The sequence below is a fragment of the Janthinobacterium sp. DSP2-3-3 genome, from assembly GCF_049897325.1.
Taxonomy (GTDB): Bacteria; Pseudomonadota; Gammaproteobacteria; order Burkholderiales; family Burkholderiaceae_D; genus Janthinobacterium.
In genome coordinates, this window is the sequence record NZ_JAFCWA010000004.1 from 1 (window position 1) to 113,618 (window position 113,618).

A 113,618-nucleotide genomic window follows, 5' to 3' on the forward strand; every position below is an offset into this window, starting at 1 on the left:
CGCGAGGCACTGGCCGACGCGATGGCAACGGGCCGCAATCAGATCTTCCTGTCCGCTTCCAAGAGCCAGGCGCACGTCTTCAAGCAATACATCGTGCAATTCGCGCGCGAGGCGGCCGGCATCGAGCTGACGGGCGACCCTATCGTGCTGCCGAACGGCGCGCACCTGTACTTCCTGGGCACCAATGCGCGCACGGCGCAGGGTTACCACGGCAATTTCTACTTTGATGAATTCTTCTGGACGCAGAATTTCCAGGAGTTGAACAAGGTGGCCTCGGGCATGGCCATCCACAAGAAGTGGCGCAAAACCTACTTTTCAACGCCATCCTCGACCACGCATCAGGCCTATCCGTTCTGGACGGGCGAGCTGTTCAACAAGCGCCGCGCCAAGGCCGACCAGGTGAATATCGACGTGAGCCACGGCCGCCTGTCGTCGGGCTTTACTGGCGAAGACAAAATCTGGCGCCAGATCGTCACCATCCTGGACGCCGAGCGCGGCGGCTGCAACCTGTTCGACATCGACGAGCTGCGCAACTTCGAATACAGCCCCGACCAGTTCGACAACCTGCTGATGTGCAATTTTATTGACGACTCGGCCTCGGTCTTTCCCCTGGCCGAGCTGCAGCGTTGCATGGTCGATTCCTGGGTGGAGTGGGACGACTACAAGCCCTTGCTGGGCCTGCGCCCGTTCGGCAACCGGCCCGTGTGGATCGGCTACGACCCGGCCTTGAACGGCGACAGCGCCGGCTGCGTGGTGCTGGCGCCGCCCATGACGGCCGGCGGCAAGTTCCGCATCCTGGAGCGCCACCAGTGGCGCGGGCAGAGTTTCGAAGATCACGCCGACGCCATCCGCCAGATGACCCAGCGCTACAACGTCGAATACATCGGCATCGATACCACGGGCATGGGCATCGGAGTGCTGCCGATCGTGCGCGGCTTCTTCCCGGCCGTCACGCCCCTCAACTACTCGCCCGAAGTCAAAACCCGCATGGTTTTGAAGGCCAAAAACATCATCAGCAAGGGCCGGCTGGAATTCGACGCCGGCTGGACGGACATCGCGCAATCGTTCATGGCGATCCACAAGACCCTTACCCCCAGCGGGCGGCACGTGACCTATGTCGCCGGCCGCAGCGATGAAACCGGCCACGCCGACCTGGCGTGGGCCTGCATGCACGCCCTCGATCACGAGCCCTTCGAAGGCACCACCGACAACCACCACTCTTTCATGGAGATTTATTCTTGAGCAAAGCACGACACTTGCGCGCGCGCGGCCAGCAGGCCCAAGGCGCGCCATCAACAGCGGCCACGGCGCCGGCCGCCGCCGGCATCGAGGCGTTTTCCTTCGGCGACCCCACGCCCGTGCTCGAGCACGCCGATATTCTCGACTGCTTCGAATGCTGGAAGAACGGCCACTGGTATGAGCCGCCCGTCAACCTGGCCGGCCTGGCCAAGTCGTTTAACGCGGGCGTGCACCACAGCAGCGCCATCCACTTCAAGGCCAACGTGCTGGCGTCCACCCTGATTCCCAGCAAGTACCTGTCGCGCGATGCCTTCAAGCGCATGGCCCTGGACTTCCTGACGTTTGGCAATGCCTACCTGGAAGACCGGCCCAGCCGCAGCGGCAAGGCGCTGGCGTACCAGCATTCGCTGGCCAAGTACATGCGGCGCGGCGTCGATCTGGATACCTACTTTTTCGTCAACGGCTACCAGGCCGTGCACCAGTTCGACAAGGGCCGCGTGTTCCACCTGATGGAACCGGACGTGAATCAGGAGCTGTACGGCGTGCCGCAGTACCTGAGCGCGCTGCAATCGGCCTGGCTCAACGAGGCGGCCACGCTGTTCCGTCGCAAGTACTACAAGAACGGCTCGCACGCCGGTTTCGTGTTCTACATGACGGACGCCGCCGCCAACACGCAGGACGTGGACAACCTGCGCCAGGCCATGCGCGACAGCAAGGGGCCGGGCAATTTCCGCAACCTGTTCATGTACGCGCCGAACGGCAAGAAGGACGGCATCCAGATCCTGCCCGTGTCGGACGTGGCCGCCAAGGACGAGTTTTTCAACATCAAGAGCGTGACGCGCGACGACCAGCTGGCCGCGCACCGCGTGCCGCCGCAGCTCATGGGCATCCTGCCAAACAATGCTGGCGGCTTCGGCGCGGTGGAACCGGCCGCGCGCGTTTTCGCCCGCAACGAGCTGGTTCCCCTGCAGGCGCAGTTCATGGCCATCAACGAGTGGGCGGGCGTGGAAGTGGTGAAGTTCGCGCCGTATGACCTGGGCCTGGGCAAGGAGACAGCGCAATGAGCGACCATATCGACAACACCGACAAGATCATCTTCGCCGAGGTGGCGTGCGGACTGGCTGCCGTGCGCGGCCGGTCCGCCTTGGTGGCGCACGGCTGCTGCCACTACTGCGACGATGCGCTGGCGCCGGCGCTGCTGTTCTGCAATGTGGATTGCCGCGATGACTACGACAAGGAACAGGCGGCGAAGGCCCGCGCCGGCCGCCCAGGATGAGCGCCACGCCGCGATAGCCGGCAGGGTAGGGCCGCGACAGTCCCGCCACGCCGGAGCGCCCCAGCCACCGTACAAGCCGCCCATGAGGCGGCTTTTTCACGTCCCGACGATTGATGTTGCACCAGAAGCAAGAAAAAAGACCATTTCGGCCCGGCGCGCGCAGTTGTCCCCCCTCCACACCTGCCCGCTATATAGGGCTCTTTTGACTCAAATTTGCGCCGTGGCCGAAGGCGCATGAGGACTGGGGCGGCGGGGCGAAGAGGGGGCATGCGATTTGGCGCATTTTGACGCACTTTGAGCCATCTTTCTTTCTCAGAGAGAGTGGTGAAGATGTCTTGCTAGACACGATAGGTCGGCTTGTATCCAGCACCTACGTGCGCGTTGGGTTGGTAGACGCGTAGTACTAAATCTCAGGAATGTGGTCAAAACGGTTGTGCCAAGATATAAAAACATGAATTTTATTGGCTTGCCACCGCAAACTATATCCGTAGTGCTAGAGTGAAGTTACAATCCGCAACTGGTTGAAAAAAATGCCATACAAGCAGTTACCTTGATCAAATAATAGGGAAAACGGATTTGGCTACTCAAAATAATTTGCACTTTGATGTAAGTACTGGACTGAAACGCGTGCTAGGTCGAGAGCTCATCACCGACGATGAGGTAGCGATCTTCGAGTTAGTCAAGAACTCCTTCGATGCCGGTGCAGACTGCGTACAGCTGTATTTCGGAAATGATTCGATTGTGATTGCGGATAACGGAACGGGCATGTCTTATGCAGACCTTACAGATAAGTGGTTGTTCGTTGCCTACTCTTCCAAACGCGGAAATCGCTCTCCAGATGACTTCCGCAATCTTGCGGCAGATCGTCGGAATTATGCTGGTAGCAAAGGTATCGGTCGATTTTCTTCTGATCGCCTGGGCGAAGAGGTAATACTACAAAGCCGCCCCAAGGGCACTGCTAAGAAGGTTCATCGGCTAGATGTTGATTGGGAACTCTTCGAGAAGGATGAGAAGGAGCGTTTCGAAAATGTCCCCGTTCATTACTTCGAACAGGATGGGTTCCAACTTCCTAGCGAACTTCATAAATTTGAGTCAACGCTTACACATGGAACCGCTGTTACTATCCAGCGGCTTCGACGGCCGTGGCCGCGCCAGCGTATTTTGGATCTGAAAGCTTCGCTAGCTAAGCTCATAAACCCGTTCGGTGAACAGACAGACGGCTTTAGCATTGACATCACAGCGCCATTCGAAGTGGCAGAGGATCAGCGACTTGGTGCTTCGTTCGCTAAATCTGGAGAAGTGCCGCTCTCTAGAGACATCGTCAACGGTCAAATCGGCAATTTTATTTTCACAACTCTACAGGATAAAACTACATTTATTCGAGTGACAATCGAAGGTGATGAGCTGTACACGACGCTGACTGATCGGGGTGAAGTAATTTACAAAATTGCCGAACCAAACCCTTATCAGCATCTCGCCGAAGCAGACTTCAAGTGCGAAATTTATTATCTAAATTTGTCGGCTAAGACGACTTTTGCACGACGTGTCGGTTTGCCTTCTGTACAGTTTGGTTCAGTTTTTCTTTTTAGAAACAACTTCAGAGTTTTCCCTATCGGCGAGGATGGAGATGACTGGTTTGGCTTTAATCGACGAAAACAACAGGGCTACGCCCGTTTTCTGGGGTCTCGTGAAGTCATCGGTCGCGTAGACGTTTCCGGATCAGATGAAGATTTCCAGGAAGCATCGAGCCGCAATCAAGGTCTAATTGAGACGCCCGCAGTTGAGCAGCTGCACAGGGCAGTAATGGAACATTGCCTGAAGCGTTTAGAGAAGTATGTGGTTCCTGTGTCCTGGGTCGATAAGCCTGATGCAAACACAGACGATCTTTCCCGACTGATGACGGACCCTGGACGCGCCCGCGTGACTGCCGCCGTCGCGAACCTTGTTGATAACGAGAAAGTGCGACTGATTGATTACAGCAAAAATCTTGTCGATTTAATCAACGAGCGCTCGGGTGATTTCGAAACCTCGCTTGTTAGTCTACGCGCAATCGCCGAAAAAACGGCCGACGTAAAGATGCTTGAACGACTTGATATCGCCGAACGTCGTTTCGATGATTTAAAAAAATCTGAGGCCGATGCCCGACGTGTCGCGGACAAGGCCCTAGCTGTCGCAGAAGCTGCAAATCTTCGGGCAACCGTGGCAGAAGCAGAGATTGAAACTGAAAGGCGGCGTACGCATTTCTTAGAAACCTTTGTTAACGTTGATTCAGCAACTATCCTAAATTTGCATCATCAAGTGACGATTTATGCTGTGGATATTGCACAGCAAATTGAAAACTTTCTGCTTGAAACCGCAGGTCAAAAAACGATTTCTCGTGACACTGTTCTTAAAACTTTAGAACAGATGGCTTTCCTCAATAGAAAGGTGATGTCAGTTACTAAATTTGCAGCAAAAGCAACTTTTAAACTTGACTCAGAGAAGATTGAAACAGATTTGGCGGCCTTTATCTACGACTATATAGAACAGATTGCCCGCACTACTGGTAGTGCTCGTTTGCAGATATCTGTGGAGAACAATCATCCTGGCCTAAAATTACGCTTTAATCCAATCGATGCTTCTATTATTGTAGATAATCTAGTTAGTAATGCACGAAAGGCTAAGGCGTCTAAAATTAATTTTGTTTTAACTCGTGAAGATAAAAGTGGATTAACGATTCATGTTAGCGATAATGGACGAGGCCTTGCGTTAGGTACAAATAGATCGCAAATTTTTGAGATGGGCTATACAACCACACAGGGATCAGGTCTGGGTTTATATCATGTTCGACAAGCTTTGGGCGAAATGGGGGGCAGTATCGAACTAGAAGAAGATACAAAAAAAGGCCTAGCTTTTGTTATTAAGATTGCCGCTAAGGGGAAAAAATAATGAGGCTTGATTTTAATGTCTTGTGGGTGGACGATCAGCCAGACCGGATATTGGCGCAAAGCAAAAGCATTGGTTTAAAAATGGGGGCAGAGGGTTTCGAATTTAAACCTCGTTTTTGTAGAACAATTGAGGAGGTTGAGTCAGTTATATCTGAAGATGTCTTTACTGATGAAGTGGATTTGATTCTGGTAGATTGGGATCTCGGAAATAATACGCACGGCGAAGATGCGATCGAACGTATTCGACAAATTGTACAATACAAAGACGTCGTCTTTTATTCTGGGCAGGCTACGGTTATTGAACTACGAGAAAAAGCGTATGAAAGGAAACTTGAGGGAGTCTACTGTGCCGGTCGAGACGGTTTAATTGACGAAGTGATCGGCGTTTTCGAGTCCTTGATTAAGAAGGTTCTTGATTTAGACCACACACGCGGTATAGTCATGGGGGCAACGAGTGACATTGATTACATGGTGCAACTTTGTTTAACCTTGGCTTATGGACAGTTGGATGATCCTGGTAAGTCTAAATTTTGGGGGGAGGCCATGAAGCGCGTGATGGCCAAAGTAAAGGATCTGACTAAACGCAGCGAAAAATTGCAGGCCGCGCCAAGTATGGAAAGTTTATTTAAGGCTCACATGCTTTTCACTTCAGACGATCGTCTGCGAATGCTAGCGAACATTCTTGGCATGGATTCCTTTGCGGCCCACGCTTCTAGCGCCGATACCGTTAAAGCCTATCGCGACGGCGTTGTAGATGGTAGGAATACTCTTGGACATCAAGTTTTAGTTCCTCACGGCAAACCCGATAGTGTGGTGGACAACACAGGTAAATCCGTTGACATTAATGAGATGCGAGAACTTCGGAAGTTGATATTAACTCTACGAGCAGACTTTCGGAGTCTGGTAAGCGCCATGCAACAATGATGGCTCGCTGATTGTAGTGGCGGCAGTGCCTGCCTGCCCACTTTTAAGGAGTTCCGTCAGGGTCTTACCGATGGCACGCGCTACAAGTGGCGGCACAGCATTTGCCACTTGTGTAAAACGAGGAACCTCCAGCTTGCGGCGATGGCCGCCCGTGGTGTATTTTCCCTGGAATGAATACCAATCTGGAAAAGATTGGAGTCTAGCGTTCTCTCTAACCGTGAGCGTGCGTGCTTCTGAGTAGTGGAGTAAGTCATCAGGCATGCTAGTAATTGTGGGGGATGGACGATCTGGGTCCAGCACACGCAAAGCCATTTTCTTTAGACCGAAGCGCGCGCGCATTTCTGCGCCAATACTGGTGTTCAGACGACCTTCTGCATGACTGAGGTCAATAATCGCCCTAAAACGTCCAGATATTTCTTCCGCATGACGTGCCAGACGCAAGTCGGTGGGAACATCACAGCCTGCATTCATTAGTTTTTGGTAACGGGTGAGCGGGCCAGAATAACATGTCTCTTGGAAACCTTTGCTTTCATTCGACAGCCGTGTTCCATTACGACTGACTTCTAGATCAGAGATGGCGGCTCCCGAGGAGACTGGTGCAGTCAGTCGGAGTGAGCGCAAAAAGTTAGGTAGTCGGCTTTGAAGGTGCACGAAGGGATCTGGTGCATTCAAATCTAAACGTAGTGCGAGGATGAAGTAGCGCGTCCGAGCCTGCGGCACGCCGAAGATCGAGAGATTGAGTAATTTTTCATGGACTCTATAAGCACCAGAAAGCCGCTCCTTCAAAGCTTGAGAAAAATTCTTGACTTCATCTCCATCAACGAAGTTCTGGGTGAATCCGCGAACATTTTCTATTAGGACCGCTTTAGGTTTAATAATATCGACTAAGTTCAAATACGACGCAAATAACTGATTACGCGGATCGTCATGCTGCCGGCGCCCCGCAGCGGAAAACCCCTGGCATGGCGGCCCACCTACTAGCACGTCAACAGTCCCTGAAAGCTCCTCGAGCTTTTCTCGGTAGTCATGCAGAAGTTCGACAATTCCAACTGGTTCTTTAGGAAGCCAGCGCGGCCAAGCGTATTTGTACCGAGAATCTTTCCCCATGAGGTTTGCCTTAAGAGTCGAGAAAGCAAATTTGTCACGCTCGATTGCAAAGCGGCCGGTCAAGCCAGCTTGCATCAATCCGAGGGAAAGACCGCCGCAGCCTGCAAAGGCATCAATGAACGTTAGGGGTTTGACGGATGATCTCGGCATTAGTTGCATTTCTTTTAGTTTTTGGAACCCTCTAATTATGCCCGCAACAGCGCCGGTTAGCCAGGCCGGAAGTAGCGTTATTTCCATCTGAAAGCTTCTATTTTAAGGCGTCCGTGCTCCCAAGAGGCACGCATGCGACATTCGCATATCTCTGATCTAGCCGCTAGGTCATTCGCGCGGCGAGGGCACGCGTCCGACACTATCAGTTAAATCAGAGGTGCAGTCTGTAGATTGGTACTATCGGCACTGTTCGCTTGAATAGATTGCTCCACAAGCACAAAATACACCGCATGTATGGCCGCTTGTGCGACTGCTATAATGTCACCTTTGCGGAGCAGAAACGGGCCGTAAGCCCGCATGGTTGTTGAGTTCCTTGTCGAGCTTCCCAAGCTTACGACGAGGGTTCGATTCCCTTCACCCGCTCCATTTTTCGCTGGCGCCTGGTTTGATGTGGCGCGGCCACTTATTTCTCCATTCCCATGTCTTCTGATACTCCAACAAACGGCCCGGCGCGGCCGATGATGTACGATCCGACCGAACACCGCATCCGCAGCTTCGTGACCCGCGCGGGACGGCTGTCTGTCGCGCAGGCGCGCGCGCTTGAGGCCTTGGGGCCGCAGTTCCTGTTGCCTTTCGCCAAGCAACCGATGGACTTCGAGCAGGTGTTCGGCCGCAAGGCGCCGGTCATCCTGGAAATCGGTTTTGGCATGGGGGCGACGACTGCGCATATCGCCAAGGCCATGCCGGAGAAGGATTTCATCGGCGTCGAAGTGCATACGCCCGGTGTCGGCAGCCTGTTGAAACTGATCGGCGAAGAGTCGCTGGAGAATCTGCGCTTGCTGCAGCACGATGCCGTGGAAGTGCTGACGCACATGATTCCTGCCAATTCGCTGGCCGGTATCCACGTGTATTTCCCCGATCCATGGCACAAGGCGCGCCACAACAAGCGCCGCCTGATCCAGTCGCCGTTCGTCAAGCAATTGACTGATCGCCTGGCGCCGGGTGGCTATCTGCATTGCGCCACCGATTGGGAAGATTACGCGGTGCAAATGCTGGACGTGCTGGGCGCCGAGCCGCAGTTGCACAACAGCGCCGATGGTTATGCGCCGCAGCCGGCGTACCGTCCACTGACGAAATTTGAAAACCGTGGCTTGAAGCTGGGTCATGGCGTGTGGGATCTGGTGTTCATCAAGAAATAAACCTGGCGGTTTGTCCACCTGTGCCGTTTGCACGAGAACAAGCCTGCCGCGGCGACGCCGCAGGTTTTTTTAATGCGCGCGTTAGCGTGCACTGGCTAGGCAAGGCGGGTGAATTACGGTAGGCTTATCTTTTTTGCATTGATCGATATTATGTCCAAGAAAATACTCGTGACCGGCGCATCCGGTTTCATCGGCTCGCATACGTGCGTCGAATTGCTAGCTGCCGGCTTTGATGTGGTCGCGGTGGATAATCTATGCAACAGCGCGCGCGAAGCGATGGCGCGCGTGGAGCGTATCTCCGGCAAAAGCGTGCCTTTCTATGAGGCTGACGTGCGCGACCGTGTGGCCATGGCCACCGTCTTGCGCGAGCACGCCATCGATGCCGTGATCCATTTCGCGGGCTTGAAAGCCGTGGGCGAATCTGTGGCGCAGCCGCTGATGTACATGGACAACAATGTGACGGGCACCGTGGCGCTGCTGGAAGTGCTGGCGGCGGCGAATGTGAAGCGTTTTGTCTTCAGCTCGTCGGCCACCGTGTATGGCTACCCGGAAGCCTTGCCGATCCTGGAATCGTCGCGTCTGTCCGTGACCAACCCATACGGCCGCTCCAAGCTGATGGTCGAGCAGATCCTGGCCGATCTTGTGCATGCTGATGCCCAATGGCTAGTCGGCGTGCTGCGCTACTTTAATCCGGTGGGCGCGCATGCCAGCGGCTTGATCGGTGAAGATCCGGCCGGCATCCCGAACAACCTGATGCCCTTCATCGCCCAGGTGGCCGTGGGCCGCCGCGAGCGCCTGGCCGTCTTCGGCAACGACTACGATACGCCGGACGGCACGGGCGTGCGCGACTACATCCACGTGGTCGACCTGGCGCTGGGCCATGTTGCCGCGTTGAACCGCCTGTTTTCCACCGAGGGCGGCTTTACCGTCAACCTGGGTACGGGCCACGGCTACAGCGTGCTCGATACCGTGCGCGCCTTCGAAGCCGCCAGCGGCCGCAAGGTACCCTACGACATCGTGCCACGCCGCCCCGGCGACATCGCCAGCTGCTACGCCTCGGCCGCCAAGGCGAAGGAATTGCTGGGTTGGCAAGCGCAGAAAACCATCGACGACATGTGCACTGACCACTGGCGCTGGCAGCACCAGAACCCGCAAGGCTACGCGGCGTAAAAAAGTCCGCAGATACAAAAAATCCCGCTCACACGCAAGTGTGGCGGGATTTTTTTTAGAGCGCCATCAACCCAATGGCGTCAAAAGCAGCTATTAAGGATACAAGCCGCGTACTTCGCGAGCCTGGAGAACACGGGTGCACGCCAGGATGAAGGTGGCGGTACGCATCGACACTTTCTTCTCTTGCGACACTTGCCATACTGAATCGAACGCTTCGCGCATGATGCGGGTCAGGCGGCTGTTGATTTCTTCTTCGGTCCAGAAGAAGCTCGAGAAGTTCTGTGCCCACTCGAAATAGCTGACGGTCACGCCACCGGCGTTGGCCAGCACGTCCGGCACGATCAGCACGCCGCGGTCGGTCAGGATGTCGTCCGCTGCCGGCAGGGTCGGGCCATTGGCGCCTTCCAGGATGATCTTCGCGCGAATAACTTGTGCGCGTTCGGCCGTGATTTGCTGTTCCAAAGCGGCCGGGATCAGGATGTCGCAATCGATGCCCCAGAAATCTTCGCGTGGCACGAATGCCTCGGCGCCCGGGAAGCCTTCGACGCTGCCCACTTCGGCCACGTGTGCCAGCAATTGCGGGATGTTCAAGCCGCCGGCATGCACCACGGTGGTCTTGTGGTCTTGTACCGCGACGATTTTCGAACCGGCTTCAGCGAACATGCGTGCAGCGACGCCGCCCACGTTGCCGAAACCTTGCACGATGACTTTCGCGCCTTCGAGCGACATGCCGACCTTGGCGGCCGCATCGCAACCGACGACGAACACGCCGCGGCCCGTCGCATCGCGGCGACCCAGGCTGCCGCCCAGCGAGATCGGTTTACCCGTTACCACGCCGGTCGACATATTGCCGCCGATCATGGCGTAGCTGTCCATCATCCACGCCATGACTTGTTCATTCGTGTTGACGTCCGGTGCAGGGATATCCTTGTTCGGTCCGATGATCATGCTGATCTCGCTCGTGTAGCGGCGCGTCAGGCGCTGCAGTTCGTTGCGCGACAGGGTCTTCGGATCGACACGGATACCGCCCTTGGCGCCGCCGTATGGCACGTTGACCGCTGCATTCTTGACCGTCATCCAGGCCGACAGGGCCATCACTTCCGACAAGGTCACGTCCTGGTGGAAGCGCACGCCGCCCTTGCCCGGGCCGCGCGACAGATTGTGCTGCACGCGGTAGCCTTCGTAGTGGGCAATGGTGCCGTCATCGCGCTCGATAGGCACGTCGACCGTCAGGATGCGCTTTGGACGCTTCAGCGTTTCCACCCAGCGTGACAGGTTACCCAGGTAAGGCGTAACGCGGTCGATCTGCTCGAGGTAGACGCCCCATGGGCCCAGGTCTTCAGGATTGAGGTAGGAAGGAAGTGCGTGCTTGCTGGTCATGCTTGATAAGCTCCTGACAAAACGGTGGTGTAATGCCGAAAAATCTACTGCGCGTCGTGCTTTGCGGCCGGCGATGCTCGCTGTACCTTCGTACAGCTGCGCTTCTCGGCCACAAATCACTGCCGCTCGCTACGATTTCTCCTGGCATTCAAAAATGCTGTGGTAGGCGCACCCAATTGAGTTGCGCGCAGCGGAACCGCATCGTAGGCGATAGCCTCATGCCCCGGCCAATGCTTTGTGCGCATCCGGTTATGCATTTATTGCATAGTTATGTTGCCAGGATTGCCAGTCAGGATGGGGCGGTCTCGATGGCGCGTTTGCGGCGCTTGCCGGCGCGCGCCTTGGCATCCTGCGCCTGCACCAGGTATTGCCACAGGCTTTCGACGATCTGCTTGCCGGGACGCAGGCTTGACGGGCGTTCGCGGTACAAACGGATTTCCAGCTCGATTTCCCAGCCCGGCGCGCCGCCATCGGCGCGCGCCAGATGCTTGTATTTGACGTCGCGCATGACGGCCGATTCCGGCAGGAAGGCGATGCCGCGGCCTTCCAGCGCCATCATTTTGAGGCCTTCGGCCATGTCCGTTTCGTAGCAGGTTTCCAGGAACAGGGGCGCCTTGGCATCGGCCACCAGCAATTCCACCATGCGTCCCAGGTAGGCATTGCTGGTGTAGGAGAGGAACGGCAGCGGTTCCTTGGCGCTGCCGGGCAGGACGAAATCCGGCACCTTGTCCTGGCCGCAGCGCGCATACGCGCGCAGGGTTTCGCGGCCCATCACCAGCATGTCGTAGCGGCCCGGGTCCAGCTGCACCGGCTGGCGCGGGTGGTGATAGCACAGCAGCAGGTCGCAGCCGCCGTCGACCAGTTGCAGCACGGCGTCGTGCACGTTCAGGGCCATCAGGCGGCTGTTGATCGGCGCAAAACCGTCTTCCAGGGCCGTCAGCCACTTCGGCATGAAAGTCAGCGACAGGGTGTGCGGCACGGCGAAGTCGACGCTCGTTTGCGTGGCCGCGCGCTTGCCACGCAACAGGGCGCGCACACCGTTGATTTGCCCCAGCATTTCCAGCGCCTGCTCGTAGAACACGGCGCCGGCCGGCGTCAAGCGCGTGGGGTAGGAGGTACGGTCGACGAGGTCGATGCCGAGCCAGTTTTCCAACGACTGGATGCGCCGCGAGAATGCCGGCTGGGTGACGTGGCGCAGGGCCGCGGAACGGCTGAAGTTATGCGTTTCAGCGAGCGAGATGAAGTCTTCCAGCCATTTGGTTTCCATCGCAGGATCGTTCTCTTATCAAGGGCAGAGGCAATGTGGTCAGGGCGTGTCAATCGATGCCACGGGCCGGTACAGCGCGGCGGGCAGGCCGAAGAAGGACGGTGGGCCCAAAGTCGTGCCATCGAGCGAGCCGCCCGCGTTCAGGGCATTGCTGATGGCCGACAACAAAGAGCTGCGGTCTGCCAGGTTTTTCATCAGCGCGCGCGGGCCGTTGTGAAAGGTGTGTTGGGCGATGTCCAGGGCGACGACAAAGATCGGTTCGCGGCGCATGGGGAACGCCACCCATTCGCCGTCCTCGTCCTGGGCGCGGAAGGTGTCGGGCAAGGTCATGTTTTCGGCGCCGGGAAGGTGCGAAGCTAGCACCAGGCCGAAGGCTTCCGGCACCACGTCGGCCAGGCGGCGCATGGTGAGGTCGTCGCCTACCAGGGCACGGACTTGCGCTTCCACCGCGTCGTTGGCGTCGGGCTGGGCGCCGAGGATTTTCACGGCCTGATAGATCAGGTCGGACGAGAGGGCTTCCATCACATCATCTCCAGGATCATGGCGACGATATCATCGCCGTACGAGGCGAGTTTTTTCTCGCCCACGCCGCTCACGCCGCGCATCTGTTCCAGCGAGGTAGGCTTGGCCTTGGCGATTTCGCGCAGGGTGGCGTCGACGAAAATCACGTAGGCCGGCACATTGTGCGTGCGCGCCGTCTCCACGCGCCACCAGCGCAGCTTGTCGAAGATCGCCTGTTCGCTGCTCGACAAATCCGTCTCGACATAGCCCTTCGCCACGCTGGTGCTGCGCTTGCTGGTTTTCACCGGTTTTTGGTACTGGCGCAGCTGCACTTTCTGGCCGCCCTTGAGCACGGGGCGCGAGGCGTCCGTCAATTTCAGCGAGCTGTATTGTTCATGATCGACCGAGACGAGGCCCAGCGCGATGGCCTGGCGCAGGATCGACTTCCACTCCGCTTCACCCAGGTCCGAACCGATGCCGAAGACGGAGAGTGAATCGTGGTGCCAGGTCTTGATGCGTTCCGATTCCACGCCGCGCAGCACGTCGATCACGTGACCGCCAGCGAAGCGCTGGTCGACGCGGTAGATGGCCGACAGCAGTTTTTGCACGGGCACCGTGCCGTCGAACGACACGGGCGGCACCAAGCAGGTGTCGCAATTGCCGCACGGCGAAGCCGGTTCGCCGAAGTATTCGAGCAAGCGCATGCGGCGGCAGCTGAGCGTTTCGCACAGGCCCAGCATGGCGTCGAGTTTCACGCCCAGCACGCGCTTGAAGGTGTCGTCCGCCTCCGATTCGTCGATCATGCGCCGCTGCAGCACCACGTCTTGCAAGCCGTACGCCATCCAGGCATTGGCGGCCATGCCGTCGCGGCCCGCGCGGCCCGTTTCCTGGTAATAGCCCTCGATGCTTTTCGGCAGATCCAGATGCGCCACGAAGCGCACGTCGGGCTTGTCGATGCCCATGCCGAAGGCGATGGTGGCGACCATGACGATGTTTTCTTCGCGCAGGAAGCGCGACTGGTTGGCGCTGCGCTTGGCGTATTCCATGCCGGCGTGATACGGCAGGGCGCGGATGCCGCTCTGGTTCAAAAATTCCGCCGTCTCTTCAACCTTTTTGCGCGACAGGCAGTAGACGATGCCGCAGTCGCCTGTGTGCTCGGTGTTGATGAAATCGAGCAGCTGCTTGCGGCCGTTCGCCTTTTCCACGATCTGGTAGCGGATGTTCGGGCGGTCGAAGGACGAGACGAACTGGCGCGCGTCTTCCAGCTGCAAACGCAGGGCGATTTCGGCGCGCGTCTGCGGGTCGGCCGTGGCCGTGAGCGCGATGCGCGGCACGTCCGGGAACTGCTCGTGCAGCACTGACAGCTTGATGTATTCGGGGCGGAAGTCGTGGCCCCACTGGGCCACGCAATGCGCCTCGTCGATGGCGAACAGGGATATCTTCGAGGCTTGGAACAGATCCAGGCAACGTTGCGTCATCAGGCGCTCGGGCGCCACGTAGACGACGTCGATGCCGCCCGTGCGTACCAGGCGCTCGATGCGGCTTGCTTCTTCGTAGGTTTGCGTGGAATTGAGGAAGGCGGCGCGCACGCCGACTTCCTCCAGCGCGTCCACCTGGTCCTGCATCAGCGCGATCAATGGCGAAACGACGACGCCGACGCCGTCGCGCAGCAGGGCCGGAATCTGATAGCACAGCGACTTGCCGCCGCCCGTGGGCATCAGTACCAGCGCATCGCCGCCATGGCTGACGTGGTCGACGATGTCGGCTTGCTGGCCGCGGAAGGCGGGATAGCCGAAAACGGTTTGCAGCAGGTGCAGCGCGCGCTGGTTAAGATCTTGATTCATAGTGCCTTATTCTGCCCAAACAACCCAGCCGTAGTGGGCGCTGGCCAGGACCAGCAAGCCAAACACAATGCGGTACCAGGCAAAAAACGTGAAGTCGTGCGAGCTGATATAGCGCAGCAGCCAGCGCACGCACAGGAAGGCGGAGATGAAGGCGGCCACGGTGCCCAGGCCGAACAAGGGCACGTCGGTGGCCGAGAGGATGTCGCGCGCTTTGTACAGCGAGTAGAAGGTGGCCGCCAGCAGGGTGGGGATGGCCAGGAAGAACGAGAATTCGGTGGCCGTCTTACGCGACAGGCCCAGCAGCATGCAACCGATGATGGTCGAGCCGGAACGGCTGGTGCCGGGAATCAGCGCGAACGCCTGCGCGCAGCCCACTTTCAATGCGTCGAGCGCAGTCATTTCATCGACCGAGTTGACGCGCACGGTGACGGGATTGGCGCGCGCGCGGCGTTCCACCAGCAAGATGATGATGCCGCCGATGATGAAGGCCATGGCCACGGGCACGGGCTTGAACAGCGCATGCTTGATCATCTTGCCAATCGCCAGTCCGATAACGGCCAGCGGGAGGAAGGCGATGGCCACGTTCAGCACGAACTTGCGCGACTTGACCTCGGTGCTGAAAGTGGACAGCACGCTGCCGATGCGCTGGCGGTACTCCCAGCAGACGGCCAGGATGGCGCCGGCCTGGATGGCGATCTCGAAGACATCCATGACTTCCTTTGATACATCCTTGGTAAAGTCGAGCAGGCTGCCGGCCAGGATCAAATGCCCCGTGGAAGAAATCGGCAAAAATTCGGTAAAACCTTCGACCAGCCCCATGATGATGGCTTTTAACGCAAGAATGAGATCCATAGATGTATAAAAGGGTATAAGTACGAATATAAGTGACAGGATGGGGTGAGTGCGTGGCGCCAGCAATGTGCGCGGGGTCGAAGCTTACCATGCCGGAGGCTTACCGACCTTATTTGGGCGCTGGCGGGCGGCGCTTTTTTAGCACCGTCCGCCAGGCAGGAGGAGGGATCAGGATACCTGTTTTGCCGGCGCTACCAGGCGCGCGCTGGCCGCCACCAGCAGCAGGGCGGCACCCAGCATGGCGAAGGCGATATTCAGGCTGGTGGCGTGCGCCACGAAACCGATGACCGCCGGACCGGCCAGGATGCCGGCATAGCCGATGGTGGTGATGGCCGCCACCGCCAAACTGGCCGGCATGGCACGCTGGTTGCCTGCGGCCGTGAACAGGATGGGCACGATGTTCGCCGCGCCCAGGCCGATCAGCACGAAGCCTGCCATGGCCAGGCTGGCGTGCGGCGCCAGCACGGCCAGGAAGAAGCCTGCTGCTGCAAACAAGCCGCCGAAAGTGAGCACGCGCTTGCCGCCAAAGCGGCTGACTACCTTGTCGCCCGTGAAGCGGCCCACTGTCATGGCGATGGCGAAGGCGGCGTAGCCGAGGCCGCCCTTGGCTTCTTCCACGCCGCGCGTGGTGGTGAGGAACAGGGCGCTCCAGTCGAGAATCGCGCCTTCGGCCAGGAAGACGATAAAGCACAGCAAGCCGATAAAAATGACGGCGCCATGCGGCATGACGAACAGCGGGGTCTTTTCGCCCGAGTTGGATGCCGTCGGCAGCAGATGGCCTTGCGCCGCACCCAGCACGCCGCACAGCAGCAGCATCACCACCACGCAGGACCAGGCCGGCGTCAGGCCCAGCCACAGCAGCAGGGCCATGCAAGCCGCACCGGCAAAGCCGCCCACGCTGAACAGCGCATGAAAACCCGACATCATGGCGCCGCCATTGGCTTTTTCGATGATCACGGCCTGGATGTTGATGGCCACGTCGAACGTGCCCATGGCCGCGCCGAACACCAGCAGCACCAGGCCCAGTTGCAGCGGTGTGGCGGCCAGCGCCAGGCCGGGCAGGATGGCGGTCAGCAGCAGGCCGGCGCCGACGATGACCTTGCGGCAGCCGAAGCGGGCCGCGAGCATGCCCGTAAACGGCATGGCGCACAGCGAGCCGGCGCCCAGGCACAGCAGCAAGATGCCGAGGGTGGCTTCATCGAGGCCCAGGCGCGACTTTGCGTAGGGAACCAGGGGCGCCCAGGCGGCCATGCCGAGGCCAGCGGCGAAGAACACCAGCCGTGTAGCGCGTTGTTGCAGGGTGCCGGTGAGATGCATGGGAGAGCTTTTCGAGAGTCGGGGTGGATAAAGTCAGGCGCGGGCGCGCAATACCTGCACGCCCAGTCGTTCGAAGGCGGCAATGTGGGCCGCTTCGGCATCGGCTTCGAGCACCAGGTGCTGCAGCAAGCCCGTGGCCAGCACGCCGAAGGGGGCGGCCGTGCCCAGCTTGTCGCTGGTGACGGCGACGACGACGGCCTTGCTGGCGCCGGCGATGCTGCGCTTGAATTCGGCCTCGTCGTAGTTGAACGCCGTTACGCCCGCTTCCGCATCGGCGCCGCAGGCGCCCAGGAAGCACAGGTCGGGACGCATGCGCTCGACGGTGCGCAGCGCCTGCGGGCCCAGGCTGGCACCGGCACGGCGGTCGACCCTGCCACCCGCCATGATGAGTTCGATTTCCGGGCGTTCCATGAGCGCCATGGCAATGGTTGGCGCGTTGGTGACGACAGTGAGCACTAACTCTGGCAAGGCGCTGGCGATGGCCAGGTTGGTTGAACCTGCATCGAGAAACAGCACCTGGCCCGCGCGCACGAGGGAAACGGCGGCCTGCGCCAGGCGCGCCTTGCGTTCCGGCGCTTCCTGTTTGCGCTGCGTCAAACTGCCGCCATCAGGCGCCAGCGGCAGGGCGCCGCCATACACGCGCTGGCACAGGCCGGCCGCCGCCATCTCGCGCAGGTCGCGCCGTATCGTATCTTCGGACACGTCGAGCTGGCGCGCCAGGTCCAGCGCCAGCACGCGGCCGTCGGCGTGCAATTGTTGCTGGATCAGCGCGTGGCGCTGTTTGAGGAGCAAGGTGGCGGACATGGGTATATTTTTTAAACGTGCATGAATGCGCATAAATATACGTAAACGTGCAAAGTTCGTCAACGTTTACCTGATGCGGGTATCGTGCTCAGGATCGGAGCGGGCAGGGACTGCCCACCGTATCCCTGTTGCAAATCAATTTGCAAAAAAGATAAATTTACGTTTATGCTCATCGCCGATATCTTGATGCACCTTGGTGTTTGCTTGCCAAGGAATAAGGGAAACAGACGGATGAGCGACATTAAACTTTTCAAGTTGGCCCATGGCCAAGCCCAGGAACTGCAAGGTAGCGCATCGGACCTGGAAAAACCATTGCAGACCCTGATCGAGGCAAACCTCGATACTTTGCTGAGCATCCGTTTTCTGGCGAGCGAGTATTCGACCGGCAAGACGCATGCCGGCCGCATCGATTCCCTTGGATTGGATGAGAACAATTGCCCGGTCATTCTTGAGTACAAACGGTCGGTTGGTGAAAATGTCATCAATCAAGGCTTGTACTACCTGGACTGGTTGATGGACCATCAGGCCGACTTTCAACTGCTGGTCCTCGACAAGCTGGGCAAGCTGGCATCGGAGGCCATCGATTGGAGCGCGCCGCGGGTGATTTGCATTGCAGCTGACTTTACCAAGTTCGATAGCCATGCCGTCCAGCAGATAGGCCGGACGATCGAACTTATCCGCTATCGCCGATTTGCAGAGGACCTGCTTCTGCTTGAGTCCGCCAGCGCCGGCATGGATCCAGCAACAAAGAAAGGCCCTGCCAAGCGGCAGACATCGGCGCCAGCCAGCTTGGACACCATGGCTGCTGGACCCGCCGAGGTGGGCATGAACAAGCCGACGGGACCAGACAGAGCATTTGTGGAAGTGTTGGCAGGTTTGTCGGAACCCATGCGTCAGTTGTTGGCCTCGCTGGAGGATTACACGATGTCGCTGGGCGATGATGTTGAACGTAAAGAGCTGCGCTTGTACCTGGCTTTCAAACGGTTGAAGAACTTTGCGACGGTGGTGATACACAAGAAGAACTGCCTCGCGCTGTATTTGCACATCGACCCGGCTCCCGTAGTGCACGTCCTGCCAAAAGCGCGTGACGTGACGGCCATCGGGCATTGGGGCACGGGTAACCTAGAGATCAGCATCAGCACGCTCGCGGAACTTGATGCGGCAAAGCCATTCATTTTTGCCGCGTATGCAGGTCAGCGTGGTGTGAAAACGTAGCCGATGGTGGCCTGTGCGCGTATCAGTTGTGCGGTGTCGTTGCCTGTTCCAGTTCGTCCAGCCAGCGGATGGCATGTTCGCGGCTGGTACCGCACATGTCTGCCGATGGCTGCAAGCCGCCGCAAAAGGCGGGCCGCTCCGGCCGCCCGAAGATCTTGCAACGGTTGTCGTCGGCCAGCTGCACGCAGCGCACGCCTGCAGGCTTTCCATTCGGCATGCCGGGAATCGGGCTGGTGATGGACGGTGCGGTGCAGCAGGCGCCGCAGGATGGGCGGCATGCCAGGGAAACGGCGGGGGACGGCATGGCGGTGAGTGAAAAGGGACAGGGGCCGACAGTATAACAAGCCGGCCCCCGTGCTGTGCCAGGAGCGCGATTAGCGCACGATGCTGACGCGCTTGCCTGACAGGGTGCGGCGGGCAGGATCGCCATGCACGGTGATGCGGCCGGAGCCGCTGGCGCGGGCGTTGACTTCATTCTGGACGGTGACATCGATGTCGCCGGAACCATTGCTCGCCAGATAGGCAACGTCGCTGCGCAGGGCGGCCAGGTTGATATCGCCCGAGCCATTCACGTTGGCATCGAGGCGCTGCACGGTGCCGCTGGCGTTGATGCTGCCCGAGCCGTTGACGGCCACGTTGATGCGTTCGCCGCGCACGCTGCCCAGCTGGATGTTGCCCGAACCGTTCTGCACCGCGTCCGTGTTGCCGCTGATGAGGGCCGCCGCGTTGATGCTGCCCGAGCCATTGTTGGCCACATCGAAGCGTCCCACCGTGCCCGACAATTCGCTCTTCATCGAACCGCGCTGCTCCAGGCTGAAATCTTCGCCATTGAAACCACTGGCCACCAGGCGGCCAGAGCCGGAAATATTGATCTTCTTCAATTGCGGCGTCGTATAAATGACGTGGATGCCATTGCTGCTGCGAATGTTCGTATCGCTCCAGATGCGCAGGGTATTGCCGCTCACTTCGCTATGGATACGCGGCTGCAGATTGCTGTCCGCTTCGATCACCAGTGAGGTTGCCGGCCCGAAGCGCACATCGATTTTCATATCGATGCGCTTCATGCTGTCGATGTCGAGCGTGTTGATGGTGCTGACCTGGCGCACGTCGCGGCTCACTTGCTCGTTGCCCTGGATGGCATTGCCACCCGCGTCGGCATAGCGCACTTCGCCATCGTTGGGGTTGATGACGATGGCGCAACCGCCAAGGGCAACGGCACAGCACAGGGCCAGCAAGGTACGCATGGTGTTTCCTTTATGATTGTTGTAGTTCCGGACAAGAAAAAAGCCGGCTGCCGCGCCGCGGCTGCCGTGCTGTCGATGACAAGATAGCAAAGCGGCATGCTGGCTAGAAGGGAAATGCGATGAACTGCGTAAAACGCGGGTTGAACTGCAGGCGCATGTACTGGACGCGGCGGCGTCCACCTTAAAAACTGAGCAGGAAACAGGCGCCGGCACCGACTGGACGCGCATGGCGCAAGGTGCCGCCGTTGGCATGGGCCAGGTGGCGCACCAGTGCCAGGCCGATGCCGCGCCCCTGCTTTCTGGTCGAGAAAAACGGCATGAAAATGTGCGCGGCCAGCGTATCGGGCACGCCATGGCCATTGTCGCGCACCTCGATGCGCAGGCGCGCGCCCCGGCTCAGGCGGGCGCTGACCGTGACGCGCGGCGCGGCAATATCGTGCGTGGCTTCGGCGGCATTTTTGAGCAGATTGATCAGCGCCTGTTCCAGCTGGCCTGCATCGATGCGTACTTCCAGCGATGCCGGTTCGACGGAAAATGCCGCCGTGCCACCGCGCGCCTGCCAGGCCGGTGCCAGCAGGGCTTCCAGGCGCTGGAACAGGTGTTCGAGGCGCACCGTTTCGGGCTGCGGTGCGGGCACGTTGGACAGGCTGCGGTAGCTGGCCACGAAATCGGCCAGGCTGGCGGCGCGGCGCGCGATGGCGTCGAGCGCCGTGGCCAGGTCGGCATGGATGTCTTGCGGCAGCAGGGGGCGCACGTCCGCCAGCAGGTCGCAGGCCGTGCGCGATAGCGAGGCGACGGGCGTCAGCGAATTCATGATTTCATGCGTCAGCACTTGTACCAGTTCGCGCCAGGCATTGAGCGCTTCGGCTTCCAGTTCGCTTTCCACCGGCATCAGCGCGGCCAGGTGCTGCGGTGCCCCTTGCAGCGTCAGCGCCGCCACTGCCACCAGTACCCGTTCCACACCCCGCTCCGTGTCAAAACTGAGCAGGCGGCGCTGGCCGGGCGGTTGCGCCGCCAGCAGTTGCTGCCATCGCTGCGGTACGCTCGCATGCCCTGGCGCCAACTGGCGCCGAGCGCATGCATTGAGTGGCGTCACGCTGCGTTCCACGGTGCCGTTCTGGATACGGAACAGGGCAATGGGCGCATGTTCGAGACAGGCTTCGAGTGCCCTCAGCGATTCTTCATCGGGCGTTGGCGGCGCTGCCGCCGCCATGGCCCCTGCCATCGCCGGTTCTTGGCGCGACAAGCGCGGCGCGAGGCGTTGCAGGCAGCGGCACAGCAGCCACGTTGGCGGTAGGGCCAGCAGCAGGCACAGCACGCTCAGACGCGGCGACGCCAGTGCGAAAAAATAGCCGGCGCCGCCGGCCAGCGCCAGCATGGCGGCGATGCTGGCGCTGGCCGTCGTCTTGAGGCTGCGCTCAGATGCCATGTTTGTTCAGCTTGCGGTACAGCGCGGCGCGACTGATGCCCAGGGCCTTGGCCGCATGGCTGATATTGCCGTCGACCTGTTCCAGTGTGCGGTGGATGGCGTCGCGTTCCAGCGCGCCGAGCGTCTGGCGTGCATAGGCAGGTGTCGCGGGCGCCGCTGCCGCCTGGGTGTGGCCGTCGAACAGGCCGAAATCGCTGCACGTGTAGTGCACTTCGCGCCCCAGGATGACGGCACGTTCGCAGGCATGGCGCAGCGCGCGCACATTGCCCGGCCAGTCATGCTGTTGCAGGTAGTCGAGCGCCTCCGCGGCAGGCGCGCGCGCGGGGCGCTGGTACTGGCTTTCGTAGTGCGCCAGGTAATGCCGCAGCAGCATGGCGATATCGTCGCGGCGCGCGCGCAGCGGCGGCACGCGCAGCACGATGGTATTGAGACGGAACAGCAAGTCGGGCCGGAACACGGCCGGATCGAACAGCCGTGCTTCATCGACATTGGTGGCGCTGAGGATGCGCACGTCGATTGCTTCCGGAAGGTCGGCGCCCAGCGGCGTCACTTCGCGCCGTTCCAGTGCCGTCAACAGCTTGGCTTGCGCCGCCAGCGGCAGATTGCCGATTTCATCGAGAAAGAGCGAGCCGCCGCGCGCCGCCTGGAAGCGCCCTGCGCGTTCATGTTTGGCATCGGTGAACGCGCCTTTGCGGTGGCCGAACAATTCGCTTTCGAAGGTTGCCTCGGGTACGGCGCCCATGTCGACCGACAGCAGGGGACCGGCGGCGCGGCGTGAGGCCTGGTGCAGGGCGCGCACCACCAGTTCCTTGCCGACGCCATTTTCACCCAGCACCATCACGTTTGCCTCGGTGGGGCCGACGCTGGCGACCATCGCGCGCAGCTCGCGCATGGCCGGGGAATCGCCCATCAGGTCCGGCGCAGCAGTGCCTGGCATGGCCATGCCGGCGCGGCGCGCCAGCGCCTGTTCGACGGCGGCGGCCAGGCGCGCATTGTCCCAGGGCTTGGTGATGAAATCGCCGGCGCCGCGCTGCAGCGCCGCCACGGCCAGCGGCACATCGGCATACGCCGTCATGGCGATCACGCCAGGCGGTTGCGGCAGCGCGCGCAGCAAGTCGAGCAAGGCCAGGCCTTGTGCGCCATCGGTCTGGCCGGGCTGGAAATTGAGGTCGAGCAGCACCACGTCCGGCACCGCCCGGGCCAACAGCGCGGGCAAGCCTGCAGGGTCGCACAGCGTATCGATTTTGCCGTCGCGGTAGCGCCGCCGCAGCAAAAGCTGTGCGGCGCAGGCGACATCGATATCGTCGTCGAGGATCAGGACGTGGGCTGCGGTGTGGGCCATGGAGAGCATAGTGAGCGTCGGTCGGTGGCGCATTCTAGCAGCCGTGCTGGCGTCGTGGCGGTCGCCGCGGGCATGCCAGTTTGCCGGTGCTGTGCGCTTGCGAACAGCCGCTGTCCGGAAATGGACACTGCGTGGACACTGCGGGACACCGCGTCGCGTCGCCAGGCTTGGCGAACGGCTGCGTGCCGCATGTCCGCGTGGCGTCTGTTGCTGGCACGCTGCTTGCTGATAGATGGCGAATACTTGTGCGAAAGACGTGAAAATAACTATGCCTGCTCCTCAATCTGCCATGCCCCATTTGCCGTCCAGCGGCGCGGCCATGGATACGCGCGTGCCGCGTGGCCGGCGCAAACTTGTCGTTGCCGGTCTGGCGGGCATGCTGCTGGTCGCGCTTGCCGCGGCGGGGTGGTGGGCCATGCCACGCGGCTTGCAGGTGCCTGCCGCCGAATTGCGCATCGGCGTCGTGGCGCGCGGTATTTTCCTCGATGAAGTGGTGGTGCGCGCCAGCGCCGAGCCGCTCCATTCCGTACTCCTCGATTCGGTCGAGTCGGGCCGCATCGAAGAGGTGCTTGTCAGCGATGGCGCGCTGGTCAAGAAGGGCCAGCTGCTGTTCCGCATCTCCAATCCGCAGCGCAACCTGGAACTGCTGGCCCGCAAGGCCGAACATGCGCAGCAGATTTTCAACTTGTCCAACTTGCGTGTGGCGCAGCAGGCCAGCGCCAGCGAACATCAACGCCGCCTCGATGACCTGGCGTTCGCGCTGCAGCAGGGCGGCAAGCAGCATGCGCGCAATGTCAGGCTGGCGGCGCAGGGCTTCATTTCCAGCGTGGCGCTGGAGGAATCGGCCGACAGACTGCTGCAGCAGCAGCGCGCACTGGTGCAGGAGCAGCAGGCGGCGCAGGCGGAATCGCTCGTACGCCGCGATGCGGCCGGCCAGCTTGGCGCATCCATCGCGGGCCTCAGTTCGGGCCTGCTGCTGGTCGGCGCCACGGTCGACGCCCTGGCCGTGCGCGCGCCGTCCGCCGGCCGGCTGACGGACTTCCGCCTGCAGGTGGGCGAGTCGATTGCGACGGGCAAGAATGTGGGCCGCATCGACGACCCTGTGCGCTACAAGCTGTCGGCCAAGGTGGACGAGTTTTACCTGAACCGCATGGCGGCGGGACGGCACGCCAGCATCGTCCAGGCTGGGCAAAGCTACGCGCTGAGCGTGCAGACGATTTATCCGCAGATCAAGGAGGGCCGCTTCACGGTGGAACTGGTGTTCCTGCACGGCCAGCCGCCCGTGCTCAACCCGGGACAAAGCCTCGATGCGCAGATCACCCTGGGCGAGCCGGCCGCCGCGCTGCTGCTGCCGAACGGCGCCTTCATCAACGACAGCGGCGGCGCCTGGGTCTTCGTGCTCGATGTGTCAGGCGGGCAGGCGCAGCGGCGCGCCGTGCGTATCGGCCGGCGCAACAACAGCCAGCTCGAAGTGCTGCAAGGGTTGCAGGCAGGCGAGCGCGTGATCCTGTCGGCCTACGCGGCCTATGGAAATTCCCCCAGATTGCACATTAGCCGGTAAATTCCCCTCATCCTCAATAAAGGTACCACCCATGCTCAAACTAGTCGGCGTCAGCAAGATGCATCAGTCAGGCGATATCCAGACCAAGGCCCTGGATCGCATCGACCTCGAGATCGAGGCGGGCGAATATGTCGCCATCACCGGCCCGTCGGGCTGCGGCAAATCGACCCTGCTGGGTCTGCTGGGTTTGCTCGATATTCCCAGCCATGGCGAATACTGGTTCGAAGGCCAGAATGTGGCGGGGTGGCGCGAAGCGAAGCTCAATGCGCTGCGCCGCGGGCGCATCGGCTTCATCTTCCAGAGCTTCAACCTGATCGAGGAGCTGAGCGTGTTCGAGAACGTGGAGCTGGCACTCGAGTACAACGGCACGCCGGCGCGCGAACGGCGCCAGCGCGTGGCCGCCATGCTCGACAAGCTGGGCGTGGCCCACCGCGCCGGACACCGGCCGTCGCAACTGTCCGGCGGTCAGCAGCAGCGCGTGGCGATCGCGCGCGCACTGGTGGCCGGGCCGGCCGTCTTGCTGGCCGATGAACCGACGGGCAACCTCGATACGGCGCACGGCAATGAAGTCATGCGCCTGCTGCGCAGCATCAATGCCGAGGGCACGACGGTGGTGATGGTGACCCATTCGCCCGACCACGCGGCGCAGGCGTCGCGCACCCTGCATTTGCTGGACGGCCGCGTCATGGTCGACGCCTTGCAGGCCGCATGAAGGCGGCTGATTTTCGCATCGGCTGGCGCCTGCTGGCGCAGCAGCGGGGCGCCTCGGTCGCCGTCATCCTGGGTCTGGCGGTGGGTTTCGCAGCCTGCTTCCTGCTATTGGGCTTTGTCGGCTACAGCCTGGGCTACGATAGCCAGGTGCCGCAGCGCGAGCGCGTGCTGCTGGTCAAGCAGCGCATCAATCTGTTCATCCGCCCCGAGTGGCAGAACTTTGCCTACCTGTCGCTGCGCGACGTGGCGCAGCGCAGCGGCGCCGTTACCATGGCGAGCATCGTCAAGGAACTTGATGTGCCCGTGCAGCGCGGTGAGCGTCCGTATGCGCTGAACGTGCAAGCGGTCGATGTGGATTTCGCCAGCCTGTTTGGCGTGACGGCGCTGCAGGGCGATCTGCGTTCGGCGCTGGCGCAGCCCGATGCGGTGGCGCTGACGCAGACGGCGGCGCGCAAGCTGTTTGCCGACGCGCCCGCGATGGGCCAGTTGCTGCAGATCGGCGGCGTCACGCTGAAGGTGCGCGCCATTCTGCCTGACCATCAACGCAACACCAGCGTGCCGTATGAAGTGTTGGTGGGCACGCTCAGCACTGCCTGGCCGGCGGCGCAGCGCGAGGCCGCCTTTGCCGGCAGGGGGCGCGGCGCCATCTACCTGCAGATGCGCCCCGGCGTGGCACCCGACGCGCTGGCGGCGCTGCTGCAGCAGGCTGTCAACGACTCGCCGCAAGACCGGCAGGTGCGCGGGGCATCCATGGGACGCGCGCTTAACGGGCGCAACGTCACCGACATCGCGCTGCTGCCGCTGGCGCAGGCTTACTTCGATGCGGACCTGTACAACAGCCGCGCGGCGGCGCGCCATGGGCAGCGCGCCAGCATGGTGGGACTGGCCGTGCTGGCGCTGCTGATACTTGCCCTGGCCGTCATCAATTATGTGAATCTGGCCACCGTGCGCACCTTGCGCCGCCAGCGCGAAATTGGCGTGCGCAAGCTGCTTGGTGCGGGTGCGGCGCGCCTGATGCAGCAGTTCCTGGCCGAGTCGGTGCTGACGGCGTTGCTGGCCGCCGCCGCCGGCTTGCTGCTGGCCTGGCTGGCGCTGCCGCTCTTTGCCGAGCTGGTACAGCGGCCGCTGGACGATATGTTCACCGCCTGGCGCTGCGTCGGCGCCTTGCTGTTTGGCGTGTTCACGGGCTTGTGTGCGGGCGCCTATCCCGCCTGGTGTGCGCTGCGTGTGCGGCCCGGTCCCGCGCTGGCGGGCCGCGGCAACAGTGAAACAGCGGCTGGCCTGTGGTTGCGCCGCGTGCTGACGGTATTGCAGTTCGGCGCCGCCATGGCGCTGTGCGCCGCGACCCTGGCGGTCGGCTGGCAATCCTGGTATGGCAGCCACGCCTCGCCCGGCTTCGCGCCGGACGGCTTGCTGGTGCTGGACTTGCCGCCCGGGAGCGAAGAGAGCCCGCAGGCGCGCGCCTTCGAAGAGGCGCTGGCGCGCCTGCCCGGCATCGCCGGCGTGGCGGGCATCCTGGAAGCGGTAGGGCGTGATAGCAGTAAGGTCGTCGGCAGTGTCAGGACGCGCGACGGGCGCGACGTGCGCCTGGAATACAAACCCATGACGCCGGGCTGGTTTGCGCTGTACCGCATCGTGCCCTTGCACGGGCGATTGTTCGATGCGGCGCAGGACCGGATCGGCAGCCAGGTGGTGGTGCTGAATGCGGCGGCGGCGCTGGCGCTGGGCTATCCCACGCCGCAGGCCGCCGTGGGGCAGGCGATGCCGGACGGGCAGGTGATTATCGGCATTGCGCCGCCGATCCGTTTCCAGGACATGCGCCAGGCGGCCCAGCCGATGCTGTTCGATCTGCGCCATGGCGGCGCGCTGTCCTTGCGCAGCAATGATGATGTGGCAGCGGCGCATGCGCGCATCGAGCCGCTGTGGCGGCGCTATTTTCCGGAGCGCATGCTGGCACTGCGCACGGCGCAAAGCCTGTTGACGGCGATGTATGCCGAAGACCTGCGCCTGGCGCGCATGCTCGGCCTGGCCAGCCTGATCGCCATGCTGCTTGCCGCCTTCGGCATTTACGTGCTGTCGGCCTATAGCGTGCAGCGGCGCAGCCGCGAAATTGTGCTGCGCAAGTTGCATGGCGCAGGCCGCGCCGCCATTGCCCGTCTGGTGGGGCGCGAGTTCATGCTGCTGCTCGCCGCCGGCGCCGTATTGGGACTGCCGCTGGCGGCCCTGGGTATCGCGCGCTACCTGGCCGGCTTTGTCGAACGCGCGCCGGTGGGCGCCTGGCCTCTGGCTGCGGCATTGTTGCTGGCCATGCTGGTGGCCTTGCTGGCCACCGTGCGGCACACCTGGTCGGCCATGCGCATGGCGCCGGCGCAAGCCTTGCGCGATTGAGGCGGGCTTGCGGCAGGCGTCGGCCTCGGGCACTCCCGGCCGATGGGCGCCCTGCAATTGCGACGCGTTACAATGGCGAGCGTGCACGTCAGCCAGCACGCGAGATGCTGATACTTATATGTATACGTGCCAGTGTACTTCTGCGCTCTTCGCCTGGGAACAGGATGGGCTTGTCGGCCTGCGCTTGACCTTGGCGGTAGACAGGTCTACTATTAATGACTCAAAAGTAAGTTACTTGGAAAGACACATGCAAGCCCCGATTGATACCAAGCCCCGCTGGGAGCGGCGCAAGGATGCCCGCCCGCAGGAGTTGCTCGCCGCCGCCCTCGACCTGTTTGTCGAACGGGGGTTCGCATCGACGCGCCTGGAGGATGTGGCCAAGCGGGCCGGCGTGTCGAAAGGCACCTTGTACCTGTACTTTGAGAATAAACAAGAGCTGTTCAAGGCCGTGGTGCGCGACAATATCGTGCAGTCGATCGGCGAGGCGGAAGACAGCATGGCCGCCTCGGACAGCAGCAGCGCCGAGTTGTTGCGCAAGGTGATGATGCAGTGGTGGGAAGAGTTCGGCGCCACCAAACTGGCCGGCTTGACCAAGCTGATGCTGGCCGAAGCGAACAATTTCCCGGAACTGGCGCAGTTTTACAACGAAGAAGTCGTCACGCGCGGCAATGGGCTGATCGTCAGCCTGCTGGAACGGGGCATGCAACGCGGCGAATTTCGCCAGGTCGATCCGGTGCTGGTCAGCACCATCCTCAGCGCGCCCGTCACCATGCTGATGATGTGGACGCATTCCTTCCTGCCTTGCGAGGTCAAGAATATCGATCCGCTCGCCTACATGGATGCGTTTATCGACATGAGCTTGCGCAGCCTGCAGGTGGAGGCGCCCGGTAAAAGCTGATGCGCCCGGCCTGGCTAATACCGTTCAGTTGCCCCTTTTCCAAGGTTCGCCCCCCCAAATCTGCAGATCGTCGCAAATTTCCTCCATTTCCCGCCTTTATGGTTAACATGTGCTTTCAGCCAGTTCAACGATAAAATGGCGGATTATTACTTCACTTACCGAGTCCAAAGATGAATATCGAACAAGCCCGCTTCAATATGATCGAACAGCAGATCCGTCCATGGGACGTACTGGATATCGACGTACTGGAGCTGTTGAACGTGGTCAAGCGTGAAGATTTCGTGCCGGCTGCCTATAAAAACCTGGCCTTCGTCGATACCGAAATTCCATTGGGCGGCGGTGAATGCATGCTCACGCCGAAGCTGGAAGCGCGCATTTTGCAAGACGTAGCCGTTAAAAAGCATGAAAATGTGCTGGAGATCGGCACCGGCAGCGGTTACATGGCCGCTTTGCTGGCGCACAAGGCGCGTCATGTGACGAGCGTGGAAATCGTTCCCCAATTGAAAACCCTGGCCGAGCAGAACCTGGTCGCCAATGGCGTGACGAACGTGACCGTGGAACTGGGCGACGGCGCCCAGGGTTGGAGCAAGGGCGCACCGTACGACGTGATCGTCGTCTCCGGCGCCCTGGCTGTGCTGCCGGAAACATTGTTGCAACAAATTAAAGTCGGCGGCCGCATCCTGGCCATCATCGGCGAAGCGCCGATCATGTCGGCGCACCTGATCACGCGCAGCTCGGACAAAGCTTACGACACGCGCAAGCTGTTTGAAACCAATGTTACGCCGCTGCAAGCCGTGGCACCGTCGCATTTCCAGTTCTGAGGCGACCGATTCGATGGAGCATTTGAGCGCACCGCAGCTGGCCGCCTGGCTGGCTGATCCATCCCGCGCGCGTCCCTTGTTGCTGGACGTGCGGGAACAGTGGGAGTTCGACCTGTGCCACCTCGACGGTGCCACCCTGATGCAGATGAACTCGATTCCTGCGCGCATCGATGACCTCGATGAAGATGCCGAGATCGTCTGCATCTGCCATCACGGCATGCGCAGCATGCAAGTGGCGGCCTTCCTGGAGCGCAATGGCTTTGGCAAGATCAGTAATTTGACGGGCGGCGTGCATGCCTGGGCGCTGCAAGTCGACAGCGCGATGCCTAAATACTAAGAGTCTATCCCAGTAGATGAATACATCCCCTGCTGGCGCCCCTCAGAAGCGGGGACTGCGTTGATCGTCGTTGCGTGGCTCGCCACGCGTCCTCCTCACGCCTTGTCCGCGCACCTGATGAACTGCCAGCAGAAGACGCTCCCTACTGGGATAGGCTCTAAGTTATTTTTGCAGTAGATGCACCCAGGCATGTTTTCCTGCATGCCTGCGGAGGCCTGTACCCCGCTCACCCGGCGGGCGCAAGGCAAGCGGTAGCAGATTTTTGATTCCATCAACTTTTGACGACTCCAACGGAGAAATGCAATGCGGAAACCCCTTATCGCCGTGCTGATGACCAGCGCCTTTGTCTCGATGACATGCTCGCTGCAAGCGCAGGCGGCCGATCTCATCCAGGTGTACCAGCAGGCGCTGGCCAATGACGCGCAGTACGCCAGCGCGCGCGCGGCCCTGTCGGCCGGGATGGAGCGGGTTCCGCAGGGGCTGGCAGGCTTGCTGCCGCAGATCTCTGCGTCGGGCAGCAATACGCGCGGCAATACCGAGCAGATTGTCCAGAACAATGGGGGCAACAAGATCACCTCGCCGTCCGTGAACGTGCGTACGAATAGCTACAACCTGACCCTGGCGCAACCGCTGTTTCGTTGGGACCGTTGGGAAACCTATCAGCAAAGCAAGCTGGCGCAAGCGATCGCCGAAGCGCAATTTGCGCAAGTCCAGCAAGACTTGATCACGCGCGTGGCGCAGGCGTATTTCGACGTGCTGAGCGCGCAGGACAACCTGGGCGCCACGCAGGCGCAAAAAGTCGCCACGACGGAGCAACTGGCATCGGCCAAGCGCAATTTCGAAGTCGGCACGCAAACGATTACCGACACGCACGAAGCGCAAGCGGCCTACGACCTGGTGGTGGCGCAGGAATTTGCCGCCATCAATGACCTGGCCAACAAACGCAGTGCCTTGCAAACCATCATCGGTGAAGCGCCAACGAATCTGGCGCCGATGCGCACGGGCGTGGTCATCAGCGCGCCGGAACCGGCCGCCATCGAACCGTGGGTGAGCTCGGCGGAAGAGCAGAACTACGGCGTCGTCACGGCCCAGTTCAACGTGGAGTCAGCCAAGCGCGACATCGGCCGCAACCGCGCCGGCCACTACCCGACCCTGGACCTGATTGCCAACACGGGTCATAGCTACACCTCCGGTGGCGGCAATGGCAACGGCAATAACAACAATGCCATCGGCGTGCAGTGGAGCATCCCGATCTTCAGCGGCTTTGCCGTCACCAGCAAGGTGCGCGAATCGATTGCGCTGGAAAACAAGGCCCGCAACGATCTGGAAACGGCACGCCGCACCGCGTCGCAAGGCGCGCGCCAGGCTTTCCTCGGCGTCAACAGCGGCCTGGCGCAAGTCAAGGCGCTGGAAGCGGCGGAAGTGTCGAGCAAATCGGCGCTGGAGTCGAACCAGCTCGGCTACCAGGTGGGCGTGCGCATCAATATCGACGTCTTGAATGCGCAGAAACAATTGTTCTCGACGCAAAAAGACCTGTCGAAAGCGCGCTACGACACCATCATGAACGGCTTGCGCCTGAAGGCCGCGGCCGGCACCCTGAAGGAAACGGATTTGATGCCCGTCAACGCCTTGCTCGACAAGTAAGCGCGGGTTTGTCCTGAAATGAAAACCAGCACCGGCAACGGCGCTGGTTTTTTTTCGTCTTGAGGTGTTTTCACACGGTGCGGCTGTTGGCGATCTGTGTGAGCACGACACCGGCCACCACCAGGCCCGCGCCGGCCCAGTGCAACGGAGAAATATGCTTGACGGCAAAGCCCAGCAAGCCGTAGCGGTCGATGGCCAGCGCGGCCAGCATTTGGCCGCCGATGACGGCCGCCATGAAGGGGCCGGAACCCATGCGCGGCGCCAGCATCAGTGCGGCTGTAATATACAACACGCCGGCCGCGCCGCCCAGCCAGGACCAGCCCGGCCCGCGCACGGCGAGGTGGAAATCGGGTGCCGGCACGCGCCAGATCAGCATCACCAGCGAAGCGAGCACGGCGCTGACGGCCAGCGAGGCGATGGTGGCCCACAGAGGGTGGCCCAAGTTGCGGCCCAGCGCGGCATTCGCGCCCGCCTGGAAGGGGACGACGGCGCCGGCCAGCATGGCCAGCGGGGCAAATACGGTAATCCATCCTTGCATGTGTGACTCCATCACTGTGAATTGATGGAGTCATCGTATTATGCTGTCATGATTAAATCCAATTCGTAATTTGCCATTCAACTATGCACCAAATGAATAATCTGCGCGCCGTCGATTTGAACTTGCTGGTGATCCTGGAAGCGCTGCTCAGCGAACGCCATCTGTCGCGTGCAGCGCAGCGCTTGCACATGAGCCAGCCTGCCGTCAGCCATGCGCTGTCACGCTTGCGCCATCTGCTCGACGACCCGCTGCTGCTGCGCGGCAAGGGCGGCTTCCAGCCCACGGCGCGCGCTTTGGCGCTGGCGCGGCCGCTGGCCGAAGCCCTGCAAAGCGTGCGCTCCGTGCTGGGCGGCGCCGTCTTCGAGGCGGCCACGACACAACGCGTGTTTCGCCTGGCCATGTCCGACTATGGCGCAGCGTTGATCTTGCCCATCTTGCTGCGCCGTTTGCGCGTGGAAGCGCCCGGCATCGACCTGGCCATCAGCTATGCCAGTCGTCCGGCCGTGGTGGCCGGCGTGCTGGATGGCGAGATCGACCTGGCGCTGGGCGTGTTCCCGCAACTGCCCGAGCAGTTACATAGGGAAACCTTATTTGAGGAAACCTTCGTGTGCGCGCTCGACCCGGCCAGCCTGGCGCCGGATGAAACGCTGAGCCTGACGACCTATCTGGCGCGCCCCCACGTGTTGGTGGCGTCCAGCGAAAGCGGCATGGCGGCCGAAGTCGACGCGGCCCTGGCCCAGCTGGGCCAGGCGCGCCGCATCGCCGTGCGCGTACCGTACTGGACGGTCGCAGCGGATGTCGTGATGGGGACGGATTTGATCCTGATGGTGGCGCGGCGCGCCTTGCGCGGCAACGCGGCGCAGGGGCTGGCACAGCATTCTGCGCCGTTTGCCATCGCGCCGTTTGCGTTTGAAGTGATACGGCACCGTCGCACGGACGGCGATGCGGGGATAGCCTGGCTGCGCGCCGCGATTGCAACGGCCGCGGGGCCAGGCTGAGGTATTACAAGCCGCCGCCCTGGCCGTCGAACTTGCGTTCGATCAATTCGATCTTGTAACCATCCGGATCGGTAATGAAGGCGATGACCGTGTTGCCGCCCTTGACGGGGCCCGGTTCGCGCGTGACGTTGCCGCCATTTGCGCGCGCCGCATCGCAAGCGGCAACGATGTCATCGGCCGAGATGGCGATATGACCATAGGCCGTGCCCAGCTCGTAGCTGGTGGTGCCATAGTTATACGTCAGTTCCAGTTCCGCGTGGTCGGGATTCGCGCCGTAGCCGACGAAGGCCAGCGTGTACTGGTATTCGGGATTGTCGCTGGTGCGCAGCAACTTCATGCCCAGGACCTTGGTGTAAAAATCGATGGAACGCTGCAGGTCGCCGACCCGTAACATGGTGTGCAAAATACGCATCGTAAATCCTTGATGATGATAGGGGAATGGCAGGATTTTATGCGGTTTATGGCTTTCTTGCCGAGACCGCCCCAGCCGCCCTGGTGCAGGACAGCAGCGGACGGTGACGTCAGTGCCCTGGATTTACTCCAGATGGGCGTCCAAGGTGATTTCCGTGGCTAGCAACTTCGACACGGGGCAGCCCAGCTTGGCGCGCAGGGCCGCATCCTGGAACGCTTCGTCGGTGGCGCCGGGAATGGTCGCCACCAGAGTCAGGTGTACGGCCGTGATGGCATAGCTACCATCGATTTTTTCCAAGCTGACATCGGCCGTGGTTTTCAGGGCCGTGGCGCGCAAGCCCGCTTCGCCCAGCTGGCCGGACAGGGCCATGGTGAAGCAGGCGGCATGGGCGGCGCCGATCAGTTCTTCCGGGTTGCTGCCGGGACCGTCTTCAAAGCGCGTGTTGAAGCCATATGCCACATTGTCGAGCGCGCCGCTTTGGGTAGAAATATACCCTTTGCCATCTTTAAGGCCGCCACTCCAGACGGCTGATCCTGTTTTTTTCATGATGTACTCCTTGCGTGGTTCGAGCGTCCATCATGCGCGCCCCGCCCTTGCCCTTCCGTTCGTTGCGTCACACAGAGGGCGCATGCAGGGGCGCATGGGCGGCGCGCGGCATCGGCTCTCACTGCGCCGGCGTCACGCGCCAGATGACATTGCCCACGTCGTCCGCCACCAGCAGCGCGCCCGCCTTGTCGACAGCCACACCGACGGGGCGCCCTTGCGCCTTGCCGTTCTCGTCCAGGAAGCCGCTGACGACATCGTGTGGCGGGCCGCTGGGCACGCCATTGGCGAAGGGCACATGGATGACTTTATAGCCGCTGAAAGGTTTGCGGTTCCACGAGCCGTGCTGGCCGATGAAGGCGCCGCCCCGGTAGCGGGCGGGCAGCAAGGTGCTGTCATAAAACGCCAGTCCCAGCGAGGCCGTGTGCGCGCCAAGCGCGTAATCGGGCGCGATGGCGGTGGCCACCAGTTCGGGGCGCGGCGGCTTGACCCGCGCATCGACGTGCTGGCCGAAATAACTGTAGGGCCAGCCATAGAAGGCGCCGTCCTTGACGGAGGTCATGTAGTCCGGCACCAGGTCGTTGCCCAGCTCGTCGCGCTCATTGACGGTAGTCCACAGGGCGCCCGTTTTGGGTTGCCAGGCCATGCCGTTTGGATTGCGCAAGCCCGTGGCGTACACGCGTGCCTTGCCCGTCGCCCGCGTGACTTGCCAGATGGCGGCACGGCCGTCTTCGGCCGCCATGCCGTTTTCGCCCACATTGCTGTTCGAACCGACGGAAACATAGAGAAATTTGCAATCGGTGCTGGCGACGACGTTCTTGGTCCAGTGGTGGTTGATGGGCCCGCCCGGCAAATCCATCACCTTGACGCCCGGCGCCGTGATGGCCGTTTGCCCGGCGACGTAAGGAAAGCGCATCAGCGCATCGGCATTGGCGATGTACAGCTCGTTGCCGACCAGGGCCATGCCGAACGGCGAGTTCAATCCTTGCAGGAATACGCTGCGCGTGTGCGCCACGCCATGTGCATCGATGCCGCGCAGCAGGGTAATCCGGTTGGCGCTGGGCGTGGCGGCGCCTGCCTTCTTCATCTGCATTTGCATGATGGCGCCCTTGATGCCCTTGCTGTCGTCCGGTTTCGGCGGCGCATTCGTTTCCGCGACGAGCACGTCGCCATTCGGCAGCACGTACAGCCAGCGCGGATGGTCAAGGTCGCGCGCATACGCATGGATGGCCAGGCCCGCCGCGACCACGGGGCGCTGCGCGGCCGTCCAGCGCTGCACGGGCGCCACCTTGACGGTGGGAATGAATTGCTTGTCCGGTGCTGGCAGGGCGGGTTGCGGGCCAAAGCCCACGGGCATGGCGGGCGCCTGGGCGTGGGCCACAGTCGTGCCGCAGGCAGCGGCCAGCAGGAATGAACAGACGTAACGGTGCATGGCGTACTCCATAACGCTACCAGTGCGAGTAGCAGTGCGTGAAAGTTCGATTCAGCGCGTCTTCTTTGGTTCCAGCTGCGCGTCGGGGCGGGCCTGCTGCGGCGCGGCCGGCTTGACCTTTTCCACGCCGGGCTGGGCGCGCCGGTCGGTATCGACCAGGCCGCGTTCCAGGTCGCTGGCCGCCTGTTGCATGATTTTGCGCGGGCGCACGTCTTGCGCGTCGGGCGACTCATCGCGCTCGTGCGGCAGACGGTCGACACCGTCATTTTTAACCTTTTCATCGGTATTGATCTTGCGTTCACTTGGTGGGGTAACCATATGGCCTCCTGACAGTAAAGATGAATGAGCTCAGTGTCCTGCCGCGCCAGGCCGCCTGCAAGCGGATATGTGCATGCTGAGAGCGCTGGCGCACGCATGGACGATTCTTTTTCTGCGCTACACTGCGTGCAACACCAAGAACGCCCCTTGCAGGCACACGTCCGCCGCACTATACTGTGCATATATACAGTATCATGCGATGGCGGCGTGCGACGCGACAGCCTGGGGCGGCTTGCCACTGAATTCATTTCCGAGACTCTTATGCCCGTCGATACACACGCCGAACAGCGCGCCGAACAGCCAGCCGCTACCTTGCCAGCCCCGGGCGAGCGCTTCAACCTGGGCGCCAAGACCATCGCCCTGGTTGTGCGCCAGAATACGGATGGCATTGCCGAGCCCGTGAAAAGCATCGTCGATTTCCTGCAAGTGCTGGGCCATACGGTAGTCTTTGAGGCGGAGACGGCAGCGCACCTGAATCTGGCGTTTCCCGGCGTGCGCGCCATGTCGCCGGCCGAGATCGGTGCTGCCGCCGATTGCGCCATCGTCATGGGCGGCGACGGCACCATGCTGGGCATTGCGCGCCAGCTGGCGCCATTCGACGTCCCCTTGATCGGTATCAATCAAGGGCGCTTGGGTTTCATGACGGATATCCCAATCGAGCGCATGCTGCCCGTGCTGGCGCAAATTCTCGGTGGCCGCTTCAAGGCCGAACGCCGGACCTTGCTCGAAGGCAGTGTGCTGCGCGACGGCGTATCGATTCACGTGGGCATGGCCGTCAACGATGTCGTCGTCTCACGCGGCGGCGGCGCCGGCATGGCTGAATTGCGCGTCGAAGTCGATGGACACTTCATGTACAACCAGCGTTCGGATGGCTTGATCATTTCCACACCCACGGGCTCGACCGCGTACTCGCTGTCGGCCGGCGGCCCCTTGCTGCACCCTACCCTGGGCGGCATCGTGCTCGTGCCGATCGCCCCGCATGCGCTGTCGAACCGCCCCATCGTCCTGCCCGACTCCAGCCAGATCGTCGTGGAAATCGTGCGCGGGCGCGATATCAGCGTCAATTTCGACATGCAGACCTTTGCCAGCCTGGTGCAGCAAGACCGCATCCTCATCCGCCGTTCGCCGCACACGATTACCTTCCTGCATCCGGAAGGGTGGAGTTACTACAACACCCTGCGTGAAAAATTGCACTGGAATGAGTACCCGTCGGGCGAGGGCAAGCTCAGCTAACAGTTTTCCACGTCAACCCGCGGTGCGCCGCCTAACCACAGAAGCCATGCTCCATACACTGTCCATTCGCGATTTTGTCATCGTCGATACTATTGAACTGGAATTTTCCGCCGGCTTCAGCGTGCTGACGGGGGAGACGGGCGCCGGCAAGTCCATCCTCATCGATGCGCTGACCCTGGCGCTGGGCGGACGCGGCGACGCCAGCGTGGTGCGCGAAGGCGCGGCCAAGGCCGACATCACGGCCGATTTTTCCGTCAGCGAGGTGGCGCAGGCCTGGCTGGTGGCACATGAGTTCGCCAACGACGATGGCGGCGCCCTGTTGCGCCGCGTGATCGACAATGCCGGCCGCTCGAAGGCGTATATCAACGGCATCCCCGCCACGGCCGCGCAGTTGCGTGAACTGGGCGATATGCTGGTCGATATCCACGGCCAGCACGCGCACCAGTCGCTGCTGAAAAGCGAGGCGCAGCGCGCCCTGCTCGATGGCCAGGCAACGGCGCGCGAAGCGGGCGTGGAGCAGGATGCGCGGCAGGTGGCGGCGCTGCACAAGCGCTGGCGCGCCCTCGTGCGCCAGCGCGAAGAATTTGAAACGAATGCCGCCAACGTGCTGTACGAGCGCGAACGCCTGGAATGGCAAGTGGGCGAACTGGAAAAATTGGCGGCCAAGCCCGGCGAGTGGACGGACATCACGAACGAACACAGCCGCCTGTCGCACGCGGCCAGCCTGCTGGAAGGGGCGCAGGAAGCCCTGTCCCTCATTTCCGAGTCGGAAGACCACCCCATCGTGTCGCAACTGTCGGCCTTGAACCAGAAGCTGGGCAAGCTGGTGTCCGTGGACGCGGAATTGCAGCCGATCGTTGACCTGATCGAATCGTCGCGCATCCAGCTGCAGGAATCCGTGTACGCGCTGAACAACTATCTGGACCGCGTGGAACTGGACCCTGAGCGGCTGCACCAGCTCGACGCGCGCATGGAAGCCATGCACAGTACGGCCCGTAAATTCCGCGTCACGCCCGAAGAGCTACCGGAGGAACACGCCAAGCTGTCGGAAAAGCTGCAACACTTGGCCGACGCTTCTGACATCGAAGGCTTGCTGCGCCAGGAAGCGAAGATCGAAGCGGAATACCGCGTCGTCGCGGGCCGCCTGTCGGCCACGCGCCAGGCGGCGGCAGTGGAACTGGGGCACGCCGTCACGCGCGCCATGCAGGAACTGAGCATGACGGGCGGCAGCTTCGAAATCGCCCTGCACCCGTGCGTACCGGCCGCCCACGGGCTTGAGCAAGTGGAATTTCTCGTCGCCGGCCATGCGGGCACGGCGCCCCGCTCGCTGGCCAAAGTGGCGTCCGGCGGCGAACTGGCGCGCATCGCGCTGGCGATTTCCGTCATCACCTCGCACGCTACCACCACGCCGACCCTGATCTTCGACGAGGTCGACAGCGGCATTGGCGGCGCCGTCGCCGAAGTGGTGGGGCGCCTGCTGAAACGCCTGGGGCAGGGACGGCAAGTATTGTGCGTGACCCATTTGCCGCAAGTGGCCAGCCAGGCGAACCAGCATTTTCAGGTGGCAAAAAGCACCCTGGACAATGGCAAGACGGCTTCGCGCATCGACATGCTCGATGCCAAGGCCCGTGTGGAAGAAGTGGCGCGCATGCTGGGCGGCCTGGAAATCACGGCCACCACGCGCAAGCACGCGCGCGAATTGCTGGCGATTTGACCTGGGACCTGACGGGCGTGCTGCCTTCGCCAAGCAGTACTCCCCGATGTTGACGCAATGTAACTATAATGGTTGGCCACTCCATCCAACGCCTTAGAAGAGCCTTCATGTCATTTCAAACAGAACCGCCGTACACGCATGGCAGCATCGACCGCAGCGCCGTGGTGCTGGTCAACCTGGGCACGCCCGATGCGCCGACCTCGTCGGCCGTGCGGCGTTACCTGAAGCAATTTTTGTCCGATCCCCGCGTGGTGGAGATTCCCCGCGTCGTCTGGTGGTTCATCCTGAACCTGATTATTTTGCCATTTCGCTCTGGCCAGTCGGCCAAAAAATACGCGTCGATCTGGACGCGCGAGGGTTCGCCCTTGAAAGTGCATACGCAAAAGCAGGCCAAATTGCTGGCCGGCGCCCTGGCCGAGCGTGGCCATGACGGCGTGACGGTGGCCATGGCCATGCGCTACGGTTCGCCTTCCTTGCCCGACGTGCTGGCCAGGCTGAAAAGCGAAGGCTGCGAGCGCATCGCCATCCTGCCAGCCTATCCGCAATACTCGGGCACGACGACGGGCTCCATCTATGACGCCGTGTTCGCTCATTACACCACAGTGCGCAATGTGCCGGAATTGCGTTTTATTAAGCAGTATCACGAGCACGACACGTATATTGACGCCTTACGCGATTCCGTGTTGAATCACTGGGAAGCGCATGGCCGTCCAGAAAAACTGGTGATGAGTTTTCATGGTGTGCCCAAGCGCACCTTGCTGCTGGGCGATCCGTACCACTGCCAATGCCTGAAAACGGCGCGATTGCTAGCGGAAAAGTTAAAGTTAAGTAAAGAGCAATATGTGGTGACCTTCCAGTCGCGCTTTGGCAAGGCCGAATGGCTGCAGCCGTACACGGCACCTACCCTGGTGGCCTTGGCGCAACAGGGCGTTAAGCGCGTCGACCTGCTGTGCCCGGGCTTTACCAGCGATTGCCTGGAAACGCTGGAAGAGATCGCCATGGAAGCCAAGCATGATTTCGAAACGGCCGGCGGCCAGCATTTCCATTACATTGCTTGCCTGAACGAAACGCCAGCCTGGATCGCGGGCATGGCGGAAATTGCCGAACAGCACATGATTGGCTGGCCGACGATGAAGACGGCGCCGCAGCGCGAGGCCGACAAGAAAGCGGGCGAGCATGCGCGCGCTGCGGCCCTGGCGCTGGGCGCTGCGAATTAACGGGTATTGCCATTTGCGCAATAAAAAGCCGCGCTTGCGCGGCTTTGTCATGTCTGGTGTGAGCAAGGCACTATCCAGATAGTAGCGCTGCCAATGGCGATGGCGGCGGCGGGGCTGGTAGAATGCCCGCTTTGCCGTGGGAAGCCTGCAACATCAAGGGGGCGCGCACGGATCGCTGCCCGAAATGGGAAGTGCTTTGTAATAAGCTGTAACATGCAACGATGTAATCGCTGGTTTTAGCATGAATACCCCTTGAAACAATAGGATATAGCCCCATCTGCCCGACAGTGTTGTAAAGATAATTAGACCAACTCATTTAAGTCATTGATTGTAGGAGCTTTCTAGATGCAAGATCAGGAAAACCAAGCTATACCAAATCCGCAAGCGGACGCCGCGGCTCCCGCAGAACCTACTTTGGAAGAGCAGCTGGCGAGTACCGAAGCGCGTCTTGCAGAGATGCACGATGCCTTCATGCGCGCCAAGGCCGATGGTGAAAATATTCGCCGCCGTGCGCAGGAAGATGTTGCTAAAGCGCATAAATTCGCAGTGGAAAGCTTTGCCGAAGCCATGGTGCCGGTAAAAGACAGCCTGGAAACGGCGCTGACGGTGGAAGCACCGACCATCGAATCGCTGAAAGAAGGCGTCGAGCTGACCCTGAAGCAACTGAACGCCGCGTTCGAGCGCAACCGCCTGGTGGAAGTATTACCGGTGCAGGGTGAAAAGCTCGATCCGATGAAACACCAGGCCGTTGCCGTGGTGCCAGCGGAGCAGGAAGCCAATACCATCGTGTCTGTCCTGCAAAAGGGCTATATGATTGCGGACCGCTTGCTGCGCCCAGCCATTGTAACGACCGCGCAAGCAAAATAATCAGAGGGCGGCATCAAGCAAGCCTTGAAACCATGCCGCTTTGCCACATATAAGAACCATCTGAAATCTAGCAAATAAAAGGAAATAAATCATGGGTAGAATTATCGGTATCGATCTGGGAACCACGAATTCCTGCGTTTCCATCATGGAAAACGGTCAACCAAAGGTAATCGAAAACGCTGAAGGCGCACGCACGACGCCGTCGATTATTGCTTATCAAGAAGATGGCGAAATTCTCGTCGGCGCGCCAGCGAAACGCCAGGCCGTGACGAATCCGAAAAACACGCTGTACGCAGTCAAGCGTTTGATCGGTCGCAAGTTCGACGAAAAAGAAGTACAAAAAGACATCTCGCTGATGCCGTACCAAATCATGAAAGCCGACAACGGCGATGCATGGATCGGCGTACGCGACAAAAAACTGGCGCCGCCACAAATTTCCGCTGAAGTGCTGCGCAAGATGAAGAAAACGGCAGAAGACTACCTCGGTGAAGAAGTTACCGAAGCCGTTATCACCGTGCCTGCATACTTCAACGACTCGCAGCGTCAAGCCACCAAGGATGCCGGCCGTATCGCTGGCCTGGACGTCAAGCGCATCATCAACGAGCCAACCGCGGCAGCGCTGGCGTTCGGCCTCGACAAGACCGAAAAAGGCGACCGTAAAATCGCCGTGTATGATTTGGGTGGCGGTACGTTCGACGTGTCGATCATCGAAATCGCAGATGTTGATGGCGAGAAACAATTTGAAGTGCTGTCGACCAATGGCGACACCTTCCTGGGCGGCGAAGACTTCGACCAGCGCATCATCGATTACATCATCGACGAGTTCAAGAAGATCAACGGCATCGATCTGAAAAAAGATCCGATCGCTCTGCAGCGTATCAAGGCCTCGGCCGAGCGTGCGAAGATCGAACTGTCGTCGTCGCAACAAACCGAGATCAACGAGCCGTACATCGCCATGGCGAATGGCGCGCCGGTCCACCTGAACCTGAAGATGACCCGCGCCAAGCTGGAATCGCTGGTGGAAGAACTGATCATCGCGACGATGGAACCTTGCCGCATCGCCATCAAGGATGCCGGTGTAAAAGTGTCCGACATCGACGACATCATCCTGGTCGGCGGCATGACCCGTATGCCGAAGGTGCAGGAAAAAGTGAAGGAATTCTTCGGCAAAGATCCACGCAAAGACGTGAATCCGGACGAAGCCGTGGCAGTGGGCGCAGCGATTCAAGGTTCGGTCCTGTCGGGCGAACGCAAGGACTTGCTGTTGCTGGACGTCACGCCTTTGTCCCTGGGTATCGAAACCCTGGGCGGCGTGATGACCAAGATGATCCACAAAAACACGACGATTCCGACCAAGTTCAGCCAAGTGTTCTCGACGGCGGACGACAACCAGCCTGCGGTGACCATCAAGGTCTTCCAGGGTGAGCGCGAAATCGCTGCCGGCAATAAAGGCCTGGGTGAATTCAATTTGGAAGGCATTCCACCATCGTCGCGCGGCACGCCGCAGATCGAAGTGACCTTCGACATCGACGCCAACGGCATCTTGCACGTCGGCGCGAAAGACAAGGCCACCGGCAAGGAAAACAAGATCACGATCAAGGCCAATTCCGGCTTGACCGAGGCTGAAATCCAGAAGATGGTGAAAGACGCCGAGTTGAACGCGGAAGAAGACAAGAAGGTCAAAGAATTGGCCGAGTCGCGCAACCAGGCCGATGCTCTGGTACACTCGACCCGGAAATCCTTGACCGAATACGGCGACAAGCTGGATGCGGGCGAGAAAGAGAAGATCGAAGCGGCTATCACCGACCTGGAAGCAAGCATCAAGGCGGGCGACAAGGCTGAGATCGACGCCAAGGTGGCTGCACTGTCGAGCGCATCGCAGAAGCTGGGCGAAAAAATGTATGCCGACATGCAAGCGCAGCAAGCTGCCGGCGGCGCGGAAGGTGCACAGCAAGCCGCTGGCGCATCGGACGCAGGCGCCAAACAAGATGACGTTGTTGACGCTGACTTCAAAGAAGTCAAAGACAGCAAGTAATGAAGTAATGTCTTGCGCTCCCATGAACTGGGGGCAGCCGGGCTGAACGCTACATCGCGGGATTAGCCGCGAAGACCGGCCGAGCCGAGTCGTTGCCCAGTGCAGCACTCGACTCGGCTTTTTCGTGTAATTTTTACATCAGTAGATAGACTGCAAGGTGCCGACAACATGGCAAAGCGTGATTTTTACGAGACACTCGGTGTCGCAAAAAATGCTTCGGAAGAAGAGATCAAAAAGTCTTACCGTAAACTGGCGATGAAATACCATCCGGACCGCAATCCGGATAGTAAGGAATCGGAAGAAAAGTTTAAGGAAGTCAAAGAAGCTTACGAGATGCTGACCAATCCGGAAAAGCGCGATGCGTATGACCGCTATGGTCACGCTGGCGTGGACCCGAATATGGGCGGCGGTGGCGGCTTCGGCGGCGGTGCTGGCGGCTTTGCCGACAGCTTCGGCGATATCTTCGGCGACATCTTTGGCGGTGGCGGTGGACGCAGCCGCAATGCCGGACCACAGGTGTACCGTGGCGCCGACTTGCGCTACAACCTGGAAATTACACTGGAGCAAGCTGCGCACGGCTTCGACACGACCATCCGCGTGCCGAGCTGGGACAAGTGCGACACGTGCCACGGTAGCGGCGCCAAGCCGGGTACTTCGCCGACCACCTGCGGTACTTGCGGTGGTCACGGGCAGGTGCGCATGCAGCAAGGTTTCTTCAGCATCCAGCAAACCTGTCCGAAATGCCATGGCAGCGGCAAGGTCATCACCGACCCCTGCACGCCGTGCGGCGGCGCCGGTCGCATCAAGCGCAACAAGACGCTGGAAGTGAAAATTCCAGTCGGTATCGACAACGGCATGCGTATCCGCTCGTCCGGCAACGGCGAACCGGGCACGAATGGCGGCCCGGCGGGCGACCTGTATGTGGAAATCCACATCAAGCCGCACGCCGTGTTCCAGCGCGAAGGCGACGACCTGCATTGCGAAATGCCGATCTCGTTTACCAAGGCGGCCTTGGGCGGCGAAATCGAAGTGCCTACCCTGAACGGCAAAGTGTCGTTCACGATTCCTGAAGGTACCCAGTCGGGTAAGACCTTCCGCCTGAAAGGCAAGGGCATCAAGGGCGTGCGCTCCGGTTACGCGGGCGACCTGTTCTGCCACGTGGCCATCGAAACACCGGTGAAGCTGACGGAAAAACAAAAAGACCTGCTGCGCGACTTTGAAAAGTCGACCACCGAGGGCGGTGCCAAGCACAGTCCGCAAAGCAAGACCTGGAAAGACAAGGTCAAGGACTTTTTTGAGTAAGCACACGTAACACCATGCGCCGGGATGCTTAAACATCCCGGCGTTTTTTTCACTACGACTGAGAAAATGCGCACATCGCCGGCCTACGGGCGCGATCTGCCGCCCTCAGTCGTACTCACATAATGGGAGCGATATGACCGAACCGAAAAATGGCCAGGCCCTGGCGGAACTGCTGCAGCGCAACCGCCGCTGGGCCGACTCGATGGTGGCGAAAGACCCGAACTTCTTCAAAAACCTGGAAGCGCAAACGTCGCCCGAATACCTGTGGATCGGCTGTTCCGACAGCCGCGTGCCCGCCAACGAACTGCTGGGCATGGCGCCTGGCGACGTGTTTGTCCACCGTAACATTGCCAATGTGGTCGTGCACTCCGACCTCAATTGCCTGTCCGTCCTGCAATTTGCCGTGGACGTGCTGAAAGTCAAACATGTCATCATCGTCGGCCATTACGGCTGCAAGGGCGTGCATGCGGCCATGACGGGCACGCGCATCGGCCTGGTCGATAACTGGCTGCGCCACGTGCAGGACGTGGGCCAGAAGCATGAACGCTACCTGGGCGACGTGCTGACCAGCCGCCAGCGCGGCGACCGCCTGTGCGAACTGAATGTGGTCGAGCAGGTCTTGAACGTGTGCCAGACCACCATCGTGCAAGATGCGTGGGAACGGGGCCAGGAACTCAGCGTCCATGGCTGGGTCTATGGCTTGAAGGATGGTTTGCTGAACGACCTGGAAGTGACGGTCACGGCTGGCCACGAGCTGGCGCCGCGCATGGCGGCCCGCCTGGCTCGCTACGAAGCAACGGCGTAAGCAGCGCCGGCGCCGCGCCAGATCCCTGGCCACGCCGATGCCTGTCGCAGCGTGGCGCAACGCGCCGCGCATATCCATATAGTAAATGCTTCGTTTGCAAGGAACGCCGGCCGGCATACAGTGGACTTCCCCAGACTCTTGGCGAATTCCCATGTCGGCCGTCCTGAAACCCTTGCAATCCACCAGCCATTTCCGTATCGAGACGTTCGATGCGCCGCTCGGCGCGCAAGTGCTGGGGCTGGACCTGGCGCAGCCGCTGTTGCTGGGCGACTTCCAGCGCCTGCACCATGCCCACCTCGACCATCACGTGCTGGTGTTCCGCAACCAGCGCATCACGCCGCAGCAACAAGTCGATTTCAGCCGCCGCTTCGGTCCCCTGCAAATCCACGTGCTGCGCCAGTTCCAGCTACCCACGCAACCGGAAGTGCTGATCATCTCGAACATCGTCGACGATGGCCAGCCCATTGGCCTGGGCGACGCGGGCCATTTCTGGCATTCCGATTTGTCGTACAAGCAAGTGCCCAGCCTCGGCTCCATGCTGCACGCGCAAGAGTTGCCGGAAGAGGGCGGCGATACCGTGTTTGCGAATATGCACCTGGCCTGGGAAAGCTTGCCGGCCGCGTTGCGCCACGCCGTGCGCGGCGCCCGCGCCGAACACAGCTATCTGAACCAGTATGAGGAGTTGCGCCGCCGCAACCCATGGCGCCCCGCCCTGACGCAGGCGCAGATCGATGAAGTCAAACCGGTCACCCATCCCGTGGTGCGCGTGCATCCGGAAACGGGACGGCGCGCCCTGTTTGTCAGCGAACATTTCACCACGCGCATCGTCGGCCTGCCCGAGGATGAAAGCCGCGCCCTGCTCGACGAACTGTTTGCCCACAGCGTGCGCCCCGAGCACCTGTATGTGCACCGTTGGCAGCCGCATGACCTGGTGTTCTGGGACAACCGCTCGCTGATGCACTTGGCGACGGCTTGCCCGCCTGAGCAGCGCCGCAAACTGTATCGCACCACCATCGAAGGCGATGTGCCGTACTGATTTTTGTCTGTTGATCTGACCCAAGGAGTGTCCATGTTGCCGATCTTTACCTTTGCCCGCCGCCGCCTTTTCGCCACTATCGCCATGCTGTGTTTGACAGGCATGGCAATGCCCATGGCCCGGGCCGAAGGCCAGATCCGCATCGCCGGCCAGCACGGCATCACCTTCTTGCTGCTCAACATTGCGCAAGAACAAAAGCTGATCGAAAAGCATGGCAAGCAGCAGGGTGTCGACGTGAAGGTCGACTGGATCACCTTGTCCGGCGGACCCGCCATCAATGACGCTTTGTTGTCGGGCAATATCGATATTGCGGGGGCTGGACTGGGGCCGCTGCTGACGATATGGGACCGCACGAAAGGCCGGCAGAATGTGCGCGGCGTGGCGTCTTTGGGCAATTTCCCTTACTACTTGATCAGCAACAATCCGAAGGTGAAAACCCTGGCGGACTTGACGGACAAGGACCGCATTGCCTTGCCCGCCGTGTCTGTCTCCGTGCAGGCGCGCATCTTGCAGATGGCCGTGGCAAAGCAGTGGGGCGACAAGGAATTTGCCCGTCTGGATAAAATCACGCAAACCTTGCCGCACCCGGATGCGGCCGCCGCCATCATCGCCGGCGGCACGGAGTTGAGCGGCCACTTCGGCAACTCGCCGTTCCAGGAGCAGGAACTGGCGCAGAACCCGAACGCCCACATCATCTTGAACTCTTACGACGTGCAAGGTGGACCCAGCTCGTCGACCCTGCTGTATGCGACGGAAAAATACCGCAAGGATAATCCCAAGACTTACCGCGCCTTTATCGCCGCGCTGGCGGAAGCGGCGCAGTATGCGAGCAGCAACCCGCAGGGTGCGGCCGACATCTATATCAAGGTCAACAAGAGCAAGGTGGACCGCAACTTGCTGCTGAAAATCTTTGCCAACCCGCAAGTGCAATTCAAGATTGCACCGCAAAACACCTATGGCCTGGCGCAATTCTTGCACCGCGTGAGCGCCATCCGCAACCTGCCCGACAGCTGGCGCGATTACTTCTTTGACGATCCTGCCATTACACAAGGAGGCTGACATGAACGCACCGGCTTTTCACCTGGTACGCCCGCCCGCGACGGTGGCACCCCTGCTCAGCGTGAAACATGTCAGCCTGGAGTACCGCACGGAACAGCGCACGGTGCGCGCCACGCACGACGTCAGTTTCGACGTATTTCGCGGCGACCGTTTTGTGTTGCTGGGGCCATCGGGCTGCGGCAAATCTTCGCTCTTGAAAGCCGTGGCCGGTTTCATCGCGCCGCGCGCGGGCAGCATCGCCATGCAAGATAAGATCATCACAAAGCCGGGGCCGGACCGTGTCGTCGTGTTCCAGGAATTCGACCAGTTACCGCCGTGGAAAACCGTGCTGGAAAACGTCATGTTCCCCTTGCTGGCCAGCAAGCGGCTGGACAAGGTGGCGGCCCGCGAGCGCGCCCATCACTGGATCGCCAAGGTGGGCCTGGCCGGCTTCGAGGATGCCCATCCGCACACCTTGTCGGGCGGCATGAAGCAACGGGTGGCCATCGCGCGTGCGCTGGCTATGCAGCCGGAAGTGTTGTTGATGGACGAGCCGTTTGCCGCCCTCGATGCCTTGACGCGGCGCAAGATGCAAGAAGAGCTGAGCCGCTTGTGGGAAGAGCTGCGCTTTACCCTCGTGTTTGTCACGCATTCGATCGAGGAAGCGCTGGTGGTGGGCAACCGCATCCTGCTGCTGTCGCCCCATCCTGGCAGGGTGCGCGCAGAACTGAACAGCCATCAGTTCGGCTTGCACAGCGCAGGCAGTGCGCAATTCCAGGCCGCCAGCAGCCGCATCCACGGCTTGCTGTTCGATGAAGACGCAACGGCTGCCCCGCAAGCCGCTAGCGCGCAGCGGGAGGGCGTATGAACGTGCTGCTGGAACCGCCGATCCGCCAGGAATTCGTATATGCGGCGCCGCCACCTGTCGGCGTCACCACCGAGCAGCCGCTGTCGCGCTGGCAGCGCTGGAGTCAGCACGCGCTGTGGCGCAAGGTCTTGATTCTGCTCAGCCTGGCTTTGCTGTGGGAGGGCGCGGCGCGCTGGACGCACAACGATTTACTCTTGCCCAGCTTTCTGCAGACGGCGCAGGCGTTTATCGGCGGCATCGCCAGTGGTGAATTGCTCACGCGTACTGCCGCCTCCCTGGTCGTCTTGCTGCAAGGTTATGCGCTGGGTGTGCTGGCCGCCTTCGTGCTGACCTTGCTGGCCGTGTCCAGTCGCATCGGGCGCGACCTGCTGGAAACCCTGACGGCCATGTTCAACCCCTTGCCGGCGATTGCCCTGCTGCCGCTGGCCCTGCTGTGGTTCGGTCTGGGGCGCGCCAGCTTGATCTTCGTCATCGTCCATTCCGTGATGTGGCCGCTGGCATTGAATACGTATGCCGGCTTCCAGAGCGTGCCGGAAACCCTGCGCATGGCGGGCCGCAATTACGGGTTGAACGGCTTGCGCCTGGTGCTGCACATCCTCGTGCCGGGCGCCTTGCCCTCCATTGTCTCGGGCTTGAAGATCGGCTGGGCGTTTGCCTGGCGTACCCTGATCGCCGCCGAGCTGGTATTTGGCACGACATCGGGGCAGGGCGGCCTGGGCTGGTATATTTTTCAGAACCGCAACGAGTTGTACACGGACAAGGTATTCGCGGGCCTGGCGGCCGTCATCGTGATCGGGCTGCTGGTGGAAAACATCGGCTTTCGCAGCCTGGAACGCGTCACTTTGAAACGCTGGGGCATGCAACGGTAGTTGTCACGATAACTACTTCAGCATGCTGCGCGCCGCCGCGATGATTTGCCGCGACAGCTGCTCCATGCGCGGCGACTGCACTTTCCACGTGTGCCAGTACAGGGCCACGTCGGCCGGTGTCTTGGGCGTGAGCATTTCCACCAACTCGCCATCCGTGTTCGCCTTCAGCAGCAGCTCGGGCACCATGCCGTAGCCGAGGCCGTAGCGGATGGCGTTGAAGTGCGAGGTGGCGCCCGGCACGTAATGGCAGGGGTAGGCCCCTTCTGGTAAGCCCAGCGCCTCTTGCAGGAACGATGATTGCAAGGTGTCCTTGCGCGTGTAAGCGACGACGGGCGCCGTGCGCGCCGCCTTGCGCGTCAGGCCGTGCGCGAACCACTGCTGGCGGAACGCGGGCGTGGCCACCAGCCAGTAGCGCATCACACCCAGCGATTCGGCCGTGCAGCCGCGCATGGGTTTGGGCTCCGTGCTGATGCAGCCAATCGCCATGCCCGTTTCCAGCAAAGTATACGTGTGGTCCTGGTCTTCCACGGTCAGGTCCAGCAGCACGCGCTCGCGTATCAGCACCTCGGACAGGGCCGGGAAGAACCAGGTACCCATCGAATCCGCGTTCAGCGCCAGCACCAGGGTCAGCGGGGCATCCTGCTGCACCGCCAGTTCCGCCTGCAAGTCCGCTTCCAGCAGCTTGGCGCGTTTCAGGTACTGCATCAGGCGCTGGCCCATGCGTGTGGCGCGCGCGGGACGGCTGCGCACGATCAAGGCATTGCCCAGCTGACTTTCCAGCGCCCGCACGCGCTGAGAAATGGCGGGCGAGGTCAGGTGCAGCTGCAGCGCCGCCTGCTCGAAGCTGCCCGTTTCGACAACGGCGCGGAACGCTTCCGTGTGCTTGGGATTCAGGTTCATGGTGCGCGCCTAACATAAGAAAAATTTATCAATACTAAATAATACTTACTTTTGATAAGGATAGGTGTGTTGCAGTGCACAATGCCTCTTTGATGGAGTGCGGCATACCCGTATGCGGCCTCCTGGCAGCAAGGGAATATCACCATGGAAGCACAAGCGAACGACACGACCACCCGCAAGTCGCCATCCAAGCTGGCGCGCAATCTGAAATTCGGCCTGGGCATGACCCTGGGCCTGGGCATGGCCGCCGCGCTGGCGGGCGGCTGGTGGCTGCGCCAGGCATGGCAGGATTTGCCGGCCGTCGAGCACCTGGCCCAGTACAAGCCTGCGCTGCCGCTGCGCATTTTCTCCAGCGAAGGCGAGCTGCTGGCCGAATACGGCGAAGAGCGCCGCGAATTTCTGCCCTTGAAGGAGATTCCGCTGCGCATGCGCCAGGCCTTGCTGGCCATCGAGGATGCGCGTTTCTACGAGCATGGCGCCGTCGATTTCTATGGCTTGACGCGCGCCACGCTCGCCAACATCGTCACAGGCCACCATGCGCAGGGCGCCAGCACCATCACCATGCAGGTGGCGCGCGACTTTTTCCTGTCGCGCGACAAGACCGTGCAGCGCAAGCTGACGGAGATGCTGCTCGCCTACAAGCTGGAACAGCACTACGGCAAGGACAAGCTGCTGGAACTGTATATGAACCAGATTTACCTGGGCGAGCGTTCCTACGGCTTTTCCGCCGCTTCGAATATCTATTTCGACAAGCCCCTGGCCGAGGTCAGCATCGCCGAAGCGGCCATGCTGGCGGGCTTGCCGAAAGCGCCGTCGGCCTATAACCCCGTCGCCAATCCGCAGCGCGCCACCGTGCGCCAGCACTACATCCTGCAGCGCATGCGCGAACTCGGCTACATCACGCCAGCCGAATTTGACGCCGCCGTGGCGGAAAAACTGGCCCTGAACAAGGACCGTAACAGCTCCGTGCACGCGGCCGCGTATGCGGTCGAGGAAGCGCGGCAGTTGATCCTGCAAAGCTATCCCGAAGGCGCCTACAGCATGGGCCTGGACGTGACGACCACCATCCGCATGGCGCCGCAGCGGGCGGCCGACAAGTCGCTGCGCGATGGCTTGCTGAACGCGCAGGCGCGACGCGGCTATCGTGGCCCGGAAGCGCGCCTGGCTGCCTCCGAAGACAGCTTGGCGCACCAGCTGGCCGCCTATCCGGATAGCGGAGATTTGCGTGCCGCGCTAGTGCGCAAAGTCGATACTGCTGGCAAGCGCCAACTGACGGCGCAGCTACGCAATGGCGACGAGATCGTGCTCACGGCATCGGATGCGCGCCTGGGCGGCAAGCTGCAATGGGATGGCAAGCGCGCCATCGTCGAGGGCAGCGTGATTCGCGTGGTGCACGACGCGGCAAAGAAGCGCTGGCTGGTGAGCCAGCTGCCCGAGATGGAAGGCGCGCTCATTTCCGTCGATGCGCACAGCGGCGAAATCGTCGCCATGGCGGGCGGCTTCGATTTCTACCGCAACCACTACAACCACGCCATGCAGGCGTACCGCCAGCCCGGCTCCAGCTTCAAGCCCTTCGTGTATTCGGCGGCGCTGGAAAAGGGATATTTCCCAGGCACGGCCGTGGACGACACGCAGCGCTTGCTGCTGCCGCAGGAAACGGGCGCGCAGCCTTGGCGTCCGCGCAATTACGGCAACAACTATGAAGGTTTCATCAGCGTGCGGCGCGGCCTGGTACGCTCGAAAAACCTGGTGGCCGTCAGCCTGATGCAGGCGGCCGGCCCCGCCTACGTGCAGCACTACGCCACGCGCTTCGGCTTCGAGGGCGCGCGCAATCCCGTCTCCCTGCCGCTGGCGCTGGGCGCGGGCGCCGTCACGCCGCTGCAACTGGCGCAGTCGTATGCGGTGTTCGCCAACGGCGGCATGCAGATGCCGCCGAAATTGATCAAGGAAGTGCGCAGCCGCAGCGGCGAAGTGCTGTTCAGCGATGCGGCGCCACGCGCCAAGGGCGAACCGGCACCGGGCACGCAAGTCATCACCACGCGCAATGCCTACGTCATGGACAGCATGCTGCGCGACGTCGTCAAGCGCGGCACGGGACGCGGCGCGCTGGCGCTGGGACGCGGCGACGCGGCCGGCAAGACGGGGACATCGAACAATGCGTATGACGCCTGGTTCGCCGGCTATTCCTCGGGCCTCGTGTCTGTCGTCTGGCTCGGCTACGACCAGCCGAAAAGCCTGGGCAACGCCACCGGGGGGACTTTGGCGCTGCCTGTCTGGCGCGACTACATGCAGGTGGCAGTACAAGGCCGCCGCGAACAGGTGCTGGCCGAACCGCCAGGCCTGGCGTTGCTCGACGGCGATTACGTGTATGCCGAATACCTGGCCGGCGACTGCCTGAAGGATAACTTTGCCTTTATCCACAGCAGCGTCAGTTGTGGCAGTGGCGATGCGGATACGCGCATGGCGCACGGTGACGCTGGCAATGGTGGCAATGGCGGCTCCAGCACGGGCACGAGTGAGGCGCGCACCTTGAGCGAAGCGCGCGAACGCGAACAAATTCTCAAATCATTTTCGGAAGAGTAAGAGCATGTTGCTATATACGATTTACCTGGTGGCGATTGTCGCCGAAGCGATGTCCGGCGCCATCATGGGCATGCGGCGCGGCATGGATTTGTTCGGCATCTGCATGATCGGCACCGTCACGGCGCTCGGTGGCGGCACCGTGCGCGACGTGCTGCTCGGGCACTATCCGCTGGGCTGGATCGCGCATCCCGAGTACCTGCTGTTTACCATCGGCGCGGCTGTCGTCACGGCCTTTGTCGCGCGCTACCTGCACCATCTGCGCGCCATCTTCTTGCTGGTCGATGGACTGGGGCTGGTGGCGTTTTGCGTGATCGGTTGCGACATCGCCATGTCGGCCAAGATGCATCCAGCCATCGTCGTGCTGGCGGGGATGATCACGGGCGTCTTCGGCGGCTTGCTGCGCGATATTCTGTGCAACCAGATTCCCCTCGTGCTGCAGCGTGAAGTGTATGCCACCGTGGCGCTGTTTACGGGCAGCCTGTATGTCGGACTGCTGTATTTCAAGGTCGACAGCTCGGTGGCGCAGCTGGCGTCCATCGGCGCCGGCTTCCTGTTCCGTTTCCTGGCCCTGCACTTCGAGTGGCGCTTGCCGAATTTCAATGGCGACCGCATACGGGGATTTGAGTAAGGCAGCAGCCGCGTAAATATTTTCACGCACATTTAACCCCTTTTTCTGCGCCGCTGCGTTTCATGTTTGACACCCCAGCCAACCGGAGAAGAAGCGATGTCCAGCGCCCTCAAGATCACCCTGATACTGTCCCTGCTGCTGTCGGCAGGCTGCCACGCCGCCGGCACGGCACCGCGCAAGACGCTGGCGCCGTTCGCCAGCGAGCAGGCCTTGAGCAGCTATTTGCAGCAGTTGCAGGCGCGCCAGGCGGCCCTGCAAAGGGAACAGCAGAAACTGCAGCGCGCGACGGCGCAGTATTCGGCGCAGTACACGGCGGCGGCGCCGGCCCCTGTCGCACCGATGGCGGCGAAAGCCGTGCCGGCAGCTTCGGCAGAAGCGGCGGAATCCATCACCAATGTGCAGACGGCGGGCGTGGACGAAGGCGGCATCGTCAAGCTGCATGGCAAGCACCTGGTGATGCTCCGACGCGGTAAGCTGTTTACGGTGCAGGTAGGCGGCAATGCCCTGCAACCCGTCGCCGTGCTCGACGCGTTCGCGCCGGGCAGCGATCCGTCGGGCAGCTGGTATGACGAGATGCTGATCGATGGCGATACGGTGGTGGTCATCGGCTACAGCTACAGCCGTGGCGGCACGGAGATTGGCCTGTTCGACATCGCGGCCGACGGCAAGCTGGCCTACCGCTCCACGTATCACTTGCGCTCCAACGATTATTATTCCTCGCGCAATTACGCCAGCCGGCTGATAGGCAGCAAACTGGTATTCTATTCTCCCCTGTCGTTGAACTTGCGCCGGGGCGACCCGTTCGGCGGCTTTCCTGCGCTGCGTCGCTGGCGTCCCGACGTCGTGCCGTCCGACTTCAAGCGCATCGCCCCTGCCACGCGCATCTATCGTACCGATGAGGAGCCCGAAGTTGGCGCCGGCCTGACCCTGCACACGGTCACCGTGTGCGACCTGGCGCAGCGCGACATGCGTTGCGAAGCGACGGCCGTGATGGGACCGCAGGGCCGCGTATTTTATGTGTCGGGCGAGTCCGTATTCGTGTGGACCACGCGCCGGGGCCGCGACTCGGGCGTGTTCCGCATTCCCCTCGATGGCAGTGCGCCCAGCGCCCTGAAGGTGGCGGGCGCGCCCGTCGACCAGTTCTCGTTCCTGGAAAGCGTGGATGGCCACCTGAACGTCTTGTTGCGCGCCGAGGGCCAGGGCGACGCCATGTGGGATGGTGCGCAGGGCCGCGGCGACATGGCCCTGCTGCGCGTGCCATTGACGTCGTTTTCCGATGGCCGCGACAGTGCGCCCGCCAGCAGCTACAAGCCGCTGCCCGGTGGTGGCGGTTACGGCTTGCAGAACCGCTATGTGGGAGCGTATCTGTTGTACGGCAATCCGGGCAATGGCGGCGGGCGACAGGCAGACCAGGCCTGGCCGCGCCAGCCCCTGTATGCCGTGCACTGGGCCGATGCGGGCAGCGTGCAAGCCTTGTCCCTGCCGCACGGCGTGGAGCGCATCGAGGCGCTGGGCAATGATGCCGTGGTGATCGGTGCGCAGGGCAAGGATTTGCACTTCAGCAGCATCCGCCTGGGGGCGCAGGCATCCGTCGCCACGCGCTACATCCGCGCCGATGCGGCGCAGGGAGAGTCGCGCAGCCACGGCTTTTTCTACAAGCCGCAAGCGCAAGACGAAGGCATGATCGGGCTGCCCATCCTGGGCGCGGACGAGCGGCCCGACTTGAACCGGCCGGCCGCTTCCGTCCTGTACCTGCGCAACAGCGGCTTGCAATTGACGGAACTGGGTGCGCTGGCCGCACGGCCCGGTCCATCACCGGATGACGGCTGCCGCGCTTCCTGCGTGGACTGGTATGGCAATGCGCGCCCCTTGTTCCTGCAGGGCCGCGTCTTCGCCCTGCTCGGCTATGAATTGGTGGAGGGGGCGCTCAAGGTGGGACAGATCCGCGAAGTGCGCCGCATCAGTTATGCGCCCATTGCGTCCACTGTACGCTGAAGGCGCAGGGAAATTGTCGCTGCCGCGTAGTTCGGCTACACTGGTTCGCATGCCCGACACTTTACTCACCGCGACGGATGAAGACCTGATGCTGCGCTACAGCGCCGGCGACCTGCCGTCGTTTCGCGAATTGTACCGGCGCCATAGTCAGGGCCTGTACCGCTTTGTGGCCTGGCGTGCGCCGCGCCGCGCGTGGGTTGACGAGATCGTGCAGGATGCCTGGGCCAGCCTGCACGCGGCGCGCACGGGCTACCGGCCGCAGGCGGCGTTTCGCACCTATCTGTACCAGATCGCGCGTAACCGCCTGATCGACATCCTGCGCCAGCGGGAAGGACAGGAGCATGACGACGTGGGCGAACTGGCCGACGAGGGCGCATCGCCGTCGCAGTCGCTGGAGTGGAAACAGCAGCACGCGCTGCTGCATGCGGCCATCGCCGCGTTGCCCACCGAGCAAAAAGAGGCGCTGGTGCTGCAGCAGTTCAGCGGCATGAGCATCCTCGAGATCGCCGTGGTGACGGGGGCGGAGGCGGAAACCGTCAAGAGCCGGCTGCGCTATGCCATGCAGAAGTTGCGGGCCGGACTGGACAGCGCGGGAGGGCAGGCATGAATACGCACGATCAAGATAACGACGAAGTGCATGACGCAGAATTGAACGCGCTGCTGGCCAGCTTGCCGCAGCCAGCGCCCTCCAGCGCGCTCGATGCGCTCATCCTGGCCGATGCAGAGAAAGCTCTGCAACAACCGGCAGCCGCGAACGACAGCGCCGATGGTGTGCTGCGTACCTTGCCCGCCAAGAAATCCCCGGACTATCCGCAGCGCTGGCGCGTTCCGCTGGGGCTGGCCGCCGCCGTGCTGCTGACGGTGAACCTGATCGGCGTGGACTGGTTCGGCTCGAAGCCGGCACAATTTCCCGTGGTCGGGGAACCGGTCACGCAGGATGCGATGCCGGATGCGGCGCCAGTGCCGCAAGCTGCCGTCTCCACGGCGCCCGTGCAGGCGCCAGTACCGGCGCGAGTATCAGCGCCAGTGCCGCGTGCCATGGCCGCAGCCAAGCCAGCGCCGCCGCCTGAACTGGCACCGCCGCCACCGCCAGCCACGGATATGCAGCGGGCAATGGAGCAGCAAGCCGCCGTGCAAGCCGAATCCAGCTTGCAGCGCCAGTCCCCCGTGCAGCGCGCGCTGGCCATGCCCGCTCCCGTCGCGGCAAAGTCGGCGCCGCTGCCGCCGCCGGCCAGGCTTGACGCTTCCGTGTGGCTGCTGAAGATCGACGCTTTGCTCAAGGCGGGCGAAGGCGCGCTGGCGCAGGACGAATGGACCGCGTTCCGGCAGGCGTATCCCGATTATCCTGTGGCCGAGGAGCTGCGGCAGCGCCTGGAGAAAATACCGAAGTAGCGCGCGTTACACGATGCCCTTCCGGCGTTCCCACACGGCGCTGCCGACGAAAATGGCGGCGCACACCCACATCACGGCCGGTAGGGCGTTCACGCCCACCGATTGCATCAGCACGCCCGTCAGCAGGGGACCACCGCCGCTGGTCACGCCCCAGGTGGCGTTGACGATGGCGCTGGCGCTGGTCAGCGACAGACCAGTGAAGCGTTCGCCACAGGCCACCAGCGCCAGCATGTAAATGCCTCCCGCCGCCGCGCCCAGCAACAGTAGCAAGGTCCACCACAGCCACGGCGTGCCGACGGCGAACGGCAGCAACGGCAAGAGCAGGCAGACCGCCACGCCGCAGCTTGCGTGCACCCTGGCGCGGCCAAAGCGGTCTGCCATCCATCCCAGCGCGAATTGCAGGCCCGTGTCGCCCACCAGCACCACCGTGGCCGACAGCAGGGCCAGGTCCGTGCTGATGCCGTGCTCCATCGCATACAGCGGCAGGAGGCTCAATGCCAGCGTATCGAACAGGGCAAAGAAGGCGGCGCCCAGCACGATCATCGGCATGCGCGGCAGGATCAAGGTCCATTTCACGCCATGTTCTTCCGGCTCCCTTTCCGGGCCGCTGTTCGAGATCAGCATCAATCCCGGCACGGCCAGCAGGAACAGCAGGCCGCAGGCGGCAAAGCTCCAGCTGATCTTGTCGTTGAAGAGGGCGACGAGGGCAGGGCCGATCAGCTGGAAAAACGTAAAACTGGTGGTGTACATGGCCACCACGCGGCCCCGCGAATTGTCGGGCGCCAGGCGATTGACCCATGCTTCGCCGATGGTAAACAGCACGCCCATGGCGCCGCCGAACAGGAAACGCAGCACGCTCCACGCCAGCAGGTGGTCGGTGAACTGCATGGCGATCGTCGCCAGCGACGCTACCCACACGGCGCCCAGCATGGTGGCGCGCGCGCCAAAGCGCCTCACCCAGCGCGAGACGAACGGCGAGGCGGCCAGGATGCCGAGCGCGCTGACGGCCGTGATCATGCCGATGATGTCCGTGCCCACGCCGCGCTGGTGCAGGGTCAACGCGGTGAGCGGCATGGTGGCGCCCAGGCCCAGGCCCACCACGCCGATGCTGACCACGAGGGCGAAGAAATCACGCCATGGCATGGTCTTCATGGCTGCCCCCGCAGGGTGAAAAAGGAGTTTTGGAAGACTTGAAAACGGTGTGGATGCATGGGAAAGTAAGGGACTTTGCCGGTGGCGCTGGTGTTTGGCGCCGGACGGGCATATGATGATTTTAATAAAGGCAAGATTGCAAAGCCGTAGTGTAGGCGATGTGTGCCGGTTTCTATTGGCTCTGCTGTACAGTGTAGCGAGCGGCAGCGCTGTCATGGCGCTGTCATTGGATCGTCACGCCAGCGAGGAAGCTCCATGCGCCATCCCATCGTTCTCGTTCCTGCCTGCCAGCGCCAGTTGGGAAACCATGCCTGGCACATGGCGCAGGACAAGTACCTGCACGCCGTGCTGCACGGCGCCGGCTGCCTGCCGCTGCTGCTGCCTGCCCTGGGAGCTGAGGTGGACCTGGACGCGGCGCTGCAGATCGCCGATGGCATCCTGCTGACCGGTTCCGCCTCGAACGTCGACGCGCGCCTGTATGGCGAAGACATCCTGCATCCCGACTTACCGCAAGACCCCGCGCGCGACGCCACCACCTTGCCCCTGATCCGCGCCGCGCTGGCGCGCCAGCTGCCCTTGCTCGCCATCTGCCGCGGTTTCCAGGAAGTCAATGTGGCCCTGGGCGGCACCCTGCACCAGGCCGTGCATGCGGTGCCGAACATGCAGGATCACCGCGAAAAGGTGCTCGATCCGCTGGAACGCCAGTACGCGCCCGCGCACCGCATTCGCCTGATGCCCGAGGGCCTTTTGTCGCGCCTGCTGGGCGGCGAGAGCGAAATGATGGTCAATTCCCTGCATGGCCAGGGCCTGGCCCGGCTGGCCGACGGCTTGCTGGTGGAAGCCCTGGCCGACGACGGGCTGGTGGAAGCCTACACGGTGGCCAGCGCCCCCGGTTTTACGCTGGGCGTGCAATGGCACCCGGAATGGCAGGTGGAAGACAATGCGCACGCCATGCGGCTGTTCGGTGCCTTCGGCCAGGCGTGCCGCGATTACCAGGAACAGCAGCACAGAAAGATAGAATGACAGGACAGGAATGACAGGTGCGCCGCACCAGCACCGCGCGGCGCTTGATTAATACCAGCGAGAGGAAAACATGGCAATACGCGAAAATTTCACTTATACGGATATGGATTTGTGGCTCAATGAAAAGCGCGTCACGGAAATCGAGTGCCTGGTGCCTGACTTGACGGGTGTGGCGCGCGGGAAGATCCTGCCGCGCGGTAAATTCACCCAGGAGCGCGGCATGCGCATCCCGGAAGCGGTGCTGGGCATGACCGTGACGGGCAATTACCCGGTCGACGACGGCGGCTACGACCGCGCCATTTCCAGCACCGACCGCGACATGATCTTGAAGGCCGATCCCACCACCATCACCATGGTGCCGTGGGCCACAGACCCCACCGCGCAAGTCATCCACGACTGCTATTTTGCCGACGGCATGCTGGTCGATTTTGCTCCAAGATCTGTGCTACGGCGCGTGCTGAAACTGTATGCGGACAAGGGCTGGAAACCCGTGGTGGCGCCGGAGCTGGAATTCTACCTGACGGCGAAGAACACCGACCCCGACTTGCCGCTGAAGCCGCCCATCGGCCGCAGCGGCCGGGCCGAGACCAGCCGCCAGGTCTACAGCATCGATGCGGTCAACGAATTCGACCCGTTGTTCGAGGATATCTACGATTACTGCGAATTGATGAACCTCGACGTCGACACCTTGATCCACGAGATCGGTGCGGGACAGATGGAAATCAACTTCCTGCACGGCGACCCGCTGGGCCTGGCCGACAAGGTCTTTTTCTTCAAGCGCACCCTGCGTGAAGCGGCCTTGAAACACGATATGTACGCCACCTTCATGGCCAAGCCCATGGCAGGCGAGCCGGGGTCCGCCATGCATGTGCACCAGAGTGTCGTCGATGCGAAGACGGGACTGAATATCTTCAGCAACGACGACGGTTCGGCCGCGCCCATCTTCAAGCATTACATTGCGGGATTGCAGCGCTACATGCCGTCGGCCATGGCCATCGTCGCGCCTTACGTGAACTCCTACCGCCGCATCGTGCGCCATACGGCCGCACCCATCAACATCCAGTGGGGCCTGGACAACCGCACCGTGGGTTTTCGCGTGCCCGAGTCGGGCGTGCAGGACCGCCGCGTGGAAAACCGCATCATCGGCGCCGACGCCAATCCCTACCTGGCGCTGGCCGTGACGCTGGCCTGTGGATATCTGGGCATGACGGAGCAGCTGGAAGCGACGCCGATGATGGTGGGCAGCGCCTACGACATGAAGTTCGAACTGCCACAAGGCTTGCCCGAAGCCCTGCAACTGCTGCGCGCGGAAGACAAGCTGCGCACGGTGCTGGGCGATCGCTTCATCGACGTGTATGCGGCCATCAAGGACCTGGAGCACCAGGAATTCATGACGGTGATCAGCCCATGGGAGCGCGAACACTTGTTATTGCACGTTTAAAAGGAGCACGCATGAGCACAACAAACAATCCACTGGCGCCAAGCGCCGCCCTGGTCGCCTCCGTGGCGCAGAAGAACGCGGCGCCGCAGGTGTATGACACGGCCGCCATCCAGCAAATGGACTCGGCCCACTACCTGCATCCATTCACCGACTTCCAGGACCTGGCAAGCAAGGGCGCCAGGGTGATGGTGCGCGGCGACGGCGTCTACCTGTGGGATAGCCAGGGCAAGAAAATCGTCGATGGCATGTCTGGCCTGTGGTGCGTGAACGTGGGCTACGGCCGCACCTCGATTTCGCAAGCCGTGTACAAGCAGATGGAAACGCTGCCCTTCTATAACAGCTTCTTTGGCACGACGAACGTGCCAGCCGCGCAGCTGGCGGCCAAGCTGGCGCAAATCTCGCCGCCGCAGTTCCAGCATGTGTTCTTCACCAGTTCCGGCTCCGAAGGCAACGATACGAATTTGCGCATGGTGCGCCGCTACTGGGACATCCTCGGCTACCAGGAGCGCCATACCATCATCAGCCGCCACAATGCGTATCACGGCAGCACGGTGGCGGGAGCGTCGCTGGGCGGCATGGATGGCATGCATGCGCAGGGCGGTATGCCGATACCGGGCATCGCGCATATCGGCCAGCCGAATTACCTGGAGTCGGGTCATGGATTGACGCCCCAGGAATTCGGTGTAAAAGCAGCCGGCTGGCTGGAAGACAAAATTCTAGAAATCGGCGCCGACAAGGTGGCCGCCTTCATCGGCGAGCCGGTGCAGGGCGCGGGCGGTGTGATCATCCCCCCAAGTACCTACTGGCCTGAAATACAGCGCATCTGCGACAAGTACGGCATCTTGCTCATCGCCGATGAAGTCATCTGCGGCTTTGGCCGCCTGGGGCGCTGGTTTGGCTCCGAACTGTTCGGCATCAAGCCCGACCTGATCACCTTTGCCAAGGGCGTCACGTCCGGCTATGTGCCCCTGGGCGGCGTGCTGGTGGGCGACAGGGTGGCCAAGGTGCTGATCGAGCAGGGCGGCGAATTCACGCACGGCTTCACGTATTCGGGCCATCCGGTGGCCTGCGCGGCGGCGCTGGAAAACATCCGCATCATCGAGGAAGAGCAACTGGTGGCAAAGGTGGCCGAGGATACGGGCCCCTACCTGAAACAGTGCTTCGCCAGCCTTGGCGAACATCCGCTGGTCGGCTACGCGGACAGCTGCGGCCTGGTCGCGGGCCTGAACCTGGTGCGCAAGAAGGGGGCCACCGTGCATGAGAACGAGCTGTTCGACGAGAACCAGGGTGTGGGCATGCTCTGCCGCGGCCACATGTTCGACAACGGCGTCATCATGCGTGCCGTGGGCGAGCGCATGATCGTCGCCCCGCCGCTGGTCATGACGCGCGCGCAGATCGATGAAATGGTGACGTTGATACGCCTGTGTTTGGACAAGACCTATGCGCAGGTGAAGGCGAAGGGCTGGGTGTAGGTTTTTGCCCCATTTTGCCGCCATCTGCGCAATTTTTGGACCGCGATGGCGGCAGTTCCGCTAAACTTCTATCTTGGCCGCCACTACAGCGGCCAGTTTTTCATTTTGACACCCTCGACCAAAGTACCCACACATGACGATAGCAATACCTGCCGCGTCGGCCAGCGACGCCCAAGCGCCTTTCTTGCTGATTGATCAATTGGTCAAGGAATTCGATGGCGTGCGCGCCGTCGATGCGATTTCCGTGACGATCAACAAGGGCGAGATTTTCGCCCTGCTCGGCAGTTCAGGTTGCGGCAAGTCGACCCTGCTGCGCATGCTGGCCGGTTTCGAGACGCCGACCTCGGGGCGCATTGCTCTGGCGGGCAACAGCATCGTCGATGTGCCGCCGCACCAGCGGCCCATCAACATGATGTTCCAGTCGTACGCGCTGTTCCCGCACCTGTCCGTGTGGGATAACATCGCCTTCGGCCTGCGCCGCGACGGCTTGCCGAAAGCGGAAGTGGCGGCGAGGGTCGAGCAGATGCTGGCGCTGGTGCAGCTGGGCCAATACGCGAAGCGCAAGCCGCATCAACTGTCGGGCGGCCAGCAGCAGCGCGTGGCGCTGGCGCGCAGCCTGGCCAAGCGCCCGCAATTGCTGCTGCTCGACGAGCCGCTGGGCGCGCTCGACAAGAAACTGCGTGAACGCACGCAGATGGAACTGGTGAACATCATCGAACAGGTGGGCGTCACCTGCGTGATGGTCACGCACGACCAGGATGAAGCGATGAGCATGGCCACGCGCATCGCCGTCATGAGCGAAGGGCGCATCCTGCAAGTGGGCGCGCCTGGCGAAATCTACGAAACGCCGAATTGCCGCTTTGTGGCCGACTTCATCGGCAGCGTCAACCTGTTCGACGGGCACATCACGCAGGACGAACCCGATCACGTGGTGATCGCCACCGCCGATGGCGAGCACTATGTCTCGCACGGTATCACGGGCAACCTGGGCATGGATGTCTCGGTGGCCGTGCGCCCCGAAAAAATCGGCATCCAGATTGAGCCACCCGCTTTGGAAGAGCGCGCGTCGCCAGCGGAGCATGGCTACAACTGCGCCCAGGGCGTGATCGTCGCCATGGCGTATTTTGGCAATGAAACCAGTTACCATGTGCGCCTCGACAGCGGCGCGGTGGTGAAAGTCTCGCGCACCAACGCGGCCCGCCACGACGCCGCGCGCCTCGAGCGCGAGCAGCGCGTGTGGGTCTGGTGGGATGGCGCCGACATCGTCGTGCTGACCAGCTGAGGCCATCATGACGTCCCTCTTGCAATCGCTGCGTAACCTTGTCACCCTGCGCTGGATAACGGGGAGAAATGCGGCCCGCAACGCCGTCATCGCCGTGCCTTCCTTGTTCCTGACAGCCGCCTTCCTCGTGCCTTTCCTGATCGTGCTGCGCATCAGCCTGTCCGACATGGACACGGCGGGCAGCCCCTTTGGCGGCTTGCTGTCGTATGTCGACGGCATCGTCGTGCTGAAGGTCAAAATCGCCAATTACCTGTTCATCGCCGCCGATGAACTGTATTTGCTCACCTATCTCAGTTCCTTGAAATATGCGGCGATTACCACGGCCATCTGTCTGTTCATCGGCTACCCGTTCGCCTACTTCATGGCGCGCGCCAGGCCGTCCATCCGGCCCGTGCTGATGATGCTGGTAATGCTGCCGTTCTGGACCTCGTTCCTGCTGCGCGTGTATGCGTGGAAGGGCATCCTGGCCAACCACGGCTTGCTCAACGATTTGCTGATCGCGCTGGGCATCGTGCAGGAACCGCTGCACATGATGAACACCTCGTTTTCGCTGGTGGTCGGCATGGTGTACGCCTATCTGCCCTTCATGATATTGCCTCTGTATGCCAACCTGGTAAAGATGGACATGCGCTACCTGGAAGCGGCGGCCGATCTGGGCGCCACGCCTTTGCAGGCATTCTGGCGCATCACGGTGCCCCTGTCGAAGTCGGGCATCATCGCCGGCGCCATGCTGGTGTTCATTCCGTCCGTGGGTGAATATGTGATTCCCGAGCTGCTGGGCGGCCCGGAAACGCTGATGATCGGCCGTGTGCTATGGGATGAATATTTCACGAATAACGACTGGGCCATGGCGTCGTCGGTGACGGTACTGGTGGTCTTGCTGATCCTCGTGCCGATGGCCATTTTTAACAAATACAAGACCGACCAGGACGCGGAGGAGCGCACATGAACGGACGTACCTTCCTGCAGCGCTGGTTCGGGCGCGGCTGGCTCTCGCTGGGCTATTTGTTCCTGTACCTGCCCATCATCGTGCTGATCGTCTTTTCGTTCAACAGCTCGCGCCAGGACATGGTGTGGAGCGGTTTTTCGCTGCGCTGGTACAGCGAGTTGATGAGCGATACGGAAATCATCTCGGGTTTTGGTTTGTCCCTGAAGATCGCCTTCATGTCGGCCACCTCGTCCGTCATCCTCGGCACCTTCGCCGCCTTCGCGCTGACCAATTACCAGCGTTTCCGCGGCCGCACCCTATTTTCATCCATGGTCAGCGCGCCTTTGGTGATGCCGGAAGTGATCATCGGCCTCTCCTTGCTGCTGATGCTGGTGTCCATGCAAAAGGTCTTTGGTTTTCCCGAGCGGGGCGTGCTGACCATCTGGCTGGGGCATACCCTGCTGGGCATGGCGTATGCGGCCGTGGTGGTGCAGTCGCGCCTGCAGGAAATGAGTAAATCGTTGGCCGAAGCGGCGATGGACCTGGGCTGCCGCGCGCACCAGGTCTTCTTCCTCGTGACGCTACCCAACATCACGCAGGCCCTGGCCTCGGCCTGGCTGCTGACATTTACTCTGTCGCTGGACGACGTGGTGATGTCGGCCTTTTTGTCCGGCCCCGGTTCGACGACCATGCCGCTGGTGATCTTCTCGCGCGCGCGCCTGGGGCTCGACCCGCGCGTGAATGCCATCGCCGCGCTGACCATCCTGGTGGTGACGCTCGCCGTGATCGCGTATGCCGTGTTGCTGGCGCGCGCCGACCGGAAACGCCGCAAGCAGATGTCTGCGGCCTATTCGCCAGACTAGGAGTAAGCTGGCGTTTTCACCTTGCAGGAGACGACCATGACGGAAAACACCAACTGGCATGCGCGGGCCGCAGCGCTCACGATCGATGGACGCGCCCTCATCAACGGCGAGCGCGCCTGGGCCAGGTCCGGCCAGACTTTCGACAATTTGTCGCCCATTGATGGGCGCTTGCTGGGGCAAGTGGCCCGCTGCGATGGCGTGGATGTGGACACGGCCGTGCTGGCCGCGCGCGCCGCCTTTGAGGACCGCCGCTGGGCCGGTAAATCGCCCGCGCAGCGCAAGCGGATATTGATCAAGTTCGCCGATCTGGTGCAGCAATACGGTCCCGAGCTGGCCTTGCTGGAAACCCTGGACATGGGTAAGCCGATCAAGTACAGCCAGAGCGTGGACGTGGGCGCCACCGCCAACTGCCTGCGCTGGTATGGCGAGGCGATCGACAAGGTCTACGATGAAATCGCACCGACTCCCGCCAACAGCCTGGCCCTGATCACGCGCGAGCCGGTCGGCGTCGTCGCCGCCATCGTGCCGTGGAATTACCCGATGATCATGGCCGCGTGGAAGATCGCGCCCGCTCTCGCGGCCGGCAACAGCGTGATATTGAAACCGTCGGAAAAATCGCCGCTGACGGCCCTGCGCCTGGCCGACATCGCGCTGGAAGCGGGCGTGCCGCCGGGCGTCTTCAACGTGCTGCCAGGTTACGGCAACGAAGCTGGCGCCGCGCTGGCGCTGCACATGGATGTCGATTGCATCGGCTTTACGGGTTCCACGCGCACGGGCAAGTTGATCGTGCAGATGGCGGGCCAGTCGAACCTGAAGCGGGCGTGGACGGAATTGGGTGGCAAGTCCGCCAACATCGTCTGCGCCGATTGCCCGGACCTGGACAAGGCCGTGGCGGCCGCCGTCGGTTCCATCTTCTTCAACCAGGGCGAAAGCTGCAACGCGCCCTCGCGTCTGTTCGTGGAAGAATCGATCAAGCAGGAATTCCTGGCCAAAGCGCTGGCCATGCTGCCGCGCTTCCAGCCCGGTGACCCGCTCGACGAAGCCACCGTCATGGGCGCCATCGTCGATGCCACGCAGATGAACACGGTGATGGCCTATATCGCGGCCGGCAAGAGCGAAGGCGCACAGCTGCTCGGCGGAGGCGAAGCCGTGCGCGCGCAGACGGGCGGCTATTATGTGCAGCCGACCATCTTCGGCGTGGACGCCGACATGACGATAGCGCGCGAAGAGATCTTTGGGCCTGTCTTGTCCGTGCTGGGCTTCACGGACCTTGCCGACGCCGTGAAACAGGCCAACGCCACGCCGTACGGCTTGCAGGCAGCCGTGTGGACGTCCGACATTAGCAAGGCGATCCAGACGGCGCGCGCCCTGCGCGCCGGCACCGTGCACGTCAACCAGTACGATGGCGACGACATCACCGTGCCGTTCGGCGGCTACAAGCAGTCGGGCAACGGGCGCGACAAGTCATTGCACGCGTTAGACAAGTACACGGAGCTGAAGACGACGTGGATACAGGTGGGATAAAACGAAGCGCTGTCGGCCTGGCGCTCTGCGCGCAAGCCGACAGGCAGAACGACATCAGAAGCAGTGTTCCAGCGCCGGGAAGCTGCCATCCTTGACGGCTTTCACAAAGCCGGTGACGGCATCGTCGATGCTGGCCGCGCCTTCCATGAAGTTGCGCACGAAGCGCGCCTTGCGGCCTGGGAACACGCCCAGCATGTCGTGCATGACGAGGACCTGGCCCGAGCAGTCGGGACCGGCGCCGATGCCGATGGTGGGTATCGTCAGCATGTCGGTCACTTCCTTGCCCAGTTGCGACGGCATGGCTTCCATCAGCACGATGGCGGCGCCCGCGTTTTGCAGCACCAGTGCGTCGTTTTTCAGCTGTGCAGCGCTTTCCGTGCTCTTGCCCTGCACTTTATAACCGCCCAGCTGGTGCACCGATTGCGGCGTCAAGCCGATGTGGGCGCAGATGGGGATGCCGCGCTCGGTGAGGAAACGGACGGTCTCGGCCAGCCAGGCACCGCCTTCGATCTTGACCATGTGCGCGCCTGCCTGCATCAGGATGACTGCATTTGCGTAGGCCGTTTCGGGCGTGCCATACGCACCGAACGGGAGGTCGGACATGATCATGGCCGACTTGGCGCCGCGCGCCACGGACGCCGTGTGGTAAGCCAGTTCGGCCATGGTGACGGGCAGGGTGGAGTTGTGGCCATTGCAGACCATGCCGAGCGAATCGCCGATCAGCAGGATCTCGACGCCGCAGCGGTCCATCAGCGACGCGAAACTGGCGTCATAGCAGGTCAGCATGGAGATCTTTTCACGGGCGGCGCGCAGCGTGGCCAGCGTGTGGATGGTCACGGCCTTGTTGGCGACAGGCTTGGATGGCGCCGGCGCCGGTGTGGCGGCCTTGTCTTTTGCGGCCAGATCTGTTCCTTGCAAATAAGCGGACATAGGTATTCTCTAGAGTGAAAGGGGGGTGATGCGATTGCGACGCCGCTAGTGTAGTACTTTATGCGGCGTGCTGCAGGAGCGGCATTGTAGAGGATGGGAGCGAGATGGGGCAGAGCTGGGGTCAGAGCTGGCTGATGGCCTGGTCAGCGACGCTTGCCAGGTAGTCCTGCGCCGGCCCGAGTCCGGGCACGACGATGGCGGGCGCCAGGGCCAGCAGCGGTATCAGCACGAAGGCCCGTTCTGTCAGGCGCGGATGCGGTACCGTCAAGGTAGGGCTGGCGATCTGTTCATCGCCGTACAGCAGCAAGTCCAGGTCCAGCGTGCGCGGGGCGTTGCGGTAGGGCCGTTCGCGCCCATGCGCCGCCTCGATGGCGTGCAGAGCCTGCAGCAGTTCTTCGGCCGGCAAGGTGGTCGTGATGCGCGCCACCGCGTTGATGTAGTCGTCACCGCTCGAGGCTATGGGCGCCGTGCGGTAGCTGGCCGATGCGTCCAGCAAGCTGGCGCCGGGCAGGCGCGCCAGGCGCGCAATGGCATCCTGCACATTCGCGCGCGCGTCGCCCAGGTTCGCCCCGATGCCGATGTAAGCGATCACTTGCTGCATGGCTGCGTTCAATCCTCGCCGGTGCTGCCGCTGGTGCTGCCCGTGCCGTTGCCAGTCTTGCTGCGCGTGCTGCGGCGTGGCGGGCGTTTTTTCTTGGCGGCGCCCGGTGCCGCATTGGCGCTGACGAGCAACGCTTCGCGCGTTTCCTCGTCGCCCTCGTAGAAGGCTGTCCACCACTCGCCGATCTCGGTATCGATCTCGCCCGAGGCGCAGCGCAGCAGCAGAAAGTCGTAGCCGGCGCGGAAGCGCAGGTGTTCCAGCAGTTTATGCGGCGCCTTGCCCACGCGGCGCTCGAAGCGCGGTTGCATCGACCAGATGTCGCGCATGTCGGAGCCGATCTTGCGCTGCAGGGCCAGCTTTTCCGTTTGCGAGTCGAGCACGTCGTCGGCCGCCAGGTGCAGCGCGGGGATGGTCGACTCGCCGGCGGCGCGGTAGGCCGTCCATTTTTCCAACACCTGGTGCCACAGCAGCGAGGCAAACAGAAAGCCCGGCGAGACGGTCTTGCCGGCGGCGATGCGTTGATCCGTGGCATCCAGCGCCAGGGTGACGAATTTCGCGCCCAGCGGCTGTTCCAGCACTACGTCGAGCAGCGGCAGCAAGCCGTGATGCAAGCCTTCCTTGCGCAGCTGCTGCAGGCAGGCCAGCGCGTGGCCGCTCATCAGAAGTTTCAGCATTTCGTCGAACACGCGCGGCGCGGGCACGTTGTTGATCAGCGGCGCCATGATGGGAATCGGCGCGGCCGTGTGCGGCTCGATGGTGAATTTCAGCTTGGCGGCAAAGCGCACCACGCGCAGCATGCGCACGGGGTCTTCGCGGTAGCGCTCTTCCGGCTTGCCAATCATGCGCAGGGTCTTGGCGCGGATGTCTTCCACACCGCCATGGTAATCCAGCACTTCCTGCGTGGCCGGGTTGTAGTACATGGCGTTGATGGTGAAGTCGCGGCGCAGCGCATCTTCGTGCTGCAAGCCAAAGGTATTGTCGCGCAGGACGCGGCCATGTTCATCCTTGGGCGCGGAGTCGGCACCGGCGCCGCGGAAGGTCGTCACTTCCAGCAAATCCTGGCCGAACATCACGTGCACGATCTGGAAGCGCTTGCCGATGATGAAGGCGCGGCGGAACAATCGTTTGACCTGTTCCGGCGTGGCGTTGGTGGCGATATCGAAGTCTTTCGGCTTCACGCCCAGCAGCAGGTCGCGCACGGCGCCGCCGACGACAAAGGCTTCGAAACCCGCTTCCTGCAGGCTGCTGGTGACGCGGATGGCATTCGACGACACCAGTTTCGGGTCGATTCCGTGTTGCGCAGGACCGAGCACGATGGCTGCCGTGGTGTCGCGCGCTGCCTCTTTTTTAACGCCGAGGATCTTGCGGATGAATTTTTTAATCATTGAATAAGTGGAGTGATGGCCAGCCGTGGAGGGATGCGTGTGCGCTCAAAGCGGTGTTGGGGTTGGTCGCTACAGGGTGGGTAACGACCGACAGCAAGGGAATGTCGTTGTGTGAATCGCTGTAAAAATAGCTGCGCTCGAACTGCCCCAGCTCCTTGCCCATCTTTTCCAGCCAGGCGTGGGTGTGGGTCAGCTTGCCCGCGCCCAGGGTCGGCGTGCCCAGCAGCTTGCCCGTGACATTGCCTTTGGCGTCGTATTCGGGCATGGCGGCCAGCAGGTGCTCGACACCCAGCGCATCGGCGATGGGCTTGGTGATGAAATGGTTGGTGGCCGTGACGATGGCCAGCAAATCGCCCGCATCCTGGTGCTGCTTCAGCAAGGCCACGACTTCCGGGCGGATTGCGGGCAAGACCACTTCGGCCATGAATTGCTGGTGCAGCGCTTCCAGGCGTTCGCGCGGGAACTGCGCCAGCGTGCCGAGGGAAAACTCCAGGTATTCCACCGGATCGAGCGTGCCGGCCTGGTATTGCGCGAAAAATTCGTCGTTGCGGCGGGTGAATTCGGCGGCGTCCACGGCACCGATGCGTACCAGGAATTCGCCCCACTCGTGATCCGAGTCGATGGGCAGCAGGGTGTGGTCGAGGTCAAACAGGGCCAGATTCATCATTCTTTCGCTTCCGCCTGCAGCAACTCGCGCAACAATGGCAAGGTGATCGGGCGTTGGGTTTCAAGGGAGTAGAGGTCGAGAGAGTCCAGCATCGTCGACAGCGAACGCATGTCGCGCCGGAAATGGGACAGCAGATAGGGTAACACGCCCGGCGATAAGGTCAAGCCGCGGGTGGTGGCCGCCTGGGTCAGGGCGGCGATTTTTTCATCGTCGGTCAAGCCGTGGATTTGATAGATCAGACCCCAGCCCATGCGTGTGCGCAAGTCTTCGCGCACGGGCAACACGGCCGGCGGCACGGCGCCGCTGCACACCATGTAGGCCTTGTTGGCGCGGATTTCATTGAACAAGGCAAAGGCATCGATCTGCGCCAGCGGCGACAGCTTTTCGCAATCGTCGAGCAGGTACAAATCCACGTCAGGCGAATACACGAATTCGGACTCGATCGAGAATGGCGAAATATAGCGCGCGCGCTCAGTGCTGGCCAGGGCCTTGAGCAGATGGCTCTTGCCGGCGGCCAGTTCGCCCCACAGGTAGGCAAAATGTTCGCGCGAGGTGCGCGCGGCGAACTGGCGCATCAGCTGCGCCACTTCGGCATTCTGTCCCACCTCGAAGGTATCGAGGCTGTGCGCCTGGTCTGTGCCTAAATCGAGCACCAGTTGTTTCATGGCGTACGCCTTGTCCTGTTTTTCATTACTGCGTATGCGTCGTCGTCGCTATTGTTAGTTTGTTGTTAGTTTCACATTGTAGCCGTATCGGGTACCCTATCATGCATTATAGAAGGTGCTGGACAGGTAGTGGCGTCTTAGATGCTTAAAAGCGACCATCAGGACGGCAGAAGCGGGTAAAGCGAGCAAAACGCCGACGAAACCAAACAATTGCCCGAAAGCCAATAAGGCGAAGATCACTGCCAGCGGGTTCAGGCCGATGCGCTCGCCCACCAGGCGCGGCGTGAGGAAAAAGCCCTCGATGACCTGGCCGCAGCCATAGATGACGGCCACGGCGATCACGCCGCTCCAGTCGGCAAATTGCAGCAGGGCGGCGATCAGCGCCAGCATCAGCCCCAGGCCGAAGCCCAGGTAGGGGATGAACACCAGCAAGCCCGTGATGATGCCGACAGGCAATGCCACTTCAAAACCGGCGATGGCCAGCGCCACCGAGTAATACGTGGCCAGCACCAGCATGACGAGCAACTGGCCGCGCAGGTATTGCGCCAGCAGGGTATCGACTTCCTGCGCCATGCCCACCGTGCGACCCACCCAGCGGCGCGGCACGGTGCCGGCGATGCGCGCCAGCATCGGATGCCAGTCCAGCAACAGGTAGAACAGCACCACGGGAATCAGCACCACGGTGGCCAGCCAGCCCAGCACGGCCGTGCCGCCGATGCGTGCCGAAGCCAGCACGGTGCTCCAGATTTCATCGCCGCTGGTGGCCATTTGCTGGCTCAGCATGCGTTTGATGCCCGTGCCATCAAGACGCACGCGGATGCCCAGGTCGCGCAGTTTTGGCGCCAGGAAGTCGTTCGCCTTGCTCAGGAACTGCGGGATTTGCGCCTGCAGCAAGGGAATTTCCTTTTGCAATACCGGCACGACAATCAGCACCAGCGCCGTAATGGCGAGGAAAAACAACACCACGACGACCAGCACGGCCAGCGGACGGGGCACGTAAAAGCGCTTGTAATGCAGGCGTTGCAATCGGTCCACGCCGGGATTGAGCACATAGGCGAGGATGGCGGCGGCCAGGAAGGGCGTCAGGATGGGGCCGAGGCTGACGAGCAGCAGCAAGAATGCCAGCCAGACCGCGATCCAAAATGCTGTTTGCTTCTGTTCTGCGGTGATGGCGAATGGCATGTAGTTTGTGCTGTTGCGTTAAAAAAAGGCAGTTAATTACGAAATTGCGGGGCAGTTTGATAAAATAGCGACTTGATCGACCGAATTCACCCGCTGGCGCCCTGGCGCACGATGTTGAAAAACATACTTGCGCGCGCGTGCCGGCGGGTATCCGCCTTCTATTTTACCGCCTCCGCTGCCACCACACCATGAACCAGACTTCTAATGTTTCCCTTTCCTACCGTGACGCTGGCGTCGATATCGACGCAGGTGACGCTTTAGTCGAAGCAATCAAGCCGTTTGCCAAGCGCACCCTGCGCGAAGGCGTGATGGGCGGCCTGGGCGGTTTTGGCGCCATGTTTGAAATCAGCAAGAAGTACAAGGAACCTGTGCTGGTCTCGGGCACCGACGGCGTGGGCACCAAATTGCGCCTGGCGTTCGAACTGAACCGCCATGACACGGTCGGCATCGACCTGGTCGCCATGAGCGTCAACGACATCCTGGTGCAAGGCGCCGAGCCGTTGTTCTTCCTCGACTACTTCGCTTGCGGCAAGCTGGACGTGGCCATCGCCACCGACGTCATCAAGGGCATCGCCCAGGGTTGCGAACAAGCGGGCTGCGCGCTGATCGGCGGCGAAACGGCGGAAATGCCGAGCATGTACCCGGCCGGCGAATACGACTTGGCAGGTTTTGCCGTCGGCGCCGTGGAAAAATCGAAAATCATCGACGGCACCAAGATTGCCCCGGGCGACGTGGTGCTGGGCCTGGCCTCGTCGGGCGTGCACTCGAACGGTTATTCGTTGGTGCGCAAGATCATCGAAGTGGCGAAACCGGACCTGGAAGGCGACTTCCATGGCCGCAAGCTGGCCGACGTGCTGATGCAGCCGACGCGCATCTACGTCAAGCCGCTGCTGGCGCTGATGGACGCAATGGAAGTCAAAGGCATGGTGCACATCACCGGTGGCGGCCTGGTGGAAAACATCCCGCGCGTGCTGCAGCCTGGCCTGGTGGCCGAGCTGGATTCGAAGGCATGGACCATGCCGCCGCTGTTCACGTGGCTGCAACAGCACGGCGGCGTGGCTGACGCCGAGATGCACCGCGTCTTCAACTGCGGCATCGGCATGACCGTCATCGTCTCGCAGGAAAACGCGGAAGCCGCCATCGCCCAGTTGCAAGCGGCCGGTGAAAGCGTCTCGCGCATCGGCACCATCCGCGCGCGTAACGGCGACGAGCACCAGACCATCGTGATCTAAGTTTTAGCACGCATAGAAAAGGCAGGCACTTGCGAGAGGCCTGCCTTTTTTAACGCCCGGATGTCGCCTAGCGCGCGTGCGCCGGCTTCATGCGGCCGTCCGGCTGCGAGCCGCCCCTGCCGATCATGGCCACGCTGACGGCCGAGACGAGGGAGGCGAACAGGATGTAGCCGACGATGTGCCACGGCTCGCCCTTGCCCGTCTTGAGCAGGTAGGTGGCGATGATGGGCGTCAGGCCGCTGGCGAAGATGCCGGAGAACTGGTACACGAAGGAGATGCCCGTGTAGCGCACCTTGGCGTCGAACAGGTCGCAGAACAGGGCCGCTTCCGGGCCGTACACGGCTGAATACAGCACGCCCAGCGGGATGATCACGGAACACCACAACAGCAGCGGATTGTCGGCGTGATGGAGCATGATCCAGAAGGCGGGAATCGACGACACGCCCGTGATCAGCGAACCCCAGAAAAATACCTTGCTGCGGCCGATGCGGTCCGACAGCCGGCCGAAGAAGGGGATGCAAAAGCACATCACGACAGCCGCCGCCATCACGCCCATCAGCGCTTCCGTGCGATCTATCTTGATGGTGTTGGTCAGATAAGTGATGGAAAACACGCCGAAGATATTGAAGAATACGCCGTCGATATAGCGCGCGCCCATGCCCTTCAAGACGTTGCCCGGATAGCGTTTCAAGAGATCGAAGAACGGAATCTGCGTCTCCGCGTTTTTCTCTTTCACAGCTTGGAATTCCGGCGTCTCCATCACGTTCAGGCGTATCCACATGCCGATGAAGACGAGGGCGGCCGACAGGATGAAGGCGACGCGCCAGCCCCAGGACAGGAATTGCGCATCGCTCAAGCTGTACGAGAGCATCGCCACCACGCCGGACGCGAGGCACAGGCCAATGGCCAGGCCGATCTGCGGCAGGCTGGCATAGAAGCCGCGCTCTTTCGGCGGCGCATATTCATACGCCATCAGCACGGCGCCACCCCATTCGCCACCGAGGCCGATGCCCTGCAGCACGCGCAGGAACAGCAGCAGGCCGGGCGCCCAGTAGTCGATGTGCTCATAGGTGGGCAGCACGCCGATCAGGAAGGTGGAAATGCCCATGATCATCAGGGTCATCACCAGCATGCTCTTGCGGCCGATCTTGTCGCCGAAGTGGCCGAAGATCACGCCGCCGATGGGGCGCGACAAAAAACCCACGGCGAAGGTGCCGTAGGCCAGCATGGTCGAGACGAGCGGATCGCCTCCCGGGAAATACAGCTTGCTGAATACGATGCCGGCGACCACGCCGTACAGGAAGAAGTCATACCATTCGATGGTGGCGCCGATCACGCTGGCCATCACGACTTTCCGTAGCTCTTTGGCTTTTTTCGGATTGCTCGGATTGTTATCCATAATATCTAGTCTCCAATCGATATCGATTATGTGTTTTTTTCTGGTGCTTGGCTTGTCGCCATTAAATGGAGGCGGGGCCGTCTGCCCGCCGCTGGCATCCTCCTTGCAGGGAATGGGATGGGTGGGTCAAGCCGCTTGCGGCAGGCGCACGGCATCCATCAGGATCATGTCGGCCGCTTTTTCGGCGATCATGATGGTGGGGGCGTTCGTATTGCCCGAGACGATTTCCGGCATGATCGACGCATCGACCACGCGCAGGTTCTGCATGCCGTGCACGCGCAGGCGCTCATCGACGACGGCCATGGCGTCATGCCCCATCTTGCAAGTGCCGCTGGGGTGGTAGATCGACTGGCTGAAGCGCCGCGCCGCGTCCAGGAGCTGCGCATCCGTCTCGAACTGCGGGCCGGGCACGAACTCGGAAATGATGTGCGGCGCCAGCGACGGCGCGGCGGCGATCCGGCGCGCCACGCGCAGGGCGGCGATCGCCGTCTGCTGGTCGCGCGGGTCGGACAGGTAGTTCGGATGAATGCCCGGATAGACCAGGGGATCGGCGGACTTGATCGACACGTGGCCGCGACTGTACGGGCGCAGCTGGCACACGGACGACGTGAAGGCGGAAAACGGATGCGCGCCTTCGCCCGGCTTGTCGGCGCTTAGTGGCTGCATGTGGAATTGGATGTCGGGCCGCTCCACTTCGGGCGAGGATTTGGTAAACACCGTCACCTGGCTGGCCGCCAACGTCAAAGGTCCGGAGCGGGAAAACACATATTGCATGCCCACCCACAGCTTGCCCCACAGGCTGTTGACTTCATCGTTCAGGGTTTTCAGGCGCGTCTTGAAGACCAGGCGGATTTGCAGGTGGTCTTGCAGGTTCTGCCCCACGCCGGGCAAGTCGTGTACCAGCGGCACACCTACATCGGCGAGCAGCGCGCGCGGACCGACGCCCGAGCATTGCAGGATGTGCGGCGAGCCGATGGCGCCTGCGCATAAAATCACTTCGCCGCTGGCGCGCGCCTGGCGCAGCTGGCCATCCTGCCGGTATTCGATGCCGACGGCGCGCTTGCCTTCGAACAGTACGCGCGTGATTTGCGCGCGCACTTCCACGCGCAGGTTCGCGCGTTTGCGGGCCGGGCGCAAAAAGGCCTTCGCCGTGCTCCAGCGCAAGCCCTTGCTGGCTGTTTGCTGGAAGTAGCCGACGCCTTCCTGCGTGGCGCCGTTGTAATCGGCATTGAAGGGGATGCCGCTTTCCGTGGCGCCGGCGATGAAGTGTTCCGCGATGGGACGGCGCAGCCGCAGGTCCGACACTTTCAAGGGACCGCCCACGCCGTGGTAGTCGCTGGCACCGCGCTCCTGGTCTTCCGATTTCTTGAAATAGGGCAGCACCTCGGCATAGCTCCAGCCAGCATTGCCCAGTTCGGCCCAGCGGTCGTAATCTTCTTTCTGGCCGCGCACGTACAGCAAGCCGTTGAGCGAGCTGGAGCCGCCCAGTACCTTGCCGCGCGGCCATTGCAACTGGCGCCCGGCGATGCCGGCGTCCGCTTCCGTGCGGTAGCACCAGTCCAGCTTGGGATCGTGCATGGTCTTGAAATAGCCGACCGGCACGTGTATCCATGGATTGTTGTCCTTGCCGCCCGCTTCCAGCAGAAGCACTTTGTTGCTGCTGTCGTGCGACAGGCGGTTGGCCAGCACGCAGCCGGCGGAACCGGCGCCGACGACGATGTAATCGTAGTGTGTTTGTAACATTGCTGTTGTCTCCTGCGTTGCGGTATCGCGCCGCCTCGGCGGGCGTTTTTTGCGATACACTGATCTCTATTGATTATTTGTGGAACGTCTGGTTCCATTTATAAAAGACGTGCAGCACCGGGACAAGCGGAAACATCCGCATACGCGAGAGGTGAAACAGAACATGCATGATGCGTTTCAAAAACGGCAGGCCGGGGCCGAAGAAGACAGCTCGGCGGGTAGCGCGGTGGCTGCCAATGCGGCGGCCAGCCATGGCGACGAGGCGCGGGGCTTGCGCGTGCTGCGCCTGATCGAGCATCTGGCCAGCGCCAGCCAGCCCTTGACCTTGTCGCAACTGGCCGCGCGCATGCAGGTGCCCAAGGCCAGCATGATGCGTTTGCTCGATACGCTGGAGCAACATGGTTATGTGCTGCGCACGCCCGTGGGACGCGGCTATGTGCCCGGTGCTGCGTCAACCAACCTGGCGCTGGCCACCCTGCGCAACAATGCCCTGATCCGCGTAAGCCGCAGCATCCTGGGCAGCCTGGTGGCTGCCACGGGCGAGACGTGCAACCTCGCCATTCCCGAGGGCAATGCGATCGTGTATGTGGACCGGGTGGAAACGCAGGAACCGCTGCGCCTGCATCTGGTGCTGGGCACGCGCGCGCCCATGCATTGCACGGCCAGCGGCAAGCTGTTTTTGGCGCACATGAATTTGCTGGAGCGGCGCGCATTGCTGGCCATGCTGAGTCTAGAGGCGCGCACGCCGAAAAGCATCACCGATCCCGTGCTGCTGGAACGCGAGATCGTGCGCATCGCCCGCCTGGGCATCGGCATCGATGACGAGGAATTCGTGCACGGCATGGTGGCCGTGGCCGTGCCCATCTGCGCGGCCGACGGGCGCATCGTGGCGGCCGTCGCTTGCCACGCGCCCGTGGCGCGCAAATGCGTGGAGCAGCTGATGCAGCACGTGCCGCAGTTGAAAGAAGCGGCCGGCAAGTTGCGGCCGCTATTGCTGGCGGAAAACAGCTAAGGTTTCAAGACCTTCGCTACTTTGGCGGCACGCAGGCGGAAGGCGTCCGGCATGCCCGAGCCCAGCAGCGGGCGCAGATACAGCCGGAAGGCATCGGTCACGTCCGTGCCGCTGGCGCTGATGAATTCGTCTTCCATGGTGCGCGTCTTGCCCGCCACGTCCGTCAGGGGCAGCAGCTCGTAGTCGACGGAATAAAAGCCCGTGCGCTTGATGGCGACAGAGCCATCGCGGTCGCCCCACATGGCGAATTGCACTGCCTTCTCACCCACTTCTCGCGCTTCGCGCTGGTCGACGTCAGAGACGCAGCCGATGAAGGAGCGCTGCAAATAGCCGAAGGTATCGCCGCGCACGCGCTTGATGCCGAGCTTTGCCTTGATTTCGTCGCACAGCAGGTCGGCCAGCGCGCCCGTGCCCGACAATTGCACATTGCCGTGCGCATCGCGTTCCACCTCATCGCCCACCTGTTTGGCCAGCAGGCTGGCGATCGGTTCGCCCGAGGCGTCGTGGATGCCTTCCGAGACGGCGATCACGCAGCGGCCGTATTTTTCATACGTGGCCTTCACGTCAGCGAGGAATTTTTCCAACACGAAGACGCGTTCGGGCAAGTAGATCAGGTGCGGGCCATCGTCGGGGAACTTCTTGCCCAGCGCCGAGGCGGCCGTCAAAAAGCCCGCGTGGCGACCCATCACCACGCCCACGTAGACGCCGGGCAAGGCTGCATTGTCGAGGTTGGCGCCTGCGAACGCTTGCGCGACGAAACGCGCGGCCGAGGGAAAGCCCGGTGTGTGGTCGCTACCGACCAGGTCGTTGTCGATGGTTTTCGGGATGTGGATGCAGCGCAGCGGATAGCCGGCCTTGTGCGCTTCCTCGCTGACGATGCGCACAGTGTCGGACGAGTCATTGCCGCCGATGTAAAAGAAGTGTTCGATCTCGTGCGCGCGCAGCACTTCGAAGATTTGATGGCAGTAGGCAATATCGGGCTTGTCGCGCGTCGAGCCGAGCGCCGACGAGGGCGTGGCGGCCACCAGTTCCAGGTTGTGGCTGGTTTCCTGCGTCAGATCGACGAACTCTTCATTGACGATGCCGCGCACGCCGTGCAGTGCGCCATACACGCGCGTGACGTGCTGGAAGCGCCGCGATTCGAGCACCACGCCCACCAGCGACTGGTTGATGACGGCGGTCGGGCCGCCTCCCTGGGCAACAAGAATTTTTCCAGACGGCATGGGATTTCCTGGTAAATGGAACGGCCCTCCAGCCTACTCTTTTTTTGCCGGGGCGCTGCCTTTTTCGATATTTCGGTCGAGCAATTTCTCCACGTCATCCCAGGCCTGGCTGCGCGCTTATTCCGGCGCCCGGATATGTTCCACCAGCCCCATGCTGCGGCGTCCCGGCGCTGGTGTCAGCCAGCTGACCAGGATGGCGGCGGTCAGGCCGGCCGGCACGCCGAAGATGCCGGCGGAAATGGGCGCGATATGCATCCATTGACCGCTGGCATTGCCGCCCAGCATGGTGCTGGTGTGCAACATGTAATACAGGCACACGCCAAAGCCGGCCAGCATGCCGGCCAGCGCCCCCTGGTAATTGGCGCGTTTCCAGAAGACGCCCAGCACCAGCGGCGGGAACAGGGTCGAGGCGGCCAGGGAAAACGCCACACCCACCAACGACAGGATATCGGCCGGCTTTTGCGAGGCCGCATAGGCGGCGATGAAAGCCACGGCCAGCAGCAGCAATTTTGAAATCGTCACGCGCTTTTGCGTCGAGGCGCTGGGATCGACCACCTTGTAATAGATGTCGTGCGACAGGGCATTGGAAATGGCCAGCAGCAAGCCGTCCGCCGTCGACAGGGCGGCGGCCAGGCCGCCGGCCGCCACCAGTCCGGAAATCACATAAGGCAGACCGGCGATCTCGGGCGTGGCCAGCACCAGCACGTCGGCGTCGATGGAAATTTCCGCCAGTTGCACGATGCCGTCGCGGTTGACGTCGACGATGCTGATCAGGGGGCTGAGCTTGTCCACATTGGCCCAGTACGACACCCAGGTGGGCAGGTTCGTGTATTGCGTGCCTACCAGTGCCGAGTAAATATCGTACTTGACCAGCACGGCCAGCGCGGGAATCGTGAGGTAGATCAACAAGATGAAAAACAGGGTCCAGAAGACGGACACGCGCGTTTCGTGCACGGAGGGCGTGGTGTAGGATCGCATCAGGATATGCGGCAGGGCGGCCGTGCCCAGCATCATGCAAAACACGAGGGCCAGGAAATTGTTGCGCTTGATGTCGGACTGCTCGCGGTCCGCGGCGGGAAACGGCTGCGCGTGCGGAATGATCGGTTCGGCGCGTTTTTGATTCTGCACCTGCGCCGCCTGCCACAGCACGCGTGCCTCGTCCGGGCTTTTCGGATAGGCAATCAGGTAGCGCTCCGCGTTGCGGATGTCAAACAGCGAAGTATTGCGCTGGCGCAAACTATCAAGCTGGCGCTGGGCCGTCAGGCGGCCTTGCTCCCAGGAACCGGGCAAGCCGGCGATGCGCGCCTGGTAGCTGTGCGCGCGCTGACGGAAGATGGCGCGCACTTCGTTTTCTTTCGGGTCCGTTTCCAGCACGTGTTCGCGCGCGCTCAGTTGCGGCAACACCTTGCCGTAGGCGATCTGCGGCACGGGATTGTCCGCGTGTTTGACCGACAGCCATATGGCGGGAATCAGAAAGGCGACCAGGATGATGATGTACTGCGCCACCTGCGTCCAGGTGATGGCGCGCATGCCGCCAAGAAAGGAGCAGACCAGGATACTGGCTAGGCCCAGGAAGATGCCGACGGAAAAATCCACGCCCGTGAAGCGCGAGGCGATCAGGCCGACGGCATAGATCTGCGCCACCACATACGTAAATGACACGATGATGGTGGCGGCCACGGCCACCACGCGCACGCTGGCGCCGCGCTTGTCGGTGCCGCTGCCGTAGCGGGCGGCGAGGAAATCGGGAATCGTGTACTGGCTGAACTTGCGCAAATAGGGGGCGATCAATAGCGCCACCAGGCAATAGCCGCCCGTCCAGCCCATGATGAAGGCCAGGCCGTCGAAACCGTTCAGGTACAGGCCCCCGGCCAGGCTGATGAAGCTGGCGGCCGAAATCCAGTCGGCGGCCGTGGCCATGCCGTTGAACATGGCCGGCACCCGGCGCCCTGCCACATAGTATTCGGTGACGTTCGAGGTGCGGCTGATGACGCCGATGGTGGCGTACAGGGTGATGGTGACCAGCATGAACAGGTAGCCGATCCACGCGCGCGGCATGCCTTCCTGTTCCAGCACCGCCAGCGCCAGCAGGAAGGCGGCAAAACCGGCGGTAAACAGCAGGTAGTAGCGGCTCAGCCGGGCAAAGAAGCTGCGCTGGCCGCTCATGCTTGCTCCTCGGCATGAAAAGCCCGGTCCAGGCGCCGCATGCGCCAGGCATAGAAGGCGATGATGGCCAGGTAGACCAGCGAGGCGCCCTGGGCCGCCATGTAGAAAGGCAACGGCCAGCCGAACAGATTCAGATGCAACAGTTCGCGCGCATAAAACACGGTCAGAAAGCCCGTCAGCAGCCAGATCAGCAGCAGGATGGCCGTCAGGCGCCGCGTTTTGTGCCAGTGGACATCACGGCGCGCCTGCAGTTCGGGGCTGGGCGTACGCACCGGCCGTGCCGGGAGAACGGTTGTGCTCGGCTTATCCATACGTGATGTCATCCTCTTCCGGCACGTCGGGCAGCAGCAGGGCGACGCTCAGGCGCAGCAGGGTGCCCGGCAACTTCGGCGACTGCGCGCGCGGATTGTTAACAATATCGACTTCGGCACCATGTTGCTGAGCAATTTCACGCACGATGGCCAGGCCCAGTCCGCTGCCGTCGACATTGCTGCCGAGAATACGGTAAAAGCGTTCGAACACATGCGCCCGCTCGGCCGGCGGTATGCCGGGGCCTGTATCCTCCACTTCCAGGATGGCCAGTTCCAGGGTGCTGCGCACGCGCACTGTGACGCTGCCGCCAGCCGGCGTGTAGCGCAGGGCATTGTCGATCAGATTACTCAGCAGTTCACGCAGCATCATGGCATTGCCGGAAATCATGATCGAATACGCTGGCTGTTCGAACCCCAGGTCGATATGCTGGGCAAACGAAGCTTGCACCCAGTCCTGCACCACGTCGCGCGCCAGTTCGCTCAGCTCGATCGGTTCGAACGCCGTGCCCGCCTGCGGCTGGTTTTCCGCGCGTGCCAGGGCCAGCAGTTGGTTGACCAGGCGCGTGGCCGCTTCCGAACTTTTCGCCAACTGCAGCAGCGAGCGGTGAATCTCGTCGTGGTCGGTCTGGCGCAGGGCCAGCTCGGATTGCATGCGCATGCCGGCCAGCGGCGTTTTCATCTGGTGCGCGGCATCGGCGATGAAGCGTTTCTGCATGTCGATCGATAGAGATAGCCGCGCGAGCATCTCGTTGAGCGAACCGACCAGTGGCGTGATTTCCTCGGGCACCTGGCCCGATTCGATGGGGGAGAGGTCGTCGGGCGGTCGCGCGCGTATGCGCTCCTGCAATTGCGCCAGCGGCGACAGGCCGCGCGCCAGGGCAAACCAGACCAGGGCCAGGATCACGGGCAGGATGATGAATTGCGGCAAGATCACGCCCTTGATGATTTCATTGGCCAGCTGGGCACGCTTTTCCAGCGTCTCGGCCACTTGCACCAGCGCGCGGCCCGGTTCGTCGTCGGTACTGGACGGCATGTCGAGATAGCTGAACGCCACGCGCACGGGCGTGCCGTGGATGGTGTCGTTGCGAAACAGCACCATGCCGCTGCGGTATTTGTCGGGGTCTTGCGGCGGCGGCAAGTCGCGGTCGCCGTCGAGGTATTCGCCGTGCCCGCCCACCACCAGGTAATACAGGGTGTCGACATCGTCGCCGCGCAGGAAGTCGCGGCCCTTGTTACTGCTGTTCTTATCCGGCACGCGGCGCAGCATCGCGCCGTCGGCTTGCTTGACCTGTTGCGTCAGCACGGTCACGCTGTCTTCCAGCGCATGGTCGAACGGTTGATTGGCGATGCCCTTGGCCACCAGATAGGTGATGGCGATGCTCATCGGCCATAGCAGCAGCAAGGGCGCCAGCATCCAGTCGAGGATTTCGCCAAACAGCGAATGCTCGATGGTGTCATCCTGCTCCGTGGTGGGCGGCTCGAACCAGTCGTCGTCGTCCGCCTCGTCCGCTGGCGCTTCGCGCGCCTTCACTTGCTGGCGGGTCCGCTGGCCGGGCTTGCTGACTCGCCCGCTTCGGCGTTCAGGCGCGCCGCTTCCGAGTATTTTTCCAGGCAATAGCCGAGGCCGCGCACGGTGGCGATGCGCACGCCGCCCACCTCGATCTTCTTGCGCAAACGGTGCACATACACTTCGATGGCGTTGTTCGACACTTCTTCGCCCCATTCGCACAGGTGGTCGACCAGCTGTTCTTTCGAGACGAGGCGGCCGGTCCGGCCCAGCAAGATTTCCAGCAAGCCCAGTTCGCGCGCCGACAGGTCGAGCATCTGGTCGTTGATGTAGGCGCTGCGCCCCACCTGGTCGTAGCTGAGGGGGCCGTGTTTGATGACGGTGGCGCCACCGCCGGCGCCGCGGCGCGTCAGGGCACGCACTCTTGCCTCCAGTTCCGACAGGGCGAACGGCTTGGCCATATAATCATCGGCACCCAGGTCGAGGCCATTCACGCGTTGTTCGATGGAATCGGCGGCCGTCAGGATCAGCACCGGCAGCAGCGAGGCGCGCGCGCGCAGGCGGCGCAGCACCTCCAGGCCGGACATCTTTGGCAGGCCAAGGTCGAGAATCAGCAGGTCGAATTCCTGGGTGGACAGGGCCGTGTCGGCCTCCTGGCCGGTCTGGACGTAGTCGATCGCATAACCGGACTGGCGCAGCGAGCGGGTCAGGCCATCGGCCAGCACGCTGTCGTCTTCGGCAAGTAAAATACGCATGGTGCACTTCCTATGCTTGCGGCGGTAGAAGTTTGTATTGTGTTTCATTTTCCGCAAGGTAGCGAGTTTTTGTGAAAAACCAGGCTTGTATTGATCTGTTTCAAAACAAATCCACGTTCCGCTTGCATTGATCACTGTTTTTTTATACAGTACTGTCTGTGTAAAGAATTTAACCCACTGGCGCTATCGCAGGCTGCAGGATTCAAATGGATTCGCAACTGTAGAACGGCTGAAAGAACATATGGACGATAAAAAAGCTGTAGTACCCGCATCGGAAAAAGCCAAGGCGCTCGCCGCCGCACTGGCGCAGATCGAGAAGCAGTTTGGCAAAGGTTCGGTCATGCGCATGGATGCCAGCGCGGTGATCGAAGAAGTGCAAGTCGTGTCGACCGGTTCGCTCGGCCTCGATATCGCGCTGGGCGTGGGCGGCTTGCCGCGCGGCCGCGTGGTGGAAATCTACGGTCCGGAATCGTCGGGTAAAACCACCCTGACCCTGCAAACCATTGCTGAAATGCAAAAACTGGGCGGCACTTGCGCCTTTATCGATGCCGAGCACGCGCTGGACGTCGGTTACGCGCAAAAGCTGGGCGTGAACCTGCACGAATTGCTGATCTCGCAACCGGACACGGGTGAGCAGGCGCTGGAAATCTGCGACGCCCTCGTGCGTTCGGGCAGTGTCGACCTCGTCGTCATCGACTCCGTAGCCGCACTGACGCCACGCGCCGAGATCGAAGGCGACATGGGCGATTCCCTGCCAGGCTTGCAAGCGCGCCTGATGTCGCAAGCCCTGCGCAAACTGACCGGTTCTATCAACCGCACGAATACCCTGGTCATCTTCATCAATCAGATCCGCATGAAAATCGGCGTGATGTTCGGCAGCCCGGAAACCACCACGGGCGGCAATGCGCTGAAATTCTACGCCTCCGTGCGCCTGGATATCCGCCGCACCGGTTCGATCAAGTCTGGCGATGAAGTGATCGGCAACGAAACCAAAGTCAAGGTCGTCAAGAACAAGATCGCGCCACCGTTCAAGGAAGCGCACTTCGACATCCTGTACGGCGCCGGCACCTCGCGCGAAGGCGAAATCCTGGATCTGGGCTCAGATGCCAAGATCGTGGAAAAATCCGGTTCGTGGTACAGCTACAACGGCGAACGCATCGGCCAAGGCAAGGACAACGCCCGTGCCTTCCTGCAAGAGCGTCCGGCGCTGGCCCGCGAGATCGAAAACAAGGTCCGCGCTTCGCTGGGCGTGCGCGAACTGCCACCGCTGGCTGCTGAAAAGCCGGAAAAAGCGGATAAAGCCGCTGACAAGGCTGCCAAGGCTGCGGAAGCCAAGCTCGCCGAGTAAGCTGGCAAATCAGCAGGCTAGTCAGCTGTTGCGGCACGGCCAGTTTCGGCTGGCCTTGCCCGCAGCAGGCTGCGGGCGGTTGCGCCGTGGCTTGCTGCGCAAAAGATCTACAATGAATGCCGCCTCGCGCCCATGCGCCAGGCGGCATTTGTGCTTTTGACGGTGTTTTTGAGCGGTGTCTGGCCGGCGTTTGACGGTATATCGCTTGTGTTGATGTGATGGACGATAGGGTGGAATGATGGCAGCGGTACAACTAAGCCTGAAGGGCAGGGCGCTACGCTTTCTGTCGATGCGCGAACACAGCCGCATGGAATTGCGGCGCAAGTTGCAGCGGCATGCGCAGGAGGACGATGATGTGGAAGCCTTACTCGACAGCCTGGAGCAGGCCAACTGGCTGTCGCAGGAGCGTTTTTCTGAATCGCTGATCCATCGCCGCTCGGCCCGTTTCGGCAATAGTCGCATCATGGCGGAATTGCAAAGCCATGGCATTGGTGGCGAGGCGCTGCAGGAACTCAAGGCGGGCCTGGCCGAAGGCGAGACCGCGCGCGCCTGTGAAGTGTGGCGCCGTAAATTCGGCCAAGTGGCGCAGGATGCCGAACAGCGTAACAAGCAGATGCGCTTTCTGATGCAGCGCGGCTTCTCGCAGCGCGCCGTGCACGTGGCCTTGAAGGGGCTGGAGCCGGAAGAAGACTAGGCGCGCGCCACGGGACGTCCCGCTGGCCAAAGTTCAAGTCTGTGCGCGGGCCTGCCCACCGTGGCCCCGCTGTGTTCCTTCTGCAACAGTTGATAGCTGCCCTATGCCTTGCCTGCAAGCCAGCCTCGTTGCAAATCATTGTTTTACTGGTAAGTTCACTTTCCTTGTCATCCGCTTGTCAATAGGATGGCATATTGTTGCGCTGCGTGGGACCGGGTCTGCCCGTGCTGCCGCCTGCAGGGCAGGCGCGGCAAGTTGAGGTATTTCGCGGCGCGCGTCGGCCATATCTATCATCACTATGCGTGATAACAGCATCAATTTCCATGTGCATTCTTTGTACATTGAAATGTTTTTATTGGAGCAATGAAAAATTATGTTGCGGCGCAACCAGCGCCCAATGTGCTACACTTTTAGGGTTTTTGCGGCGCCGCAGGTGCGGTTGCTGTTCGTAGAAGCTGCGAATAGCGTGCTTTAGGCACATGGCTGCTTACTAAATTATGGCCGCGCAAGCGGCATCGGTCTTATGCCCCTGTCAACTCCCGTATCCCGGCGCGCCCTACGGCACTCCCGCGTTATCGACGTCCAAGCGTATGTGCGCGACGACGGCCTGTGGGATATTGACGCTCGTATCACCGATATCAAAAGCTATGACGCGATGCTGGCCTCCGGCCCCCGTCCCGCCGGCACTCCCCTGCATGACCTCCACTTACGCATTACCGTCGATCACGAACTGACCATCGTCGAGGCCGAAGCTGCCTCCGATTCCGTACCCTATCCCGGTTTTTGCGATACCATCGGCCCCGCTTACAGGGCGCTGATCGGTCTGAATTTATTGAAGAATTTCCGCCGCGACTTGAAACAGCGCCTGGCGGGAATCGCCGGCTGTACCCATTTGACCGAACTGGCGCAAGTCTTGCCGACTGCGGCGGTTCAGGCATTTGCCGGCGATGTCTGGTCGACCCGCGACGGTGAGAATGCTGATTTGTCGCATGAAAAGCCGTTTCAACTCGACAAGTGTCACGCCCTGCGCACCGATGGCGGGGCGGTTGCACAGTATTACCCGCGCTGGGTAGCCAAAGCGTGACCCCGGCGCTGTTTTTCCTGTTTTTTTTGCACCACTAACCGTATTTTTACACATCAGTATCAGAAGGGAAGCCAGCATGAAAATCCATGAGTATCAAGCCAAAGAAATCCTCCGGCAGTATGGAGTGACGGTACCACGCGGTATTGCGTGCATGTCCGTCGACGAAGCCGTCAAGGCTGCGGAAACCCTGGGCGGTCCGGTATGGGTCGTCAAGGCGCAGATCCACGCAGGTGGCCGCGGCAAGGGCGGCGGCGTGAAAGTGGCAAAATCGATCGAACAGGTCAAGCAATACGCCGACCAGATCATGGGCATGCAGCTGATCACGCACCAGACCAGCGCCGAAGGCCAAAAAGTCAACCGCCTGCTGGTGGAAGAAGGCGCCGACATCAAACAAGAACTGTACGTTTCGCTGGTCACCGACCGCGTCACCCAGAAAATCGTCCTGATGGCGTCGTCCGAAGGCGGCATGGACATCGAAGAAGTGGCCGAGAGCCACCCAGAGAAGATCCACCACGTCACCATCGATCCAGGCGTTGGCCTGACCGATGCCCAGGCAGACGATATCGCGGCCAAAATCGGCGTGCCTGCCGGTTCCATCGCCGACGCTCGCGTCAACCTGCAAGGCCTGTACAAAGCGTACTGGGAAACCGACTGCTCGCTGGCCGAAATCAATCCGTTGATCGTCACCGGCAGCGGCAAAGTCATCGCCCTGGACGCCAAGTTCAACTTTGACCCGAACGCCCTGTTCCGTCATCCGGAAATCGTCGCCCTGCGCGATCTGGACGAAGAAGATCCAGCTGAAATCGAAGCGTCGAAATTCGACCTGGCTTACATTTCGCTTGACGGCAATATCGGTTGCCTGGTGAACGGCGCCGGCCTGGCCATGGCTACCATGGACACCATCAAACTGTTCGGCGGCGAGCCAGCCAACTTCCTGGACGTCGGCGGCGGCGCCACGGCAGAAAAAGTGACCGAAGCGTTCAAGATCATGCTGAAAAACCCAGGCCTGAAAGCCATCCTGGTGAACATTTTCGGCGGCATCATGCGTTGCGACGTGATCGCTGAAGGCGTTATCGCCGCGGTGAAAGCTGTCTCGCTGAACGTACCGCTGGTCGTGCGCATGAAGGGCACCAACGAAGACCTGGGCAAAAAGATGCTGGCCGATTCCGGTCTGCCTATCATCGCAGCCGACACCATGGAAGATGCAGCCAAGAGCGTCGTTGCCGCTGCTGCCGGTCAAGCTTAATTAAGGAATCAACATGTCCATTCTGATCAATAAAGATACCAAAGTCGTCACCCAAGGGATCACCGGCAAGACCGGCCAGTTCCACACCCGCGGTTGCCGCGACTACGCGAACGGCAAAGCTGCCTTCGTGGCAGGCGTGAATCCGAAGAAAGCCGGCGAAGACTTCGAAGGCATTCCCATTTTCGCTACCGTGACGGAAGCGAAAAAAGAAACCGGCGCCAATGTGTCCGTGATCTACGTGCCGCCAGCAGGCGCGGCAGCGGCGATCTGGGAAGCTGTCGAAGCTGAAATGGATCTGGCCATTTGCATCACCGAAGGCATTCCTGTGCGCGACATGATGGCCTTGAAAGACCGCATGGCTAAAGCCAATAGCAAAACCTTGCTGCTGGGCCCTAACTGCCCAGGCTTGATCACGCCAGACGAAATCAAGATCGGCATCATGCCAGGTCACATCCATAGAAAAGGCCGTATCGGCGTGGTGTCGCGTTCGGGCACCCTGACCTATGAAGCAGTGGGTCAGCTGACCGCACTGGGCCTGGGCCAATCGTCGGCAGTCGGCATCGGCGGCGACCCGATCAACGGTCTGAAGCACATCGACATCATGAAAATGTTCAATGATGATCCAGATACCGACGCGGTCATCATGATCGGCGAAATCGGCGGTCCGGACGAAGCCAACGCGGCTTATTGGATCAAAGACAACATGAAAAAACCGGTCGTTGGCTTCATCGCTGGCGTCACCGCTCCTCCAGGCAAGCGCATGGGCCACGCCGGCGCGCTGATCTCGGGCGGTGCCGATACGGCACAAGCCAAGCTGGAAATCATGGAAGCTTGCGGCATCACCGTGACCAAAAACCCGTCGGAAATGGCGCGTCTGCTGAAAGCCATGCTGTAATTCCAGCCAGGTTCACGCAGTATAAAAAAGGAGCTTCGGCTCCTTTTTTTCGTCCGCAAGACAGGCCAGTTTCCGGCCTGGAGCGACGGCGCTGGTCCAAACCTGCCCAAATGTGTCATTTTTCTTTCCACGTGTACCGCCGCTGCCCGGGCGCGCCGCTGGCATGGCGCTTGCACCGTGCACGGCACGAGCAATGCACAATGGGAGAATACGATGCGCGCGCAGAGCGGATTTACCCTGATAGAACTGATGATCGTGGTGGCCATCGCCGGCATTCTGGCGGCCGTGGCCATTCCCCAGTACGGCGACTATACGATGCGGGCCAAGGTCAGCAACGTGCTGGCGGCGGCCGCGTCGCTGAAGACAGCCGTGGCCCTGTGCGTGCAGGAAAACGGGGGCTTGGCGACCGCTTGCAGCACTCCCACCCCGGCCGTGCCCAGCGCCATCCCCGTGTTTAGCCCGACGCGCGAAGTGGCCGGCGCCAAGGTCGACAAGGGCAATATCGAGCTCACGCTGGCGGGCGACATGGGCAGCGGCATGGGTGGCCAGACGGTGAGCATGGAGCTGCAGGTCGGCACCAGCAGCCTGAGCTGGTTCAATAGCACCAGCGTGACGAATGCGGCGGCCAAGGAAGCCATTACCAGGAGCAATATTCCCAAGGTGGTGGCGACGCAGTGAGCGGCGCCTGCCGCGTCCGTGTCAGACGATTTTTTGCCGGTCTGCGATCAGCGCTTCATAAGTGAGGTTTTGCAGCAGGGTGTAGTGGGTCGGTTCCAGGTCGATGAATTGCACGCCATACGTATAGATTTCGGCGACATCGGCCGCATTGCCATTCGACGGCTTGCCCACGCTGACGTTCTGGATGCGTGCGCGCGTATTGACGCGCATCTGATGCTTGTTCGGTTGCACCAGCAGGGTAAAGCTGAGCGCGACGCCCTCGTCGTCCGGCGTGAGCATGCTGGGCGCCTCGATCAGCGCCCCCGAGACGCTGAGGTTGACGATGAACACGGGCACGGCCGCCACGTCGCGGTAGCTTAGCTGCGCCGGAATGTCCACTTTCACGCGCATGGCCGTGCGCAGGCTGGTGCCCTGGATGGCGTCGGGAAAGCTCAGGTGCACATAATTGAGCGGGCGGCCAAAGATGCGCAGCACGCTGCACGCAAACGAACACACGGTGACGCCGGAAAACACGCGGATGGTCAGCTTGTCGCCCTCGTTGAGCACGATGGACGCACCGTTTTCCATGGGAATCTTGACGATCAGGTACTCGTCTTTCACATAGCCAATCACGGTCGAGAAATGCTGGATGGGTTTGATGGTGCGGTGCGTGATGAACTGGATGCGTCCGCCCACCTGCAGATTCATCGCCTCGAATTCGAAGTCCTGGAGCTTGCTTTCCGCGGCGGGCTTGTTGCTTGTCATGCGATGCTCATCCTGATATTGTCGATTCGCAGTATGCATGATTTCTTGATGAAAAAGCACTTATATCAATGAAATTCATACTGGCATCGAAAAATACCCTGCGCGCGTGCAGGTGCGCGGTGCAGGCTTTACAATCGCGTCAATATTGAAGAATGTAAATCTTATGCCTCGCAGCTACTTCTGGACGATGTTGTCACTGATCCTGCATCAAATCGACGCTGCCTACTGGAAAGAGTGGGAGATGTTTCATGTGCCGGGCGGCATCCAGGGTTTCCTGGTAGTTAACTTGGCAGCCATTGCCGTGGTACTGGTGGGCTACCGGCACGTGCTGCTGGCTACCCCGCAGGCGCCCCTGTATGCGGGTGTGTGCGCCGCGCTGGGCGTGGGAACGTGTCTGATCCATGCCGGCTTTGCGCTGGCCGGGCAGGAGCAATTTCACTTGCCCCTGTCCGTGCTCATCATCGTGCTGTGCCTGGTCAGTGCCGTCTGGCTGCTGTGTGACTTGCGCCGCGTCCTGGGCCAGCTGGCGCGCCAGCCAGCATAGTTACAGCTCGGCGTGCCAATCGCCCGACTTGCCGCCATGCTTTTCCAACACGCGCACGTTGGTCATGACCATGCCCCGGTCGACGGCCTTGCACATGTCGTAGATGGTCAACAAGCCGATCTGCACGGAAGTGAGCGCTTCCATTTCCACGCCCGTCTTGCCCGTGGTATCGACCTGGGCGCGGCAGTGCACGCTGTTGGCCGCTTCATCGACTTCGAAGTCGACCGTGACGCGCGTGAGGGCCAGCGGGTGGCACAGGGGAATCAGGTCGCTGGTGCGCTTGGCGCCCATGATGGCGGCGATGCGGGCGATGCCCAGCACGTCACCTTTCTTGGCGTTGCCGGACATAATCAAGGCCAGGGTGGCGGGCTGCATGCGGATGCTGCCGGCGGCCACGGCGCTGCGGCGCGTGTCTTCCTTGCTGCCCACGTCAACCATATGGGCCTGGCCCGTGGCGTCGAAATGGGTCAGTTCCCCGGCGGGGGCTTGCTTGTCTGCTGTTGTCATGGCGTCAAAATAGGTGAGGAGTGGGGGTGCGGCACGCCATGTCACCGCATCATGCCACTGGCATAGCGCATGCTTGTCGCGTGGGAATGGGCGCCGCTAACAAGGTATGATAGCACCCGTGAATTCGAAAACTACCCTTCCGACCGTACTTGAAAACGCCGGTGCGGCATGGCTGCGCCGCTCCTGGCGCACATCCATGCTGGCTGCATTGTGGCTGGCGGCGCCGTTTGCGCTGGCGCAAACCTATACGTCCGCGTCGGCGGCGCCAGCCGCCAGCGTGGCGGCCAAGCCGGCCGGCAACTGGACGCCGCTGGCTGTGCCGCCGGCGCCGAATCTGCCGAACCTGGGCGATACCTCGCGCGAAGACCTGTCGCCGGCGATGGAGCGCAAGATCGGCGAAGAAATCATGCGCGGCATTCGCGGCGACCGCGACTACCTCGACGATGCGCCCTTGCTGGAATACCTGAATACCTTCGGCAACGCCCTCGTGGCGGCCCGCCCCAGCGTGCGCGGCGAAACGAATTACGACTATTTTTTCTTTGCCGTGCGCGATCCCCAGTTGAACGCGTTTGCCTTGCCCGGCGGTTTCATCGGCGTCCATTCGGCCCTGGTGCTGGCGGCGCAAACGGAGGCGGAACTGGCTTCCGTCCTGTCGCACGAGATCGGCCACGTGGCGCAGCGCCATATCGCGCGCATGCTGGGCCAGCAGCGCCAGGATGCCCTGATGCCGCTGGCGGCCATGTTGCTGGCGGCGCTGGCCTCGCGCGCGGGCGGCGACGTGGCGCTGGGCGTGTTTGCCGCCGGCCAGGGCCTGGCCATCCAGCGCCAGCTCAATTTCGGCCGCGACGCCGAACGCGAGGCCGACCGCATCGGTTTCCAGATCATGGGCGAGGCCGGTTTCGACACCACCGGCATGGTAGCCTTCTTCGGCCGCATGCAAGCGGCCAGCCGTTCGTACAGCGACCTGATGCCCGCCTATCTGCAGACGCACCCGCTGACGACGGAGCGCATCGCCGACATCCAGGCACGCATCCGCGAGCAGCCCTACAAGCAGCGTCCGGACAGCCTGAGTTTCCACCTGGCCCGGGCGCGCGCGCGCGTGCTGCAGGATGAAAGCGTGCAAGGCCTGCTGAATGCCAAGGCGGTCTTCAAGACGCAGCTGGAACAGCAAAGCCGTTTCCAGGTGGTGGCCGCACATTACGGCTTGTCCTTTGTCGCCGTCAAGCAGGGCAAGCCCTCTGATGCCCAGAAGGAGCTCGACGCGGCCCATGCCGCCCTGCACCAGCCGGCCGGGCCGAATGTGTTCACCTCGGGTGGCACGCAGGGCCCCAATTCGCTGCTGGCAGCGATGGGGCTGGAAGTGCTGTTGATGCCGGCGCAGAAGAAGGAGGTGGCGCAGCAAGCCATGAAGGCGGCGGACGCGGCGCGCCAGCAGTTTCCCCTCTCGCGCGGCATTGCCCATCAGTATGCGGAAGCGTTGATGGCTGCCGGCAAGCTGGAGCAATCAACCTTGTACCTGCGCGACCAGGTGCAGCTCTACAAGGAAGAGCCGGAACTGTATGATTTACTGGCGAAAGCCTATGCGGACCAGGGCAAGATGACCTTGCAGCACATGGCGCTGGCCGAATCCTACGTGCTGCAGGGCGCCACCATGGCCGCGCTGGACCAGCTGACGATCGCCCGCAAATCGACGGACGCAACTTTTTACGACCAGGCCGTGATCGATGCGCGCGAGCGCGAACTGCAGGAAAAGCGCCGCGAACAGATCAAGGATCAGAAAGGCTAGCCGCTACTCCGCTTGCGGCGCGCGCTGGAAGCCGAAGGTTTGCGGTACGCTGGCATAGGCCAGCGGCTGCACGGCAATCTCCTTGTCGTTATGCAATAAAGTCAGGTTTCCCTGGCCTTGCTCCAGCCAGCCCAGCAGGACTTCGTCGCTTGCCGCCAGGCCATCGATGCGCAGCGATGCCAGCACCTGCGCCATGTCGCGGTCATCGACTTGCGCCACGCTGTCGCCCTGGCACAGGATCAGCGCACCGTTGTCGCACAGCCAGGCGGCATCGATGGTCTTCAGCGGCGCGCCTGTCTGCAAGACAAAACCGTGCTGCGGGTCGCTGCGGGCGATGTACGGCGTCGCTTCCAGGTTCAAGTAGACGCGCTGCGGGCCATTCTGGAAAAACCAGCAACCGCGTTCGTCATGGTCGTAATTGCGATTGATAAATCCTAGCAGCGCCACATGGGCGATCTTGTCGCCGGGCAGTTGTTGCTGTTGTGCCTGCTGGTCGCGCATGCGCCAGTGGCCGCGCGCGTCCAGGCCCAGCCAGCCGTAGCAGTGGGGCACGTTCGGCCATTTGGCCAGCGCCTGCTTGACGAGTTCATCCATGTATAGCGTTTTCCGTGTGCGTGTGCGAGCTAGCAGCGTGACAGCTTTGCGGGGAAGAGGGCGCCGTGTTGCCGCCTTCAAAAAAATGGATCAGCCGTTGCGGCAGCCAGCGTGTGCTTCCCGGCAACTTGCCAGCGGCAAAGCCGACATGGCCGCCATGGCGCGGATACTCGAGCGTGACCTTGGACGCGGCGTTGCGCGGCAAGAAGCGCCCGGGCAGGAAGGGATCATTTTGCGCATTCAGCACCAGGGTCGGCACGGTGATGTCCGACAAGACGTGCTTGGCGCTGGCGCGGTGCCAGTAATCGTCGGCGTCGCGGTAGCCGTGCAGGGGTGCCGTGACGATATTGTCGAAGGCGTGCAAGTCGCGCGCGGCCAGCATGGCCTCGCGCGCAAACAGGCCGGGAAACTGTTCCAGCTTGGCCAGGCATTTGGGTTTGAGCGTGTTCAAGAACATGCGCGTGTAGAGCCGGTTGCTGCCGCAAGACAGGGCCTTGCCCCCTTGCACCAGGTCCAGCGGGGCCGACACGGCCGCCGCCGCATCGATGAAATCAGCCTGGTGCTGCGACTGGCCCAGCCAGCACAGCAAGGCGTTGCCGCCCAGCGAGACACCTGCCGCGTAAAATTTACCCGTGGCGCGCGGGCGCAGGCGCTGCACGATCCAGTCTACTTCCTGCGCATCGCCTGAATGGTAAAAACGGGGCGCCAGGTTGGCTTCGCCCGAGCAGCCGCGAAAATGCGGCACGGCGCCCGACCAGCCGCGCGCCGCCACTTCGGCCATCAGGGCGCGCGCGTAGTGGCTGTTCGACGAGCCTTCCAGGCCGTGGAACAGGACCACGAAGGGCTGGCCCGGCTGGCCGTCAACCAGGTCGACATCGACGAAGTCGCCATCGGGCGCTTGCCAGCGTTCACGGCGGAAGGCCACGGCCGGCTTGGCGATGCATACGGCCGGATAAATCGTCTGCGCGTGGCCGCCAGGCAGCCAGAAGGGAGCGGTATAAGGGGCGTTGTAGATAAGGGGCAAAGTCATCAGTGCAGGATCTGTGTTCCCGTGGCGTCGGCCGGCGCACTGCCGGGGGCGACGGACGCGTGGTGCAGCACGATGCGCCAGCCGCGCGGCGTTTTCACATACACATTCGTGGCGAGCAGATGTGCCGGGCCGCCTTCTTCAGAGGTGACGCCTTCGATGACGGTGTGCACCGAACTCATCAAATTGTGCGTTTCATGCAGCTGTGCCGGCACGATGTGCAGGCCGCCGCCCGCCAGAATGGTTTCCCACGAGGCGCGGATGGCGGCATGGCCGATCAGGCGCGCGCCGCCCGGGTGGATGCAGACGATCTCTTCATCGTCGGCCCATAGCGCCATCAGCGCTGCAAGGTCGGCGCGGTGCAAGGCATCGTAGAACGCCGCTTCGACTTCGGCGGCGCTGCCATTGAGTTCTTTCAGACGTTTCATGACGACTCCGGCTTGAGCGGTACAGCTCGGTGTATAAATGAAAACGGCGCGCTGGGTGCGCGCCGCTGGGCAGTTTAATGATGGCCGGCGCTGGCGCCTTCCTTCAGGGTATACGCCGTGCCGCAGTAGGGACACTTGGCGATACCGTCTTTGTTGAATTCCAGAAACACGCGCGGATGCGACGACCACAGCGGCATGGCCGGGTTAGGGCAGTGGGCTGGCAAGTCTTTACTGTCGAGTTCGACCGCTGTCTGGGTGATTTTTGTCATCTTGTCATGCTCCGTGAGGCTGTATGGTAGGAAGTCGGCTGCTGCCAAAACCACGATTTTAACGGATTCAGGCAGGCAGCAAAAATCATGGCTAAAATGGCGCCTTGATCATCTGCGGCTGCGGCGCGGGTTTTTGCGAAAATATGGCAGCTGCAGCGCCACACTGACTGGATTTGCCTTGCCGGTATCACCGTTGCACCCATGCGCCCCGCGCACCATTGTTGTGCAGTTACCACAGTGCGCCTGCCGGGGGCTCGCATGAACACCCGCGTGAGCGCCGTCATGGCCGCCAAGGACGACGGCCTGCTGAAAGACGCCTGGCGCGCCGGCCTGAGAGTGGGCGCGCCCAGCCTGCTGGGTATTGCCGCCTGGGGTATGGTGGTGGGCGTGGCCATGGTGAAAAGCGGTCTGACGGTGGCGCAGGCGGGGGCCATGACCCTGTTTGTCTTTGCCGGCTCAGCCCAGCTCGCCTCCCTGCCGCTGCTGGCCGCCCACGCCCCCGTGTGGGTGATCTTCGCCACGGCCCTCGTCGTTAATTTGCGTTTTGTTATTTTTTCCGTGCTGCTGGCGCCCCATTTCGCGCATCTGCCTTGGCGCCAGCGCTTTGCGCTCGGCTATGTGGCGGGCGATATCACGGTAGGCTTGTTCCTGCAGCGCTACCCCCATGAAACGCCGGACCCGGCCAAGCTGCCCTTTCTCAAGGGGCTGATTTACCCCAACTGGCTGGCCTGGCAAATCGGTTCCTTCATCGGCATCGTGTTGGGGGCCGTCGTTCCTGCCGAATGGGGGCTGGGGTTCGCCGGGACCCTGGCGATCCTGTGCGTCACCGTGCCCCTGATCCTCAACCGCGCCGCTTTGTGCGGCGTGCTGGTGGCGGGCACGGTGGCCGTGCTGGCGTTTGGCTTGCCATACAAGCTGGGTTTGCTGGTGGCCGTGGTGGTGGGCATGGTCAGCGCCATGGCCGTGGAAGAATTGACCGAGAAATGGAACAAACGCCATGTTTGACGGATGGGACTGGGGCAGGACCGATGTGTGGATCGCCATCGCCGTGCTGGTGGTGGCCACGGCCGCCACGCGCAGCACGTTTTGGCTGGTTGGCCATCACATCAGCATTCCGCGCAGGATCAACGAGATGCTGCGCTATGCGCCGGCCTGCGCGCTGGCGGCCATCATCGCGCCCGACATGTTGATGGAGGGGCAGCAAGTGCACTTTGAATTATCGAATTTGAAACTCTTGTCGGGTATTGCCGCCACGCTCTTTTTCGTGATCCGCCGCAATATGCTGCAAACCATCGTGTTTGGCATGCTGATTTTCACGGGCTTGCGACTGTTGCACGTTTTTCAGTAAAGCAGGACAAATCGGGGATTTGGTCTGGTCATTGCGGTAAAATAGCGCACTTCCTTCCACTCGTCATCTGGATCGCCATGTCAGCTGTTCTCAACTTCATCCGTCTGCAAGATTTGATCGCCCACAATGCACTGCAAGGCAAGCGCGTGTTTATCCGCGCCGACCTGAACGTCCCGCAAGATGACAGTGGCAAGATCACCGAAGATACGCGCATCCGCGCCTCGGTGCCGGCCATCCGCGCCGCCCTTGACGCTGGCGCTGCCGTCATGGTGACGTCGCACCTGGGTCGTCCGACGGAAGGCGAATTCAAGCCAGCCGACAGCCTGGCGCCCGTGGCGGCCCGTTTGTCCGAGCTGCTGGGCCAGGAGGTTGCATTGAAGCAAAACTGGATCGATGGTACCGGCTTGGAAAACCTGGCCGCCGGCCAGGTGGTCTTGCTGGAAAACGTGCGCGTGAACAAGGGCGAAAAGAAAAACAGCGATGAACTGGCGCAAAAAATGGCCAAGCTGTGCGATATCTACGTCAACGACGCGTTCGGCACGGCCCACCGCGCCGAAGCGTCCACGCACGGCATCGCCAAGTTCGCCCCTATCGCCTGCGCCGGCCCGCTGCTGGCTGCCGAACTCGATGCGCTGGGGAAAGCTTTGCACGCCCCAGCTCGCCCGCTGCTGGCTATCGTTGCTGGTTCGAAAGTATCGAGCAAGCTGACCATTCTGAAAGCCCTGTCCGACAAGGTTGATAACTTGATCGTCGGCGGCGGTATCGCCAACACCTTCATGAAGGCTGTCGGCTTGAATGTCGGCAAGTCGCTGGTGGAAGCGGAACTCGTCGAGGAAGCCAAAGCCATCATCGAGATCATGGCCAAGCGCGGCGCGCAAGTGCCGATTCCCATCGATGTCGTGTGCGCCAAGGAGTTTTCGCCGACGGCCGCCGCGACCGTCAAGGACGTGGCCGATGTGGCTGACGACGACATGATCCTCGATATCGGCCCGAAAACGTCGGCCCTGCTGGCGCAGCAGATCGCTGCCGCCGGCACCATCGTGTGGAACGGCCCCGTCGGTGTGTTCGAATTCGACCAGTTCGGCAACGGCACCAAGACCTTGGCGTTGGCGATTGCCGAATCGACAGCATTTTCCATCGCTGGCGGTGGCGACACCCTGGCGGCGATTGCAAAATACGACATTACCGATAAAATCAGCTATATCTCGACGGGCGGCGGCGCTTTCCTGGAGTTCCTGGAAGGCAAAACTTTGCCCGCAGTGGAAATTCTCATGCAACGTGCTGGCTGATACAGCCTGACTGTAGTGCCACCAAGCGCAGCCTGACCGCTGCGCTTTTACCTTGCCGGATGCAGCATCGAGCCGGCCTTGCTCACCTTCGCTCGCACAAGGACTTCTATGCCACGCGGTACAAAAATCGTAGCAACAATCGGCCCCGCCTCCACCGACTTCGATATTCTGGTGAAGATGATACGTGCGGGTGTCGACGTGGTGCGTTTGAATTTTTCCCACGGCAAGGCGCAAGACCATATCGACCGCGCGGCGCTGGTGCGCCTGGCGGCGCTTGAATGCGGCCGCGAGGTGGCCATCATGGCCGACATGCAAGGTCCGAAAATTCGCGTCGGCAAGTTTGAAAACACGCGCATCCAACTGGAGCAGGGCGAGCGCTTCATCCTCGACGCCAAGTGGGGCGAGAATGGCGAGCTGGGTAACCAGGAACGGGTTGGCCTCGATTACAAGGCGCTGCCGCGCGACTTGCACAAGGGCGACGTGCTGTTGCTGAATGACGGCCTCATCGTGCTGATCGTCGAGCGCATCCACGGCAGCGAAATTCACACCACCGTCAAGATCGGCGGCGAGCTGTCGAACAACAAGGGCATCAACCGCCAGGGCGGCGGCCTGTCCGCGCCGGCCTTGACGGCCAAGGATATGGAAGACATCAAGACGGCCATGAGTTTCCAGGCCGATTATCTGGCCATTTCCTTCCCGAAATGCGCGACCGACATGGAAATGGCGCGCCAGCTGGCCAATATCGCCGGCGAACCGTACCACCACAAGCCGATGATGATCGCCAAGATCGAGCGCGCGGAAGCCATTCCTGCCTTGCAGGAAATTCTCGATGCTTCCGACGGCATCATGGTGGCGCGCGGCGACCTGGCCGTGGAAGTCGGCAATGCGGCCGTGCCGGCCTTGCAAAAGCGCATGATCAAGATGGCGCGCGCGTCGAATAAACTGGCCATTACTGCCACGCAGATGATGGAATCGATGATCGTCAACGCCGTGCCGACCCGCGCGGAAGTGTCCGACGTGGCCAATGCCGTGCTCGATGGCACGGATGCCGTCATGACGTCGGCCGAGACGGCCTCGGGCAAGTACCCGATCGAGACGGTGGAAATGATGGCCGCCATCTGCGTCGAAGCGGAACAGTCCGAATACAACAAGCTCGATGCCGATTTCCTCAACGTCACGTTTACCCGCATCGACCAGTCGATCGCGTATGGCGCGCTGTTTACGGCCCACCATTTGCGCGTGAAAGCCATCGTGGCGCTGACGGAATCCGGTTCCACCGCCTTGTGGATGAGCCGCCACAGCATCGACACGCCGATCTACGCGCTCACGCCGAGTGTCACCACTTTGCGCAAAGCCGCGCTGTACCGCAATGTTCGGGCGTATCATCTGATGCAGAACGCCCCCAGTGCGCAAGTGCTGAAGCAGGCGGAAGAGCTGCTGGTGGCGCAGGGCATCGTCAAGAAGGGCGACATGATCGTCGTTACCTGGGGCGAGCCGATGGGACAGGTGGGCGGCACGAATGCCCTGAAAATCGTCACAGTCGGCGAATTCGAATAAGAACGCCCACAAACAGCCCAGGGCGTTGTTGCATTGCCTCGTCGTACTAGTCGTACTGCCTTCGGCAACGCGCCTAGCCCTGAACAGTTTGTTGGACGTTCTTGTGTCATTGCGTGTAGTTGAAAGAATTCAGGCGTCGGCGCGGTCATCGACCGCGAAGCGCCGCAACAGTTTCTATTGTTCTCTGGAGTATTACCATGTCTCTCGTATCCATGCGTCAATTGCTGGACCATGCCGCCGAAAACGGTTATGGCATTCCTGCTTTCAACGTCAACAACCTGGAGCAAGTGCAAGCCATCATGGCTGCCGCCGATGCGCTCAACAGCCCGGTGATCATGCAAGCGTCCGCTGGCGCGCGCAAGTACGCCGGTGAAGCTTTCCTGCGCCACCTGATCGACGCCGCCGTCGAAGCGTATCCGCACATTCCCGTCGTCATGCACCAGGATCACGGCCAGTCGCCGGCCGTCTGCATGGCCGCCATCCGCTCGGGTTTTACCTCCGTGATGATGGATGGCTCGCTGGAAGCGGACGGCAAGTCGGTCGCCTCGTATGAATACAACGTGGAAGTGTCGCGCGAAGTGGTGAAATTCTCGCACGCCATCGGCGTGACGGTGGAAGCGGAACTGGGCGTGCTCGGTTCCCTGGAAACCATGAAGGGCGACAAGGAAGACGGCCACGGCGCCGACGGCACCATGACGCGCGAGCAACTGCTGACGGACGTCGCGCAAGCGGCCGATTTCGTGCAGCGCACCCAGTGCGACGCCCTGGCGATCGCCATCGGCACCTCGCATGGCGCGTATAAATTCACGCGCAAGCCGACGGGCGATATCCTGGCCATCGACCGCATCAAGGAAATCCACGCGCGCATCCCGAACACCCATTTGGTGATGCACGGCTCGTCGTCGGTGCCGCAGGAATTGCTGGCCATCATCCGCGAATTCGGCGGCGACATGAAGGAAACCTATGGCGTGCCAGTGGAAGAAATCCAGGAAGGCATCCGTCACGGCGTGCGCAAGATCAACATCGACACCGACATCCGCCTGGCGATGACGGCCGCGATCCGCAAGTACCTGTTTGAAAACCCGTCGAAATTCGACCCGCGCGACTTCCTGAAGCCAGCCCGCACCGCCGCCGAGCAAATCGTGCGCGCCCGCATGCAGGCATTCGGCTGCGAAGGCCAGGCGTCGAAAATCAAGGTCATCACGATGGAAAAAATGGCCGAGCGCTACAAGGCCGGCGAGCTGTCGCAAATTGTGAAGTAAAATTCTGTCTGGAACGGGCAGCAGGCATCCGCATACAGCGTATCCTTGTGCCCGATTTTCTCGACCGGCAGGCATCCCCTGCCTGCCGGTTTCGTTTCATCCAACTATTCCCCCGCTATGAACAGCCTCTATCAGACTTCCATCCACTCCCTGCCATTGCTGGGCCACGGCAAGGTCCGCGACAATTACGCCGTTGGCGACGACAAGATTTTGATCGTCACCACGGACCGCCTGTCGGCCTTCGATGTCGTCATGAACGAGCCTATCCCCGGCAAGGGCAAGGTGCTCAACCAGATGAGCGACTTCTGGTTCGAGAAACTCGGCCATATCGTGCCGAACCACCTGACCGGCGTGGCGCCGGAATCCGTGGTGTCGCCCGAGGAAGTGGAACAAGTCAAGGGCCGCGCCGTCGTGGCCAAGCGCTTGAAACCCATCATGGTCGAGGCGGTCGTGCGCGGCTACATCATCGGTTCGGGCTGGAAAGATTACCAGGAGTCGGGCAGCATCTGCGGCATCGCGCTGCCAGCGGGCCTGCAACAGGCGGAAAAACTGCAGGAACCGATCTTCACTCCGGCAGCCAAGGCTGAGCTGGGCGAACATGACGAAAACATCAGCTTTGCTGAAATGGAAGAGCGCATCGGTGCCGAACTGGCCGCCAAGATGCGTGACGTGGCCATCGCGCTGTACAAGGCTGCCGCCGAGTACGCCGCCACGCGCGGCATCATCATCGCCGACACCAAGTTTGAATTCGGCCTGGATGACAACGGCGTCATGCATTTGATGGATGAAGTGCTGACGGCCGACTCGTCGCGCTTCTGGCCCGCCGATTCCTACCAGCCGGGCATCTCGCCACCGTCGTTCGACAAGCAATTCGTGCGCGACTACCTGGAAACGCTGACCTGGGGCAAAACCGCACCGGCGCCAGCGCTGCCGGCCGACGTCATCGAAAAAACCCAGGCCAAGTACTTCGAAGCCATCGAACGCCTGACGGGCGAGAAGCTGAAGGCTTGAGATGACTGAGCAAAAGTTGAACCCCAAGCCGCTGGTCGGCGTCATCATGGGCTCGTCCTCGGACTGGGACGTGATGCAGAATGCGGTTGCCATCCTGAAACAGTTTGGCGTGCCGTACGAAGCGCAAGTCATTTCCGCGCACCGCATGCCCGACGAGATGTATGCGTACGCGAAGAGCGCGCGCGCGCGCGGCTTGCGCGCCATCATCGCCGGCGCCGGCGGCGCGGCCCACCTGCCTGGCATGGTGGCGGCGATGACCATCGTGCCGGTGCTGGGCGTGCCCGTGCCGTCGAAATACTTGCGCGGCGAAGATTCCATGCTGTCCATCCTGCAAATGCCCAAGGGCGTGCCGGTGGCTACTTTTGCCATCGGCGAAGCGGGTGCGGCGAATGCAGCGTTGACGGCGGTGGCGATGCTTGCCGCCAACGACGACACCCTGGCCGAGCGGCTGGAAGCGTTCCGTGCCACGCAAACGGCTGCTGCCAAAGCCATGGTCTTGCCTGATTAATGTGTTTGAAAAATAATGAATAGTAAATCGACTTCCCCATTGCTGCCCGGCGCCAACCCACCGGCGTGGCTGGGCGTGATGGGTGGCGGCCAGCTCGGCCGCATGTTTGCCCAGGCCGCGCAAGGCATGGGCTATCAAGTAGCTGTACTGGAACCGTCCGCTGCCTGCCCTGCGGGGCAGGTGGCGCAGCGCCTGGTGAATGCCGGCTACAGCGATGCCGCCGGTCTCGACGCGCTGGCCGCGCAATGCCTGGCTGTCACCACGGAATTTGAAAACGTGCCGGCCGACAGCCTGTCGCGCCTGGCCGAACGCGTGTTCGTGGCGCCGGATGCGCACGGCGTGTCGGTGGCGCAAGACCGCATCGCGGAAAAGCGTTTCTTTGTCGACTGCGCGGCCAAGTCGGGTGTGCTGCCGGCGCCGCACATGGTCATCGCCACGCAGGCCGATATCGACGCCATTAGCGACGAGCTGCTGCCCGGCATCCTGAAAACCGTGCGCATGGGCTATGACGGCAAGGGCCAGTTCCGCGTGCGCACGCGCGACGAGGTGCGCGCCGCGTTCGCGGAAATGGGACAGGTAACTTGCCTGTTGGAAAAGATGCTGCCGCTGGCGTATGAAGTGTCGGTGCTGACGGCACGCGGCGTGGATGGCCAGTCGGTCGTGTATCCGATCGCCGAAAACGTGCACCGCGACGGCGTGCTTTTTACCACCACCGTGCCGGGCCCGAATGTGTCGGACGACTGCGCCGCCAAGGCGCAGCGGGCGGCGCAAGCCATGGTCGCGGAACTCGGCTATGTCGGCGTGCTGTGCATTGAATTTTTCGTGCTGACCGACGGTAGCCTGGTGGTCAACGAAATGGCGCCGCGTCCGCACAACAGCGGCCATTACACGATGGATGCTTGCGTCACCAGCCAGTTCGCGCAGCAGGTGCGGGCCATGGCGCGCTTGCCGCTGGGCGAGGTGCGCCAGCATTCGCCGGCCGTGATGCTTAACATCCTGGGCGACGCCTGGTTTGCAGACGGCAGCGATGCCGCCTGCGAACCGGCATGGGACCAGGTGCTGGCGCTGCCGGGCGCCTGTTTGCACCTGTATGGCAAGGACGATCCGCGGCGTGGGCGCAAGATGGGCCACCTGACCCTGATTGCCGCCACCTTGCAAGAGGCACAGCAGCGCCTGCGCGACGCTTGCCTGATCCTGGGAATCGCGCCGTGAGCGTGCCCGCACGAGATCTGGACGCTGCCGCCGCCGTGCTGGAAGCGGGTGGCCTCGTCGCTTTCCCGACGGAAACAGTGTACGGTCTGGGTGCCGATGCGGAAAATCCATCTGCCGTGGCGCGCATCTACGAAGCCAAGGGCCGGCCATCGGACCACCCCGTCATCGTGCACGTGGCACCCGGTGCCGACTTGGCGCACTGGTCCGATGACATTCCGGTCGAGGCGGAACAGCTGGTGGCCGCCTTCTGGCCTGGGCCGCTGACCCTGATCGTCAAGCGCGCCGCGCATATTCCCGATGCCGTGTCCGGCGGCCAGGATACGGTGGGCTTGCGTTGCCCGTCGCACCCGGTGGCTATCGAATTGCTACGCACCTTCAAGGGGGGGAAAGGTGGCCTGGCGGCGCCGTCGGCGAACAAATTCGGCAATGTCAGCCCCACCACGGCGCAGCATGTGCGCGATGAATTCGCGGCGGAACTCGCTAGCGGCTTACTGGGCCTGGTGCTCGATGGCGGACAGAGCGAGGTGGGCATCGAGTCGACCATCGTCGACCTGTCGCGCCTGGCCACGCACGGTCCCGTGCTGTTGCGTCCCGGCCATATCAGCAGCGAACAGATCGCCGCCGTCATTGGCCACGCACCGGCAGTGGCCGACGCGGCCGCGCCGCGTGCCTCGGGCACCCTGGAATCGCACTACGCACCGCACACGCCTGTTGCGATGCAGCACAGCGACGACGTGCGCGCCACCTTGAACCGCTTGCTCAATGACGGACGCCGCGTGGCCCTGATCCACTACTCGGATCTGCCGCCGGCCAGCGCCAGCGTGCGCCTGGCGGCCAGCCCGGAAAATTACGCACACGCGCTGTATGCCTCGCTGCGCACGATGGACCAGGTCGGCGCCGAGCTGATACTCGTCGAAGCACCGCCGACCGGCCCTGCGTGGCTGGGCGTGAATGACCGTTTGCGGCGTGCCGCATTCGGCTCAAGTGGTATCTTGCAGCAGTTTCTGTCCGCATGATGAAAAGCCCCGCAAGGGGCTTTTCCTTGATGCAGCGCAATAGCGATGCTTGCCACGAAACATCTTTAATCCTCCATAATTCAAGCGATCGCCCTGTCGTGAAAGGGCGCTGGCAGTGTTGTTATTTCGTTGATTTTTAAAACATATTTTCTATACAAGCCTAAGGAACGATGGCATATTAGTTGGGTAGCGAATAGCACGCCCGTTCGTTTAGAAACCAGAAAAAAGACCGAGGAGACAAAATGCATCAAACAAAATTCGCGCTGGCCGTGCTGGCTGCGGCTGTCCTGGCAGGTTGCGGCGGCGCCAGTGGCGGCGATCAAACCTTGAAAGTCAAATACACGGCGCAGGTGTCGTTCGGCGACAGCCTGTCCGATGTCGGTTCGTATGCCGTGGGCACGGTGCTGGCGAAAGGTGGCGGCAAGTTCACCATCAATGGCGATAATACCAAGATCAATCCTGAATTGACGGGCAAGAACTGGACCGAACACCTGGCCGCGCAATTCGGCCTGGCCAAGCCATGTGCCGCCGAGACTGGCCTGGAAGGCAATGCTGCGCAAGGCTTGTCCGTGGCGCGCGTCAAGCATGCCGGCTGCTTCGGCTACGCCATGGGCGGTTCGCGCGTGACCAATCCTGTCGGCCCGAACAACAAGCTGACGGGCAGCGCGCTGGGCGCCCTGACCGTGCCCGTGGTGACGCAGATCGCGAACCACCTGGCTGTTTCCGGCGGCAAGTTCAGCGGCACGGAAGCCGTTTTCGTGATGGCAGGCGGTAACGACGTGCTGTATCAACTGGGCGTATTGCAAGCGGGCGCAACGGAGGCTGGCAAGGCTGCGGGCGCTGCTGCGGGCGCACAAGCCTTCGCCACCAACCTGGCACTGGCGCTGGCGGCCGGCGCCACCAATCCCGCCACGGCAGCGGCTGCCATTGGTGCCGCCATCAAAACAGCCAGTGCCGCGCCGGGCGCCACGTCCGCGACGATCGTCGGTGCCGCCGTGCAAGCGGCCATGATTGCCGGCAATGCGAATGCCCAGACGCTGGCTCCCGCCCTGGCCGCCAAGGCGCAAGCCGATGCAACGGTGACGGGCAATGCAGCTGGCGCCAAGGCCGGTGCCGAATACGCTGCGGCTCAGGGGCCGTTGCTGGTTGCCGCCATGAAACTGGCTGGCACCCAACTGGTGGCGCTGGTCAAGGACCAGGTCATCGCCAAGGGCGCCAACTATGTGGTGGTCAACAACCTGCCTGACGTGGCCGGTACGCCATCGGGCTTGAGCAAGGATGCCAATACCAAAGCGCTGATCAACGCCATGGTTAGCGCCTTCAATGGTGAACTGAGCGGCGGCCTGAGCGGCAATGCGAAAGTCTTGCTGGTTGACGTGTTTGCCGTCAGCCATGATCAGGGCACCAACCCTGGCCCGTATGGTTTGACCAACGTCAGCGAGACGGCGTGCGACTTGAGCGCGCCAGGCAATATCCTGGGCAGCTCGCTGGTCTGCAATGGCACGAACCTGAAAGCAGGCGATGTCAGCCACTACTCGTATGCCGACGATGTGCATCCTACGCCGTTCAACAATCTGTTGCTGGCCCGTTATGTGGCCAAGGACATGGTCGTGCGGGGCTGGCTGTAAGGAATGGCCGAGCCGGCTGCGTCCCCGGGACGTGGCTGGCAGTGACAAGACTGGATAGCGGAACACTCCGCACATACTGAATCAGGAGACAAGATGAAGAATCGTTTGAATACCGCGGTACGCGTGCTGGCCGCAGCTGCCGCGATGGCCATGGCGACGGGCGCTTCGGCGCAAAGCGCAGGCACCTGGATGGCCAAGGTCGGCCTCAACAAGATCACGCCGCACGTGGACAGTGGCGACATTTCCGCACCGGCACTGCCGGGCACGAAAGCCGACGTCAAGGCCGATACCAAGCCCATCCTGACCTTTGCCTACATGATCACGGACAATGTTTCCGCTGAAATGATCTTGGGCGTGCCGTACAAGCATGACTTGATGGGCGATGGTTCCATCAAGGGCACGGGTAAGCTGGGGACGGCGGAAGCCTTGCCGCCGACGGTCTTCATCCAGTACCGTTTTTTCCAGCCCAATGCGATGATCCGCCCTTACGTGGGCGCGGGTTTGACGTATGCCTATTTCCAGAAGGAAAAAGGCTCGGGCCAGATGACGGCCTTGCTGGATCCGGGTGGAAAACCAGTCACCTACCGCATGGACAACAAGCTGACAGGCAGCCTGGTGGTCGGCAGCACCCTGGCCTTCAACGAGCGCTGGTTTGCCGACGTGGCCGTGGTCAAGACCTACCTGAAAACCAGGGCGAAATTCTCGACGGGGCAGACGCAGGACATCAAGCTCGACCCGGTTGCCGTGAGTATCAGCATCGGGTATAACTTTACCCTGTAAAACAAAAAATCCGCCTCGGCGGATTTTTTTTGTCCCGCTCAGACCGGCGGTGTATTGAATTTTCCATTGTGAAAGATCAAGGGCGGCTGCGCGGCAAACGCGCATTGTTCCACTTCGCCGACGAAAATGACGTGGTCGCCTTCCGGATAGCGGCTGCGGTTGTGGCATTCGAACCAGGCCGACGCGCCTTTCAGGATGGGCTGGCCTGTGCGCGACAGTTCGTATTCGACGTCGTCAAAGGGATTCGGCGTGCGGCGTGAAAAGCGCTGCGCCAGTTCCGCCTGGTCGGCGCCCAACACATTGATGACGTAATGCGAGTTGCCACTGAAAATGGGCATGCTGTTGGCCACGGAACCGAGGCTCCACAGCACCAGGGGCGGCGACAGCGAGACGGAATTGAAGGAGCTGGCCGTCAAGCCACGGAAACTGCCGTCGGCCAAACGCGTGGTAATGACCGTCACGCCGGTGGCAAACTGCGACAGCGCCTGGCGGAAATGTGTCGTATCGAATTCTTGCGCTGGCGCGCGGGGAGAGCGTGTGTTCATGGGAGACCTGTCTATTTGCTGACATTATGCCAAAAATCGGCCGTGCCAGCGCAATCGTGGCCAGCGTGCCCTGATGTGCAGTGCGCCAGGCGCCGTTTCAAGGGGCGCTGCAGGCCATGGCGCTTTGCGTTACAGTAAGGAAATGATAAGAGGCAGCAGCGTTGCGGGAGGGCATCATGAATCAGCAGGCGGAAGTGGCGGTACTGGGCGGTGGCTGTTTCTGGTGCCTGGCTGCCGTGTACGCGGAAGTGCGCGGCGTGACGCGCATCGCGTCCGGCTACACGGGGGGCAGCGTGCCCGACCCCACGTATGAGCAAGTTTGCACGGGCGAGACGGGGCACGCGGAAGTGGTGCAGCTGGCATTCGATCTCGCCGTCATCCCTTACCACGACTTGCTGGAAATATTTTTTACCCTGCACGATCCCACCACCCTGAACCGGCAGGGCAACGATGTCGGCACGCAATACCGTTCCGTCATTTATTACCAGTCGGCCGGGCAGGAAAGCGTGGCGCGCAAGGTGCTCGCTGAAATGGCCGGCGTGTGGGATGCGCCCATCGTCACGCAACTGGCGCCGGCGCAAGTTTTTTATGCGGCCGAGGATTACCACCAGAATTATGTCGAGCAGCACCCCTTGCAGAGGTATTGCGCCCTGGTCGTCGCACCCAAGGTGGAGAAATTCCGCACCATGTATGCGGGTCGCCTGAAGTGAGGCCCCTCCCCAGCGCCGCGCCGCGCGCCTCTGTCAGGTGCTTAGTGCGGGCGCGGGCCTGGCGTCCTGCGCATACATATAGTTGCGTGACCAGGGCAGGGTGGAGGAGCGCCGGCCCGCCTTCACGCAGACGATCTGGTACAGGCTGATCAAATCTTGCTCGAAGGCATAGGCGCAGCCGGCCAGGTAGACGTGCCAGATGCGGAAGCGCCGTTCGCCCGCCAGCGGGCGGATCTGCTCGGCATGGGCTTCGAAATTCTCCGTCCACAGGGCACAGGTGCGCGCATAGTGGCGCCGCAGGTTTTCCACGTCCAGCACTTCCAGCCCCCCCTGCTGCATGGTCTTGAGCACATTGCCGATGTGCGCCAGCTCGCCGTGCGGAAACACATATTTCTCGATGAACTCTCCGCCGCCATACGGCGTTTCGCCATTGTCCGGGTCGGTGGAGGTGATGCCGTGATTCATCGCCATGCCATCCGGTGCCAGCAGCTTGTGGATGATGGAAAAGTACTCGGGTAAGTGTTTGAGGCCCACATGCTCGAACATGCCCACGCTGGTGATGCGGTCGAACTGCCCCGCCACGTCGCGGTAGTCCTGCAGGCGGATCTCGACCAGGTGCGCGAGGCCGGCCGCCGCCACGCGCTCGCGCGCCAGCGCGTACTGGTTATCCGACAGGGTCACGCCCACACAGCGGGCGCCATATTGCTGCGCGGCACGGATGACCAGCGCACCCCAGCCGCAGCCGATGTCGAGCAGGGTCTGGCCCGGCTGTAGCTGGATTTTCTTCAGGATATAATCGATCTTCTTGAGCTGCGCCTGCGCCAGGGTTTCATCGCCATCTTCAAAATAGGCGCAGGAATACACGAGGGCGGGGTCGAGAAACTGTTCATAGAAGGCGTTCGACACATCGTAGTGGTAGCGGATGGCCTCGGCATCCTTGCTCTTGTCGTGTGTAAAGCTGCGCACGATACGGGCCAGCTTGCCTTCCGGTTTCAGGGTAGTGCGCGCCAGCGCATTGCAGATGGAAATCATGTCCTGGGCCGTGCCCCTGACTTCGATATTGCCTTCCACATAGGCCGAGCCCAAATTGGCCAGCGAGGGATTGAGCAGATAGCGTGCTGAGGCGATGGTCGGCAGGCGGATGGTGACTCTAGGCGCTTCGCTGGACAGGTCCACATGCTGGCCATTCCACAATTCTATGCGGAGCGGCAAGGCGGTCTTGCTGCGGATGCTGGCGACCCAGGACTTGAGCTGGTTTTGTACAAACAAAATAGCCTCCAATGAAGCGGCCCCAGCTGGGGCCGCAAATTGAGAAACAATGTTATTTAGTAACTTCTATCCGCATAGCCTACACCTATATTGACCAGCTTGCTTTGCGTCGCCTTGCCTGCGCGCTTAAGGTTGCAAACGCTGCATGCTCCATTGCCCGTCAGCATCGCGGGTAAACACGATGCGGTCGTGGAAGCGCGAACGGCGTCCCTGCCAGAATTCGATGCGCTGCGGCTGCAAACGGTAGCCGCCCCAGTGGGCCGGGCGCGGTGGCTGGGCGTCGCCGACAGCGGCGGCCACGGCCGCGTAATGGCTTTCCAGCGTGGCACGGCTTTCAATGGGGGCGCTTTGCTGCGAGGCAATCGCCGACAAGCGGCTTTGTAAGGGGCGCACATTGAAATACTCATCGCTCTCGGCCGCCGTGGTTTTCACCACCGTGCCTTCGATGCGCACTTGCCGCTCCAGCTCGCCCCAGAAGAACAGCAGGGCGGCGTGCGGGTTGTGTTCCAGGTGCTGCCCCTTGTCGCTGTGGTAATTCGTGTACCAGGTAAAGCCGCGCTCGTCGAACTGCTTGATCAGCACGATGCGCGAGCTGGGCTTGCCGTCGGGACTGACGGTCGCCAGGCTCATGGCGTTGGGCTCCATCACCTGGGCCTTGACGGCTTCGGCAAACCATTTCTGGAACATGGCGATGGGATCGGCCAGCACGTCCGTCTCGCTCAGGCTCGATTGCACGTAGTCGGTGCGCATCGCCGCCAGCACGGCGGCCGCGTCCGGCGCTGCGGAGGCTTCTGGCGCATCGGGCGCGATGCCGCGGCGGCGCTGCATGGCCGTGCCCAGCTGCTCCATCTGTTGCGCGCTGAACAGCCGCTTCGCCATGGGCGCCAGCTGGCCCTCTTCCTTGGCCATGTGGGCCTGGTAGGCGGCATCGTAATCGCGCACGCCGTCGGCGGACAGCTGCGTGTCCCTGCCGGCCGCGATGGCGTCCAGTTCCGGACGCAGGGTCAGCCAGGCCTGGTCCATGCGCTGGTGGTCGGCCAGGATTTCCGGCACCAGGGTCGCCAGCAGGGCTGCATCGTCGCCCGTGGCCGTCGCCTGCAGCATGGGCATCAGGTCTTGCTCTTCATCGTCATGGTGCAAATGGGCGGCTTTATTGAAATATTGCAACACCGCCTTGGCCGCCTGCTGCGCGTCCGCCGTGTTGCCGTGCTGCGCCAGGTGGCCCAGCAAGTTTTGCAGGGTCGTCAGTTGCTTGCGGATCTTGTCGTGGCAATGCTTGAGCACGGCGATGGGCTGGTCAAAGCCGGGAACGGAGTCGAACAGGGGAGAGGTCATGGCGAGTTCTCGTGGTGGGCGGTGTGGGGGCGCGGCGACAGTGCGGCTTGTCGCTGTGTCAATTCGTCTATTTTAGAATATCCGCCAGCGCAGTGTCCGTTAAAATGGCGTCATGCATACCTCCACCAATGAACTAATTCCCATGGACTTGACCGAGATCGATTTTGAACGGCGTTTCGGCGGCATTACCCGCCTGTACGGCGCCCCGGCGTTGGAACGCTTCCGCGCCGCCCATGTGTGTGTGATCGGCGTGGGCGGTGTCGGATCCTGGATCGTCGAAGCGTTGGCGCGCAGCGCCATCGGCCGCCTGACCCTGATCGACCTGGACAATGTTGCCGAATCGAATATCAATCGCCAGATCCAGGCCATGAGCGACACCATCGGCAAGGCCAAGATCACGGCCCTGGCCGAACGCATCGAATTGATCAACCCCTTGTGCCAGGTCACGCAGATCGAGGATTTTATTACCCCCGATAATCTGGAGCAGTTGCTGGGCGGGCGCGATTTCGACTATCTGGTCGATGCCATCGACAATGCCAAGGCCAAGGCGGCCGTGATCGCGTATTGCCGCGCGCACAATCTGCCCATGCTGACCATCGGCAGCGCGGGCGGGCAGACGGACCCGACCCTGATCGCCGTGCGCGACCTGTCGAAAACGGAGCAGGAACCGCTGCTCAAGCGTGTACGCAAGCTGTTGCGTACCGAATATGGTTTCCCTCGTGGCGTGAAAAACAAATTCAACGTCGATGCCGTGTTTTCCATGGAGCCGCTGAGCGTGCCCGAGAGCGCGGAAGCGTGCGCCGTCGATGGCACGGCGGCCGGCGTGACGGGCTTGAATTGCGCCGGCTTCGGTTCCAGCGTGGTGGTGACGGCCAGCTTCGGCATGGTGGCGGCCGCCCATGCGCTGAAAAGCTTGCGCCAGCCTGGGGCCTCAGCCTTGCCGGAACTTGTCTAAGTCCATTCCGGCAGCACCAGTCCTTCTTGTGCGCCGGCAGCGGGTGTGGAAAGTGTAAGTCTTGTGACAGGGTTTTCAACTTCGGGCAGTGGTTTGCTATTATTGTTGTCCCTGCGCTATCTGGACTGCAGGCATCTCACCGAAACTCACTGAAAGAATACATCATGACGCGTAGCTCCGTTTTGTTTGCCCTGATCTGCTCCGTCGCCGCGTCGCTGGCGCAGGCACAGGCGCCAGCGCCTGTTCCCGCCTCCGCCGTCTCGCTGAGCCCCGGCCCTGTCGCCGATAAATTGATCCTGATCGACAACAAGGTCGGCACGGGCAAGGAAGCGTCCGCCGGCAATGCCGTTACCGTGCACTACACGGGCTGGCTGTACCGTCCCCTGGCGAAAGATTCGCGCGGCAAGAAGTTCGACAGCTCCGTAGGCCGTGGCCCGTTCGACTTCCCGCTCGGCAAGGGCATGGTCATCAAGGGCTGGGACCAGGGCGTGGCCGGCATGAAAGTGGGCGGCAAGCGCACCCTGATCATTCCAGGCGAACTGGCTTACGGCCCGCGCGGCGCCGGCAATGGCGACATTCCGCCGAACTCGGCACTGATCTTCGATGTGGAATTGCTGGACGTGAAGTAATTGTTCAGTTTCGGCAGCGCACCACGTGCGCTGCCGTGAAAAAGCGGTAGACTGGGATTTTCTGATATAGCTGTGGAGACTCCCATGAACATCGCCAACGACGTCACTGAACTGATCGGCAACACCCCCCTGGTGCGCATCAACCGCATCGCCACCGGCTGCAGTGCCACCATCCTGGCCAAACTCGAATTCTACAATCCCGCGCACAGCGTCAAGGACCGCATCGGCCTGTCCATGATCGTCGCTGCTGAAGCAGCGGGCAAGATCCATCCCGATACCGTCATCGTCGAGCCCACCAGCGGCAACACGGGTATCGCGCTGGCCATGGTGTGCGCCGCGCGCGGCTACCGCTGTACCCTCGTCATGCCCGACACCATGAGCCGCGAGCGGCGCATCCTGCTGCGCGCCTATGGCGCCGAGCTGGTGCTCACGCCGGGCAGCGAAGGCATGCTGGGCGCCATCCGCAAGGCCGAGGAAATGGTGGCGGCCGACCCGCGCTACCTGATGTTGCAGCAGTTCAATAACCCGGCCAATCCCGCCATTCACCGCGCCACGACGGCCGAGGAAATCTGGCGCGACACGGATGGGCAAGTCGACATCGTCGTCGCCGGCGTGGGCACGGGCGGCACGATCACCGGCATCGGTGAGGTGTTGAAGGAGCGCAAGCCCGGCCTGCAAGTGATTGCCGTGGAACCGGAAGCGTCGCCGATGCTGTCGAAAGGCACGAAAGGACCGCACCCGATCCAGGGCATCGGCGCCGGTTTCGTGCCGCAGATTTTGAACACCGCCATCTACGATGAAATCATCTGCGTGAAGAGCGACGATGCGTTCGCCACGGCGCGCCTGGCCGCCAGCGACGAAGGCTTGCTGGTCGGCATTTCGTCGGGCGCCGCCCTGTGGGCCGCCCTGCAAGTGGCGCGCCGTCCGGAAAACGCGGGCAAGACCATCGTCACCATCATCCCGTCGTTTGGCGAACGCTACCTGAGCACGGCCTTGTACGCGGGCTTGGGCGACTGAGCGTTGCCCCGTCCGGCTGGGCATTGACCGTGGCCCCGGTAGACCGGCGCAGCAGATGGGCGCCGGTTGAACTTGCCCTGGCGAAATATGCGTCAGGCAGGCACGGCAGGCGCAGTACAATACCGCCTACTGGGCCGTAATGGTTCGGCCCGTATTGTGCCTTTGAATGGAAATATGTTCCTGGTAAAACCTGAACGCCGCCGCCTGCTGCAGGTGGGCGCGACCGTGGCTGTCATTGCGCTGGGCCTGGCCTCGCGCGCCTATCCCCAATTCCTGCCTGCTGTGCTCGGCAAGTATCCGGGCGACGCCCTGTGGGCCATGATGATCGTCTTTGCGCTGGGCAGCATCGCCACGCGCATGCGCACGTGGCAGCTGGCGCTGACTTCGCTGCTGATCTGCTTTGCCGTCGAATGTGGCCAGTTGTACCAGGCGCCATGGATCGTCGAGCTGCGCGCGCATCCGCTGGGGCACCTGGTGCTGGGCTCCACCTTTGGCTGGGCCGACTTGATCGCCTACACGGCCGGGGTGGCCGTGGCGGCGTTCATCGATAAGCTGGCGCTGTTCAAGCGCCGCTAGTCTTATTTGACCTTACCTTCAGCATCGCGCAGTTCCACGGGCGCCAGTTTCAGCTTGGACAATTGCGGCGCGATCTTCGCCATGTCACCCACGCCGATGACGATCAGCTTTTCCGGCTGCAGGTATTTCTTTGCCACTTGCTGCACCTGCTTGTCCGTGACGCCGGCAAAGCGCTGCGGCAGGGTCGCGTAGTAGTCGAGGCCCAGGCCGTAGATATACGTGTTGGCCATGCTGGCGCTGATGCTGGCATTCGTCTCGAACTGGCCCGGCAGCGACAGTACCTGCGAATTGCGTGCATTCGACAATTCCTTGGCCGTTAAGGGCTTGGCGATCATGGCGCGGATTTCCTTGAAGGTTTCCGATACGGCCGGACCCGTCACGTCGGTGCGCACGC

107 protein-coding genes (1 of these 107 running past the window's edge) are annotated in these 113,618 nt (G+C 61.8%); 65 read left to right on the top strand and 42 right to left on the bottom strand.

The annotated features are described in order from the left end of the window. The 5 genes from ACP7DE_RS08995 to ACP7DE_RS09015 form a co-directional block, all read left to right on the top strand. A partial coding sequence (locus ACP7DE_RS08995; protein ID WP_426071782.1) for a terminase large subunit domain-containing protein occupies nt 1–1,242 on the top strand: 1,242 nt, incomplete at its 5' end. After that, the gene (locus ACP7DE_RS09000; protein WP_426071783.1) at nt 1,239–2,303 is read left to right on the top strand and encodes a phage portal protein; all 1,065 of its coding nucleotides are present in this window, start codon (nt 1,239–1,241) and stop codon (nt 2,301–2,303) included. The genes ACP7DE_RS08995 and ACP7DE_RS09000, both read left to right, overlap by 4 nt. Further along, nucleotides 2,300–2,515 carry a hypothetical protein gene (locus ACP7DE_RS09005; protein WP_426071784.1) on the top strand — a complete coding sequence of 72 codons (216 nt, stop codon included), beginning with the start codon at nt 2,300–2,302 and terminating at the stop codon, nt 2,513–2,515. The genes ACP7DE_RS09000 and ACP7DE_RS09005 overlap by 4 nt, the downstream gene beginning before the upstream one ends. Nucleotides 2,516–3,091: 576 nt before the next feature. After that, nucleotides 3,092–5,443, top strand: a complete 2,352-nt coding sequence (locus ACP7DE_RS09010) for an ATP-binding protein (RefSeq protein WP_426071785.1) — start codon at nt 3,092–3,094, stop codon at nt 5,441–5,443. Beyond that, nucleotides 5,443–6,366, top strand: a complete 924-nt coding sequence (locus tag ACP7DE_RS09015; RefSeq protein WP_426071786.1) for a hypothetical protein — start codon at nt 5,443–5,445, stop codon at nt 6,364–6,366. Before ACP7DE_RS09010 ends, ACP7DE_RS09015 begins: the two co-directional genes overlap by 1 nt. On the opposite strand, the gene ACP7DE_RS09020 is transcribed toward ACP7DE_RS09015, so the two are convergent. Further along, nucleotides 6,322–7,710 carry a DNA cytosine methyltransferase gene (locus tag ACP7DE_RS09020; RefSeq protein ID WP_426071787.1) on the bottom strand — a complete coding sequence of 463 codons (1,389 nt, stop codon included), beginning with the start codon at nt 7,708–7,710 and terminating at the stop codon, nt 6,322–6,324. The genes ACP7DE_RS09015 and ACP7DE_RS09020 overlap by 45 nt on opposite strands. Before the next feature lie 431 nt (nt 7,711–8,141). Between ACP7DE_RS09020 and trmB the strand changes: the two genes are divergently transcribed. Together trmB and galE are read left to right on the top strand one after the other, a co-directional pair. Beyond that, entirely contained in the window at nt 8,142–8,822 is a 681-nt protein-coding gene (gene trmB, locus ACP7DE_RS09025) for a tRNA (guanosine(46)-N7)-methyltransferase TrmB (protein ID WP_426071788.1), read from the top strand. Between the two features lie 150 nt (nt 8,823–8,972). Then, nucleotides 8,973–9,992 (top strand): UDP-glucose 4-epimerase GalE, encoded by a 1,020-nt coding sequence (gene galE / locus ACP7DE_RS09030; protein ID WP_426071789.1) that lies wholly within the window; start codon nt 8,973–8,975, stop codon nt 9,990–9,992. Nucleotides 9,993–10,085: 93 nt separating this feature from the next. On the opposite strand, the gene ACP7DE_RS09035 is transcribed toward galE, so the two are convergent. The 7 genes from ACP7DE_RS09035 to ACP7DE_RS09065 all read right to left on the bottom strand — a co-directional run bounded on the left by ACP7DE_RS09035 (nt 10,086) and on the right by ACP7DE_RS09065 (nt 17,957). After that, a complete protein-coding gene (locus ACP7DE_RS09035) occupies nt 10,086–11,372 on the bottom strand; it encodes a Glu/Leu/Phe/Val family dehydrogenase (RefSeq protein ID WP_100874666.1) in 1,287 nt (428 codons plus the stop codon). Between the two features lie 289 nt (nt 11,373–11,661). Further along, on the bottom strand, nt 11,662–12,639 hold the full coding sequence (locus ACP7DE_RS09040; RefSeq protein WP_426071790.1) for a LysR family transcriptional regulator: 978 nt from the start codon (nt 12,637–12,639) through the stop codon (nt 11,662–11,664). A 39-nt stretch (nt 12,640–12,678) separates the two neighbouring features. Further along, on the bottom strand, nt 12,679–13,164 hold the full coding sequence (locus ACP7DE_RS09045; RefSeq protein ID WP_426071791.1) for a hypothetical protein: 486 nt from the start codon (nt 13,162–13,164) through the stop codon (nt 12,679–12,681). After that, nucleotides 13,161–14,984: a DNA helicase RecQ gene (gene recQ, locus ACP7DE_RS09050; RefSeq protein WP_426071792.1), complete on the bottom strand. Its 1,824-nt coding sequence runs from the start codon at nt 14,982–14,984 to the stop codon at nt 13,161–13,163. The genes ACP7DE_RS09045 and recQ overlap by 4 nt, the downstream gene beginning before the upstream one ends. A 6-nt stretch (nt 14,985–14,990) precedes the next feature. Further along, entirely contained in the window at nt 14,991–15,836 is an 846-nt protein-coding gene (locus ACP7DE_RS09055; RefSeq protein WP_426071793.1) for an undecaprenyl-diphosphate phosphatase, read from the bottom strand. Between the two features lie 168 nt (nt 15,837–16,004). Further along, entirely contained in the window at nt 16,005–17,153 is a 1,149-nt protein-coding gene (locus ACP7DE_RS09060; protein WP_426071794.1) for an MFS transporter, read from the bottom strand. Between the two features lie 33 nt (nt 17,154–17,186). Beyond that, nucleotides 17,187–17,957: a DeoR/GlpR family DNA-binding transcription regulator gene (locus ACP7DE_RS09065; protein WP_426071795.1), complete on the bottom strand. Its 771-nt coding sequence runs from the start codon at nt 17,955–17,957 to the stop codon at nt 17,187–17,189. A 231-nt stretch (nt 17,958–18,188) separates the two neighbouring features. Between ACP7DE_RS09065 and ACP7DE_RS09070 the strand changes: the two genes are divergently transcribed. Next, entirely contained in the window at nt 18,189–19,172 is a 984-nt protein-coding gene (locus ACP7DE_RS09070; protein ID WP_426071796.1) for a DUF5655 domain-containing protein, read from the top strand. A gap of 22 nt (nt 19,173–19,194) precedes the next feature. Here ACP7DE_RS09070 and ACP7DE_RS09075 read toward each other — a convergent pair whose 3' ends face one another. The 4 genes from ACP7DE_RS09075 to ACP7DE_RS09090 form a co-directional block, all read right to left on the bottom strand. Further along, a complete protein-coding gene (locus tag ACP7DE_RS09075; protein WP_426071797.1) occupies nt 19,195–19,476 on the bottom strand; it encodes a YkgJ family cysteine cluster protein in 282 nt (93 codons plus the stop codon). A 70-nt stretch (nt 19,477–19,546) separates the two neighbouring features. Beyond that, a complete protein-coding gene (locus ACP7DE_RS09080) occupies nt 19,547–20,416 on the bottom strand; it encodes a head GIN domain-containing protein (protein ID WP_426071798.1) in 870 nt (289 codons plus the stop codon). A 181-nt stretch (nt 20,417–20,597) separates the two neighbouring features. Continuing rightward, complete coding sequence (locus ACP7DE_RS09085; protein WP_426071799.1) at nt 20,598–21,845, bottom strand: sensor histidine kinase; 1,248 nt, start codon at nt 21,843–21,845, stop codon at nt 20,598–20,600. After that, complete coding sequence (locus ACP7DE_RS09090) at nt 21,835–23,187, bottom strand: sigma-54-dependent transcriptional regulator (RefSeq protein WP_426071800.1); 1,353 nt, start codon at nt 23,185–23,187, stop codon at nt 21,835–21,837. Before ACP7DE_RS09090 ends, ACP7DE_RS09085 begins: the two co-directional genes overlap by 11 nt. A gap of 268 nt (nt 23,188–23,455) precedes the next feature. Here ACP7DE_RS09090 and ACP7DE_RS09095 point away from each other — a divergent pair, with 268 nt between their 5' ends. The 7 genes from ACP7DE_RS09095 (at nt 23,456) to ACP7DE_RS09125 (ending at nt 31,547) form a co-directional block, all read left to right on the top strand. Further along, nucleotides 23,456–24,748, top strand: a complete 1,293-nt coding sequence (locus ACP7DE_RS09095; protein WP_426071801.1) for an efflux RND transporter periplasmic adaptor subunit — start codon at nt 23,456–23,458, stop codon at nt 24,746–24,748. 31 nt (nt 24,749–24,779) lie between these two features. Next, nucleotides 24,780–25,460: an ABC transporter ATP-binding protein gene (locus tag ACP7DE_RS09100; RefSeq protein WP_426071802.1), complete on the top strand. Its 681-nt coding sequence runs from the start codon at nt 24,780–24,782 to the stop codon at nt 25,458–25,460. Then, nucleotides 25,457–27,847 (top strand): ABC transporter permease, encoded by a 2,391-nt coding sequence (locus ACP7DE_RS09105; RefSeq protein WP_426071803.1) that lies wholly within the window; start codon nt 25,457–25,459, stop codon nt 27,845–27,847. The genes ACP7DE_RS09100 and ACP7DE_RS09105 overlap by 4 nt, the downstream gene beginning before the upstream one ends. Before the next feature lie 247 nt (nt 27,848–28,094). Continuing rightward, nucleotides 28,095–28,745, top strand: a complete 651-nt coding sequence (locus tag ACP7DE_RS09110; protein WP_353659779.1) for a TetR/AcrR family transcriptional regulator — start codon at nt 28,095–28,097, stop codon at nt 28,743–28,745. A 170-nt stretch (nt 28,746–28,915) separates the two neighbouring features. Beyond that, nucleotides 28,916–29,566 carry a protein-L-isoaspartate O-methyltransferase family protein gene (locus ACP7DE_RS09115; RefSeq protein WP_426071804.1) on the top strand — a complete coding sequence of 217 codons (651 nt, stop codon included), beginning with the start codon at nt 28,916–28,918 and terminating at the stop codon, nt 29,564–29,566. Between the two features lie 13 nt (nt 29,567–29,579). After that, nucleotides 29,580–29,903, top strand: coding sequence for a rhodanese-like domain-containing protein (locus tag ACP7DE_RS09120; protein WP_426071805.1), 324 nt, complete (start codon nt 29,580–29,582; stop codon nt 29,901–29,903). Between the two features lie 303 nt (nt 29,904–30,206). After that, complete coding sequence (locus tag ACP7DE_RS09125) at nt 30,207–31,547, top strand: TolC family outer membrane protein (RefSeq protein WP_426071806.1); 1,341 nt, start codon at nt 30,207–30,209, stop codon at nt 31,545–31,547. Between the two features lie 70 nt (nt 31,548–31,617). Here ACP7DE_RS09125 and ACP7DE_RS09130 read toward each other — a convergent pair whose 3' ends face one another. Beyond that, the gene (locus ACP7DE_RS09130) at nt 31,618–32,085 is read right to left on the bottom strand and encodes a DMT family transporter (protein ID WP_426071807.1); all 468 of its coding nucleotides are present in this window, start codon (nt 32,083–32,085) and stop codon (nt 31,618–31,620) included. A gap of 92 nt (nt 32,086–32,177) precedes the next feature. Here ACP7DE_RS09130 and ACP7DE_RS09135 point away from each other — a divergent pair, with 92 nt between their 5' ends. Further along, nucleotides 32,178–33,083 carry a LysR substrate-binding domain-containing protein gene (locus ACP7DE_RS09135; protein WP_426071808.1) on the top strand — a complete coding sequence of 302 codons (906 nt, stop codon included), beginning with the start codon at nt 32,178–32,180 and terminating at the stop codon, nt 33,081–33,083. A gap of 4 nt (nt 33,084–33,087) precedes the next feature. Here the strand turns inward: ACP7DE_RS09135 and gloA are convergent, their stop codons facing one another. From gloA to ACP7DE_RS09155, 4 genes are all read right to left on the bottom strand, one after another. Then, entirely contained in the window at nt 33,088–33,495 is a 408-nt protein-coding gene (gene gloA, locus ACP7DE_RS09140; protein ID WP_152282084.1) for a lactoylglutathione lyase, read from the bottom strand. Nucleotides 33,496–33,618: 123 nt separating this feature from the next. Continuing rightward, entirely contained in the window at nt 33,619–34,041 is a 423-nt protein-coding gene (locus ACP7DE_RS09145) for an OsmC family protein (RefSeq protein WP_426071809.1), read from the bottom strand. Nucleotides 34,042–34,159: 118 nt separating this feature from the next. Further along, entirely contained in the window at nt 34,160–35,470 is a 1,311-nt protein-coding gene (locus ACP7DE_RS09150) for a PQQ-dependent sugar dehydrogenase (RefSeq protein WP_426071810.1), read from the bottom strand. A 51-nt stretch (nt 35,471–35,521) separates the two neighbouring features. Further along, the gene (locus ACP7DE_RS09155) at nt 35,522–35,788 is read right to left on the bottom strand and encodes a hypothetical protein (protein WP_426071811.1); all 267 of its coding nucleotides are present in this window, start codon (nt 35,786–35,788) and stop codon (nt 35,522–35,524) included. Nucleotides 35,789–36,049: 261 nt separating this feature from the next. Here ACP7DE_RS09155 and ACP7DE_RS09160 point away from each other — a divergent pair, with 261 nt between their 5' ends. From ACP7DE_RS09160 to ACP7DE_RS09210, 11 genes are all read left to right on the top strand, one after another. Then, complete coding sequence (locus tag ACP7DE_RS09160; RefSeq protein WP_426071812.1) at nt 36,050–37,021, top strand: NAD kinase; 972 nt, start codon at nt 36,050–36,052, stop codon at nt 37,019–37,021. A 46-nt stretch (nt 37,022–37,067) separates the two neighbouring features. Next, nucleotides 37,068–38,735 carry a DNA repair protein RecN gene (recN, locus tag ACP7DE_RS09165; protein ID WP_426071813.1) on the top strand — a complete coding sequence of 556 codons (1,668 nt, stop codon included), beginning with the start codon at nt 37,068–37,070 and terminating at the stop codon, nt 38,733–38,735. 107 nt (nt 38,736–38,842) lie between these two features. Beyond that, on the top strand, nt 38,843–39,952 hold the full coding sequence (gene hemH, locus ACP7DE_RS09170; RefSeq protein ID WP_426071814.1) for a ferrochelatase: 1,110 nt from the start codon (nt 38,843–38,845) through the stop codon (nt 39,950–39,952). 345 nt (nt 39,953–40,297) lie between these two features. Continuing rightward, complete coding sequence (gene grpE / locus ACP7DE_RS09175; RefSeq protein ID WP_426071815.1) at nt 40,298–40,819, top strand: nucleotide exchange factor GrpE; 522 nt, start codon at nt 40,298–40,300, stop codon at nt 40,817–40,819. Nucleotides 40,820–40,910: 91 nt separating this feature from the next. Next, nucleotides 40,911–42,854, top strand: coding sequence for a molecular chaperone DnaK (gene dnaK, locus ACP7DE_RS09180; protein ID WP_099761960.1), 1,944 nt, complete (start codon nt 40,911–40,913; stop codon nt 42,852–42,854). Between the two features lie 168 nt (nt 42,855–43,022). After that, nucleotides 43,023–44,156, top strand: a complete 1,134-nt coding sequence (gene dnaJ / locus ACP7DE_RS09185) for a molecular chaperone DnaJ (RefSeq protein WP_219115251.1) — start codon at nt 43,023–43,025, stop codon at nt 44,154–44,156. A gap of 133 nt (nt 44,157–44,289) precedes the next feature. After that, on the top strand, nt 44,290–44,961 hold the full coding sequence (gene can / locus ACP7DE_RS09190) for a carbonate dehydratase (RefSeq protein WP_426071816.1): 672 nt from the start codon (nt 44,290–44,292) through the stop codon (nt 44,959–44,961). A gap of 151 nt (nt 44,962–45,112) precedes the next feature. Continuing rightward, the gene (locus ACP7DE_RS09195) at nt 45,113–45,997 is read left to right on the top strand and encodes a TauD/TfdA dioxygenase family protein (protein WP_426071817.1); all 885 of its coding nucleotides are present in this window, start codon (nt 45,113–45,115) and stop codon (nt 45,995–45,997) included. Nucleotides 45,998–46,030: 33 nt separating this feature from the next. After that, nucleotides 46,031–47,056, top strand: coding sequence for an ABC transporter substrate-binding protein (locus ACP7DE_RS09200; protein WP_426071818.1), 1,026 nt, complete (start codon nt 46,031–46,033; stop codon nt 47,054–47,056). Nucleotide 47,057: 1 nt separating this feature from the next. Further along, nucleotides 47,058–47,903, top strand: coding sequence for an ABC transporter ATP-binding protein (locus ACP7DE_RS09205; RefSeq protein WP_426071819.1), 846 nt, complete (start codon nt 47,058–47,060; stop codon nt 47,901–47,903). Beyond that, nucleotides 47,900–48,772 carry an ABC transporter permease gene (locus tag ACP7DE_RS09210; protein ID WP_426071820.1) on the top strand — a complete coding sequence of 291 codons (873 nt, stop codon included), beginning with the start codon at nt 47,900–47,902 and terminating at the stop codon, nt 48,770–48,772. Before ACP7DE_RS09205 ends, ACP7DE_RS09210 begins: the two co-directional genes overlap by 4 nt. A gap of 12 nt (nt 48,773–48,784) precedes the next feature. On the opposite strand, the gene ACP7DE_RS09215 is transcribed toward ACP7DE_RS09210, so the two are convergent. After that, on the bottom strand, nt 48,785–49,672 hold the full coding sequence (locus ACP7DE_RS09215) for an HTH-type transcriptional regulator ArgP (protein ID WP_426071821.1): 888 nt from the start codon (nt 49,670–49,672) through the stop codon (nt 48,785–48,787). A gap of 144 nt (nt 49,673–49,816) precedes the next feature. Here ACP7DE_RS09215 and ACP7DE_RS09220 point away from each other — a divergent pair, with 144 nt between their 5' ends. The 5 genes from ACP7DE_RS09220 to ACP7DE_RS09240 all read left to right on the top strand — a co-directional run bounded on the left by ACP7DE_RS09220 (nt 49,817) and on the right by ACP7DE_RS09240 (nt 56,270). Beyond that, nucleotides 49,817–52,255: a penicillin-binding protein 1A gene (locus ACP7DE_RS09220; RefSeq protein WP_426071822.1), complete on the top strand. Its 2,439-nt coding sequence runs from the start codon at nt 49,817–49,819 to the stop codon at nt 52,253–52,255. A gap of 4 nt (nt 52,256–52,259) precedes the next feature. Beyond that, entirely contained in the window at nt 52,260–52,883 is a 624-nt protein-coding gene (locus ACP7DE_RS09225) for a trimeric intracellular cation channel family protein (protein WP_070254674.1), read from the top strand. Nucleotides 52,884–52,979: 96 nt separating this feature from the next. Then, nucleotides 52,980–54,878, top strand: coding sequence for a beta-propeller domain-containing protein (locus tag ACP7DE_RS09230; protein WP_426071823.1), 1,899 nt, complete (start codon nt 52,980–52,982; stop codon nt 54,876–54,878). Nucleotides 54,879–54,927: 49 nt separating this feature from the next. Continuing rightward, the gene (locus ACP7DE_RS09235) at nt 54,928–55,485 is read left to right on the top strand and encodes a sigma-70 family RNA polymerase sigma factor (RefSeq protein ID WP_426071824.1); all 558 of its coding nucleotides are present in this window, start codon (nt 54,928–54,930) and stop codon (nt 55,483–55,485) included. Continuing rightward, complete coding sequence (locus ACP7DE_RS09240) at nt 55,482–56,270, top strand: hypothetical protein (RefSeq protein WP_426071825.1); 789 nt, start codon at nt 55,482–55,484, stop codon at nt 56,268–56,270. The genes ACP7DE_RS09235 and ACP7DE_RS09240 overlap by 4 nt, the downstream gene beginning before the upstream one ends. Nucleotides 56,271–56,276: 6 nt before the next feature. Here ACP7DE_RS09240 and ACP7DE_RS09245 read toward each other — a convergent pair whose 3' ends face one another. Continuing rightward, the gene (locus ACP7DE_RS09245; protein WP_426071826.1) at nt 56,277–57,422 is read right to left on the bottom strand and encodes an MFS transporter; all 1,146 of its coding nucleotides are present in this window, start codon (nt 57,420–57,422) and stop codon (nt 56,277–56,279) included. A gap of 255 nt (nt 57,423–57,677) precedes the next feature. On the opposite strand from ACP7DE_RS09245, the gene ACP7DE_RS09250 reads away from it, so the two are divergent. The 7 genes from ACP7DE_RS09250 (at nt 57,678) to ACP7DE_RS09280 (ending at nt 65,955) form a co-directional block, all read left to right on the top strand. Further along, nucleotides 57,678–58,445, top strand: a complete 768-nt coding sequence (locus tag ACP7DE_RS09250) for a gamma-glutamyl-gamma-aminobutyrate hydrolase family protein (RefSeq protein WP_426071827.1) — start codon at nt 57,678–57,680, stop codon at nt 58,443–58,445. Between the two features lie 70 nt (nt 58,446–58,515). Next, nucleotides 58,516–59,886 (top strand): glutamine synthetase family protein, encoded by a 1,371-nt coding sequence (locus ACP7DE_RS09255; RefSeq protein ID WP_102121276.1) that lies wholly within the window; start codon nt 58,516–58,518, stop codon nt 59,884–59,886. Between the two features lie 11 nt (nt 59,887–59,897). Then, nucleotides 59,898–61,358, top strand: a complete 1,461-nt coding sequence (locus ACP7DE_RS09260) for an aspartate aminotransferase family protein (protein ID WP_426071828.1) — start codon at nt 59,898–59,900, stop codon at nt 61,356–61,358. Nucleotides 61,359–61,491: 133 nt separating this feature from the next. After that, on the top strand, nt 61,492–62,640 hold the full coding sequence (locus ACP7DE_RS09265; RefSeq protein ID WP_426071829.1) for an ABC transporter ATP-binding protein: 1,149 nt from the start codon (nt 61,492–61,494) through the stop codon (nt 62,638–62,640). A gap of 7 nt (nt 62,641–62,647) precedes the next feature. Then, entirely contained in the window at nt 62,648–63,589 is a 942-nt protein-coding gene (locus ACP7DE_RS09270) for an ABC transporter permease subunit (RefSeq protein WP_426071830.1), read from the top strand. Then, nucleotides 63,586–64,431 (top strand): ABC transporter permease, encoded by an 846-nt coding sequence (locus tag ACP7DE_RS09275; protein WP_426071831.1) that lies wholly within the window; start codon nt 63,586–63,588, stop codon nt 64,429–64,431. Before ACP7DE_RS09270 ends, ACP7DE_RS09275 begins: the two co-directional genes overlap by 4 nt. A gap of 36 nt (nt 64,432–64,467) precedes the next feature. Then, the gene (locus tag ACP7DE_RS09280) at nt 64,468–65,955 is read left to right on the top strand and encodes an aldehyde dehydrogenase (RefSeq protein WP_426071832.1); all 1,488 of its coding nucleotides are present in this window, start codon (nt 64,468–64,470) and stop codon (nt 65,953–65,955) included. Nucleotides 65,956–66,009: 54 nt separating this feature from the next. On the opposite strand, the gene panB is transcribed toward ACP7DE_RS09280, so the two are convergent. The 6 genes from panB to ACP7DE_RS09310 form a co-directional block, all read right to left on the bottom strand. After that, nucleotides 66,010–66,885: a 3-methyl-2-oxobutanoate hydroxymethyltransferase gene (gene panB / locus ACP7DE_RS09285; RefSeq protein ID WP_426071833.1), complete on the bottom strand. Its 876-nt coding sequence runs from the start codon at nt 66,883–66,885 to the stop codon at nt 66,010–66,012. 121 nt (nt 66,886–67,006) lie between these two features. Next, entirely contained in the window at nt 67,007–67,486 is a 480-nt protein-coding gene (gene folK / locus ACP7DE_RS09290; protein WP_426071834.1) for a 2-amino-4-hydroxy-6-hydroxymethyldihydropteridine diphosphokinase, read from the bottom strand. Nucleotides 67,487–67,494: 8 nt separating this feature from the next. Next, nucleotides 67,495–68,871 (bottom strand): polynucleotide adenylyltransferase PcnB, encoded by a 1,377-nt coding sequence (gene pcnB / locus ACP7DE_RS09295; protein ID WP_426071835.1) that lies wholly within the window; start codon nt 68,869–68,871, stop codon nt 67,495–67,497. Beyond that, entirely contained in the window at nt 68,864–69,535 is a 672-nt protein-coding gene (locus ACP7DE_RS09300; RefSeq protein ID WP_426072168.1) for an HAD family hydrolase, read from the bottom strand. Before ACP7DE_RS09300 ends, pcnB begins: the two co-directional genes overlap by 8 nt. Then, nucleotides 69,535–70,203: a DnaA regulatory inactivator Hda gene (gene hda, locus ACP7DE_RS09305; protein ID WP_034788687.1), complete on the bottom strand. Its 669-nt coding sequence runs from the start codon at nt 70,201–70,203 to the stop codon at nt 69,535–69,537. Before hda ends, ACP7DE_RS09300 begins: the two co-directional genes overlap by 1 nt. Before the next feature lie 99 nt (nt 70,204–70,302). Beyond that, entirely contained in the window at nt 70,303–71,385 is a 1,083-nt protein-coding gene (locus ACP7DE_RS09310; RefSeq protein ID WP_426071836.1) for an AI-2E family transporter, read from the bottom strand. 188 nt (nt 71,386–71,573) lie between these two features. Between ACP7DE_RS09310 and purM the strand changes: the two genes are divergently transcribed. Then, nucleotides 71,574–72,617 carry a phosphoribosylformylglycinamidine cyclo-ligase gene (gene purM, locus ACP7DE_RS09315; protein ID WP_426071837.1) on the top strand — a complete coding sequence of 348 codons (1,044 nt, stop codon included), beginning with the start codon at nt 71,574–71,576 and terminating at the stop codon, nt 72,615–72,617. A 67-nt stretch (nt 72,618–72,684) separates the two neighbouring features. On the opposite strand, the gene ACP7DE_RS09320 is transcribed toward purM, so the two are convergent. Both ACP7DE_RS09320 and ACP7DE_RS09325 read right to left on the bottom strand, forming a co-directional pair. Continuing rightward, nucleotides 72,685–74,016: an MFS transporter gene (locus ACP7DE_RS09320; protein WP_426071838.1), complete on the bottom strand. Its 1,332-nt coding sequence runs from the start codon at nt 74,014–74,016 to the stop codon at nt 72,685–72,687. Between the two features lie 126 nt (nt 74,017–74,142). Beyond that, a complete protein-coding gene (locus ACP7DE_RS09325) occupies nt 74,143–75,759 on the bottom strand; it encodes a GMC family oxidoreductase (RefSeq protein WP_426071839.1) in 1,617 nt (538 codons plus the stop codon). 163 nt (nt 75,760–75,922) lie between these two features. On the opposite strand from ACP7DE_RS09325, the gene ACP7DE_RS09330 reads away from it, so the two are divergent. Beyond that, nucleotides 75,923–76,771: an IclR family transcriptional regulator gene (locus tag ACP7DE_RS09330; protein WP_426071840.1), complete on the top strand. Its 849-nt coding sequence runs from the start codon at nt 75,923–75,925 to the stop codon at nt 76,769–76,771. Here ACP7DE_RS09330 and ACP7DE_RS09335 read toward each other — a convergent pair. From ACP7DE_RS09335 to ACP7DE_RS09355, 5 genes are all read right to left on the bottom strand, one after another. Then, nucleotides 76,768–77,994, bottom strand: a complete 1,227-nt coding sequence (locus ACP7DE_RS09335; protein WP_426071841.1) for a 6-phosphofructokinase — start codon at nt 77,992–77,994, stop codon at nt 76,768–76,770. The genes ACP7DE_RS09330 and ACP7DE_RS09335 overlap by 4 nt on opposite strands. A 117-nt stretch (nt 77,995–78,111) precedes the next feature. Continuing rightward, nucleotides 78,112–80,160, bottom strand: a complete 2,049-nt coding sequence (locus ACP7DE_RS09340) for a sodium:solute symporter family protein (RefSeq protein ID WP_426071842.1) — start codon at nt 80,158–80,160, stop codon at nt 78,112–78,114. Then, on the bottom strand, nt 80,157–80,471 hold the full coding sequence (locus ACP7DE_RS09345) for a DUF4212 domain-containing protein (RefSeq protein ID WP_426071843.1): 315 nt from the start codon (nt 80,469–80,471) through the stop codon (nt 80,157–80,159). The genes ACP7DE_RS09340 and ACP7DE_RS09345 overlap by 4 nt, the downstream gene beginning before the upstream one ends. Then, nucleotides 80,464–82,002 (bottom strand): sensor histidine kinase N-terminal domain-containing protein, encoded by a 1,539-nt coding sequence (locus tag ACP7DE_RS09350; protein WP_426071844.1) that lies wholly within the window; start codon nt 82,000–82,002, stop codon nt 80,464–80,466. The genes ACP7DE_RS09345 and ACP7DE_RS09350 overlap by 8 nt, the downstream gene beginning before the upstream one ends. Continuing rightward, a complete protein-coding gene (locus ACP7DE_RS09355; RefSeq protein WP_426071845.1) occupies nt 81,999–82,733 on the bottom strand; it encodes a response regulator in 735 nt (244 codons plus the stop codon). The genes ACP7DE_RS09350 and ACP7DE_RS09355 overlap by 4 nt, the downstream gene beginning before the upstream one ends. Nucleotides 82,734–82,974: 241 nt before the next feature. Here ACP7DE_RS09355 and recA point away from each other — a divergent pair, with 241 nt between their 5' ends. From recA to ACP7DE_RS09385, 6 genes are all read left to right on the top strand, one after another. Then, a complete protein-coding gene (recA, locus tag ACP7DE_RS09360; RefSeq protein WP_426071846.1) occupies nt 82,975–84,081 on the top strand; it encodes a recombinase RecA in 1,107 nt (368 codons plus the stop codon). 238 nt (nt 84,082–84,319) lie between these two features. Beyond that, nucleotides 84,320–84,775: a recombination regulator RecX gene (gene recX / locus ACP7DE_RS09365; protein ID WP_426072169.1), complete on the top strand. Its 456-nt coding sequence runs from the start codon at nt 84,320–84,322 to the stop codon at nt 84,773–84,775. Between the two features lie 523 nt (nt 84,776–85,298). Then, nucleotides 85,299–85,859 (top strand): DUF2889 domain-containing protein, encoded by a 561-nt coding sequence (locus tag ACP7DE_RS09370; protein WP_426071847.1) that lies wholly within the window; start codon nt 85,299–85,301, stop codon nt 85,857–85,859. A gap of 76 nt (nt 85,860–85,935) precedes the next feature. After that, entirely contained in the window at nt 85,936–87,105 is a 1,170-nt protein-coding gene (sucC, locus tag ACP7DE_RS09375; protein ID WP_426071848.1) for an ADP-forming succinate--CoA ligase subunit beta, read from the top strand. 13 nt (nt 87,106–87,118) lie between these two features. Next, on the top strand, nt 87,119–88,000 hold the full coding sequence (sucD, locus tag ACP7DE_RS09380) for a succinate--CoA ligase subunit alpha (protein ID WP_426071849.1): 882 nt from the start codon (nt 87,119–87,121) through the stop codon (nt 87,998–88,000). 213 nt (nt 88,001–88,213) lie between these two features. Then, a complete protein-coding gene (locus ACP7DE_RS09385; protein WP_426071850.1) occupies nt 88,214–88,678 on the top strand; it encodes a pilin in 465 nt (154 codons plus the stop codon). A gap of 21 nt (nt 88,679–88,699) precedes the next feature. Here the strand turns inward: ACP7DE_RS09385 and ACP7DE_RS09390 are convergent, their stop codons facing one another. Next, nucleotides 88,700–89,422 carry a flagellar brake protein gene (locus tag ACP7DE_RS09390; protein WP_426071851.1) on the bottom strand — a complete coding sequence of 241 codons (723 nt, stop codon included), beginning with the start codon at nt 89,420–89,422 and terminating at the stop codon, nt 88,700–88,702. Between the two features lie 163 nt (nt 89,423–89,585). Between ACP7DE_RS09390 and ACP7DE_RS09395 the strand changes: the two genes are divergently transcribed. Beyond that, entirely contained in the window at nt 89,586–89,966 is a 381-nt protein-coding gene (locus tag ACP7DE_RS09395) for a DUF6713 family protein (RefSeq protein WP_426071852.1), read from the top strand. Here the strand turns inward: ACP7DE_RS09395 and moaC are convergent, their stop codons facing one another. After that, nucleotides 89,967–90,473 carry a cyclic pyranopterin monophosphate synthase MoaC gene (moaC, locus tag ACP7DE_RS09400; protein WP_426071853.1) on the bottom strand — a complete coding sequence of 169 codons (507 nt, stop codon included), beginning with the start codon at nt 90,471–90,473 and terminating at the stop codon, nt 89,967–89,969. It lies immediately after the preceding gene. Nucleotides 90,474–90,669: 196 nt separating this feature from the next. Between moaC and ACP7DE_RS09405 the strand changes: the two genes are divergently transcribed. After that, nucleotides 90,670–92,259 carry a M48 family metalloprotease gene (locus ACP7DE_RS09405; RefSeq protein ID WP_426071854.1) on the top strand — a complete coding sequence of 530 codons (1,590 nt, stop codon included), beginning with the start codon at nt 90,670–90,672 and terminating at the stop codon, nt 92,257–92,259. Nucleotides 92,260–92,262: 3 nt separating this feature from the next. Here the strand turns inward: ACP7DE_RS09405 and ACP7DE_RS09410 are convergent, their stop codons facing one another. The 4 genes from ACP7DE_RS09410 to ACP7DE_RS09425 form a co-directional block, all read right to left on the bottom strand. Further along, nucleotides 92,263–92,853: a DUF2946 family protein gene (locus tag ACP7DE_RS09410; protein ID WP_426071855.1), complete on the bottom strand. Its 591-nt coding sequence runs from the start codon at nt 92,851–92,853 to the stop codon at nt 92,263–92,265. Next, entirely contained in the window at nt 92,846–93,883 is a 1,038-nt protein-coding gene (locus ACP7DE_RS09415) for a YheT family hydrolase (RefSeq protein WP_426071856.1), read from the bottom strand. Before ACP7DE_RS09415 ends, ACP7DE_RS09410 begins: the two co-directional genes overlap by 8 nt. After that, the gene (locus ACP7DE_RS09420; RefSeq protein WP_426071857.1) at nt 93,883–94,308 is read right to left on the bottom strand and encodes a YybH family protein; all 426 of its coding nucleotides are present in this window, start codon (nt 94,306–94,308) and stop codon (nt 93,883–93,885) included. Before ACP7DE_RS09420 ends, ACP7DE_RS09415 begins: the two co-directional genes overlap by 1 nt. Nucleotides 94,309–94,382: 74 nt before the next feature. Continuing rightward, the gene (locus tag ACP7DE_RS09425) at nt 94,383–94,577 is read right to left on the bottom strand and encodes a zinc-finger domain-containing protein (protein WP_426071858.1); all 195 of its coding nucleotides are present in this window, start codon (nt 94,575–94,577) and stop codon (nt 94,383–94,385) included. A 258-nt stretch (nt 94,578–94,835) separates the two neighbouring features. Here ACP7DE_RS09425 and ACP7DE_RS09430 point away from each other — a divergent pair, with 258 nt between their 5' ends. The 11 genes from ACP7DE_RS09430 (at nt 94,836) to ACP7DE_RS09480 (ending at nt 106,188) form a co-directional block, all read left to right on the top strand. Continuing rightward, nucleotides 94,836–95,582: an AzlC family ABC transporter permease gene (locus ACP7DE_RS09430; protein WP_426071859.1), complete on the top strand. Its 747-nt coding sequence runs from the start codon at nt 94,836–94,838 to the stop codon at nt 95,580–95,582. Continuing rightward, entirely contained in the window at nt 95,575–95,925 is a 351-nt protein-coding gene (locus tag ACP7DE_RS09435) for an AzlD domain-containing protein (RefSeq protein ID WP_426071860.1), read from the top strand. The genes ACP7DE_RS09430 and ACP7DE_RS09435 overlap by 8 nt, the downstream gene beginning before the upstream one ends. Before the next feature lie 77 nt (nt 95,926–96,002). Further along, the gene (locus tag ACP7DE_RS09440) at nt 96,003–97,214 is read left to right on the top strand and encodes a phosphoglycerate kinase (protein WP_426071861.1); all 1,212 of its coding nucleotides are present in this window, start codon (nt 96,003–96,005) and stop codon (nt 97,212–97,214) included. A gap of 108 nt (nt 97,215–97,322) precedes the next feature. Beyond that, a complete protein-coding gene (pyk, locus tag ACP7DE_RS09445; protein ID WP_426071862.1) occupies nt 97,323–98,771 on the top strand; it encodes a pyruvate kinase in 1,449 nt (482 codons plus the stop codon). Between the two features lie 197 nt (nt 98,772–98,968). Beyond that, the gene (gene fba, locus ACP7DE_RS09450) at nt 98,969–100,033 is read left to right on the top strand and encodes a class II fructose-bisphosphate aldolase (RefSeq protein WP_010401625.1); all 1,065 of its coding nucleotides are present in this window, start codon (nt 98,969–98,971) and stop codon (nt 100,031–100,033) included. 117 nt (nt 100,034–100,150) lie between these two features. After that, the gene (locus ACP7DE_RS09455) at nt 100,151–101,044 is read left to right on the top strand and encodes a phosphoribosylaminoimidazolesuccinocarboxamide synthase (RefSeq protein ID WP_426071863.1); all 894 of its coding nucleotides are present in this window, start codon (nt 100,151–100,153) and stop codon (nt 101,042–101,044) included. A gap of 1 nt (nt 101,045) precedes the next feature. Beyond that, nucleotides 101,046–101,552, top strand: coding sequence for a 5-(carboxyamino)imidazole ribonucleotide mutase (gene purE, locus ACP7DE_RS09460; protein WP_426071864.1), 507 nt, complete (start codon nt 101,046–101,048; stop codon nt 101,550–101,552). A 15-nt stretch (nt 101,553–101,567) separates the two neighbouring features. After that, a complete protein-coding gene (locus ACP7DE_RS09465; protein ID WP_426071865.1) occupies nt 101,568–102,764 on the top strand; it encodes a 5-(carboxyamino)imidazole ribonucleotide synthase in 1,197 nt (398 codons plus the stop codon). Then, nucleotides 102,761–103,780: an L-threonylcarbamoyladenylate synthase gene (locus ACP7DE_RS09470; RefSeq protein WP_426071866.1), complete on the top strand. Its 1,020-nt coding sequence runs from the start codon at nt 102,761–102,763 to the stop codon at nt 103,778–103,780. Before ACP7DE_RS09465 ends, ACP7DE_RS09470 begins: the two co-directional genes overlap by 4 nt. A 242-nt stretch (nt 103,781–104,022) precedes the next feature. Next, nucleotides 104,023–105,408 (top strand): SGNH/GDSL hydrolase family protein, encoded by a 1,386-nt coding sequence (locus ACP7DE_RS09475; RefSeq protein WP_426071867.1) that lies wholly within the window; start codon nt 104,023–104,025, stop codon nt 105,406–105,408. 93 nt (nt 105,409–105,501) lie between these two features. Continuing rightward, nucleotides 105,502–106,188, top strand: coding sequence for an OmpW/AlkL family protein (locus tag ACP7DE_RS09480; RefSeq protein ID WP_426071868.1), 687 nt, complete (start codon nt 105,502–105,504; stop codon nt 106,186–106,188). A 38-nt stretch (nt 106,189–106,226) separates the two neighbouring features. On the opposite strand, the gene ACP7DE_RS09485 is transcribed toward ACP7DE_RS09480, so the two are convergent. Then, nucleotides 106,227–106,733: a flavin reductase family protein gene (locus ACP7DE_RS09485; RefSeq protein ID WP_426071869.1), complete on the bottom strand. Its 507-nt coding sequence runs from the start codon at nt 106,731–106,733 to the stop codon at nt 106,227–106,229. A 176-nt stretch (nt 106,734–106,909) separates the two neighbouring features. On the opposite strand from ACP7DE_RS09485, the gene msrA reads away from it, so the two are divergent. Beyond that, complete coding sequence (gene msrA, locus ACP7DE_RS09490) at nt 106,910–107,443, top strand: peptide-methionine (S)-S-oxide reductase MsrA (RefSeq protein ID WP_426071870.1); 534 nt, start codon at nt 106,910–106,912, stop codon at nt 107,441–107,443. A gap of 33 nt (nt 107,444–107,476) precedes the next feature. Here the strand turns inward: msrA and ACP7DE_RS09495 are convergent, their stop codons facing one another. Continuing rightward, the gene (locus ACP7DE_RS09495) at nt 107,477–108,712 is read right to left on the bottom strand and encodes a class I SAM-dependent methyltransferase (RefSeq protein ID WP_426071871.1); all 1,236 of its coding nucleotides are present in this window, start codon (nt 108,710–108,712) and stop codon (nt 107,477–107,479) included. A gap of 126 nt (nt 108,713–108,838) precedes the next feature. Next, complete coding sequence (gene pdxH, locus ACP7DE_RS09500) at nt 108,839–110,047, bottom strand: pyridoxamine 5'-phosphate oxidase (protein ID WP_426071872.1); 1,209 nt, start codon at nt 110,045–110,047, stop codon at nt 108,839–108,841. Between the two features lie 112 nt (nt 110,048–110,159). Here pdxH and tcdA point away from each other — a divergent pair, with 112 nt between their 5' ends. The 4 genes from tcdA (at nt 110,160) to ACP7DE_RS09520 (ending at nt 113,224) form a co-directional block, all read left to right on the top strand. Further along, nucleotides 110,160–111,002 carry a tRNA cyclic N6-threonylcarbamoyladenosine(37) synthase TcdA gene (gene tcdA / locus ACP7DE_RS09505; protein ID WP_426071873.1) on the top strand — a complete coding sequence of 281 codons (843 nt, stop codon included), beginning with the start codon at nt 110,160–110,162 and terminating at the stop codon, nt 111,000–111,002. 164 nt (nt 111,003–111,166) lie between these two features. After that, nucleotides 111,167–111,631 (top strand): FKBP-type peptidyl-prolyl cis-trans isomerase, encoded by a 465-nt coding sequence (locus ACP7DE_RS09510; protein ID WP_035822462.1) that lies wholly within the window; start codon nt 111,167–111,169, stop codon nt 111,629–111,631. Between the two features lie 84 nt (nt 111,632–111,715). Then, nucleotides 111,716–112,648, top strand: coding sequence for a cysteine synthase A (gene cysK / locus ACP7DE_RS09515; RefSeq protein ID WP_426071874.1), 933 nt, complete (start codon nt 111,716–111,718; stop codon nt 112,646–112,648). A 174-nt stretch (nt 112,649–112,822) separates the two neighbouring features. Then, nucleotides 112,823–113,224: a DUF2809 domain-containing protein gene (locus ACP7DE_RS09520; protein ID WP_426071875.1), complete on the top strand. Its 402-nt coding sequence runs from the start codon at nt 112,823–112,825 to the stop codon at nt 113,222–113,224. A gap of 2 nt (nt 113,225–113,226) precedes the next feature. Here ACP7DE_RS09520 and ACP7DE_RS09525 read toward each other — a convergent pair whose 3' ends face one another. After that, a protein-coding gene (locus ACP7DE_RS09525) for a M16 family metallopeptidase (protein ID WP_426071876.1) crosses the window boundary here: on the bottom strand, nt 113,227–113,618 show its end. The gene runs 2,422 nt beyond the window's last position; 392 of the gene's 2,814 nt are visible here — the last part of the coding sequence; its start codon lies beyond the right edge, outside the window — the gene reads right to left on this strand; the stop codon is at nt 113,227–113,229.

Bases quoted from the DNA above. Each gene is read 5' to 3' on its own strand.
- trmB (WP_426071788.1), top strand. From the start codon at position 8,142: ATGATGTACGATCCGACCGAACACCGCATCCGCAGCTTCGTGACCCGC.
- sucC (WP_426071848.1), top strand. From the start codon at position 85,936: ATGAAAATCCATGAGTATCAAGCCAAAGAAATCCTCCGGCAGTATGGA.
- purM (WP_426071837.1), top strand. From the start codon at position 71,574: ATGAACCAGACTTCTAATGTTTCCCTTTCCTACCGTGACGCTGGCGTC.
- pyk (WP_426071862.1), top strand. From the start codon at position 97,323: ATGCCACGCGGTACAAAAATCGTAGCAACAATCGGCCCCGCCTCCACC.
- ACP7DE_RS09040 (WP_426071790.1), bottom strand. From the start codon at position 12,639: ATGGAAACCAAATGGCTGGAAGACTTCATCTCGCTCGCTGAAACGCAT.
- ACP7DE_RS09205 (WP_426071819.1), top strand. From the start codon at position 47,058: ATGAACGCACCGGCTTTTCACCTGGTACGCCCGCCCGCGACGGTGGCA.
- pcnB (WP_426071835.1), bottom strand. From the start codon at position 68,871: ATGATTAAAAAATTCATCCGCAAGATCCTCGGCGTTAAAAAAGAGGCA.
- panB (WP_426071833.1), bottom strand. From the start codon at position 66,885: ATGTCCGCTTATTTGCAAGGAACAGATCTGGCCGCAAAAGACAAGGCC.
- recQ (WP_426071792.1), bottom strand. From the start codon at position 14,984: ATGAATCAAGATCTTAACCAGCGCGCGCTGCACCTGCTGCAAACCGTT.
- ACP7DE_RS09075 (WP_426071797.1), bottom strand. From the start codon at position 19,476: ATGCCGTCCCCCGCCGTTTCCCTGGCATGCCGCCCATCCTGCGGCGCC.
- ACP7DE_RS09510 (WP_035822462.1), top strand. From the start codon at position 111,167: ATGACGCGTAGCTCCGTTTTGTTTGCCCTGATCTGCTCCGTCGCCGCG.
- ACP7DE_RS09440 (WP_426071861.1), top strand. From the start codon at position 96,003: ATGTCAGCTGTTCTCAACTTCATCCGTCTGCAAGATTTGATCGCCCAC.
- ACP7DE_RS09155 (WP_426071811.1), bottom strand. From the start codon at position 35,788: ATGGTTACCCCACCAAGTGAACGCAAGATCAATACCGATGAAAAGGTT.
- ACP7DE_RS09330 (WP_426071840.1), top strand. From the start codon at position 75,923: ATGCATGATGCGTTTCAAAAACGGCAGGCCGGGGCCGAAGAAGACAGC.
- ACP7DE_RS09280 (WP_426071832.1), top strand. From the start codon at position 64,468: ATGACGGAAAACACCAACTGGCATGCGCGGGCCGCAGCGCTCACGATC.
- ACP7DE_RS09480 (WP_426071868.1), top strand. From the start codon at position 105,502: ATGAAGAATCGTTTGAATACCGCGGTACGCGTGCTGGCCGCAGCTGCC.
- ACP7DE_RS09235 (WP_426071824.1), top strand. From the start codon at position 54,928: ATGCCCGACACTTTACTCACCGCGACGGATGAAGACCTGATGCTGCGC.
- ACP7DE_RS09225 (WP_070254674.1), top strand. From the start codon at position 52,260: ATGTTGCTATATACGATTTACCTGGTGGCGATTGTCGCCGAAGCGATG.
- sucD (WP_426071849.1), top strand. From the start codon at position 87,119: ATGTCCATTCTGATCAATAAAGATACCAAAGTCGTCACCCAAGGGATC.
- ACP7DE_RS09085 (WP_426071799.1), bottom strand. From the start codon at position 21,845: ATGGCATCTGAGCGCAGCCTCAAGACGACGGCCAGCGCCAGCATCGCC.
- ACP7DE_RS09215 (WP_426071821.1), bottom strand. From the start codon at position 49,672: ATGAACCTGAATCCCAAGCACACGGAAGCGTTCCGCGCCGTTGTCGAA.
- ACP7DE_RS09090 (WP_426071800.1), bottom strand. From the start codon at position 23,187: ATGGCCCACACCGCAGCCCACGTCCTGATCCTCGACGACGATATCGAT.
- ACP7DE_RS09070 (WP_426071796.1), top strand. From the start codon at position 18,189: ATGAGCGACATTAAACTTTTCAAGTTGGCCCATGGCCAAGCCCAGGAA.
- ACP7DE_RS09310 (WP_426071836.1), bottom strand. From the start codon at position 71,385: ATGCCATTCGCCATCACCGCAGAACAGAAGCAAACAGCATTTTGGATC.
- ACP7DE_RS09130 (WP_426071807.1), bottom strand. From the start codon at position 32,085: ATGCAAGGATGGATTACCGTATTTGCCCCGCTGGCCATGCTGGCCGGC.
- ACP7DE_RS09420 (WP_426071857.1), bottom strand. From the start codon at position 94,308: ATGAAACGTCTGAAAGAACTCAATGGCAGCGCCGCCGAAGTCGAAGCG.
- ACP7DE_RS09370 (WP_426071847.1), top strand. From the start codon at position 85,299: ATGCCCCTGTCAACTCCCGTATCCCGGCGCGCCCTACGGCACTCCCGC.
- dnaK (WP_099761960.1), top strand. From the start codon at position 40,911: ATGGGTAGAATTATCGGTATCGATCTGGGAACCACGAATTCCTGCGTT.
- gloA (WP_152282084.1), bottom strand. From the start codon at position 33,495: ATGCGTATTTTGCACACCATGTTACGGGTCGGCGACCTGCAGCGTTCC.
- msrA (WP_426071870.1), top strand. From the start codon at position 106,910: ATGAATCAGCAGGCGGAAGTGGCGGTACTGGGCGGTGGCTGTTTCTGG.
- ACP7DE_RS09340 (WP_426071842.1), bottom strand. From the start codon at position 80,160: ATGAGCGGCCAGCGCAGCTTCTTTGCCCGGCTGAGCCGCTACTACCTG.
- ACP7DE_RS09120 (WP_426071805.1), top strand. From the start codon at position 29,580: ATGGAGCATTTGAGCGCACCGCAGCTGGCCGCCTGGCTGGCTGATCCA.
- ACP7DE_RS09320 (WP_426071838.1), bottom strand. From the start codon at position 74,016: ATGGATAACAATCCGAGCAATCCGAAAAAAGCCAAAGAGCTACGGAAA.
- tcdA (WP_426071873.1), top strand. From the start codon at position 110,160: ATGCATACCTCCACCAATGAACTAATTCCCATGGACTTGACCGAGATC.
- purE (WP_426071864.1), top strand. From the start codon at position 101,046: ATGACTGAGCAAAAGTTGAACCCCAAGCCGCTGGTCGGCGTCATCATG.
- ACP7DE_RS09245 (WP_426071826.1), bottom strand. From the start codon at position 57,422: ATGAAGACCATGCCATGGCGTGATTTCTTCGCCCTCGTGGTCAGCATC.
- ACP7DE_RS09105 (WP_426071803.1), top strand. From the start codon at position 25,457: ATGAAGGCGGCTGATTTTCGCATCGGCTGGCGCCTGCTGGCGCAGCAG.
- ACP7DE_RS09055 (WP_426071793.1), bottom strand. From the start codon at position 15,836: ATGGATCTCATTCTTGCGTTAAAAGCCATCATCATGGGGCTGGTCGAA.
- ACP7DE_RS09195 (WP_426071817.1), top strand. From the start codon at position 45,113: ATGTCGGCCGTCCTGAAACCCTTGCAATCCACCAGCCATTTCCGTATC.
- ACP7DE_RS09035 (WP_100874666.1), bottom strand. From the start codon at position 11,372: ATGACCAGCAAGCACGCACTTCCTTCCTACCTCAATCCTGAAGACCTG.
- ACP7DE_RS09335 (WP_426071841.1), bottom strand. From the start codon at position 77,994: ATGCCGTCTGGAAAAATTCTTGTTGCCCAGGGAGGCGGCCCGACCGCC.
- hemH (WP_426071814.1), top strand. From the start codon at position 38,843: ATGTCATTTCAAACAGAACCGCCGTACACGCATGGCAGCATCGACCGC.
- ACP7DE_RS09125 (WP_426071806.1), top strand. From the start codon at position 30,207: ATGCGGAAACCCCTTATCGCCGTGCTGATGACCAGCGCCTTTGTCTCG.
- ACP7DE_RS09430 (WP_426071859.1), top strand. From the start codon at position 94,836: ATGAACACCCGCGTGAGCGCCGTCATGGCCGCCAAGGACGACGGCCTG.
- can (WP_426071816.1), top strand. From the start codon at position 44,290: ATGACCGAACCGAAAAATGGCCAGGCCCTGGCGGAACTGCTGCAGCGC.
- ACP7DE_RS09275 (WP_426071831.1), top strand. From the start codon at position 63,586: ATGAACGGACGTACCTTCCTGCAGCGCTGGTTCGGGCGCGGCTGGCTC.
- recA (WP_426071846.1), top strand. From the start codon at position 82,975: ATGGACGATAAAAAAGCTGTAGTACCCGCATCGGAAAAAGCCAAGGCG.
- ACP7DE_RS09065 (WP_426071795.1), bottom strand. From the start codon at position 17,957: ATGTCCGCCACCTTGCTCCTCAAACAGCGCCACGCGCTGATCCAGCAA.
- ACP7DE_RS09060 (WP_426071794.1), bottom strand. From the start codon at position 17,153: ATGCATCTCACCGGCACCCTGCAACAACGCGCTACACGGCTGGTGTTC.
- recX (WP_426072169.1), top strand. From the start codon at position 84,320: ATGGCAGCGGTACAACTAAGCCTGAAGGGCAGGGCGCTACGCTTTCTG.
- galE (WP_426071789.1), top strand. From the start codon at position 8,973: ATGTCCAAGAAAATACTCGTGACCGGCGCATCCGGTTTCATCGGCTCG.
- ACP7DE_RS09020 (WP_426071787.1), bottom strand. From the start codon at position 7,710: ATGGAAATAACGCTACTTCCGGCCTGGCTAACCGGCGCTGTTGCGGGC.
- ACP7DE_RS09300 (WP_426072168.1), bottom strand. From the start codon at position 69,535: ATGAATCTGGCCCTGTTTGACCTCGACCACACCCTGCTGCCCATCGAC.
- ACP7DE_RS09160 (WP_426071812.1), top strand. From the start codon at position 36,050: ATGCCCGTCGATACACACGCCGAACAGCGCGCCGAACAGCCAGCCGCT.
- moaC (WP_426071853.1), bottom strand. From the start codon at position 90,473: ATGACAACAGCAGACAAGCAAGCCCCCGCCGGGGAACTGACCCATTTC.
- ACP7DE_RS09270 (WP_426071830.1), top strand. From the start codon at position 62,648: ATGACGTCCCTCTTGCAATCGCTGCGTAACCTTGTCACCCTGCGCTGG.
- ACP7DE_RS09355 (WP_426071845.1), bottom strand. From the start codon at position 82,733: ATGCGTATTTTACTTGCCGAAGACGACAGCGTGCTGGCCGATGGCCTG.
- ACP7DE_RS09265 (WP_426071829.1), top strand. From the start codon at position 61,492: ATGACGATAGCAATACCTGCCGCGTCGGCCAGCGACGCCCAAGCGCCT.
- ACP7DE_RS09210 (WP_426071820.1), top strand. From the start codon at position 47,900: ATGAACGTGCTGCTGGAACCGCCGATCCGCCAGGAATTCGTATATGCG.
- ACP7DE_RS09150 (WP_426071810.1), bottom strand. From the start codon at position 35,470: ATGCACCGTTACGTCTGTTCATTCCTGCTGGCCGCTGCCTGCGGCACG.
- ACP7DE_RS09385 (WP_426071850.1), top strand. From the start codon at position 88,214: ATGCGCGCGCAGAGCGGATTTACCCTGATAGAACTGATGATCGTGGTG.
- ACP7DE_RS09200 (WP_426071818.1), top strand. From the start codon at position 46,031: ATGTTGCCGATCTTTACCTTTGCCCGCCGCCGCCTTTTCGCCACTATC.
- ACP7DE_RS09015 (WP_426071786.1), top strand. From the start codon at position 5,443: ATGAGGCTTGATTTTAATGTCTTGTGGGTGGACGATCAGCCAGACCGG.
- recN (WP_426071813.1), top strand. From the start codon at position 37,068: ATGCTCCATACACTGTCCATTCGCGATTTTGTCATCGTCGATACTATT.
- ACP7DE_RS09425 (WP_426071858.1), bottom strand. From the start codon at position 94,577: ATGACAAAAATCACCCAGACAGCGGTCGAACTCGACAGTAAAGACTTG.
- ACP7DE_RS09485 (WP_426071869.1), bottom strand. From the start codon at position 106,733: ATGAACACACGCTCTCCCCGCGCGCCAGCGCAAGAATTCGATACGACA.
- cysK (WP_426071874.1), top strand. From the start codon at position 111,716: ATGAACATCGCCAACGACGTCACTGAACTGATCGGCAACACCCCCCTG.
- ACP7DE_RS09220 (WP_426071822.1), top strand. From the start codon at position 49,817: ATGGAAGCACAAGCGAACGACACGACCACCCGCAAGTCGCCATCCAAG.
- ACP7DE_RS09240 (WP_426071825.1), top strand. From the start codon at position 55,482: ATGAATACGCACGATCAAGATAACGACGAAGTGCATGACGCAGAATTG.
- grpE (WP_426071815.1), top strand. From the start codon at position 40,298: ATGCAAGATCAGGAAAACCAAGCTATACCAAATCCGCAAGCGGACGCC.
- ACP7DE_RS09115 (WP_426071804.1), top strand. From the start codon at position 28,916: ATGAATATCGAACAAGCCCGCTTCAATATGATCGAACAGCAGATCCGT.
- ACP7DE_RS09095 (WP_426071801.1), top strand. From the start codon at position 23,456: ATGCCTGCTCCTCAATCTGCCATGCCCCATTTGCCGTCCAGCGGCGCG.
- ACP7DE_RS09260 (WP_426071828.1), top strand. From the start codon at position 59,898: ATGAGCACAACAAACAATCCACTGGCGCCAAGCGCCGCCCTGGTCGCC.
- ACP7DE_RS09415 (WP_426071856.1), bottom strand. From the start codon at position 93,883: ATGACTTTGCCCCTTATCTACAACGCCCCTTATACCGCTCCCTTCTGG.
- ACP7DE_RS09465 (WP_426071865.1), top strand. From the start codon at position 101,568: ATGAATAGTAAATCGACTTCCCCATTGCTGCCCGGCGCCAACCCACCG.
- ACP7DE_RS09390 (WP_426071851.1), bottom strand. From the start codon at position 89,422: ATGACAAGCAACAAGCCCGCCGCGGAAAGCAAGCTCCAGGACTTCGAA.
- ACP7DE_RS09410 (WP_426071855.1), bottom strand. From the start codon at position 92,853: ATGGATGAACTCGTCAAGCAGGCGCTGGCCAAATGGCCGAACGTGCCC.
- hda (WP_034788687.1), bottom strand. From the start codon at position 70,203: ATGAAACAACTGGTGCTCGATTTAGGCACAGACCAGGCGCACAGCCTC.
- fba (WP_010401625.1), top strand. From the start codon at position 98,969: ATGTCTCTCGTATCCATGCGTCAATTGCTGGACCATGCCGCCGAAAAC.
- ACP7DE_RS09520 (WP_426071875.1), top strand. From the start codon at position 112,823: ATGTTCCTGGTAAAACCTGAACGCCGCCGCCTGCTGCAGGTGGGCGCG.
- ACP7DE_RS09005 (WP_426071784.1), top strand. From the start codon at position 2,300: ATGAGCGACCATATCGACAACACCGACAAGATCATCTTCGCCGAGGTG.
- ACP7DE_RS09435 (WP_426071860.1), top strand. From the start codon at position 95,575: ATGTTTGACGGATGGGACTGGGGCAGGACCGATGTGTGGATCGCCATC.
- ACP7DE_RS09110 (WP_353659779.1), top strand. From the start codon at position 28,095: ATGCAAGCCCCGATTGATACCAAGCCCCGCTGGGAGCGGCGCAAGGAT.
- dnaJ (WP_219115251.1), top strand. From the start codon at position 43,023: ATGGCAAAGCGTGATTTTTACGAGACACTCGGTGTCGCAAAAAATGCT.
- ACP7DE_RS09475 (WP_426071867.1), top strand. From the start codon at position 104,023: ATGCATCAAACAAAATTCGCGCTGGCCGTGCTGGCTGCGGCTGTCCTG.
- ACP7DE_RS09405 (WP_426071854.1), top strand. From the start codon at position 90,670: ATGCTGGCTGCATTGTGGCTGGCGGCGCCGTTTGCGCTGGCGCAAACC.
- ACP7DE_RS09395 (WP_426071852.1), top strand. From the start codon at position 89,586: ATGCCTCGCAGCTACTTCTGGACGATGTTGTCACTGATCCTGCATCAA.
- ACP7DE_RS09345 (WP_426071843.1), bottom strand. From the start codon at position 80,471: ATGGATAAGCCGAGCACAACCGTTCTCCCGGCACGGCCGGTGCGTACG.
- ACP7DE_RS09325 (WP_426071839.1), bottom strand. From the start codon at position 75,759: ATGTTACAAACACACTACGATTACATCGTCGTCGGCGCCGGTTCCGCC.
- ACP7DE_RS09145 (WP_426071809.1), bottom strand. From the start codon at position 34,041: ATGAAAAAAACAGGATCAGCCGTCTGGAGTGGCGGCCTTAAAGATGGC.
- ACP7DE_RS09250 (WP_426071827.1), top strand. From the start codon at position 57,678: ATGCGCCATCCCATCGTTCTCGTTCCTGCCTGCCAGCGCCAGTTGGGA.
- ACP7DE_RS09455 (WP_426071863.1), top strand. From the start codon at position 100,151: ATGAACAGCCTCTATCAGACTTCCATCCACTCCCTGCCATTGCTGGGC.
- folK (WP_426071834.1), bottom strand. From the start codon at position 67,486: ATGCAGCAAGTGATCGCTTACATCGGCATCGGGGCGAACCTGGGCGAC.
- ACP7DE_RS09230 (WP_426071823.1), top strand. From the start codon at position 52,980: ATGTCCAGCGCCCTCAAGATCACCCTGATACTGTCCCTGCTGCTGTCG.
- pdxH (WP_426071872.1), bottom strand. From the start codon at position 110,047: ATGACCTCTCCCCTGTTCGACTCCGTTCCCGGCTTTGACCAGCCCATC.
- ACP7DE_RS09135 (WP_426071808.1), top strand. From the start codon at position 32,178: ATGAATAATCTGCGCGCCGTCGATTTGAACTTGCTGGTGATCCTGGAA.
- ACP7DE_RS09255 (WP_102121276.1), top strand. From the start codon at position 58,516: ATGGCAATACGCGAAAATTTCACTTATACGGATATGGATTTGTGGCTC.
- ACP7DE_RS09100 (WP_426071802.1), top strand. From the start codon at position 24,780: ATGCTCAAACTAGTCGGCGTCAGCAAGATGCATCAGTCAGGCGATATC.
- ACP7DE_RS09080 (WP_426071798.1), bottom strand. From the start codon at position 20,416: ATGCGTACCTTGCTGGCCCTGTGCTGTGCCGTTGCCCTTGGCGGTTGC.